Origin of the sequence: Pseudomonas sp. ABC1 (genome assembly GCF_013395055.1) — a bacterium.
GTDB lineage: Bacteria > Pseudomonadota > Gammaproteobacteria > Pseudomonadales > Pseudomonadaceae > Stutzerimonas.
The window spans coordinates 1610001-1721677 of record NZ_CP058349.1 but is presented as its reverse complement, the minus strand read 5'-3'; the positions used below and the strand labels follow the sequence as shown (position 1 = coordinate 1721677).

Here is a 111677-nt window from a genome sequence, read left to right as displayed (position 1 = left end):
GGGCCGATGCGAACCGATGACATGGAGATTCCCTGCTGGTGGAGCCTGTTCACGAGTTATCGAAATTGCCCTGCCGAGCGGGGCCGTACGAACCACTCCGAACAGGTGCCGGGGTCGATCGGGGACTGCAAAAAAGGGTGGGCATGATACCCGCTCCGTATGACCGGATAAAGGTCGATTTGAACAAAATCTGAACAGTCGGGCGTGGCCGGCAGGGCAATCGCATGAAGCATTTCTTCCCTCTTCCATTCATGGGGGGAGGAGCCGGGGAAAGGGTTCTTGCGTTTTTTGCCCTCTCCCCAGCCCTCTCCCGCAGGCGGGAGAGGGGGTAAAAGCCATGGATGTCCGAATGGTCTGCTCGTATGAGCAGGTATGGCGACCTTATGCGGTTGCCCTGGCGTAGTCTGGGGTGCGTGTCACTCCGGCGAGTGGAAGTGCAGGCTGTAGTTCACGGCATTGGCGCCGGGGTCGAGGATGTCCAGGGCGATATGGATCGGGACCTGGGAGGGCATTTCAGTCTGCCCGGCCAGCTCGCCGGCCAGGTATTCGCCGGGCTTGAAGGTCCTGCTGGCGAGCAGGGTGCCATTCAGGTCGGCGAAGCGGATTTCCAGCAGCGGGAAGGGCTGGGGAAAGTCGGCACGGTTATACAGGATGGCATCCACCACCAGTGCCGAGGTGAATTCCGGGTGGCTGCGCACCACCAGGTTGCTGCTCTTTATCTGGCCGATATCGACGCGGCTCGGCACTTCGCAGCCAAGTTCCGGGCACAGGCGCTCCAGCCAGGGGCGGTACTGTTCCTGACGGGCCAGTTCCTCGAAGTTGTAGACCACGTACTGCCCGGCCAGGGCCAGCAGCGCCAACAGGTTCAGCGTGCCCCAGAGCAGCCAGCGGCCCCAGGGTTTGCGGGGCTTGCGCCAGTCGAGCTGCAGCGGATCGTCTTCAAGTTCGACACGGCTGGTGCGGGTGGCGGCGGGTTGCTCGTTGGCAGGCGGCGGAGCGGGTGGCTCTTCTTCCGTTGCTGCGACCAGCGTCGGTTCCTGGCGGGTGTCGTCGGGTTCCGTTTCGACTGCCGGCTCCAGCGGGGCGGTTGGCTCGCTGGGCAGGGGTTCGTCCTGGGGCTCGGGTTGTTGCTGTTCCTCGGCCTGGAGTTTGGCCAGCTCTTCGTCCAGATCGAGGTTGTCCAGGTCCAGCGCGGCGGGCGCGGGTGGTTCACTGGACGTCACGGTGTCGAGTGCTGCGCGTTCCGTATCCAGTGGTGTGGACGGTTGTTCGTCCGCTGGCGGCGTATCCGGTTGCAGGCTGTGCTTGGCGTTGAACAGCTCCATGCAGGCTCCGCAACGGACCAGGCCCCGGGCGACGCCCAGTTGGGCATCGCTCAGGCGAAAGCGGGTCTGGCAGTGGGGGCACTGGGTGATGAAGCTGCTCATGCGGGTATCCGGTGGAAATTGCCCGCTAGTCTATGGGGTGCGGCGGGTGCGCGCCACCCCAGGCCCACTGGCCGGCCAGTGTCCTTCCTTTATATGTTTCGATCATATGCACCTGTATTTCCGGCCAGTTCCAGCCTGTTGTCGGGCGGCGGGTGTGCGTATAATCGGCCACTTTATGATCAAGAAGCGCGCCATGCAGCTGGTTCGAGGTCTTCAAAATCTGCGGCCCGAACACCGGGACTGTGTCGCCACCATCGGTAATTTCGACGGCGTTCATCGTGGGCATCAGGCTATCCTGGCGCGTCTGCGCGAGCGTGCGTTGGAGCTGGGAGTGCCCAGTTGCGTGGTGATCTTCGAGCCGCAGCCGCGAGAGTTCTTCGCACCTCAGGCAGCGCCGGCGCGATTGTCACGGTTGCGCGACAAGCTCGAATGGCTGACCGCCGCCGGTGTGGACAGGGTGTTGTGCCTGGCGTTCAATCGCCGCTTGCGGGAATTGAGCGCCGCCGAGTTCGTGCAGAAGGTGCTGGTCGATGGCCTGGGTGTTCGGCACCTCGAGGTTGGCGACGACTTCCGCTTCGGTTGCGACCGCGCCGGGGATTTTGCCTTTCTCGCCGAGGCGGCGCAGCGCGAAGGCTTTACCGTCGAGGCGGCGCACACGGTGCTGATCGACGGGGTGCGTGTCAGTAGCACGCGGGTGCGCGAGGCGCTGGCGGCGGGGGATTTCGCCCAGGCCGAACAACTGCTCGGCCGACCGTTCCAGATCACCGGCCGCGTGCTGCATGGCCAGAAGCTGGGCCGGCAACTGGATGCGCCGACCGCCAATATCCAACTCAAGCGCTGCCGGGTGCCGCTGAGCGGGGTGTACATGGTCAGCGTCGAGCTGCAAGGCCGGGCGTGGCCGGGCGTGGCCAATATCGGCGTGCGGCCCAGCGTGGCCGGTGACGGAAGTGCCCATCTAGAGGTACATCTGCTGGACTTTTCCGGTGACCTGTACGGGCGCCGATTGACGGTGGTGTTCCACCACAAGCTGCGCGATGAGCAGCGCTTCGTTTCGCTGGATGCACTCAGGTCGGCCATCGCCGCCGACATCGCCGCGGCCCGTGAGTACTGGGCGGCGTCACCTTTCACCATGAGTCAGGACTGAAATGACCGATTACAAAGCGACCCTCAATCTGCCGTCCACGGCGTTTCCGATGAAGGCCGGTCTGCCACAGCGCGAGCCGGAGATTCTGCAGCGCTGGAACAGCATTGACCTGTACCGGAAACTGCGCGAGATCGGCGAGGGTCGTCCGAAATTCGTCCTGCACGACGGCCCGCCCTACGCCAACGGCAGCATCCATATCGGCCATGCGCTGAACAAGATCCTCAAGGACATCATCACCCGTTCCAAGTCCCTGAGCGGCTATGACGCCCCCTATGTGCCGGGCTGGGACTGCCATGGCCTGCCGATCGAGCACAAGGTGGAAACCACCTTCGGCAAGAACCAGCCCGCTGACCTGACCCGCGAGCGTTGCCGCACCTATGCCGCCGAACAGGTCGCCGAGCAGAAGGCCGGATTCGTGCGCCTGGGTGTGCTGGGCGAGTGGGACAACCCCTACCTGACTATGAACTTCGCCAACGAGGCCGGTGAAATCCGCGCCCTGGCGCGCATGGTCGACAACGGCTTCGTGTTCAAGGGCCTGAAGCCGGTCAACTTCTGTTTCGACTGCGGTTCGGCGTTGGCCGAGGCCGAGGTGGAGTACCAGGACAAGAAATCCGACGCCATCGACGTGGCCTTCCCGGTCGAGGATGCCGACAAGCTGGCCGCCGCCTTCGGCCTGGCCAGCCTGGGCAAGCCGACCGCCATCGTCATCTGGACCACCACGCCCTGGACCATTCCGGCCAACCAGGCGCTCAATGTGCACCCCGAGTTCACCTATGCGCTGGTGGACACTGGCGAGCGCCTGCTGCTGCTGGCCGAGGAGCTGGTCGAGAGCAGCCTGCAACGCTATGGCCTGCAGGGCGAGATCGTTGCCCGTGCGCCGGGCACGGCACTGGAACTGATCAACTTCCGCCACCCGTTCTACGAACGCCTGTCGCCGGTCTACCTGGCCGAGTACGTCGAGCTGGGCGCTGGAACCGGTATCGTCCACTCGGCGCCGGCCTATGGTGAGGACGACTTCCGTACCTGCAAGCAATACGGCATGCACAACGACGACATCCTCAACCCGGTGCAGAGCAACGGTGTCTATGCCGAGTCACTGCCGCTGTTCGGCGGCCAGTTCATCTGGAAGGCCAACCCGGACATCGTCGCCAAGCTGGATGAAGTCGGTGCGCTGCTCAAGCATGAAGTGATCAACCACAGCTACATGCACTGCTGGCGCCACAAGACACCGCTGGTCTACCGCGCCACCGCCCAGTGGTTCGTCGGCATGGACAAGCAGCCGAACCAGGGCGCGACCCTGCGCGAGCGCTCGCTGGCCGCCATCGACGAGACCGCCTTCGTCCCGGCCTGGGGCCAGGCGCGCCTGCACAGCATGATCGCCGGCCGTCCGGACTGGTGCATCTCGCGCCAGCGTAACTGGGGCGTGCCGATTCCCTTCTTCACCCACAAGGCAAGCGGCGAGTTGCACCCGCGTACCGCCGAGTTGATGGAGGCGGTCGCCCAGCGCGTCGAGCAGGAAGGTATCGAGGCCTGGTTCAAGCTGGACGCCGCCGAGCTGCTGGGCGACGAGGCTGCGGACTATGACAAGAGCCGCGACACCCTGGACGTCTGGTTCGACTCCGGCACCACCCACTGGCATGTGCTGCGCGGCTCCCATGCCGGCCTGGGACATGCCAGCGGCCCGGTCGCCGACCTCTATCTGGAAGGCTCCGACCAGCACCGTGGCTGGTTCCACTCGTCGTTGCTGACCGGCTGCGCCATCGACGGCCACGCCCCCTACAAGCAACTGCTGACCCACGGCTTCACCGTCGACGAGCAGGGCCGCAAGCAGTCCAAGTCGCTGGGTAACGTGATCGCGCCGCAGAAGGTGATCGACAGCCTGGGCGCCGACGTGCTGCGCCTGTGGGTGGCGTCCACCGACTACTCCGGCGAGATGGCGGTGTCCGAGCAGATTCTCCAGCGCAGCTCCGATGCCTACCGGCGTATCCGCAACACCGCGCGCTTCCTGCTCTCCAACCTCAGCGGCTTCGACCCGGCACAACACCTGCTGGCGGATGACCAGTTGATTGCCCTGGACCGCTGGGCCATCGACCGCACCCTGCTGTTGCAGCGCGAGATCGAAGAAGCCTACGACAGCTACCGTTTCCTCAACGTCTACCAGAAGGTGCACAACTTCTGCGTGCAGGAACTGGGCGGCTTCTACCTCGACATCATCAAGGACCGCCAGTACACCACCGGCGCCGACAGCCTGCCGCGGCGTTCCTGCCAGACCGCGCTCTACCATATCGCCGAAGCGCTGGTGCGCTGGATCGCGCCGATCCTCAGCTTCACCGCCGACGAAATCTGGCAGTACCTGCCAGGCGAGCGTAATGAGTCGGTGATGCTCAACACCTGGTACCAGGGCCTGAGCGAGCTGCCGGCCGACGCCGAGCTGGACCGTGCCTTCTGGGATCGCGTGATGGCGGTCAAGGCGGCGGTGAACAAGGAGCTGGAGAACCAGCGCGCGGCCAAGACCATCGGTGGCAACCTGCAGGCCGAAGTCACCCTGTATGCCGAGGACAGCCTGTCCACCGACCTGGCGCGCCTGGGCAACGAACTGCGCTTCGTGCTGATCACCTCGGCGGTGCAACTGGCGCCGCTGGCCGGTGCTCCGGCCGACGCGGTGGTCAGCGAACTGTCCGGCCTCAAGCTGACGGTACGCAAGACCGAGCACGCCAAGTGCGGCCGTTGCTGGCACCACCTGCCGGACGTCGGCAGCAACCCGGCGCACCCGGAGATCTGTGGCCGCTGCGTAGACAATATCGAAGGCGCCGGCGAGGAGCGTCACTATGCCTGATCTGCAGAAGACGCCTGGCCGTTTCGGCAAGCTCGCCTGGCTCTGGCTCAGCGCCCTGGTGCTGCTGCTGGACCAGGTGAGCAAGCACTGGTTCGAAGGTGCGCTGACGTTGTACCAGCGCATCGAGGTGATCCCCGGCTATTTCAGCTGGACCCTGGCCTATAACACCGGCGCCGCCTTCAGCTTCCTGGCCGACCATTCGGGCTGGCAGCGCTGGCTGTTCGCGCTGATCGCGATTGGCGTGAGCGCGGTGCTGGTGGTCTGGCTCAAGCGCCTCAAGCCCGGCGAGACCTGGGTGGCGATCGCCCTGGCACTGGTGCTGGGCGGTGCCATCGGCAACCTGTACGACCGCATGGTGCTGGGCCACGTGGTCGATTTCATCCTGGTGCATTGGCAGAACCGCTGGTACTTCCCGGCGTTCAACCTGGCCGACAGTGCCATCACCGTTGGCGCCGTGATGCTGGCGCTGGACATGTTCAAGGGCAACAAGAGCGGAGAATCGGTATGACAGAGCAACGCATCGGCCCGGACACACAGGTCACGCTGCATTTTTCCCTGAGTCTGGCCAACGGCGAACTGGTCGACAGTACCTTCGACAAGAAGCCCGCCACCTTCAAGGTTGGCGACGGCAACTTGCTGCCGGGCTTCGAACAGAAGCTCTTCGGCCTCAAGGCCGGCGACCGCTGCACCTTGCAGATCGAGGAGCAGGACGGTTTCGGCCAGCACAACCCGCAGAACGTGCAGGTCATGCCGCGCAGCCAGTTCGACGGCATGGAACTGTCCGAAGGCCTGCTGGTGATCTTCAACGATGCCGCCAACACCGAGCTGCCCGGTGTGGTCAAGGCATTCGACGAGCAACGGGTGACCATCGACTTCAACCATCCGCTGGCCGGCAAGCCGCTGACGTTCGACGTGGAAATCTTCGACGTACAGCCCGCCTGAACCTGCACGGGGCGCGTGCGTCGCGCCTCGCATGCATCAGCCTCGCGCTGCGTTACACTCTTTCCCGTCTTTTCGCGTGCAGATACCCGCCATGCAAATCAAACTCGCCAATCCTCGCGGCTTCTGTGCCGGCGTCGACCGCGCCATCGAGATCGTCAACCGCGCCCTGGAAGTGTTCGGGCCGCCGATCTACGTACGCCATGAGGTGGTGCACAACAAGTTCGTGGTGGAAGACCTGCGTGCGCGTGGTGCCATCTTCGTCGAGGAGCTGGACCAGGTACCGGACAATTTCATCGTCATCTTCAGCGCCCATGGCGTGTCCCAGGCCGTGCGCCAAGAGGCCGACAGGCGCGGTCTCAAGGTGTTCGACGCGACCTGCCCGCTGGTGACCAAGGTGCACCTGGAAGTCACCAAGTACAGCCGCGACGGGCGCGAATGCATCCTCATCGGTCACCATGGCCACCCCGAGGTGGAAGGCACCATGGGCCAGTACGACACGCGCAACGGCGGTGCCATCTACCTGGTCGAGGATGAAGAGGATGTCGCCAGTCTCAAGGTGCGTGACCCTGATTCGCTGGCGTTCGTGACCCAGACCACGTTGTCGATGGATGACACCAGCCGTGTCATCGATGCCCTGCGCCAGCGCTTTCCCAACATCGGTGGGCCGCGCAAGGACGATATCTGCTACGCCACGCAGAATCGGCAGGACGCGGTCAAGCAATTGGCCGACGAGTGTGACGTGGTGCTGGTGGTGGGCAGCCCCAACAGTTCCAACTCCAACCGCCTGCGCGAGCTGGCCGAGCGCATGGCCACGCCGGCCTACCTGATCGACGGTGCCGAAGACCTGCGCCGCGAATGGTTCGAGAACATCCAGCGCATCGGCATCACCGCCGGGGCTTCGGCGCCCGAGGTGCTGGTGAAAGGGGTGATCGAGCAATTGCGCGCCTGGGGTGCGACCGACTCCTCCGAACTGGACGGCCGCCCGGAGAACGTCACCTTCTCCATGCCCAAGGAGCTGCGACTCAAGGCCATATAGGTGGCCGCAGGCTCAGGCTATAAGCTGGACGGAAGCGCGTGGCGGGATTTTTTCCTCATCCACGCGGCTGTTTCCAGTGTCCAATGCGGAACCCCACAATGAGTTATTCCCTGTTGCATCTGCTGCACCTGCTGGGCGCCATCGGCTTCATCGGGGCGCTGTTCTACGAGGTGGCGATCCTCGACCGGGTCCGGGTCGCCTTGCCCGGCGCCTTTTCCAGCGAACTGAGCCAGGCCGTCGGCAAGCGTTCGCGGCAGGTGCTGCATGCCGTGGTGCTGTTGGTCTATGGCGCAGGCCTGGGTCTGGCCTGGCACCATCGGGAGGTGTTGGCGCAACCGTTCGCCAGCAGCTTCGCGACCTTGCTGAGCCTGAAAATCCTGCTGGCGCTGCTGGTCTTCCTGTCATTCGGCCTGGTGGCCGTGCTGTTGCGGCGCGGGGCGATGACACCGGTCCTCTATCGCCGGCTGCATGCGCTGGTGCTGGCGCAGATGCTGGTCATCGTGGTGCTGGCCAAGGCGATGTTCTTCGTGCACTGGTAGGAACCTGATTCCGATCAAGTACGCCCGCCTGCCCGTTGCTGTAGAACGGCAGGCATAACGACGTCGTCCTCCGGAGGCAGCAGTGCAAGTCATCGACCGGCGCAAGGCGCTGGCCATCGCGCCCATCTGGCGCCTGGCGTTTCGTCCCTTCTTCCTGGCCGGCAGCCTGTATGCGCTGCTGGCGATTCCCTTGTGGGTGATTGCCTGGACGGGCGTCTGGCAGGGCTGGCAGCCCGCGGGCGGATGGCTGGCCTGGCACCGGCATGAAATGCTGTTCGGCTTCGCCATGGCCATCGTCGCCGGTTTCCTGCTGACCGCCGTGCAGACCTGGACGGGCCGGCCCAGCCTGTCGGGTCGCAGTCTGATGCTACTGGCGGCCTTGTGGCTGGCGGCTCGGTTGGGTTGGCTGCTGGGGCTGTCGCCGCTGGTGTTGATTCCGCTGGAGATGGCCTTCCCCATCGTGCTGGCCGGGGCGATGGCGCGTTTGCTGTGGGCTGTGCGGCAGAAGCGCAACTACCCGCTCGTGATCGTTTTGAGCCTGCTGGCCGGTGCCGATGCCCTGAGCCTGTGTGGACTGGCCTGGGGTGACGATGGTGTGCAACGCCAGGCGGTGCTGGCGGGTATCTGGCTGGTGGCGGCACTGATGGGCATGATCGGCGGACGCGTCATTCCTTTCTTCACCCAGCGCGGCCTGGGGCGCACCGAGGCGGTGCAGCCCTGGGTCTGGCTGGACCTGGCGTTGCTGATCGCCACGGCGCTGGTCGCGTTGCTGCATGCGTTCGGTGTTGCCCTCGCGCCCTCTCTGCCGCTGGGCGTATTGCTGCTGGGGATCGGTCTTGGTCATTGCGTGCGGCTGTGGCGCTGGCATGACACCGGCCTCTGGCGCGTACCCTTGCTGTGGTCGCTGCACCTGGCGATGGCCTGGTTGGCGCTGGCCTGCCTGGGCATGGGGCTCTGGCATTTCGGCATCCTGCACAACGCCAGCCTGGCCTTGCATGCGCTGACCGTGGGCGGAATGGCCGGGTTGATCCTGGCGATGATCGCGCGTGTCAGCCTTGGGCACACCGGGCGCTCACTGGAACTGCCGGACGGGGTAGCCCTGGCTTTTGCCTTGCTCAACCTGGGGGGCGTCGTCCGGGTGTTTTTCTATGTGCCTTGGCCCCACGCCAGCTTGTGGTTGGCGGCACTGCTGTGGGCGCTGGCGTTCGCGATCTTCGCCTGGCGCTATGCGCCGATCCTGTGGCGGGCGAGGGTGGATGGGCATCCGGGGTAGATTGGCTTCATATCAAATAAAATGCACTGAAAGGCAAAAAGTATTTATTTGAGTTGTCTTTGTCCCTTGCCGACAATGCGCAGGCCTTGGCCCGTGCGACATTCTGCCGTATCCGGGCGTCCCTGCGTCTTTGCCCGGAGCGGCCTTCTGTATGCCGACAGCCCTGATCGACTGGTTCCGATCCTTTATCCCCGATGCCCAGACCGCGCACCCGTGCGAGTGGCTGCGTGCCGCGTGCGGCGCGGCATTGAGCACGGCGCTGGTGCTGGTGCTGGGAAGCTGGCTGTTCGGCCTGAATGTGGCGTTGCTGGTCATCGCGCCGGCGGGGGCGTCGGCGGTGGTGCTGTTTTGCGTGCCCTCCAGTACCTTTTCCCAGCCCTGGTCGGTGGTGGCGGGCAGCGTGCTGGCCACGCTGATCGGCGAGACCCTGTGGCATAGCGGTCTGTCGCCGATCCTGTCGGCGTTCCTGGCGATCAGCCTGACGTTGCTCGGGCAGTTCGGCTTCCGCTGCCTGCACCCGCCGGGTGGCGCGCTGGTGCTGGTGTCCGGGGTCAGCAGTGCCCAGGCCCAGCAGGTCGGCTTCGAGCTGGCCTATACGGTGCTGTTCAATTCCGTGCTGCTGGTGGTGCTGGCGTTGCTCTACAACAACCTCACCGGGCATGCCTATCCGCGCGCCTGGCCTGGACGCAAGCACCCGCACCAGACCGCCGATCCGCTGCCCTCCGAGCGCAACACCCTGAGCCAGGACGATATCGAGCGGGCGCTCGATGAGTTCGGCAGTCATGTCGCGGTGACGCGGGAGGACCTGGCCCGGCTGATCCGCCAGACGGAGAAGCATGCGCTGCGGCGCAGCATGGGCGAAGTGCTGGCCGGGGAGATCATGTCGCGGGACGTGGTCCGGGGCACACCGAATACCTTTATCGACGAGACCTGGCATCAGCTCAAGGAGCATCGGCTGAGGGCCATGCCGGTGGTCGAGGAGGGCAGTGGCAGGCTGGTGGGTATCGTCACCCTGGTGGACCTGCTCAAGCACTTCCAGCCGGGGCCGGGGCGCCTGAGCTTCGGTCAGCTCCGCTACCTGCGCGGCACCAAGCTGCGTTCGGTGATGACGGCGCCGGTGGTGTCGGTGCGCGAGGACACGCACATGGTCGAACTGGTCACCCTGCTCTGCGACGATGGCCTGCATTGCCTGCCCGTGACCGATGCGGATGGGGTGCTGGTCGGTATGCTGACCCAGACGGACCTGATCGCGGCGCTGTATCGCAACTGGTTGCTGGCGACGCCTACCGTCTGAAATGCACCGGCAGGCGAGAAGTGGCCAATGGCTATGCGCCGTCTTCCGGCACGCGACCGAGTAGCGTAGGCTTCATTTTTTTCAATTCGATGAAGCCTTCGCCTTGAATAACAAGTACCTGAAGATTCTCCTGCCGCTGGTGGGCGTCCTGCTGCTGTCCTGGTCCTTCTGGTCCAGCCCCGGATGGTTGCAGTTGTGTGCCGGTCTGGCGCTGTTCCTGTTCGGCATGCAGTGCCTGGAAGAAGGCCTGCGCGACCTGGCGGGCGGCAAGCTCGAACAGATACTGGCGCGCAGCACCTCGACCCCGTTCAAGGGGCTGCTGTTCGGTATCGGCGGCACCATGCTGTTGCAATCGAGCACCCTGGTGTCCTTGTTGACCATCGCCTTTATCAGCACCGGGCTGATCCAGCTCGCGGGCGGCGTGGCCATCCTGTTCGGCGCCAACCTGGGCGCCACCAGCGGTATCTGGTTGCTGGCCCTGGCCGGGCAGAACCTCAGCCTGAGTCCGTTGGCGCTGCCGTTGCTGGTGTTCGGTGTACTGGCCAGTTTCACCGGGCCTAAGGGCAAGGCGGCTGGGCGCATCGTGCTGGGTATTGCGTTCATCTTCCTCGGTATCGACCAGATCAAGGACGGTTTCTCCAGTTTCGGTGATGGCTTCGACATGACCGGGCGGAATATCGAAGGCTTCTACGGGCAGTTGCTGTTCTTCAGCGTCGGCCTGCTGATCACGGTGGTGCTGCAATCGAGCCATGCGGCCCTGATGCTGACCCTGGCGGCTTTGGCCGGTGGACAGGTCGAGCTGTGGCAGAGCCTGGCCATCGCCATCGGCTCCAACGTCGGCAGCAGCGTCACCACTGCCTTTGTCGGCTCTCTCGGCGGCAACCGCAGCGGGCAGCGACTGGCCCTGGCGCATGTGCTGTTCAACGTGCTGACCGCCTTGCTGGCCATGCTGTTGCTGTCACCCCTGACCTGGCTGGTGACCTGGCTGGTCGAGCCGTTCGGCCTCGGCGACAATGCGCTGATCCAACTGGCGCTGTTCCATACCCTGTTCAATGGCATGGGCGTCCTCTTGTTCTGGCCCTGGCAGCCGCAGTTGGTTCGTCTGCTGGAGCGCCTGCTGCCCGACCGTCAGGAGCCGGTGGTGCTGATCACCGAACTGACCCATGACGACGATCAGGAGCCACGTACCCGCGCGCGCTACCTCAACGAGCGGGCGCTGGACTCGGCCGATGCCGCCGCCAGTGCGGTGGCGCAGGAACTGCAACACCTGGAGCGCTTGAGCGTGGAGGTGATCTGCCATGCGATCTTCCTGCCGGTAGAGCAACTGTTGCAGCAGGGCAAGCCCGACCCGGTGCTGATGAAGGCGCGTCCCGATCCACAGTCGCTGGACGCCGAGCGTCTCTACCAGCGCCATATCAAGGGTGTCTATGGCGACCTGCTGACCTTCATGGGGCGGCTGGACGTGACCCTGGACGAAGAGCACCAGGACTTCTGGATGCGCTGCCAGGTGGCGGCGCTGCAACTGGTGGATGCGGTCAAGGATGCCAAGCACCTGCAGAAGAACCTGGGCCAGCATTTGCGCAACGAGGAGTCGCCGATCCGTGTGGCCTACGTGGAACTGCGCCGTCACCTGCTGGAAGCATTGCGCGAGATTCGCAGCCTGAACCACTCGGACCTGCCCGACGAACTGTGGCGGGACCGCCTGCAATGGCTGGACGAACACGCCGCGAGCTTCGACGCGGCCTTCCGCAAGCGTCTGTTCGATGCCGTGCGGGTGGGCGATATCGATGGGTTGCAGACCAGTTCGCTGATGAACGACCTGGGCTACGCCAGCCGTATCATCCAGAGCCTGCGCAATGCGCTGATGCTCGGCGAAGGCCATGAACTGACGCGGCAACTGCGCCAACTGGGCGGGGATGATGATGGTCCGGTGATCGTGCAGGTGTAGGAAGTACAGCCGTAGGGTGTGCCGCGCACACCCGCTTTTGCGCATGGGAGCGCCCGGCATAGGCTCAGGCAGTGTCGGCTCGAACGATCGAGGGCAGGTTCCAGGGAAAAGCCTGGCAGGGTCAGTGATTGAGCTTGCCGCTATTTACCGGTGATCTTCCGGTACTTCTGCATCAACTGGTCCTTGCTCTCGACGTTGTTGGCGTCGAGCGGGATGCAGTCTACAGGGCAGACCTGCTGGCACTGGGGCTCGTCATAGTGGCCGACGCACTCGGTGCACAGCTTCGGGTCGATGACGTAGATTTCCTCTCCCTGGGAAATCGCGTTGTTCGGGCACTCCGGCTCGCACACATCGCAATTGATGCAATCGTCGGTGATGATCAGGGACATGGGTAGCTCCTGCCGTTGGCTTGGGCGGTGGGAGGCTTCGTCATGGCCGTTTTCGGCAGTGACGAAGCCCCGGCGGACCGCAGTGGCCAGGGCATCGTATTTCGGTCAGTGTTCGGCTCGGCGAATTGTGCCGGAATGTGCACGGGGACGCCATGCCATACGGCATGGCAGAGCGGATCGCGGGCGTTTGCTCAGCGGTTCTGCGGGAAGCGCTCGTTCAGCGCCTCGGCCACCGCCGGGTGGACGAAGTTGGAAATGTCCCCGCCCAGCGCCGCGATCTCGCGCACCAGCGTCGAGGAAATGAACGAATACTTCTCCGAAGGCGTCAGGAACAGGCTTTCCACATCTGGCGCGAGCTGGCGGTTCATGTTGGCCAACTGGAATTCGTACTCGAAATCCGAGACCGCTCGCAATCCGCGCAGAAAGCAGTTGGCCTGCTGTTCCTTGACGAAATGCGCCAGCAGCGTGGAGAAACCCACGACCTTGACGTTGGGCATGTGCTGCGTCACGGCCTGTGCCAGTTCCACGCGCTTCTCCAGGGAGAACAGCGGGTTTTTCCGCGGGTTCGCCGCGACGGCGATGATCACCTCGTCGAACAGGCGTGCGGCGCGCTCGACCAGGTCACCGTGGCCCAGGGTCATGGGATCGAAAGTCCCCGGATACAACACTCGATTCATCAAGGCGTCCTGACGCATGCGTGGGGTGTGGATGGTAGCGGCTGGATCCCGGCAGCGTAAAGCGGCAATGGCGGGGCGAGTCGGGGCCCGGGTCATCCACTGGGCCGGGATGCCGCATGCCAGAGCCTGATGATCGAGGTTGGGTGGATTCACCAAAGTGTGAACGGGTTCTCAGAATTCTTTCAGGCGAGCCTGTATACGAGCTCTTTGCTGCTCGAGTCGCTTGCGTGCCATGGGGTTGCGCACTTGTGCAATCAGTCGGTCGAGCGCTTCCATCGTCTGCCAGTCCAGCGCCCGGCTGCGGCGCCTGTATTCCCGGTCCCTATCCATATGGACTCCCTTGCTTATTAAAGTGTTTGTTTCTATAAAAAGTGAATTTTTATCTAATCGTATCTTACATAAAATAATTAATTAGTGATTAATATACGGGTGGCATCCGGTTCCCGTATGTCATCGAAGGAGTGATACGTCTGCGTGCCGTCAGGCAGCCGGCGCGAGCGGCAACCCGATGCCGTTCGAGCGGGTGAGCAGGGCATGTGCAGGCACCGATGAACATCAGGCCCATGGGTGGTTCTGCCTTGATCCACAGGGTTTGTGCTGAATGGAGACACGACAATCAAACCGATAACCGAGCCCACCGTCCGTCCGGAGGACGACCTGTACCTTCAGGAAAAAGACGTCATCGACGCCTTTCTCGATCTGCCGTTGCAGCAGCGTGCGGTTGCCTGTGAGGTGATCGCTGCGCTGTCCGCAGCCGTGGCGCGTGAAAATGCCGATGGCGAGGAGCCAACCCCCTGAAGTTCCATCCTTTACCCGGTTGGCCCGTGGGTGCCTGTGCATCCCGGGCCTGTTTCCCGCCCTATCTTCCAGGCGCCTGCCCTGGTCGAGCAGTGCTGTGTGACTGCTCTGGTTCTGTAGCCATTGCCGAAGAGGAGGTTCACGCCAGGGCGCTATGCCAGAGGCCATGGCCTCGTGCTGCAGGCCGGGCGACCGTGTGGGGGGGGCTTGCTGTTCGCGCCGATGACCGGCGTGCATTGCCGGAGCCGGGGCGCGTCGGCATAATGTAGCCCCTTTTCTAAGCCCCTACATGTTGGAAGGAACAGCCCGTGACTCAGAAGCCCGACCAGTGTCTTGGTGAATGGATCGATCGAGAAGCTCTTGCCGAAGCGATGATTCCGCTGATTGGCCAGCTGTATCGCAACAACAATGTGGTGACTTCCATTTTCGGTCGTGGCCTTATCAACCGTTCGGTGATCGCCATTCTCAAGGCACACCGCTTCGCGCGCCACCGCCAGGCCGACGAGTCCGAGCTGTCGGTCCATGAGACCTACCAGACGCTCAAGACCATGAGCGAGCTGAACCTGGGCGCTGCCTCCATCGATCTCGGCAAGCTGGTCGGCAAGTTCAAGGAGCAGGGCGAAGGTCGCAGCCTCGAACAGTTCGTGCGTGACGAACTGGCCGACATCACCGGCAAGCGCAACGTTTCCGGCGCCCGCAAGGGTACCGATGTCGTGCTCTACGGTTTCGGTCGTATCGGTCGTCTGCTGGCGCGCATCCTGATCGAGAAGACCGGTGGCGGCGACGGCCTGCGCCTGCGTGCCATCGTCGTGCGCAAGGGTGCCGACAACGACCTGGCCAAGCGCGCCAGCCTGTTGCGCCGTGACTCCGTGCACGGTCCGTTCGACGGCACCATCGTCGTCGACGAAGAGAACAACACCATCACGGCCAACGGCAGCCTGATCCAGGTGATCTATTCGAACGATCCGGCCTCGGTGGACTACACCCAGTACGGTATCGAGAACGCGCTGCTGGTGGACAACACCGGTAAATGGCGCGATGCCGAAGGCCTGAGCCAACACCTGAAGTGCCCGGGCGTGTCTCGCGTGGTGCTGACCGCGCCGGGCAAGGGCGAACTGAAGAACATCGTGCATGGCATCAACCACCAGGACATCAGCGACGATGACAAGATCATTTCCGCCGCGTCCTGCACCACCAACGCCATCGTGCCGGTGCTCAAGGCCGTCAATGACCAGTACGGCATCGTCAACGGTCACGTCGAGACCGTGCACTCCTACACCAACGACCAGAACCTGATCGACAACTTCCACAAGGGCAGTCGTCGTGGTCGTAGCGCCGCGTTGAACATGGTCATCACCGAGACCGGTGCCGCCACCGCTGCCGCCAAGGCCCTGCCGGTGCTCAAGGGCAAGCTGACTGGCAACGCCATTCGCGTGCCGACGCCGAACGTCTCCATGGCCATCCTCAACCTCAATCTGGAGAAGGCCACCAGCCGCGAAGAAATCAACGAGTACCTGCGCCAGGTGGCCATGCACTCCGAGCTGCACAAGCAGATCGATTTCGTCAATTCGCAGGAAGTTGTTTCAACAGATTTCGTCGGTTCGCGCCATGCCGGCGTGGTCGATGCCGAGGCCACCATCTGCAGTGACAACCGGGTCGTTCTGTACGTCTGGTACGACAACGAGTTCGGCTACAGCTGCCAGGTCGTGCGCGTCATGGAAGACATGGCAGGTGTCAACCCTCCGGCTTTCCCGCGTTGATGCATCGCCCATGAGTACGCAACGGGAGCTTCGGCTCCCGTTCTGCTTTCTGGGGGGCAGCGCTTGCCCCGTGCCCGCGGCCCGCTTCTTTTTCCTGACGTATCAATGCCTTGGTGGGTGTGATTGACGGTACTTTGGGACATAACTCGAAAAGACTTGGGTGGTCAGCCCGATCATATGGCCTCTATAATTGGCCGGATTTTATTCTGGGTTCGCGTCAAAACGTCGCATATGCATGTCTGGGTGCAGGGGGATTCATTGCCTCTTGCACCGCTCCGTTGAACTCAAAAACTTTTTTAAATTAAGTAGTTAGGCGACCAATGATCAATTTGAGACGTGGGCTGGATTTGCCCATCGCGGGTGCGCCGACGCAACGTATCGAGCAAGGGAGGCCGGTACACAGTGTCGCCGTCATAGGCTTCGACTACCCCGGTATGAAACCGACCATGAGCGTTCAGGTGGGTGACCGGGTCAAGCTGGGACAGGTGCTTTTTTCCGACAAAAGGCAGGAAGGCGTGCATTTCACCGCCCCTGGAGCGGGAACTGTCAGCGCCATCCACCGTGGTGAAAAGCGTGTTCTGCAATCCGTGGTTATCGATCTGGATGGCGAGGACGAAGAAACGTTCCCTCGCTATGAGGTTGAGCAGATAGACGATCTGGCTGTTGCTGATGTGCGCGAGAGCCTGCAGCGGTCCGGCCTATGGACTGCCTTGCGCACTCGGCCGTACAGCAAGGTGCCGTCGGTCGACTCGACACCTCACGCAATCTTCGTCACGGCAATCGACACTCATCCGCTGGCCGCTGACCCGAGTGTGGTCATCGCGGAGCGCCCCGAAGCGTTCGAGGCGGGTCTCAAGGTGTTGGCGCGCCTGTCGCTTGTGTACCTGTGCAAGGCGCCTGGCGCTAGCCTGCCCGGCGAGGCACTGAGCAATGTGCGCACCGAGACGTTCTCCGGGCCTCACCCTGCGGGGCTGGCTGGTACGCATATCCACTTCCTTGACCCTGTCAGCGCCAAGCGGACGGCCTGGAGCATTGGCTACCAGGATGTCATCGCGATTGGCTTGCTGTTCACGACCGGGCGTTTGTCTGTCGAGCGGGTTCTGGCGCTGGCCGGGCCTGTCGTCGAGAAGCCACGCCTGGTGCGCTCGCGGCTGGGTGCCAACCTCGATGAGCTGACTGCGGGTGAACTGCAGCCAGGTCTCAACCGCGTGATCTCCGGCTCGGTCTTTGGTGGGCGTACGGCTCATGGCGCCTTTGCATTCCTGGGACGTTACCACCAGCAGGTTTCCTGCCTGCGTGAGGGTAAGGAGCGCGAGCTGCTGCATTACCTGCGGCCTGGCGTGGAGAAGCACTCCGTCCTGAATATCTTTCTGTCCAAGTTCATTGGACGCAAGTCGTTCACCTTTTCCACCACGACCAATGGCAGTCCGCGGGCGATGGTCCCGGTTGGCAATTACGAAGAAGTGATGCCGCTGGACATTCTTCCGACGCAACTGCTGCGTTCACTGATCGTGGGCGACACCGACATGGCCCAGCGACTGGGCTGCCTGGAGCTGGACGAAGAAGACCTGGCTCTGTGCACCTATGTCTGTGCCGGCAAGTATGAGTACGGCCCCATCCTTCGGGACAACCTGACTCGCATCGAGAAGGAGGGTTGATCCATGGGTATTCGTGCATTCCTCGACAAGATCGAGCATCACTTTGAAAAGGGCGGCAAGTACGAAAAGTTTTACGCGCTCTATGAGGCGATGGATACCTTCCTCTATCGCCCAGGTAGCGTGACCAGAACCACCGCGCACGTACGCGACGGTATCGATCTCAAGCGCATGATGATCACCGTTTGGCTATGCACTTTCCCTGCGATGCTTTTCGGTATGTGGAACGTTGGCTATCAGGCCAACATGGTCTATGCGCAGAGTCCGGAGTTGCTGGCAGCCCAGGCGGGCTGGCGCTTCGACCTGGTCGGTGCGCTGGGTGGGTTCGACGCATCCAGTGTGTGGGACAACTTCATTCAGGGGGCGGCCTACTTTCTGCCGATCTACCTGACGGCCTTCGTCGTCGGTGGGTTCTGGGAGGTGCTGTTCGCCTCGATCCGTCGCCATGAAGTGAACGAAGGCTTCTTCGTGACGTCGGTGCTGTTCGCCCTGATTCTGCCGCCAAGCATTCCTCTGTGGCAGGTTGCGTTGGGTATCAGTTTCGGTGTCGTGATTGGCAAGGAGATCTTTGGCGGTACCGGAAAGAACTTCCTCAACCCGGCGCTGGTGGGTCGAGCCTTCCTGTTTTTCGCCTATCCGGCACAGATTTCCGGTGAGGAAGTCTGGACCTCCGTGGATGGTTTCGCTGGCGCAACCGCTCTCAACACAGCGGCTGCCTCCGGTGTGCAGGGCCTGGTCGATAGTGGCCTTACCTGGACCCAGGCGTTCCTGGGGATGATGCCCGGCTCGATCGGTGAAACCAGCACTGTGGCCATCCTGCTTGGCGGTGTCTTCCTGCTGGTAACCAAGATCGCGTCCTGGCGCATTGTCACGGGCGTTTTGCTCGGCATGATCGCCACGGCTTCGCTGTTCAATGCCATTGGTTCGGATACCAACTCACTGTTTGCCATGCCCTGGTACTGGCATCTGGTCACCGGCGGCTTCGCCTTCGGCATGATCTTCATGGCCACGGACCCGGTGTCGGCTTCCATGACCAATACCGGCAAGTGGATTTTCGGCATCATCATCGGCTTGCTGGTCACGGTCATTCGTGTAGTCAACCCGGCCTTCCCTGAGGGCATGATGCTGGCCATCCTGTTCGGCAACCTGTGTGCGCCCTTGATTGACCATTATGTGGTGCAGGCCAATATCAAGCGGAGGCTGGCGCGTAATGTCTAAAGCAAAGGAAACACCCGTCCGTACGCTGCTCGTCGCGTTGGTCATGTGTCTGGTGTGTTCGATCATGGTGGCATCGGCGGCCTTGTTGTTGCGCAGCAAACAGCAGGACAACGCGTTGGTCGATCGCCAGCGTTCGGTGCTCGAGGTCGTAGGGTTGTGGCAGCCGAGCATGTCGAACGATGAGATTCGCAGCGTGTTCGCCGAGCGCGTCACACCGCGCCTGGTCGATCTTCGCACCGGCAATTTCAGTGATGCACATGACCCGGTCACATTCGACCAGAACAAATCCAGCAAGGAACCTGCTCTTTCCTCGGTGCTACCATCCGATCGGGACATCGCCTCCATTCGTCGACTGGAACACTTCGCGGTGGTCTACCTGGTCGAGCGTAATGGTGAGCTCGAGCGCCTGATTCTGCCGGTTCGTGGCTATGGCCTGTGGTCGACCATGTATGGTTTCGTTGCACTGCAGCCCAGCCTGGATACCGTGGCGGGCCTCGGTTTCTACAAACACGGCGAAACGCCCGGGTTGGGTGGGGAAATATCCAATCCCAACTGGCAGGCCCACTGGGTCGGCAAGAAGATCTATCGGGATGGCCAGCCTGTTCTGCGAGTGATAAAGGGCAGTGTCAACCAGGAGAGCCCGCAGGCGCCTTATCAGGTCGATGCCATCGCGGGTGCGACACTGACCGGCAGTGGCGTCACCCACATGATTCAGTTCTGGCTGGGCGAGGACGGCTTTGGTCCGTTCCTCAAGAAGCTGGCCGCAGGGGAGGCTTGATCCATGTCCAAACCCACCATGAAAGAGCTGTTGCTCGACCCGATTTTGAACAAGAACCCCATTGGCTTGCAGATTCTCGGTATCTGTTCGGCCTTGGCGGTTACCTCAAGCCTGAGTACAGCATTGGTGCTGTCCGTCGCCTTGACATTGGTGACAGGTTTTTCGGGTTTCTTCATCTCGTTGGTTCGCACCCAGATCCCGGGCTCAATCCGCATGATCGCCCAGGTGGTGATCATCGCGTCCCTGGTAATCGTGGTCGACCAGTTCCTCAAGGCCTATGCCTATAGCCTCAGTCAGCGTCTCTCGGTATTCGTCGGGCTGATCATCACCAACTGCATCGTCATGGGGCGTGCCGAGGCATTCGCCATGTCCAACCCGCCCGTCGCCTCCTTCATCGATGGCATTGGCAACGGTCTGGGTTACAGCGCCATGCTGGTTGCCCTGGGGGTGGTGCGCGAGTTGTTTGGCTCGGGTTCGCTCCTGGGGGTTGAGATTCTGCAAACCGTCAACAACGGTGGTTGGTACCAGCCAAACGGTTTGCTGTTGTTGCCGCCGTCGGCATTCTTCCTGATCGGCCTGTTCATCTGGGCGCTGCGTAGCTACAAGAAGGATCAGGTCGAGAAAGTCGAGTTTCACATGGCGCCACAGGTCAAGAACGAGGAAGTCTATTAATGGAACACTACATCAGCCTGTTCGTTCGTGCGGTGTTCATCGAGAACATGGCACTGGCGTTCTTCCTCGGCATGTGTACCTTCCTGGCTATCTCCAAGAAGGTCGAGACCTCGTTGATGCTGGGTCTGACGGTCATCGTGGTGATGATCATCACGGTGCCGCTGAACAACCTGCTCTACACCTACCTGCTCAAGGAAGGTGCATTGGGCTGGGCCGGCCTTCCTGATACCGACCTCAGCTTCCTCGGGCTGATCTGCTATATCGGCCTGATTGCGGCGGTCGTGCAGATCATGGAGATGGTGCTCGATAAATACCTGCCGGCGCTCTACAACGCGCTGGGCATTTTCCTGCCGCTGATCACCGTGCACTGCGCCATCTTCGGCGGCACGCTGTTCATGGTCGAGCGTGACTACAACTTCACCGAGAGTGTGGTCTATGGCGCGGGTGCCGGCACCTCCTGGGCCTTGGCGATCGTGTTGCTCGCCGCCATTCGCGAGAAGCTCAAGTACAGCGACCCGCCTGCTGGCCTGCGTGGCCTGGGGCTTACCTTCATCACGGTAGGCTTGATGTCGTTGGGCTTCATGTCGTTCTCCGGCGTACAGCTGTAAGGGGTTAGGGAATGGCTTTTGAAATTATCGTGGCTGTATCCATGTTCACCGGGGTCATCGTAGCCCTGGTGGCTGTGATCCTCATGGCGCGTGCACGCCTTGTATCCAGCGGTGACGTGAATATTGAAATCAATGGTGAGCGCACCATTACCGTTCCAGCAGGGAGCAAATTGCTGCAGACCCTGGCGGCGAATGACATTTTCCTGTCGTCGGCCTGTGGTGGCGGCGGTACCTGCGCGCAGTGCAAGTGTGTGGTCGAAAGTGGTGGTGGCGAGATGCTTTCCACCGAAGAAGCCCATTTCACCAAGCGTGAGGCTCGTGAAGGTTGGCGTTTGTCTTGTCAGACGCCAGTCAAGCAGGACATGAAGATCGAGGTGCCGGAGGAAGTCTTCGGCGTGAAGAAGTGGGAATGTACGGTGGAGTCCAATCCCAACGTCGCCACTTTCATCAAGGAGCTGACCCTCAGGTTGCCGGAAGGCGAGAGCGTCGACTTCCGTGCCGGGGGCTATGTGCAGCTCGAATGCCCGCCGCATACCGTGCACTACAAGGATTTTGATATTCAGGAGGAGTATCGCGGCGACTGGGACAGGTTCAATCAGTGGAAGTACGTCTCCAAAGTCGACGATACAGTCATTCGCGCCTACTCCATGGCCAACTATCCGGAGGAGCGCGGGATCGTCAAGTTCAACATCCGTATCGCTTCGCCTCCACCAGGGAAAGATCATCTGCCGCCGGGTCAGATGTCGTCCTATGTGTTCAGCCTTAAGCCGGGTGACAAGATTACCGTGTACGGCCCGTTCGGCGAGTTCTTCGCCAAGGACACCGATGCCGAGATGGTCTTCATCGGCGGCGGTGCTGGTATGGCGCCGATGCGCTCGCACATCTTCGACCAGCTCAAGCGCCTGAAATCCACGCGCAAGATGAGCTTCTGGTATGGCGCACGCTCCATGCGTGAGGCCTTCTACAACGAAGAATATGATCAGTTGCAGGCGGAGAACGACAACTTCCGCTGGCACCTGGCGTTGTCCGATCCGCAGCCGGAAGACAACTGGAGCGGCTACACCGGCTTCATCCACAACGTGTTGTACGAGAACTACCTCAAGGACCATCCGGCGCCGGAGGATTGCGAGTTCTACATGTGCGGTCCGCCGATGATGAACGCCGCAGTGATCAAGATGCTGCTCGAGCTGGGCGTGGAGCCGGAGAACATCCTGCTCGACGACTTCGGCGGCTAGCGTGGCGCATCCTCTCGTCCGTTTCGCACTTCCCCTGTTGCTGGTGGCCCTGGCGGGCTGCGGGCAGCAGGAGCGCCTGGAAAGCTTCGGTGGCCCGACCATGGGCAGCACCTACACCGTCAAGTACGTGCACAGCGCCGCCGTGGCGCCGAAAGAGCAGTTGCAGCGCGAGACCGAGGCGCTGCTGGCGCGTTTCGATCAGGAGCTTTCGACCTACCGCAACGATTCCGCTATCTCGCGCTTCAACGCCTTGCCCGCCGGCAGTTGCCAGGCGATGCCGGCGGATGTCCTGCACCTGGTCGCCACCGGCGAGCAACTGTCGCGAGACAGCGAGGGTGCGCTGGACTTGACCGTCGAACCGCTGCTCGACCTTTGGGGCTTCGGGCCCAAGGGGGAGCCGGGACAGGTGCCGGCACAGGCGCGGATCGACGAAGTTCGCCAGCGTGTCGGCCACCAGCACCTGCGTATCGATGGCGATCAGTTGTGCAAGGACGCGGCGGTGGAAGTGGATTTCAACAGTATTGCCGCCGGCCTCGCGGTCGACCTGGTCATCGAGGGGTTGCAGAAGCGCGGCGTGCACAGCTACCTGGTGGAAATCACCGGTGAACTCAAGGCGGGCGGTCGCAAGCCCGATGGTTCGCCCTGGCGGATCGCCATCGAGGCGCCACACGAGGGCGAGCAGGTCGCCCAGCGCATCGTCGAGCTGGACGGCTACGGAGTCTCGACCTCGGGCGACTACCGCAACTACTTCGAGCAGGACGGCAAGCGCTATTCCCATACCCTCGACCCGCGCAGTGGGCGACCCATCGAGCATGCGCTGGCCTCGGTGACGGTGCTGACGCCATCGACCTTGCAGGCCGATGGCTTGTCTACCGTCCTGATGGTGCTGGGAACCGAGCGCGGCATTGCGTTCGCCCGCCAGCACGAAATCGCCGCCCTGTTCGTCACCCGCGAGGGGGATGGCTTCACCACACAGAGCAGCGAGGTCTTCGACCGGCTGTTCGGCAAGGGAGAGGAACAATGACCTGGCTACTGGTATTCGTATTGATGCTGCTCGTCATGTTCGGCATGGCGATCGGCGTGATCATGGGGCGCAAGCCCATCGCCGGCTCCTGCGGTGGCATCGCCAACCTGGGGATCGAGAAAGAATGCTCGATCTGCGGCGGCGATCGCGAAAAATGCGAAGAAGCCACCGCTGCCGGCAGCGACCCGCGCAACGATCTGGCTTATGATGCAACGCAGCGCTGAGCCGGTACGAAAGTAGCGGGTGCGGTCGCGACGTTCAGGCTCCTCTTGTCCATGTGGACGCTGCTCGACCGTTGCACTGCACTGGGGGTTGGCGCAGGTGTCGGGGTTTTTCGCAGGGTTCTACCGTGACGGCAGGGGCCGTCACGTTTTCAGGGGGATACATGGCTGTCTACAACTACGACGTGGTGGTACTGGGAAGCGGTCCGGCCGGTGAAGGCGCCGCGATGAATGCGGTCAAGGCCGGTCGCAAGGTCGCGGTGGTGGACAACCGCCCCCTGGTCGGCGGCAACAGTACGCACCTGGGCACCATCCCCTCCAAGGCCCTGCGCCACTCCGTACGGCAGATCATGCAGTACAACACCAACCCGCTGTTCCGCCAGATCGGCGAGCCGCGTTGGTTCTCCTTCCCGGACGTACTGAAGAGCGCCGAGAAGGTCATCAGCAAGCAGGTCACCTCGCGCACCAGCTACTACGCCCGCAACCGCATCGACACCTACTTCGGCACCGCCAGCTTCGCCGACGAACACAGTGTCGACGTGGTCTGCCTGAACGGCGTGGTGGAAAAGCTGGTGGCCAACCACATCATCATCGCCACCGGGTCGCGCCCCTATCGCCCGGCGGATATCGATTTCAGTCACCCGCGCGTCTATGACAGCGACACCATCCTCAACCTCAGCCACACGCCACGTCGCCTGATCATCTACGGGGCCGGTGTCATCGGCTGCGAGTACGCCTCCATTTTCAGCGGCCTGGGCGTACTGGTCGACCTGATCGACAACCGCGACCAGTTGCTCAGCTTCCTCGACGACGAAATCTCCGATGCGCTGAGCTACCACCTGCGCAGCAACAACGTGCTGATTCGCCATAACGAAGAGTACGAGCGCATCGAAGGGGTGGACCATGGTGTGGTGCTGCACCTGAAGTCCGGCAAGAAGATCAAGGCCGATGCCCTGCTGTGGTGCAATGGCCGTACCGGCAACACCGATCGCCTGGCGCTGCAGAACGTCGGCCTGAAGGCCAACAGCCGTGGCCAGATCCAGGTCGACGAGCACTACCGTACCGAAGTACCGAGCATCTATGCCGCCGGCGATGTGATCGGCTGGCCGAGCCTGGCCAGCGCCGCCTACGACCAGGGTCGCTCGGCGTCGGGCAGCATCGTCGAGAACGACAGCTGGCGTTTCGTCGACGACGTGCCGACCGGCATCTACACCATCCCGGAGATCAGCTCGATCGGCAAGAACGAGCGCGAGCTGACCCAGGCGAAGATCCCCTACGAAGTGGGCAAGGCATTCTTCAAGGGCATGGCGCGGGCGCAGATCGCCCATGAGAAGACCGGCATGCTGAAGATTCTCTTCCACCGGGAAACCCTGGAAGTACTGGGCGTGCACTGCTTCGGCTACCAGGCCTCGGAGATCGTGCACATCGGCCAGGCGATCATGAACCAGCCGGGCGAAGCCAACACCATCAAGTACTTCATCAACAACACCTTCAACTACCCGACCATGGCCGAGGCCTATCGGGTGGCGGCGTTCGACGGGCTCAACCGGCTTTTTTGAGCGGCTCCGACCGGTGGCCGGAGCCGGTCGGAGCCGGCCTCGCCAACTGGCGATGGCCTAACCGGGAAGGGTTTTAGGCGAGTGGCAAGAGCGCGGTGGCAAGCTGCAAGCCACTAGGAAGGTACTGGTAACGCGTAGGGTGCGCTGTGCGCACCGGTTCTCCGTACAGGTGCGCACGGCGCACCCTACGAGGGGCTACTTGCAGGCCTGCCTTTACCCCAGTGTCGTCACCGCCAGTCCGGGGAAGTCGGTGATGATGCTGTCGACACCCAGGCTCGCCAGGCGCTTCATCAGGGCCGGGTCGTTGACCGTCCAGACCGATACATGCAACCCCTGTTGCTGAGCCTTGGCCAAGCGTGCAGGGGTGCACAGCGTCCATTTCAATGCCAGCAGCGAGCAGTCGTACTGCCTGGCGACCTTCAGCGGGTCGAGCCAGGTGTATTCCGCGACCAGCCCCCTGGGTATTTCCGGCGTCAGCCGCATCAAGGCACGCAGCACCTCGCGCGAGCTGGAGGTGACGGTGATCCTGTCCAGCAGGCCGTGACGCTGGGCGAGTGCCTGGATCGCCAGCACGGTACGGGCCGCACGGGTGCGTGAAGCGCTCTTGACCTCCAGTTGCCAGTGTTCGAACGGGCACTGCTCGAACAGCTCGGCCAGGCGTGGAATCGGGCAGGGCTGCTTCCAGCCAGGCCCGCCCAGGCGAGCGTCATACGTGATGAGCGCGTCCGCGTCATGCTCCACGACCTTGCCCCGGCGCCCGGTGGTGCGCTTGAGCGTGGGGTCGTGGATCACCATCAGCTCACCGTCGCGGGACAGGTGCAGGTCGAGCTCGCAGCGGGTCACGCCATGCTCCAGGCATTGTCGGAAGCTGGCCAGGGTGTTTTCCGGGGTTTCACCCTTGGCGCCGCGATGTCCGTAGATCTTGGTCACGATAAAGCTCCTGCAATAGGGGGCGTTCAGTGGCTGTCCGCTTGTTCCTGTCCTTCCTCATGCTCCTTCGCCAGGCGCCGTTCCAGCGCCTGTTTCTGCAGCACATGGCGGGCCAGCAGTTGCCGCTGGGCATCGCTCAATTCCTCGAACAGCGTGGCGATCACATAGCCTGTCGCGTTCTTGTTACAGCGCACGACGCGCGCTTGCAGACGGATACCCAGTGCCAGGGGCATCAGGACCAGCTTGAGCGTGATGCAATCTCCTTCGGCCAGCGGCTGGTCATGCTGGAAGTCGATGCCGGCCTCCGACAGCATGACGGTCTGCGCCGGGCCTATGGCCTCCAGCAGGTTGCGCGCGAGCGCCTGGCCAAGCAGCTCGATGCGCTTGTTCTGCACCTTCAGGTAGTTGGCCAGGGTACGGTTGCTCTCGGCGATCTGGCGCAGCAGCAACTGGGCTTCGAAGTCCAGGCGGTGCAGCTCGCCGAGCAGTTCGAAAAGCGCGGTATCGTCGCCGTTCCCGGTTGTTTCCGGATGTTCGCACGGGAGGATTTGCAGTGCGATCCGGTCTTCTATGCGGTAGTATTCGCGGCGTTCTTCGGTGTCTTGTAATGACATGGCCAAGACCCATGTTGGGGTAGTCATTCAAGTGTATACCAGGCGGACACCGTTCCCATTCCTGCCAGCGAATCCACCGACTTATGTTCAGACCGCTGTCTGTCTTCATCGGCGCACGCTACACCCGCGCCAAGCGTCGTAGTCGCTTCGTCTCCTTCATATCCTTCACTTCGATGATCGGCCTGGCACTGGGCGTGCTGGTGATGATCCTGGTGCTGTCGGTGATGAATGGCTTCGACCATGAAATGCGTACCCGCGTGCTCGGTATGGTGCCCCACGCAACCATCGAGAGCTCGCAGCCGATCGACGATTGGCAAGCCTTGGGCAAGCGCCTGCGTGAGCATCCCCAGGTCCTTGCCGTGGCGCCGTTCATCCAGGCCCAGGGCCTGCTGACGCACGAGGGCAAGGTCAGCAAGATCCTCATCAACGCCATCGATCCGGTGGCCGAGCATCAGGTCTCGATCATCGACCGCTTCTTCCGCGAAGGCTCGTTGGAGCAGCTCAAGGCAGGCGAGTTCGGCATCGTCATTGGCGACAAGGCTGCCCTGCGCCTCGGCGTCGGAGTCGGCGACCGCATCACCTTCGTCGCGCCGGAAGTCACTGTGACGCCAGCGGGCATGTTCCCGCGCATGAAGCGCTTCACCGTGGTGGGTATCTTCCATGTCGGTGCCGGCGAGATCGACGGCTATGTGGCACTGGCCAACCATGTCGACCTGGCTCGCCTGCATCGCTGGAAACCCGAGCAGGTCCAGGGCCTGCGCCTGCGTTTCGACGACCTGTTCCAGGCGCCGAAAGTCGCCTGGGAGCTGGCGGGAACGCTAGAGGGCGACTTCTATGCGCGCGACTGGACGCGCTCCCATGGCAACCTCTACCAGGCGATCCGCATGGAGAAGGCGATGATCGGCCTGCTGTTGCTGCTGATCGTGGCGGTGGCGGCCTTCAACATCATCTCAACCCTGGTAATGGTGGTGACCGACAAGCGCGGCGATATCGCCATCCTGCGCACCCTCGGTGCCACGCCTCGGCAGATCATGGGCATCTTCATGGTGCAAGGCGTCATCGTCGGCGTGGTCGGTACGCTGATCGGCGCTGTGCTGGGCATCCTGGCGGCACTCAACGTGAGTGCCGGGGTGGCGGCGCTGGAGCGCCTGCTGGGACACAAGTTTCTCAATGCCGATGTCTATTTCATCGATTACCTGCCTTCGCAACTGATGTTCGCGGACGTGTTGCAGGTGTGTGCCGCGGCGCTCGTGCTGAGCTTCCTGGCCACCCTGTACCCGGCCTGGCGTGCCGCGCGCACCCAGCCGGCGGAGGCCTTGCGCTATGAGTGAGCCGGTTATGAATGAGCGGGGAGCGGGCGACGCCGTACTGAGCTGTCGCAACCTGGGCAAGCGTTACGAGCAGGGTCCGGAGTCGGTGGCGGTACTGAGCGGGCTCAACCTGGAGCTGTATCCGGGGCAGCGCGTGGCCATCGTCGGCAGTTCCGGATCGGGCAAGAGTACGCTGCTCAATCTGCTGGGCGGCCTGGATACGCCGAGCGAGGGCAGCGTCTGGCTGGCCGGTGAGGAGCTGTCGGCACTCAACGAGAAAGCGCGGGGGTTGCTGCGTAACCGGGCATTGGGCTTCGTCTACCAGTTTCACCACCTGCTGGCCGAGTTCACCGCACTGGAGAACGTCTGCATGCCGCTGCTGATCGGTACGGCGCCGATCGCCGAAGCGCGGCGCAAGGCTACTGAGCTGCTGACCCGTGTCGGCCTGGCCCATCGGCTCGAACACAAGCCCTCGGAGCTGTCCGGCGGCGAGCGGCAGCGCGTGGCGATCGCCCGTGCACTGGCCAACAGCCCGGCTCTGGTGCTGCTCGACGAGCCGACCGGCAACCTCGACCAGCACACGGCGCAAGGCATCAAGGAACTGATGCTGGAGCTGAGTACGTCGATGCGCACGGCGTTCCTGGTGGTGACCCACGATACGCAACTGGCTTCCCAGATGGACATGACCCTGCGCCTGGAAGGCGGGCACCTGGTGGTGGCCTGATGTTCCGCCCCCTCAGCCTCTACATCGGCAGTCGCTATACGCGAGCCAAGCGCCGTAACCATTTCATCTCGTTCATTTCCCTGACTTCGATGATCGGCCTGGCGCTCGGTGTGCTGGCGATGATCCTGGTGCTGTCGGTGATGAACGGTTTCCAGCGCGAAATGAGCTCGCGCATCCTTGGCATGATTCCCCACGCCATGCTGCTGGGGAGCGGCCCCCTGGATGACTGGCAGGCACTGGCGGGCAAGGTCGAGGGTGATCCGGCGGTGCTGGGCGCGGCGCCCATCACCCAGCTGGAAGGCATGCTGTCGTTCAAGGGCGCCATGCAGCCGATCCAGATCGACGGCATCGAGCCGGGTGCGCAGGCCGCTGTCTCCAGTCTTGGCGAGAAGATGGTCGGCGGCCGAATAGAGGACCTGCAAGCCGGCGAGTACGGTGTGATCATCGGCGCCATGACCGCGCGTCGCTTCGGCCTGTCGCTGGGTGACAAGCTGACGCTGATCGTGCCGGAGGCCAGCGCCACGGCGGGTGGCGTGACGCCACGCATGCAGCGCCTGAACGTCGTTGGCGTATTCCGTGTCGGAGCCGAGATCGACGGTAGCCTGGCCTTCGTCCACCGGGCGGATGCGGCGAGTATCCTGCGCTGGCAGCCGGAGCAGGTGCAGGCCGTGCGCTTGCGTCTGGTCGATCTCTACAGTGCGCCCCAGGTGGCGAAACGGTTGGCGGCGCAACTCTCTGCCGAGTCGGGCGAAAACTACCGGGCCGAGGACTGGTCCCTGACCCAGGGCAGCCTGTTCAGCGCGATGAAAATGGAGAAGACCATGATCGGCCTGCTGCTGTTGCTGATCGTGGCAGTGGCTGCCTTCAACATCATCGCGACCCTGATCATGGTGGTGGCCGACAAGCGTGCCGACATCGCGATCCTGCGTACCCTCGGCGCGACGCCCCGGCAGATCATGGCGATCTTCATGGTGCAGGGCAGCATCATCGGCTTCACCGGCACCCTGATCGGCAGCGTCCTGGGGGTGCTGGGGGCGCTCAACGTCAGTGCGCTGGTCGGCTGGGTCGAGAGTGTTTCCGGGCGCCAGGTGTTCTCTTCCGATGCCTACTACATCAGCACGCTGCCCTCCGAATTGCAGTGGGCGGACGTACTGCTGGTGACCCTGGCCGCCATGTTGCTGAGCTTCCTGGCCACCCTCTATCCCGCCTGGCGTGCTGCCCAGACCCAACCTGCGGAAGCCCTGCGCTACGAGTGATCGGGCGTGCCTGCAAAGCCTTGCTCCCACCCTGGTCCTGTCGTTCAGGCCAGGGTGGTCCTGTTTTCTCGAAACTGTGAACCCTGTCTCGGATCGCCAGCGACACGCCTGATAGCGTGAGGCTCATCACGGATTCGGGACATGAACGATGCGCACAGGGATCGCGGCGCTGCTGGCCGGACTGCTGACATTGCGTTTCCTTCCCGTGCTGCCTGGGGCTTTGTGGCTGGTGGGGTTTGGGCTGCTGGCCCTGGGCGCCTTGTGTCTCCCTCCGTTCCGCCTGCCTGCGTTGTATGCCTTGGGGCTGTGCTGGGCATGTGCCAGTGCCCAGCGGGCCTTGGACGATCGCTTGCCCGATACGCACGATGGTCGAACTTTCTGGCTCGAAGGGCGGGTGGTCGGCCTGCCTGAGCACCAGCAGGGTGTGGTGCGTTTCATCCTTGAGGACGTGCAGTCGCGGCATGACGGCCTGCCGGGGCGGCTGCGCCTGGCCTGGCATGGCGGCCCCGCTGTGCGGGCCGGCGAGCGTTGGCGGGTGGCGGCGCGCCTGAAGCGCCCGCATGGCATGGTCAATCCGCAATCGTTCGACTACGAGGCCTGGTTGCTGGCCCGGCGCATTGGTGCCACCGGCACGATCAAGGCAGGGCGGTTGCTGGATGAGCCGATGGCGGTCTCCGCTTTTCGCGACCGATTGCGCAATCGTCTGTTGCAGGTGGATGCAGCGGGGAGGGCCGGTGCGCTGGCGGCGCTGGTCGTCGGTGATGGTTCGGGCCTGAGTACGGCGGACTGGCGGGTCTTGCAGGACACCGGCACGGTGCACCTGATGGTGATCTCCGGCCAGCATGTGAGCCTGCTGGCCGGCTGGCTATATGCCTCGGTCGCCCTGTTGGCGCGCTGGGGGCTGTGGCCGTGGCGCGGGCCCTGGTGGTATGGCGCCAGTGCCCTGGCTCTGGCGGGGGCGCTCGGTTACGGTTGGCTGGCCGGTTTCGAGGTGCCTGTGCAGCGGGCCTGTGCGATGGTTGCCGCCGTACTCGCCTGGAGGCTCGCCTTTCGTCATCTGGGCGCCTGGTTGCCGTTGGCGCTGGCTTTGCTGCTGGTCCTGCTGATGGAGCCCTTGGCCAGTCTGCAAGCCGGTTTCTGGCTGTCCTTCGCTTCGGTGGCGCTGTTGGTGCTGGCGTTCGCCGGTCGGGTCGGGCGCTGGCGTTGGTGGCAAGTGCTCTGGCGGGCGCAATGGATCATGGCGCTGGGCCTGTTGCCGATGATGCTGGCGCTGGGGTTGCCGGTCAGCCTCAGTGGGCCGCTGGCGAATATGCTGGCTGTGCCCTGGGTCGGAGCGGTGGTGCCAGTGGCTTTGTTGGGAAGCCTGGCGCTACCCGTGCCCTGGCTCGGTGAAACGTTGCTCTGGATCGCAGGCTGGGCGCTGGCCTTGCTGATGGATGTGCTGGCCTTCCTGGCGAGCTGGCAGGATGTCTGGATCGCGCCGGCCTTGAGCCTCCGGTCGCTCGGTTGCGTGACCCTGGGTTGCCTGCTGCTGGTGTCGCCCAGCGGTGTGCCGGGCCGGGCCTTGGGCGTACCGCTGCTGTTGCCGCTGTTTTTCAGCGGCCCGGAACCGCCAGAGCCGGGGCAGGCCGAAGTCTGGATGTTCGATGTGGGGCAGGGATCGTCCATGCTGGTGCGCACTCGGCATCATGCGCTGCTCTATGACGCAGGTGCTCGGCAGGGTGATTTCGATCTTGGCGAGCGGGTGGTCTTTCCGTCGATGCGTCACTTGGGCGTCAGCCGCCTGGATGCCTTGCTGTTGAGCCATGGCGACAACGACCATGCGGGTGGTGCCGGCGCGATCGTGCGGTCCATGCCGGTTGCCGAGGTGATCTCCGGGGAGCCGCAGCGTATTTCCGCCGAATTGCAGGCGCGGCCTTGTGGCAGTGGTCGGCGCTGGAGTTGGGACGGTGTCGATTTTTCACTCTGGCAATGGGCGCGGGCAGGCAATGGCAACCAGGCCTCCTGTGTGCTGTCGGTGGAGGCCGGTGGCGAGCGCATCCTGCTGACCGGCGACATCGACAGCGCTGCCGAGCGGGCGTGGCTGGCATCGTCGATGGCTGTCCCGCTGGACTGGCTGGTCTTGCCGCACCATGGCAGCCGCAGTTCATCCAGCATGGCCTTGCTGGCGGCCACTTCGCCTTCAGCGGTGCTGATTTCGCGCAGCCGACACAACGCGTTCGGGCACCCGCATCCAACAGTGCTGGCCAGGGTTCGGCACATTGGGGCACAGGTGTATGACAGTGCGGAGCAGGGGGCTGTGCGCATTCGCCTTGGCCGCTTCGAGGCCGCCTGGGTAGCGCGTTCGCAACGACGCTTCTGGCGATGAGCAGGTCGGCGGGCAGGTCGCTTGCGAGTAGCGGCAACACCCCCTAGAGTGACGCACTTTCTATAGTGGGGATCGGCTCGTGTGGGAATTGGTTAAGTCGGGTGGCTGGGTGATGCTGCCGATCATCCTGTGTTCGATCGCTGCGCTTGGCATCATCATCGAGCGTCTATGGACCCTGCGTGTGAGCCGTGTGACGCCGCCGAACCTGCTCGGGCAGGTCTGGAAGTGGATACAGGACCGGCAACTGAACAACGAAAAGCTCAGGGAGTTGCGTGCCGACTCGCCGCTGGGGGAAATCCTCGCAGCGGGGCTGGCCAACTCCAAGCGTGGCCGCGACATCATGAAGGAGAGCATCGAGGAGGCCGCCGGTCGGGTGATCCATGAGCTGGAGCGCTACCTCAATGCCCTCGGCACCATTGCCGGCATCACGCCGCTGCTCGGGTTGCTGGGCACGGTGCTGGCGATGATCGACATCTTCGGTGCCTTCATGGGTAACAGCTCGGCCAACCCCGCGCTGCTCGCCGGGGGCATCGCCAAGGCGCTGATCACCACGGCATCCGGCCTGATGGTGGCGATTCCCGCACTGTTCTTCCATCGCTTCCTGACGCGTCGGGTCGACGAACTGGTGGTCGGCATGGAGCAGGAGGCGATCAAGCTGGTCGAGGTGGTGCAAGGGGATCGCAACGTCGATCTGACGGTCGAGGCGCCACGCAAGCGGGGGCGTCGAGCGTGAAATTCAAGCGCAGGGCGAGGGAGAACGTCGATATCAACCTGGCTTCGTTGATCGACGTGGTATTTATCCTGCTGCTGTTCTTCGTGGTATCCACCAGCTTCACCCGGGAAACCCAACTGGCCGTCGACCTGCCGGAAGCGGTCACCGGTGAGCGGGTCGAGGCCAACGAGCAGCGGCATCTGGAAGTGCTGGTGGATGCCGAGGGGCAGTATTCGCTCAACGGTAACGTCCTGCTGGAGCAGAGCCTCGACGGCCTGATGACGGCATTGCAGAAAGAGTCGGCCGGCGATAACAGCCTGCCCCTGGTCATCAGTGCCGACGCCAAGGCTACCCACCAGGCGGTGATCACCGCCATGGATGCGGCCGGTAAGCTGGGCTTCGCCCACTTGCGCATCACCACCGTGGAGGCGCATTCGCCGTGAGGTGTACATGGGCTTGAGCGACCGGCTGGTCCGGGCCTGGTATGCCGGGCATCCGGCCCTGGCCCTGTTGCGCCCGCTGGAATCGCTGTACCGCTGGGTCACCGACCGGCGGCGTGCACGGTTCCTGGCCGGCGAGGGGGATATCTACCGCGCCCCGGTGCCGGTGATCGTCGTCGGCAATATCACGGTCGGCGGGACTGGCAAGACGCCGATGATCCTCTGGCTGGTCGAGCATTGCCGCAGCCGAGGCTTGCGCGTCGGTGTCGTCAGCCGAGGCTATGGCGCGCATCCGCCGACGCTGCCTTGGCGGGTCGAGGCGGGACAACCACCTGAGCACTGTGGCGATGAGCCGCTGCTGATCGTCGAGCGTTGCGCCGTGCCCCTCTTTATCGACTCCGACCGTGGACGCGCCATACGTGCTCTGCTGACCGCCGAGCCGGTTGACCTGATCCTCTGCGACGATGGCCTGCAACATTACCGCCTGGCGCGTGACCTGGAGCTGGTGCTGATCGATGCCGCTCGTGGGTTGGGCAATGGCCGCTGCCTGCCTGCCGGGCCGCTCAGGGAGCCACCCGAGCGCCTGCGCGAAGTGGATGCCGTCCTGTTCAATGGCAGTCCGGAACCGGTGGGTGAGGGCTATGGGCTGGTGTTGCGTCCCAGTGATCTGGTGGAACTGGCCACGGGGCATGCCCTGCCTCTGAGCCATTTTCCATCGGGCCAGCGTCTGCATGCCGTGGCCGGTATCGGCAATCCGCAGCGTTTCTTCACTACGCTGGAAGGACTAGACTGGCGACCCATTGCCCACCCTTTCGCCGATCATGCCCGCTACACCCTGGAACAACTGAATTTCAGCCCGGAGCTGCCGGTGATCATGACCGAGAAAGATGCGGTCAAGTGCCAGGCCTTCGCGCCCCCTGGCTGGACCTATCTGCGTGTGCAGGCGTGCCCTTCGGCCGCCTTCGTCGATTGGTTCGATGAACAATTGTCGCGCCTGTGCAACGGGCGCACCGATGCCAAAGGATGTACCCATGGACACCAAACTGCTTGATATCCTCGCCTGCCCGATCACCAAGGGGCCGCTCAAGTTGAGCGCCGACAAGACCGAGCTGATCAGCAAGGGCGCCGGCTTGGCGTTTCCGATCCGCGACGGCATCCCGGTGATGCTCGAAGGCGAGGCCCGCACCCTGAGTGCCGAGGAGCGTCTGGAAAAATGACCCTCGCCTATACCGTGGTGATCCCCGCGCGCTACGCCTCGACCCGACTGCCGGGCAAGCCGTTGCTGGACATCGCCGGCAAGCCGATGGTCCAGCATGTCTGGGAGCAGGCGCGTCTCAGTGCGGCACGGCGCGTGGTAGTGGCCACCGACGATGTGCGGATCGCCCAGGCCTGCGAGGCCTTCGGCGCCGAGGTGTTGATGACACGCGCGGAGCATGATTCGGGCACCGATCGTCTGGCTGAAGTCGCTGGGCAATTGGGCTTGGGGGCGGACGAGATCGTGGTCAATGTCCAGGGTGACGAGCCACTGATTCCACCCAGTTTGATCGACCAGGTGGCCAGGAACCTGGCGGCGCACCCGGAAGCAGCCATCGCCACCCTGTCCGAGCCGCTGGCCGACGCGGCAGCGTTGTTCAATCCGAATGTGGTCAAGGTCCTTGCCGATATCGATGGCCTTGCGCTGACTTTCAGCCGCGCCCCGTTGCCCTGGGCGCGGGATGCCTTTGCGGCAGGCGAGCAGGACCGCTTGCCGGAAGGTGTGCCTTACCGTCGCCATATCGGCATCTACGCCTATCGTGCCGGTTTCCTGGCGGATTTCGTCGGCTGGGGTCCGTGCTGGCTGGAAAACACCGAGCGGCTGGAACAATTGCGTGCGCTCTGGCATGGCCGTCGTATCCATGTCGCCGATGCAGTCGAAGCGCCGCCGGCCGGTGTGGATACCGAGGATGATCTGGTGCGTGTCAGGCACCTCTTGGAGGCATGATGCGGGTTCTGTTCGTCTGTCTCGGCAATATCTGTCGCTCTCCCACCGCCGAGGGCGTGTTTCGTCGCAAGGTCGAGCAGGCCGGGTTGTCCGACAGGCTGCAGATCGACTCGGCGGGCACGGCCGCCTGGCATATCGGCAAGGCGCCCGACGAGCGTACCTGCCGAGCGGCGCGTGCGCGTGGCTATGAACTGTCCGGTTTGCGCGCTCGGCAGGTCGAAGCTGGGGATTTCCAGCGTTTCGACCTGATCCTGGCGATGGATGCGCAGAACCTGGCTGATCTCCAGCGGCTGCGCCCTGCCAAGGGTGGTGCGGAGCTCGATCTGTTGCTGCGTCGCTATGCGCTGGCGCTGGACGAGGTGCCAGATCCTTATTACGGCGGCCACGAAGGCTTCGAGCAGGTGCTCGACCTGCTCGAGCAAGCCAGCGATGCCCTGCTGGCGGATATCCGGGGGCGCCTGTGAGCCTGGTGTTGCGCGAGCGGTACGACCTGAGCGATTGCAACACCTTCGGGGTACGCGCCGTGGCGCGTTGGTATGCCGAGGCCCATGATGATGCCGAGGTGCGCCAGGCCTTGCTGGAAGCCGAACGCCTGGGCGTAGCGTTGCAGGTGCTGGGGGGCGGTAGCAACATCGTGCTGACCCGTGACCAGGATGCCCTGGTGCTGCGTATGTGCAGCCGGGGCGTGCGGGTGCAGGCCGACGATGACGAACGAGTGCTGATCGAAGCCGAAGCGGGGGAGCCATGGCATCCCTTCGTGCAGCATTGCCTGGCTGCCGGTTTTTCCGGGTTGGAGAATCTCAGCCTGATCCCCGGCACCGTGGGTGCGTCGCCGATCCAGAATGTCGGCGCCTATGGTGTGGAGGTGAAGGATGTCCTGCATGACCTGACCGCCCTCGACCGGCAAACGGGTGAGCTGCACGTTTTCAGGCGTGAAGACTGTGCCTTCGCTTACCGTGACAGCCTGTTCAAGCGCCAGCCAGGACGCTTCCTGATCCTGCGGGTGCGCTTCGCCCTGCGTCGCCAGGGGCCGCTGTGCCTGGACTACGGCCCGATCCGCCAGCGCTTGGCTGAGCTGGGTATCGAACAGCCGACCGCGCAGGACGTCAGTCGTGTGGTATGTGCCATTCGCAGCGAGAAATTGCCCGATCCGAAGGTGCTGGGCAATGCCGGCAGTTTCTTCAAGAACCCGCTGGTTGATGCCGCCGTCGCTGACCGGCTGCGGGCAGAACACCCTTCACTGGTCGCCTATCCACAGGCAGATGGGCACGTGAAGCTGGCCGCAGGGTGGCTGATCGAGCAGGCAGGCTGGAAGGGCTATCGGGAGGGCGATGTCGGTGTGCACCATCTGCAGGCCCTGGTGCTGGTCAACCATGGGCAGGCGACAGGCGAGCAGGTGATTGCCCTGGCCCGCCGCATCCAGGGGGATATCGCACAACGTTTTGGCGTCGAGCTGGAGATGGAGCCGAATATTATCTGAGTGCGCCTCGTGGTGGGGAGCCTCTTCGGGAGGTTTCGCTTACCGCGCATACAATGAAAAACGCCCGATGCAGTGGCTGCTGCATCGGGCGTTTTTCGTTACTCAGAGGGGTCAGGCTTGTGGCTTGTCCGTGCTCTGATGTTCTTCGGCAGGCGCTTCGTCCTGGGCTGCAGCTTGTGCGGCTTTGAGGCGTTCAGCTTCTTCCTTCTGGCGACGGCGCACTTCACGTGGGTCGTTGGAGGCGCGACCGCTGGAGGTCACCGGTGCGGGCGCCGGCTCAGGCTCCGCGATGGCCGGTTGTTGCTCAGGCTCGGGCTGAACGTCGCTGCTTTCCTGCGTTTCAGTCACTGTGACTTCCTCCGCCGCGTGCTCTGGTTGAGTTTCGGCTTTGGCTTCGATCACGGGTGCTGCGGCAGGCTCGGCCTCTTGAGTCGGCTCGATCGCTGGGGCCTGCTGTTGCTCGACAGGCTCGACAGGCTCGACAGGCTCGACAGCTTGCGCTTGCGGCGCTTGCTCGTGTTCGGTGTCGACGGCTTCTGTCGTTTCCAGTCCGGAAAGGTCCTCGTTGGCGACGACAGGGGCGGCAGCCGGTTCTTCCTGGGCAACAGCGGGGGCTGCTGGTTCGGTTTCGTTGACGGTCGGCTGATCGTTGCTTTCAGTCACTGCTTCGACGCTATTGGCAATGATCGCAGCGGCACTGGCGGCGACGGCCAGGTCACTGGCGTTGACCGGTGCGCTGGTGTCATCGGACTCGTCGTCGGCGATTTCATTGCCGTTGGCATCGCGCTGGCGCTCGCGGCGGTTGCTGCGGCGACGCTGACCACGGGAGCGACGACGTGGACGTTCGCCGTTCTCGCCATTTTCACCGGCTTCGCCATCGTCCTGCTCGTTGCTGTCCTCGATTTCTTCTTCGAGGCTGGCGGCAGGCACCTGCTGCTCGGCACGCGGTTTACGTTCTTCACGCGGCTGGCGAGGCTTGCGCTCTACGCTCTCTTCGGCCACGGCCTGGTTTTCGGTGTTTTCGTCCAGCGGGGCGCGCAGTTCGCGTTTGCGCTCTTCACGCGGTTGGCGCTCTTCGCGAGGTGCGCGCTCGCGGCGGGCTGGCGCTTCGCTCGAGCCATTCTCCTGCTGCTGTTCGCGAGGTTTGCGCTCTTCACGCGGCGGACGCGGTTGGCGTTCCTCGCGTGCCGGACGCTCCTGGCGCTCCTGGCGTTCTTCGCGAGGCTTGCGCTCTTCGCTACGGCTGCCATCACGGCGACGGTTCTGCTGGCGACCGCTACGGCGCTCGTCGTTACGCTGGGTGCGAGCCTGGCTGGCGGGCTTCTGCTCGGCGACCGGTTGTTGTTCCTCCTGCTTGCCTGCGAACAGGCCAACCAGCGATTTCACCAGCCCCTTGAACAGGCTGGGTTCGCCGCTTTTCGCGGCTGCAGGAGCCGGGGCGGTGACGGGGTTTGGGGTTGGCGCCGGCGCGCTGCGTTGCGGCGCGGTCTTCACGGCGGCTTCCTGGCGGACCAGGGTGCGAGTGGCGCTGGCCGGCTGGGTCTCATCCGCTTCGCTGTGGCTCATTTCGTAGCTGGCTTGGGCGACAGTCAGCTCGGGGCTGTCATCACGCAGGCGCTGGACTTCGAAATGCGGAGTTTCCAGGTGGTCGTCCGGCAGGATGAAGATGCGTGCACGGGTGCGCAGCTCGATCTTGGTGATCGAGTTGCGTTTTTCGTTGAGCAGGAAGGCCGCGACCTGGAACGGTACGCGAGCACGTACTTCGGCGGTGCGGTCCTTCAGCGCTTCTTCTTCGATCAGGCGCAGGATCGCCAGCGACAGGGATTCCACGTCGCGGATGATGCCTTGGCCGTTGCAGCGCGGGCAGACGATGCCGCTGGTTTCGCCCAGCGAAGGACGCAGGCGCTGGCGGGACATTTCCAGCAGGCCGAAGCGCGAGATGCGGCCGACCTGGATACGGGCACGGTCGGCTTCCAGGGCTTCGCGGACTTTCTCTTCCACGGCGCGCTGGTTCTTGGCCGGGGTCATGTCGATGAAGTCGATCACGATCAGGCCGCCGATGTCGCGCAGGCGCAGTTGGCGGGCGATTTCTTCGGCCGCTTCCAGGTTGGTCTGCAGTGCGGTTTCTTCGATGTCGCCGCCTTTGGTGGCGCGCGCCGAGTTGATGTCGATGGACACCAGGGCTTCGGTCGGATCGATGACGATGGAGCCGCCGGATGGCAGCTTCACTTCGCGCTGGAAGGCGGTTTCGATCTGGCTTTCGATCTGGAAGCGGTTGAACAGCGGCACGCTGTCTTCGTACAGCTTGATCTTGCTGGCGTACTGCGGCATGACTTGCTGGATGAACGACAGTGCTTCGTTCTGGGCGTCGACGCTGTCGATCAGCACTTCGCCGATGTCCTGGCGCAGGTAGTCACGAATGGCGCGGATGATGACGTTGGATTCCTGATAGATCAGGAAGGGCGCCGAGCGATCCAGGGAGGCTTCCTTGACGGCGCTCCACAGTTGCAGCAGGTAGTCGAGGTCCCACTGCATTTCTTCGCTGGAGCGGCCAAGGCCGGCGGTGCGCACGATCAGGCCCATGTCGGCGGGGACGTTCAGGCCATTCAGTGCTTCACGCAGTTCGTTGCGCTCTTCGCCCTCGATGCGGCGGGAAATGCCACCGGCACGTGGGTTGTTGGGCATCAGTACCAGGTAGCGACCGGCAAGGCTGATGAAGGTGGTCAGGGCTGCGCCTTTGTTGCCGCGCTCTTCCTTTTCCACCTGGACGATGACTTCCTGGCCTTCGCTCAGGACGTCCTTGATGTTGATGCGGCCTTCGGGAGCCTTCTTGAAATACTCGCGGGAGATTTCCTTGAGTGGGAGAAAACCGTGGCGTTCGGCGCCGAAGTCGACGAAGGCGGCTTCGAGGCTGGGCTCTACGCGGGTGATCTTGCCCTTGTAGATATTGGCTTTCTTCTGTTCGCGTGCGCCGGACTCGATGTCCAGGTCGAACAAGCGCTGGCCATCGACCAGTGCGACACGCAACTCTTCGGGCTGAGTTGCGTTGATGAGCATTCTTTTCATGTAGTACCGTCGGTTTCCGTTGCCACCGGAAACGGCGTTCGGCAAACACGACTTTCGCAGTCGGTGTCAGGCGCGTCAGGAATGGTTGTAAGGCACTCCAGTGTCCAGCGGTGTCAGGCCAACAGGGCCGGCATCGCGACGACGTCTCCTGCCACAGCCCTCAGCAAGGGTCGCGGCTAACAGGTCAGGGAGGAGGAATCAGCCAAGCGGTAGCGGACGGAATCTAAGCGTCTATGAAAGCCTTTGCTACGCAAACCGACGGCGGTGCATCTCCACCCAACACGCAATACGTTGAAAATCGGGTGCCGCTCGCAGAATCAGGGGCGGGTTATCGATTATCGCGATTCCCCAGCAGAGGGGGCACGCATCATGTCTTCAAGGCTTGTTCGAAGGCTCTCTCTGCATCGAGGAAAGCATTCCTGGACGGCCTCACGTCCTCGAACTTTTACCGGGTAAGGGGTGGCTAATTCGCATGCACCCACGGACCTGGCCGCTTTTGGCGGCGCCGCGACTATAACAGCAATGTTTAAGTGCTTCAAATCCATGAAAATTGATACCATTCCGCGCATGACCACTACTACCCCCCCGACTTCTGGCGTGCAAATGCTCGAGGTGGCGCCGGAGTTCGCCGGCCAACGAATCGATAACTTCCTGCGTACCCAGTTGAAAGGCGTCCCCAAGACGCTGATCTATCGCATCCTGCGCAAAGGCGAAGTGCGTGTTAATAAAGGTCGGATAAAGCCCGAGTACAAATTGCAGGCAGGCGACCTCGTGCGTGTGCCTCCATTGCGCTTGAGTGAAGCCAATGAGCCTGCGCCAGTGGCGCAAGCGCTGCTGGAGCGCCTGGAGGCGGCCATCGTGCATGAGGACAAGGGCCTGCTCGTGCTCAACAAGCCAGCAGGCATCGCCGTGCATGGCGGCAGTGGACTCAGTTTTGGCGTTATCGAGGCGTTGCGTCAGTTGCGTCCGGATGCCCGCGAGCTGGAGCTGGTCCATCGTCTGGATCGCGACACGTCGGGGCTGCTGATGGTGGCGAAGAAGCGCAGCATGTTGCGCCACCTGCACGAGGCCCTGCGTGGTGACGGTGTCGACAAGCGCTATATGGCACTGGTGCGTGGTCGCTGGGAGACGTCCTGCAAGCAGGTCAATGCGCCGCTGCAAAAGAACACCCTGCGCTCCGGTGAGCGCATGGTCGAGGTGGATGACGAGGGCAAGGAGGCCTTGACCTTGTTTCGCGTGCTGCGGCGTTTTGGCGATTTCGCCACCCTGGTCGAAGCGCGTCCCGTGACCGGAAGAACCCATCAGATTCGTGTGCATGCCCGGCATGCCGGGCATGCGATTGCCGGCGACAGCAAATATGGCGATGAGGACTTCACGCGGGAAGTGCGCGATCTGGGCGGAAAGCGTCTGTTTCTGCACGCGTATGCCTTGAAGGTGCCCTTGCCTGACGGAGGTGAGTTGCAGCTCGAAGCGCCGGTGGATGAATCGTGGGCAAACACCTTGGAGAAGTTGAGTGAGTGACAGCGACGTGGGTAGCTATCAACTGCTGATTTTCGACTGGGACGGCACGTTGGCCAACTCCATCGAGCGCATCGTCGAATCGGTGAAAGTGGGGGCGGTCGCCTGCGGCCTGCCGGTGTGCGACGACGAGAGCATTCGCGGGATCATTGGCTTGTCGCTGTCCCGCGCTATCGATGTGCTCTACCCGCATGTACAGGATGAGGCGCTGCGCGAGCGTTTCCATATGGGCTACAGGCAGCACTACCTGGCCCTGGAGGAGCAGCCGTCGGCGTTGTTCGATGGGGTTCGGCAGTCGCTGCTGGCCTTTCGTGAGCAGGGTTACCAATTGGCCGTGGCCACGGGAAAGCGCCGTCTTGGGCTCGACAAGGTGCTGAGCGGGCAGGGTTGGCAAACGTTCTTCGATGTCACGCGGGCGGCCGATGAGACGGCGAGTAAGCCTGACCCGCTCATGTTGCATGAAATTCTTTCGATCTGTGATTGTCATCCCTCTCGGGCCTTGATGATCGGTGATTCGGTCTTCGACCTGCAGATGGCACGCAATGCCGAGATGGATTCGGTGGCTGTCGGTTATGGCGCGCAATCGTTGGATGTTCTCCGCCAGCACGGACCGAAGCTGGCGATCGAGCACTTTTCGCAACTGGGCGAATGGTTGCAGGCAAACACTCTGAACAGGATGAATGAACGTGTCGGGTGAATGGAAAGAGCCGGTCAAGGATGATGGGCAGGATCGCAAGAGCTGGAAGCTGCTGGAGAAAACCCTGCTGGCAGGTGTGCAGGAGCAGCGTCGGGCGCGGCGCTGGGGGATTTTTTTCAAGCTGCTGACGTTTGGCTACCTGTTTGCCGCACTGCTGATCTTTTCGCCGTCCTTGCCGCTTGGCTCGAGCCAGTCGGGAGCGGCAGCACATACCGCGGTGATCAATGTCCGGGGCATGATTGCCGATGAAGAGGCTGCCAGTGCCGATAACCTGATTGGTGCCTTGCGTGCGGCCTTCGCCGATGAGGCCAGCCGGGCGGTGGTGCTGCGCATCAACAGTCCTGGCGGCAGTCCGGTGCAGTCGGGCTATGTCTATGACGAAATCCGTCGTTTGCGTGCAAAGTACCCGCAGGTCAAGGTCTATGCGGTCATCACCGATCTCGGGGCTTCCGGCGCCTACTATATAGCCAGTGCCGCCGATGAGATCTATGCCGACAAGTCCAGTCTGGTCGGCTCCATTGGCGTCACGGCTGCCACCTTCGGTTTCGTCGATGCGATGAAGTCCCTAGGGGTCGAGCGGCGTGTCTATACCTCGGGCGAGCACAAGGCGTTCCTTGACCCCTTCCAGCCACAGAAAGCCGATGAAACGGAGTTCTGGCAGGGGGTGCTGTCGACTACGCATCGGCAGTTCATCGATAGCGTCAAGGCTGGGCGTGGGGAGCGGCTGCAGGTCGCGGCGCATCCGGAGCTGTTCTCCGGCCTGGTCTGGTCTGGCGAACAGGCGCTGGAACTGGGCTTGATCGATGGCCTGGGTAGCACGTCCTATGTGGCGCGCGAGGTCGTCGGTGAGCCGAACCTGGTTGACTTCACGATCAAGGAAACACCCTTCGATCGTTTCACCAAGCGTCTCGGGGCAAGTATCGCCGAGCACTTGTCCATCTGGGTCGGATTGCAAGGCCCTCAGTTGCGTTGAGGTTCAGGGTATCTGGATACCCTCGTTCAACAGCATGTCCACCAGCCTGATCAGCGGCAGTCCGACCAGGCTGGTGGCGTCCTCTCCCTCGGTCTTCCTGAACAGGCTGATTCCCAGGCCTTCCGACTTGAAGCTGCCGGCGCAGTCGTAAGGCTGTTCGGCCAGCAGATAGCGCTCGATGGATGTATCGCTCAGCTCGCGGAAGTGAACGGTGAAGGGGATGCAGTCCAGTTGCAGTCGGCCTGTGTGGCTGTCGAGCAATGCCAATCCCGTGAGGAAGCTGACGCTTCTGCCGCTGGCAGCCTTGAGTTGTTCGCAGGCGCGCTCGAAAGTGTGGGGTTTGCCCAGGATGCGCTCGCCAAGTACGGCAACCTGATCCGAGCCAATGATCAGGTGGTCGCGGTGGTTGCCTGCGAGTGCCTGAGCCTTTTCCCGGGCCAGGCGCATCACGAGGTCGCGAGCGCTTTCCTCCGTCCTTGGGCTTTCATCTATATCCGGTGCCGCGCTTTCGAAAGGCAGGCGGAGACGTTGCAGCAGTTCGTGGCGGTAGCGGGAGCTGGAGGCTAATAGAATGTTGCGCATGGCCGGTTTCCTGTCGCGGGGTGCGCATTGTAGCGGCTGTGCCGGGTGTTTTCCGCCTGGCATTCTTTAGCGTTGCAGTCCCTCAGGCGTGATGATGCAGCCAGGCATGTGTGGGGCGGCTGGCCGGCGCGGCGCGGTTTTTCTCGAAGCGTTGCCATACCTTTTCGTGGAAATAGAAACCCACCGAGTTGCACAGGGGTTCGACGGCTGCCACCAGTCCACTGACAGCGATGCTGCCGGTAAGGGCGTAGGCCACGCCGAAGGCAATGCAAAAGTGCATGATGGTGAAGGTCAGTGTCTTGAGCATGGCGCACCTCGAATGGAGTCGTGTCTCATTTGAGGGTAAGGCTAGGGTTTTGGAGGGGGATAAGGAAATTCCGCATCCTCATTGTTTTGATAGCTGGACTCTATTGGCTATCGGAAAGGCCAGTGCTCTAACCGGATGTCGCCCGGCTATGTTCCCTTGGCGCTTGAAGCTGTCCAGTGGGAATTCCTTTGACAGGCTTTGAGTGCATCCCTAGAATGCCGCGCTTATGTTTAAAGGACCAATACCTCCGCACGTCGATCCGCGCAAGCTGGCAGACCGGGCCATTACCCTTGAAGGTGATATACCGCTGTCCGGATTCGCTCGACTGACTGAGCCCCTTGAAGGGGATCAGGGTGTGGTGCATGCCCGTTTCAGTTTTGGGCGTGACGAGCAGAATACCGTGGTTATCCGCAGTCAGCTCGAGGTCGAGGTCACGATGATCTGCCAGCGCTGCCTTGAGCAGGTTGCCTTACCCGTCTACAGCGAGTGCGAGTATGCAGTCGTTGGTGAGGGAAAGAGCACCGAGCATTTGCCCAAAGGCTACGACGTGCTGGAAGTGGGAGAAGATCCTCTGGATCTGCTGGCGCTGGCCGAAGACGAGCTGTTGCTCGCTCTGCCGATTGTTCCACTCCATGACCATGAAATTTGCCAGCCGCCGGCTGGGCCTGAAGTGCCCGGACCGAGTGAGGACGAGGTAACGCGGTCCAACCCGTTCAGCGTACTGGCGCAGTTAAAGCGTGACCCAAACGTTTAGGAGTTGATCTCGATGGCTGTTCAGCAGAACAAAAAATCCCGTTCCGCCCGCGACATGCGTCGTTCGCATGACGCCCTTGAGGCGAACGCCCTGTCCGTGGAAAAGAGCACTGGTGAAGTTCACCTGCGCCACCACGTTTCCCCGGACGGTTTCTACCGTGGTCGCAAAGTGATCGACAAGGGCGCTGACGAGTAATCTTGTCCGCTCCGATTATCGCGATCGACGCAATGGGCGGGGACTTCGGTCCCCGTTGCATTGTTCCGGCCAGTCTCGAATGCCTGGCTGATTCCCCTTCGCTGTGCCTGGCCCTGGTTGGCCAACGTTCCCTGTTAGAAGAGCTCGTGACCAAGTATGGTCGCGTCGATCACGCACGCCTGTCGATTATCGATGCCGAAGAAGTCGTTGGCATGGATGAGCGGCCGACCCAGGCGCTGCGCGGCAAGCCGCGCTCATCGATGCGTCTGGCGCTCGAGCAGGTGCGTGACGGTCAGGCGCATGCCTGTGTCAGTGCCGGCAATACCGGGGCGTTGATGGCGTTGTCCCGGCATATCCTCAAGACCCTGCCGGGAGTGGATCGCCCTGCGATGGTCACGGCTATTCCGACGCAAGCTGCACCCTGTCTGCTGCTCGACCTTGGGGCCAATGTCGACTGCGATGCCGAGCATCTGTATCAGTTCGCTGTCATGGGCTCGGTCGCCGCGCAGACGCTCGGCGTGGCGCGGCCCAGGGTCGCACTGCTCAATGTCGGGGTGGAGCCGATCAAGGGCAACCAGCAGGTCAAGCAGGCGGCGCTGTTGCTCGAGCGGGCGGTGGATATCCATTACCGGGGTTTTATCGAAGGTGATGGGGTCTTTCGTGGCGAGGCGGATGTCGCGGTGTGCGATGGTTTCGTCGGCAATATCCTGCTCAAGTCCAGCGAGGGGCTGGTGGAAATGGTCGCGGCGCGGGCCGATGCGATGTTCCGTCGCTCGCCGTTCACGCGTTTCCTTGGGCTGCTGGCGATGCCTTTGTTGCGCCGTCTCAAGGGCGATCTGGCACCTGCTCAATACAACGGTGCCAGCTTCCTCGGACTGCAAGGGATCGTGGTGAAGAGCCATGGCTCGGCAGGTCATGAGGGTTTCAAGGCTGCTATTCTTCGCGCGGCCAGGGATGTCGAGCAGAACCTGCCGCAGCGTCTGCATGACCGCCTGGAGCAGTTGCTGGTGACCGGTCGCCAGCCGCCGGATGTGACCGCATAGGGTCGCCGGCCATCCAATCGGATACTCGCAACGCCCTTCGGGGCGTGTTTTCAACGACGAACAGAACCACAAGAGAACCTTTCAATGTCCGCATCGCTCGCTTTCGTCTTCCCCGGGCAGGGCTCGCAATCCCTCGGCATGTTGGCCGAGCTGGGTGCCCAGCAGAGTGTGGTGAAAGATACTTTCGCGGAAGCTTCCGCAGCACTGGGCTACGACCTCTGGGCGCTGACCCAGGAGGGGCCAGCCGAGGAGCTCAACCGTACCGATCGCACCCAGCCCGCCATTCTCACCGCCTCGCTGGCATTGTGGCGCCTGTGGTTGGCCGAAGGTGGTGCGCAGCCTGCTTTCGTCGCGGGACACAGCCTGGGTGAATACTCGGCGCTGGTCGCGGCGGGCAGCCTGGCGCTGGCCGATGCGGTGAAACTGGTCGAACTCCGTGGGCAACTGATGCAGCAGGCGGTGCCGGCCGGGCAGGGCGGCATGGCTGCGATCCTCGGCCTGGAAGATGCCGACGTGCTGGCGGCTTGTGCCGAGGCGGCTCAAGGCGAAGTGGTCAGTGCGGTGAATTTCAATGCACCGGGGCAAGTGGTGATTGCTGGCGCTGCGGCCGCAGTCGATCGTGCCATCGAGGCTTGCAAGGCGCGTGGTGCCAAGCGTGCGATGGCGCTGCCGGTCAGCGTTCCTTCCCATTGCGCACTGATGCGTCCGGCTGCCGAACGCTTCGCTTCGGCTGTTGCCGACATCGACTGGCAAACACCGAGGATCGCGCTGGTGCAGAACGTCAGTGCGGCAGTGGTCGAGGACCTCGACACACTCAAGCGCGACCTGCTGGCACAGCTCTACAGCCCGGTGCGTTGGGTCGAGTCGGTGGTCGAACTGCAGGCGCGTGGCGTTACCGCGCTGGTCGAGTGCGGTCCCGGCAAGGTGCTGTCCGGCCTGAACAAGCGCTGCGTCAAGGGCGTCGACACTTACAATCTGGATACCCCGGAAGCTTTCGCAGCCACCCGTGGCGCACTGGTTCAATAAGGAGAACCCTATGAGTCTGCAAGGTAAAGTCGCTCTGGTTACCGGCGCCAGCCGTGGCATTGGTCAGGCCATTGCGCTCGAACTCGGGCGGCAGGGCGCCATTGTCGTTGGTACCGCCACGTCGGCCGGCGGCGCCGAGCGTATCGACGAGACACTCAAGAGCCATGGCATCGAAGGTGCCGGCCTGGTGCTGGACGTGTGCAGTGATGAATCTGTCAGCGCCGTGCAGGAGCAGATCCAGCAGCGTTTCGGGCAGATTGCCATCCTGGTCAACAATGCCGGCATCACCCGCGATAATCTGATGCTGCGCATGAAGGACGATGAGTGGAGCGATGTCATCGATACCAACCTCACCAGCCTGTACCGCCTGACCAAGTCCGTTCTGCGTGGCATGACGAAGGCGCGCTGGGGGCGAATCATCAGTATCGGCTCCGTGGTTGGTGCCATGGGCAACGTTGGGCAGGTAAACTACGCGGCAGCCAAGGCCGGTCTGGAAGGTTTCAGTCGTGCCCTGGCGCGTGAAGTGGGTTCGCGCGCCATCACGGTCAATGCCGTGGCGCCAGGATTCATCGATACGGACATGACGCGTGAGCTTCCCGAAGCTCAGCGTGAGGCCCTGCAGGGACAGATCCCGTTGGGACGTCTCGGCCAGGCCGAAGAGATTGCCAAGGTCGTCGCATTCCTCGCATCCGATGCCGCCTCCTATGTCACCGGGGCTACCGTCCCGGTGAATGGCGGCATGTACATGTGAGTCGATGAGGCCGATCGACGCAGAATATTGACTGTTAAACAGTTATAAACGGTGGCTGGCTTAGAGGTAGAAGGTTGGAAGTGGGTGCATATCACGCCCCTTTCGGCTTGAAATGCGGAAAACGCTTTCTATACACTACCGCGCACCAGCTGCCTGGATTTTTCCATAGGAGTTAAAACAAGGTATGAGCACCATCGAAGAACGCGTCAAGAAAATCGTTGCCGAGCAACTTGGCGTCAAAGAAGACGAAGTTACCAACAGCGCTTCCTTCGTCGAAGACCTGGGTGCCGACTCTCTTGACACCGTTGAGCTGGTGATGGCTCTGGAAGAGGAATTCGAGACCGAAATCCCGGACGAGCAAGCCGAGAAGATCACCACTGTTCAAGAAGCCATCGATTACATCAACTCCGCGCAGTAAGTTGTAATCCAGCTTCGAACCGGTAAAGCCGCACTGCCTCTAGCTGGGTAGTGCGGCTTTATCTTTGATGCAGAGTCAAACGTGGCCCGCGTTGTACGGGGTCATGATCGTTCCTACCGCCGACTCAGTCCTGGGCGGGTTCAAGATGTAAGGAGAAAGCTGTGTCGCGTAGACGCGTCGTGGTCACCGGGATGGGCATGTTGTCGCCACTGGGTAACGATGTGCCGAGTAGCTGGCAGGGTATTCTGGCCGGCCGCAGCGGTATCGCCCTGCTCGATCACATGGATCTTTCCGCATACCCGACCCGCTTCGGCGGAGCGATCAAAGGCTTCGAGGTGGAGCAGTACCTGCCCGCCAAGGAAGCACGCAAACTCGACCTTTTCATCCAGTACGGACTGGCCGCCAGCTTCCAGGCGGTGCGTGATTCCGGACTGGAAATAACCGACGCCAATCGCGAGCGCGTCGGTGTCGCGATGGGCTCCGGCATCGGTGGCCTGACCAATATCGAGAGCAGCAGCCGCACGCTGTTCGAGCAAGGTCCGCGACGTATATCTCCCTTCTTCGTGCCGGGCTCGATCATCAACATGGTGTCCGGATTCCTGTCGATCCACTTGGGGTTGCAGGGGCCGAACTATGCGATCGCCACGGCCTGCACCACGGGTACGCATTGCATCGGCATGGCGGCGCGCAACATTGCCTATGGCGAAGCCGATGTGATGATCGCCGGGGGCGCCGAAATGGCGGCCAGTGGCCTGGGTATTGGCGGCTTCTCCGCCGCGCGGGCGCTGTCGACACGCAATGACGATCCTGCTGCCGCCAGCCGTCCGTGGGACAAAGGCCGTGATGGCTTCGTACTGTCCGACGGCGCGGGTGCGTTGGTGCTGGAGGAGCTGGAGCATGCCAAGGCGCGCGGCGCGACCATCTACGCCGAGCTGATCGGTTTCGGCATGAGTGCCGATGCCTACCACATGACCTCCCCGCCGGAAGACGGCGCCGGTGCGGCCCGTTGCATCCGCAATGCCTTGCAGGATGCGCACATAGATCCGGCGCTGGTGGACTATATCAACGCCCACGGTACATCCACCCCGGCAGGCGACAAGGCCGAGGCCGCCGCCATTCGTGGTGTGTTCGGCGAGCACGCCTATGCGTTGTCGGTCAGTTCCACCAAGTCCATGATCGGTCACCTGCTGGGTGCCGCCGGTGCCGTCGAGGCGATCTTCAGCATCCTGGCCATCCGCGACCAGGTGGCACCGCCGACCATCAACCTGGATGAGCCGGACGAAGGCTGTGACCTCGACTTCGTGCCGCACCAGGCCAAGCAGCGTCCGATAGAGGTGGCATTGTCCAACTCCTTCGGCTTTGGCGGGACCAACGGTTCGCTGGTGTTCCGCCGGTTCTCCGAGTGATCGCGAGCTGGGTCGATGGTCAGCCCGACGAGCGGCTGACCATTCGCGACCGAGCACTGGCCTACGGTGATGGGCTGTTCGAGACGATGCGTGTCGAGGGCGGGCAACCTTGTCTGTTCGAGCGACACATGGCGCGCCTGCAAGAAGGCTGTCGCCGCCTGCGAATCCCTCTGGACGATGCCGTGCTGCGCCGCGAGGTGCTGGCTTATTGCGCGCAGTTCGACCAGGGCGTGGCCAAGCTGATCGTCACCCGCGGCGATGGTCAGCGTGGTTACGCCCCTCCGGAACCTTGCCTGCCCAGGCGAATCCTCCAGGCCTCGCCTTTGCCGGCCTATCCTGCCGTCAATGCCGACGCCGGGGTCGAACTGTTTCCCTGTCGCACACGCCTGGCCGAGCAGCCTCTGTTGGCCGGACTCAAACACCTGAACCGGCTGGAGCAGGTGCTGGCGAGAGGGGAGTGGCAGGACCCTGTCTATGCCGAGGGCTTGATGTGCGACACCTCGGGGCGAGTCATCGAGGGCGTGTTCAGCAACCTGTTCCTAGTGCTCGATGGTCGCCTGCTGACGCCTTCGTTGCAGCGTTGCGGTGTCGCCGGGGTGATGCGTGCGGAAATCATCGCACGGGCCGCGTCCTGGATGCCGGTCGAGCAGAGGGATGTCTCCATTGCGGCGCTGGAGCGTGCCGAGGAAGTCTTCCTGTGCAACAGCCTGTATGGCATCTGGCCGGTGCGCCGATTGCAGCAGCGCATCTGGCCGGTTGGCGGCGTCACCCGTAAACTCCAGGCTCTTCTGTCTGAGCATTCGGGTATTTCGTGATTCGTAGACTTCTCCTGCTGTTGTCGCTCTGCCTGGCGCTCGTCGGTGCAGGCGCGTTGTTCGTGGCCTGGAAACAGACACAGGCGCTCGAACAGCCTTTGGGCCTTGAGGCCGAGCACCTGCTCGATGTACGACCGGGCGATACGCCGAACCGCCTCTTCCTGCGGCTGGAGTCCGAAGGCCTGCTACGCGATGCCTTCTGGCTGCGGGTCTATTGGCGCCTCAATCCCCCGGCCCAGGCGCTGCACAGCGGCGAATACCGCTTGCTGCCAGGCATGAGTGTAGAGGACATGATCGGCCTCTGGCAGCGTGGCGAGGTGGTGCAATACAGCCTGACCCTGGTCGAGGGATGGAATTTCCGCCAGTTGCGTGCGGCCCTGGCGGCCCAGCCCAAGCTGGAGCAGACCCTGGCCGATCTGTCGGATGGCGAGGTGATGCAGCGGCTCGAGCGCGCCGGCTTGCACCCCGAGGGGCGTTTCTTCCCCGACACCTACCGCTATACCCGAGGTTTCAGCGATCTGGAACTATTGGAGAAGGCCGCCGAGCGTCTGGAGCGGGTGCTGGAGGAGGAGTGGCAACAACGTGCCGAGGGCTTGCCTTATGACGATCCCTACAAGGCATTGATCATGGCATCGATCATCGAGAAGGAAACCGGCGTGCCCCACGAGCGCGGCGAAATCGCCGGGGTCTTCGTGCGGCGCATGCGGCTGGGGATGTTGCTGCAGACCGACCCGACGGTGATCTATGGCATGGGCGAGGATTATCGCGGGCGTATTACCCGCGCCGACCTGCGCCGGCCTACGCCCTACAACACTTACACCCAGGCCGGCTTGCCGCCGACGCCTATCGCGATGGTCGGGCGCGAGGCTATTCATGCAGCACTGCACCCGGCCGATGGCAAGAGTTTGTATTTCGTCGCGCGTGGCGACGGTAGCCATGTGTTCAGCGAGACGCTGGCCGAGCATAACCGTGCAGTGCGCGAATATCAGTTGAAGCGTCGCGCGGACTACCGATCTAGTCCGTCCCCCGCCGCTACCCCGGAGAAGCCTTGATGGCCGGACTGTTCGTTACCCTGGAAGGCCCGGAAGGCGCCGGCAAGAGCACCAATCGCGAGTACCTGGCGGCGCGCCTGCGCGAGGCTGGCTGTGATGTGCTGATGACCCGCGAGCCGGGCGGTACACCGCTGGCCGAGCGTATCCGTGAGTTGCTGCTGACGCCGTCCGACGAGGCGATGGCCAGCGATACCGAGCTGCTGCTGGTCTTCGCGGCACGCGCCCAGCATCTGGCAACGGTGATCCTGCCGGCACTGGCGAGGGGTTGTGTGGTGCTCTGTGACCGCTTTACCGATGCCACCTATGCCTACCAGGGCGGCGGCCGCGGGCTGCCCTCCGAGCGCATCGCGCAACTGGAGTCGTTCGTGCAGGGTGATGTGCGCCCCGACCTGACCCTGGTGTTCGACCTGCCGATCGAGGTCGGCCTGAAGCGGGCGGCTGCCCGTGGGCGACTGGATCGTTTCGAGCAGGAGGGTAGTGCCTTCTTCGAGGCGGTGCGGACGGCCTACCTGCAGCGTGCCGCCGCAGCGCCGCAGCGCTATCGGGTGGTCGATGCCGGGCAATCGCTGGAGCAGGTGCAACGGTCGCTGGATGCTCTGCTGCCGGAGCTGTTGGAACGCCGTCATGGCTGAAACGCTTCCCTGGCAGCAGGCGCTCTGGCTGCAACTTGCCGGTCGCCGGCAACATGCCCATGCCTATCTGCTGCATGGCCCGGCCGGTATCGGCAAGCGACAGTTGGCAGAACGTCTGATGGCATTGCTGCTCTGCCAGCAGCCGACGGACACGGGGGCCTGCGGTCAGTGCAAGGCCTGCCAGTTGTTGGCGGCACAGACCCATCCGGACCATTTCATCCTCGAACCGGAAGAGGCGGACAAGGCCATTCGTGTCGATCAGGTGCGGGAGCTGGTTGGCTTCGTGACCCAGACCGCCCAGCTTGGCGGACGCAAGGTGATCTTGCTGGAGCCGGCCGAGGCGATGAACCTGAATGCCGCCAACGCGCTGCTGAAAAGCCTCGAGGAGCCCTCGGGAAACACCGTGCTGCTGCTGGTCAGTCACCAGCCCAGCCGTTTGTTGCCCACCATCAAGAGTCGCTGCCAGCAGCAGGCTTGCCCGCTGCCGACACGGGAGCAGAGCCTGGCATGGCTGACTGAACGCTTGCCGCAGATGGCCGAAGGCGAGCGTGAGGAATTGCTGGCCCTTGCCGCCGGTTCGCCGTTGTCCGCACTGAAACTGCATGAGCAGGGTGTGCTGGCGATGCGCGAGCAGGTGGTCGAGGGCATCAAGAAACTGCACAAGCAGCAGAGCTCGCCCAGCCAGTTGGCCGAAGGCTGGAATACGGTGCCGCTGCTGCTGCTGTTCGACTGGTTCTGCGACTGGGCGCATATCATCCTGCGCTGCCAGATGGCCGGGGATGAGGCGGACCTGGGTGCCGTGGACATGCACAAGGTCTTGCAGTACCTGGCGAAAAAGTCGACGCCCGGGCAGGTACTGGCCCTGCAGGACTGGCTGCTGGCGCACCGGCAGAAGGTGCTCGGCAAGGCCAACCTGAACCGTGTGCTGTTGCTCGAAGCGCTGCTGGTGCAATGGGCGGGGTTGAGTGGGAAGGCGTAGCGGGCTCAGGCTGCGGGCTCGAAGCTTGCTACAATCCCGTTCCTCTGATGTCCTCGGTCACTGACGTATATGTTGATAGATTCCCACTGCCACCTCGACCGGCTCGACCTGAGCCCTTTCGAGGGTTCGCTGGATGCAGCGCTGGACTCGGCTCGAAGCTGCGGCGTCGGGCATTTCCTCTGCATTGGCGTCAGTGCCGGGAATGCTGCGGTGGTCAAGGCCCTGAGCGAGCGTTATGCCGACGTGGATTGCTCCGTCGGTATTCACCCGCTCGATCTCGCAGAAGGTGGTGAGCCGGGACTGGACTGGCTGCTGGGCGAGCTCGATCACCCGCATGTGGTGGCCATCGGCGAAACCGGGCTGGATTACCACTACCAGCCGGAAACCGCCGAATCCCAGCAGCGCTCCTTTCGCTTGCACCTGGAGGCCGCGCGCAGCACCGGCAAGCCCGTGATCGTGCACACGCGGGCGGCGCGGGCCGACACCCTGGCGCTGTTGCGCGAGGCCGACCTGCCACAGGCGGGCGTGTTGCACTGCTTCACCGAGGATTGGGACATGGCCCGAGCGGCGCTGGACCTCGGTTACTACATTTCCCTGTCGGGCATCGTCACCTTCCGCAATGCCGATGCGTTGCGCGATGTTGCCCGCCAAGTGCCGGCGGACCGCCTGCTGGTGGAAACCGACTCGCCCTACCTGGCGCCGATGCCGCACCGGGGCAAGTCGAACCTGCCACAGTATGTGCGCGAGGTCGCGACGTTCCTCGCCATGCTGCGCGGGGAAAGCTACGAACGACTGGTCGAGCAGACTGGCGCGAATTTCCGCCGGTTGTTCCCCCTGGCCCGCGTGGCCGATTGAGGATCGGGTCACCGGTCCTTCCCCTGAACACGACAAGGCGCACCCGATGAAATCGGATTCTTCACACGGCAGGTCGCTCGAGCGCGGTCTGCAGAACCGCCATATCCAGTTGATCGCCCTGGGCGGTGCCATCGGTACGGGGTTGTTCCTCGGTTCCGCCGGCGTGCTCAAGTCCGCAGGGCCGTCGATGATCCTTGGCTACGCGATCGGCGGTTTCATCGCTTTCCTGATCATGCGCCAACTGGGCGAAATGATCGTCGAAGAGCCGGTGGCGGGCTCCTTCAGCCATTTCGCCCATAAGTACTGGGGGCCTTATGCGGGCTTCCTGTCGGGCTGGAACTACTGGGCGGTGTACGTGCTGGTTGGCATGGCGGAGCTGACGGCGGTCGGCAAGTACGTGCAGTACTGGTGGCCCGAGGTGCCGACCTGGGCCACGGCCATGGTGTTCTTCGTCGCGGTCAACCTGATCAATCTGAACAATGTGCGGATTTTCGGCGAGACGGAGTTCTGGTTCGCCATCATCAAGGTGGTGGCCATCGTAGGCATGATCCTGCTGGGCAGCTACCTGCTGTTCAGTGGCCGGGGTGGCGAGCAAGCCAGTATTGCCAACCTCTGGCAGCACGGTGGTTTCTTCCCCAACGGTGTCGGTGGCCTGGTGATGGTGCTGGCGATCATCATGTTCTCCTTCGGCGGTCTGGAGCTGGTGGGCATCACCGCCGCCGAGGCGAACAACCCACGCCAGGTGATCCCCAAGGCGATCAATCAGGTGGTCTACCGCATCCTGATTTTCTATATCGGGGCGTTGAGCCTGCTGTTGGCGCTCTATCCCTGGGACCGGCTTCTGGAGATTCTCGGAGCGGCCGGCGATCCCTACAGCGGCAGTCCCTTCGTGCAGGTGTTCTCGCTGATTGGCAGCGACACGGCGGCACATATCCTCAACTTCGTGGTGCTGACCGCCGCACTGTCGGTCTACAACAGCGGCGTCTACTGCAACAGCCGGATGCTCTATGGGCTGGCGGCGCAAGGGGATGCGCCGCGTGCCTTGCTGAAACTCAACAAGCGGGGCGTACCGGTGCTGGGGATCGCGGTATCGGCGGCGATGACGCTGATCTGTGTGCTGGTCAATTTCCTCTTTCCGCAAGACGCGCTGGAGCTGCTGATGACGCTGGCGGTGGCGGCCCTGGTGATCAACTGGACGATGATCAGCCTGGCACACCTGAAGTTTCGCAAGTGCATGCTGGCGCAAAGCGTGGAGCCTGGCTTCAAGGCCTTCTGGTTCCCCTTCGGCAACTACCTGTGTCTGGCCTTCGTCGCCTTCCTGCTGGGCACCATGTTGCTGATTCCGGGCATTCGCCTGTCGGTGATCGCATTGCCGTTCTGGGTTGCTTTCATCTGGCTCTGCTATCGCCTGCGCCAGTCGTCATCGGCCAACCGCGGATAAAAAGAACCCGGACGGGAGGCCGGGTCAATACCATCAGGAATGGAGGGCGTTCCACGCACCTCCAGCCGGCCTGGCAGTCGGGGGAAATGACAGGCCGGTAGCTGGAGTATTGTCGCTTCCCGGTGTTTTGCAACCGCGCGTTCTGTTCCGTGGGTATCAGCGCTCGCGGGCCAGTCGCCGGACGATGGCGACACTGTCTTCGATCACCTGTGCCGGGGTATAGAAGTGCGGTGAGAAGCGGATACCGCCGCCGCGCTGGGCGCAGACAATCTGCTCGTCTTTCAGGCGCCCGAAGAGTGTTCCGTTGTCCCAGCCGTCCAGGCTGAAGCTGAGGATGCCCGAGCGACGCGCAGGCTCCGTCGGGCTGAGCAGGCGCAGGCCTGGAACCGCTGAAAGCCCCTGGTGCAATTGCTCGATACGCTGGGCGAGGGACCTTTCCACTTCAGCGATGGAGACCTCCTCCAGCAGCGACAGGCTGGCCTCCAGCGCCACGGCGCCGAGCATGTTCGGGCTGCCGCACTCGAAACGACGGGCGGTGCGTGCGGGCTTCCATTCCTGGCGATCGTAATCGCCAGCGTTCTCCAGCATATGCCAGCCGTACTCATGCAGTTCGAGGCGTTCGCGCAGATCGCTGCGGCAATAGAACACGCCCAATCCCTCCGGGCCGAGCATCCACTTGTGTCCATCGGCCATGGCGAAAGCACAGCGGTTCTGTCGGACATCGAAGGGTAACGCCCCCAGTTGCTGGATGGCGTCGATGCACAGCAGTACGCCTTGGCGCTCGCACCCTTCGCCCAGGCGTTGCAGATCGAGGCGCAGGCCGCTGGCGTATTGCACCGCGCTGATGGCCATCAACCGTGTACGCGAGCCGCAGGCGGCGAGCAGGTCGGCTTCCGGATCATGGCCTTTCAGGCTGACCTGGATGACTTCGACGCCGCGCGGGCGCAAGGCCTCCCAGACGACACGGTTGGAGGGAAACTCCTCGTCGCTGATGACGATCTGGTCACCAGGGCGCCAGTCCAGGCCAAAGGCGACGAAGGAGAGCGCTTCCGAGGTGTTCTTGACCAGCGCGATATCGGCTGTGCCTTGCGCGCCGAGCAGGCGGGCGAGGCGCTCGCGCAGACGTTGTTCGGTGCGCAGCCATTGCGGATAGTCGCGTGCGCCGAGGCGCGCGTTTTCCGCTGCGAACGCGCTGACGGCCTTGGCGCTGCGCCGGGGCCAGGGGGCGACGGCGGCGTGGTTCAGGTAGCGCAGGCCGTCGGCGTGGGGGAAGTGCTCGTTCATTGCTCCGTCTTCCGTGCATTTTTTCGATTGATAGGCATAATAATCGGCCCGATGCAGAAGCCGTAGTTTCTTCCCCATGCAGAATGAACCTCGTAAGGTCCGTGAGTTTCGGCGGCGCGAACAGGAAATCCTCGACACCGCGCTGCAGCTTTTTCTCGATGAGGGCGAGGACCGCGTGACGGTGGAAACCATCGCCGACACTGTCGGTATCGGCAAGGGCACCATCTACAAGCACTTCAAGTCCAAGGCCGAGATCTACCTGCGGCTGATGCTCGACTACGAACGCGATCTCAATCAGTTGCTGCATTCACCCGAACTGGAGCATGACAAGGAAGCCCTGTCGCGCGCCTATTTCGAGTTCCGCATGCGCGACCCCCAGCGTTACCGCTTGTTCGACCGCCTGGAGGAAAAGGTGGTCAAGAGCAACCAGGTGCCAGAGATGGTCGAGGAGCTGCACCGTATCCGAGCCTCCAACTTCGAGCACCTGACGCAGTTGATCAAGGAACGTATTGCCGTCGGCAAGCTGGAAGACGTGCCGCCATACTTCCATTACTGCGCGGCCTGGGCGCTGGTGCATGGTGCGGTGGCGCTGTACCACTCGCCGTTCTGGAGCAATGTGCTGGAGGATCAGGACGGCTTCTTCCAGTTCCTGATGGATATCGGCGTGCGCATGGGCAACAAACGCAAGCGCGACTAGGTTTAGCAGCTTCATCCGCCTCAGGCTCCAAGTTGAGGCTATGATGCTCGCTCCTGGCTTGCAGCTCGCGGCCGCTTCACCGGTGGGAGTTTTCCGTATGCGAATCCTCGTTGCATCACTGCTGCTCATGGCGCTGGGCGGTTGCATGAAGGTCAGCGACATGGCCGAGGGCAGCCGCGAGCAGTTGCGTGATGCGGGCATTCTCGATCACAGCGATGTCCGTCGTGCCAGTCCGTGGCGCCTGCAACCCGATTCCTTCATCTATATCGCCCAAGGGTATTTTAGCCCGGTGGGTAATACCCAGCCTCGGCCGAACCTGCTGGCCGAACAGGCGTTCAATGGTTTCGTCGAGTACTTCCCGAGGTTGCGCCGTGCGCAAGCGCCGCTCGGGCTGGAAGAGGCGATGGCCGAGGCCCGTTCCTTCGGTGCGCACTATCTGCTGTATACCCGCTTTGCCTCCGCCGATGACCGTATCGGCACCTTGGAGGAGTGGGATGATCAGCGCGATGTGTCGAGGCTGGGGTTCGATTCGGGCAATATCCAGATGATGCTGCTGGAAACCAACACCCATTACCTGGTGGATACGGCCCATATACGTATCCGCAGCGGGCTGCTGACGTCCTACGACTCCAAGCCTCAGGAACTGCTGGGGCCGCCCTTCAAGGACTATGCCAAGCGCTTGCTGGGCGTGGGGCGTTAACAGGTTCCTGACGGCCTGTTGCCATGAGCGTCAACGCGAAGGAGGGAGACTGGTATGTCCGACTCGGACAAGGCAGGCACGTTGCTGGGACAGATTCCCGCCGGGGTGCGCAAAGGGCCGCTCCCGGTGCACCTGTGGAATCCCGATTTCTGTGGCGATATCGACATGCGCATCGCCCGTGATGGGACCTGGTTCTACATGGGGACGCCCATTGGCCGAAAGGCCATGGTTCGGTTGTTTTCCGGGATCATCCGGCGCGACGGCGACGACTATTTCCTGGTGACGCCAGTGGAAAAGGTGGGCATCCGTGTCGACGATGCCCCCTTCATTGCGACCAGCCTGGTGGTCAGTGGCTCGGGAGCCGCCCAGGTACTGCATTTCACGACCCAGGTCGAGGATGAGGTTCAGGCCGGACCTGAGCATCCCTTGCGCTTTGTCAGCGACCCGCACAGCGGCGAGCCATCACCCTATGTGCATGTCCGCGCGAACCTGGAGGCGCTGATCCACCGGAACGTCTTCTACCAGTTGGCGGAACTGGCCGTTCCTCATGACGTGGGCGGCGTTTCCTGGCTGGGGGTGTGGAGCGCAGGAGTATTCTTTCCCATCTGCCGTGCCTGAGCCGGGCGGTCGCTCAGGCGTTGGCGACCAGGCGCTGCTCCGAGCTCGGCTGATTGGCTGCTTCGGCCAATACATCGGTATTCAAGCGATAGGTCTTGTCATCGTCGCAGGTCAGCAGGTTGCTGTTGCACAGGCGAGGCAGCATCTGGCGAACGCACAGCAGCGATACCGGCGTGCCCGTTTCCACCAGCAGGTTGTGCAGTTCCTTGCAGGACAGGCCTTCGGAGGCCAGCGTGTGGTCCCGGAACAGCGCCAGCACTTTCAGGCGCGGCAGGCTCACCTTGAGCCCGGCCTCGTTGAGTATCTGTCGCAGGGCGTGGTTGGGGGTGTTCTGAAAAGTCATTGCGATCCCTCTGGCCATGACAGGGCCTGTGCCATGGCAGGCCAAACGTCTTTTTTCACGGAGCCGACGCGAATTCGCCGATCTCTAAAGGTAAAGACGGATGAGATGCGGAAAACCCGCACCCTGTAAGTGAAAAAAATGTATGGATGTATTTCCCTGGATGGTCCTTATTTGGAGAAATGCCGGGATAACGATCCGATCTTTCGATTGAATGCCCTGAATTTGAGCTTTTATCGGTGCGGGTATGTTTTCGCCGGGGGCGCTCCAGTCCGAGCAGATAGCGATGTTCCCGCCAGGGTGTACCTGTCGTATGCAAGAGCGGTGCGCTGCCAGAGCCTGCCCAACGTCTGTTGCGCGTCGGCACGGCTGCGTCAGAAACAGGCTCGGGCAGCTCATTTACAGCTCGTAAGCTCCGCCTGATTCCCTGTGCTCGCCCTGCAAGCTGGCCTTCTGCTGTAACTTTGCGATGCTGCGTTACTCGCCTGTTTTGCCTCGTATAGCTCTGGCTCGTGGGACGTTGGGCAGGTTTCCGCGACAAGGTCTTCGGTGCTGCAAATAGGCTACGGCCCTTGTCGTCCTGCTCATGGCAGGCGCCCCAGATAGACTTCGGTGTCGTAGTCGAAGTCGATATGGCCGTCGCGTTGCGTTGCGTCGAACAGTTTTTCCAGTGCGGCCAGCATGGCCGGATAACCTGGGTGGTCCGCTCTTGGGGCGTAGGACGATGAGAGTAGTCGTCCCTTGAGGCTTTCGTAGTCCAGCCGCTGGCTGTTGTCGATGCAGGTCTGGGCCTGCAGGCCGCCCTGGAACCACTCGGCGACCTGCCGCGCATCCGGGTAGCGCTCCGCCACATCGGTGTAGTCGGTGCCATGCTGGCGCAGCAGGGCTTCATAGCCTTCGAGGAAAGCGGTGCCGCGCAGGCGGCGACTGTTCCAGAACAATGCGACCTGGCCGCCAGAGCGCAGCAGGCGCTTGAACTCCCGGCGACAGCCGTCCGGATCGAACCAGTGAAAGGCCTGAGCGGCGATGACGAGGTCGGCGCAGGCATTCGGCAGGCCGCTCTGTTCGGCACTGCCGGCGATGCTGGCATAGCCTGGGTATCCACTCAGCCAGTCTTGCGCGGCGGCCCGCATGGCGTCATTGGGTTCGACGGCGGTCAGCGGATGCCCCGCATCCAGCAGCAGCTTGCTGGCGATACCGGTGCCGGCCCCGATGTCGATCACGCTGGCTTGCCGGCCCACGCCATTGGCGTGCAGGAAGTCGACCAGACTGGCCGGGTAGCTCGGGCGGAACTTGACGTAGTCCTGTACCCGATTGGTGAAGCGCTGTCTGGAATCGCTCATGATCGGCCGCCTTTATTGGGTGCTGTAAATGACGAAGGCTCCCAGTGGGAGCCTTCGTTTGTCCATTACATATTGGGGTAGTTCGGGCCCCCGGTGCCTTCCGGCGCGACCCAGGTGATGTTCTGCGCCGGGTCTTTGATGTCGCAGGTCTTGCAGTGCACGCAGTTCTGCGCGTTGATCTGGAAGCGCTTGCTGCCATCGTCGTTGCTGACCACTTCGTAGACGCCCGCCGGGCAGTAGCGCTGCGCAGGCTCGTCGTAGAGCGGCAGGTTGCTGTCGACGGGAATGTTCGGATCGGTCAGTTTCAGGTGGATCGGCTGGTCTTCCTCGTGGTTGGTGTTGGAGAGGAATACCGAACTGAGCTTGTCGAAGCTGAGCTTGCCGTCGGGTTTCGGGTAGTCGATCTTGCGGGCGTCCGCCGCTTTCTGCAGGCAGGCGTAGTCATGGCGGGTGTCGCGCAGGGTGAACGGTAGCTTGCTGCCCAGCAGGTTGTACTCGATGAAGCTGAAAGCCGGGCCGAACAGCGGACCGAACTTGTGCATGGCCGGGCCGAAGTTGCGGCTCTGGTACAGCTCTTCGTTCAGCCAACTGGCCTTGAAGCCTTCGACGTAATTTTCCAGTTCGTCGTTCTCGCGCTCCGCGCCCAGGGCCTGGACGATGGCATCGGCGGCGAGCATGCCGGACTTCATGGCGGTATGGCTGCCTTTGATCTTGGCGCCGTTGAGTGTGCCGAGGTCACAGCCGATCAGGGCGCCACCAGGGAAGACCATCTTCGGCAACGAATTGAAGCCGCCCTTGCTCAGCGCGCGGGCGCCATAGGCAATGCGTTTGCCGCCTTCCAGGTACTGTGCGACCACCGGGTGGTGCTTGTAGCGCTGGAATTCATCGAATGGCGACAGATGGGGGTTGCTGTAGGCCAGATCGACGATCAGGCCGACCACCACCTGGTTGTCTTCCAGGTGATAGAGGAAGGAACCGCCCGGGTTGTCTTTGTCCAGCGGCCAGCCGGACGTGTGGATGACGAGCCCTTGCTCGTGCTTGGCCGGATCGATTTCCCAGAGCTCCTTGATGCCGATGCCGTAGTGCTGCGGGTCGGCATTGGCATTGAGTTGGAAGCGCTTGATCAGTTGCTTGCCGATGTGCCCGCGGCAACCTTCGGCGAACAGGGTGTACTTGCCCCGCAGCTCCATGCCGGGTGTGTACATGCCCTCCTTGGGATTGCCTTCGCGGTCGACCCCCAGGTCACCGGTGACGATACCGCGCACCACGCCGCTCTCGTCGATCAGTGCCTCCTGGGCGGCGAAGCCTGGGTAGATTTCCACACCAAGGTTTTCCGCCTGCTGGGCCAGCCAGCGGCACAGGTTGCCAAGGGAAATGATGTAGTTGCCTTCGTTGTGCATAGGCTTGGGTACGAAGACATTGGGTACCTTGATGGCCTTCTCTGCGTTGCTCAGCAGATAGATGTCATCGCGTTTCACCGGGGTGTTCAGCGGGGCGCCGAGTTCCTTCCAGTCGGGGAAGAGTTCGTTCAGCGCGCGCGGCTCGAATACCGCACCGGAGAGAATGTGAGCGCCGACCTCGGAGCCTTTTTCCACGACGCAGACACTGACTTCGCGGCCAGCTTCGGCGGCGGCCTGTTTGAGGCGGCAGGCGGCGGATAGGCCTGCCGGCCCGGCGCCGACGATGACGACGTCGAATTCCATGTATTCGCGTTCCATGGGGCTATCTCCTGATCAGGGCTCGTTTGTTTTCTAGGTAGATTTCAGCGACCTGGACCGGTCCTTGGCGGGTCGAGGCGCGCATTATATATGTACGCCTGATCGGGTCCAATACAAACGTTTGTTTGAATTTTCGCAAAGCCTGCTAGTATCGGGCCTCTGAGGGTTATAGCGAGGCATTTGCGTTGTTGACCCGCTTATTACCAGCAGTCAAGATACGGGCAGTTTGCATTCGCCAAACGGGTTGGCATGCCGTTGAAATAAAGTGATGTCTGGCCCAGGGTAGGGCGAAAGTACTGGAATGGCGGCATTTGCCAGCGGTAAGTGAGAGTTTCGCAGCACTTTCGACCAGATATGGCCTCATGAGTATTTCAACCGCCTGCCACGGAGCCTTGGCTTCCGGTGCCGAGTCGTTCTCGGTTCATCCTGGCGGAATTCTATTCACCGGAGAGTAACGAGGAATCCATGAAGATTCTTGTAGCTGTCAAACGAGTGGTCGATTACAACGTCAAGGTTCGCGTCAAGGCGGACAACTCCGGCGTCGACCTGGCCAACGTCAAGATGTCGATGAACCCCTTCTGCGAGATCGCCGTCGAAGAAGCCGTGCGCCTGAAAGAGAAAGGCGTAGCGAGCGAGATCGTCGTCGTCACCGTCGGTCCGACTGCCGCGCAGGAGCAACTGCGTACCGCCCTGGCGCTGGGCGCCGATCGTGCGGTGCTGGTCGAGAGCGCTGAAGAGCTGAATTCCCTGGCCGTTGCCAAGCTGCTCAAGGCCGTGGTGGACAAGGAGCAGCCGCAACTGGTGATCCTCGGCAAACAGTCCATCGACAGCGACAACAACCAGACCGGCCAGATGCTGGCGGCGCTGACTGGCTATGCCCAGGGTACTTTCGCCTCCAAGGTGGAAGTGGCTGGCGACAAGCTGAACGTCACCCGCGAGATCGATGGCGGCCTGCAGACCATTTCCCTGGCCCTGCCGGCGGTGGTGACCACCGACCTGCGCCTGAACGAGCCGCGCTACGCTTCTTTGCCGAACATCATGAAAGCCAAGAAGAAGCCGCTGGAGACCGTTACTCCGGACGCGCTGGGCGTCAGCCTGGCTTCCACGCTGAAGACCGTGAAGGTCGAGGCACCGGCCGCGCGCAGCGCCGGTATCAAAGTGGGTTCGGTCGCCGAACTGGTCGAGAAACTGAAGAACGAAGCGAAGGTGATCTGAGATGGCAATCCTGGTAATCGCTGAGCACAGCAACGGCGCATTGGCCGGCGCCACCCTGAACACTGTCGCCGCCGCACAGAAGATCGGTGGCGAGATCGCCGTACTGGTCGCTGGTCAGAATGTCGCCGCCGTCGCCGAAGCCTCCGCCAAGGTCGCAGGTGTGAGCAAGGTACTGCTGGCCGATGACGCGGCCTATGCCAACCTGCTGCCGGAAAACGTTGCGCCGCTGATCGTCGAGCTGGCCAAGGGCTACAGCCATGTGCTGGCGCCGGCCACCACCAATGGCAAGAACTACCTGCCGCGCGTTGCTGCGCTGCTGGATGTGGACCAGATCTCCGAGATCGTCGAAGTGGTCTCCGCCGACACGTTCAAACGTCCGATCTACGCCGGTAACGCCATCGCCACCGTGCAGTCCAGCGCGCCGGTCAAGGTGATTACCGTGCGCACAACCGGTTTCGACGCGGTTGCCGCCGAGGGCGGTTCGGCTGCCATCGAATCCGTCAGTGGTGCTGGCGATGCTGGCAAGTCGGTGTTCGTCGGTGAGGAATTGGCGACGTCCGATCGTCCTGAACTGACCGCTGCGAAGATCGTCATTTCCGGTGGCCGTGGCCTGCAGAATGGCGACAACTTCAAGCACCTGTATTCCCTGGCCGACAAGCTGGGCGCCGCCGTCGGTGCTTCCCGTGCCGCCGTCGATGCCGGTTTCGTGCCGAACGACATGCAGGTCGGACAGACCGGCAAGATCGTCGCGCCGCAGTTGTATATCGCCGTGGGGATTTCCGGTGCCATCCAGCACCTGGCGGGCATGAAGGACTCCAAGGTGATCGTTGCGATCAACAAGGACGAAGATGCGCCGATCTTCCAGGTAGCCGATTACGGACTGGTCGCTGACCTATTCGAAGCCGTACCGGAGCTGGAAAAGCTCGTCTGAGCCATCCGCGCTGCGCCAGAAAGGCCGCTGCTTGCAGTGGCCTTTCTCGTTTATGGGCGGGAAAGAGTCCCGTATGCCACCTTTGCGCGTCATGTCCTGACGAGTGACGTCCCGATGATTTCCCTGCGGGACGGTCCTTGATGGGCGTAGGGTATGACGTCAGCCAAGTTACCCCTCAGGAGAGTGTGTTCATGGAAATCGTTGCAGTGCTGTTCCTCGGCCTTGTCGTTGGCCTGGTGTTCACGGGCGTCAAGATTGTCCCCCAAGGGTACGAGTGGACGGTCGAGCGCTTCGGGCGCTATACCAAGACCCTCAAGCCGGGGTTGAGCGTCATCGTGCCGGTGATGGACCGGGTCGGGCACAAGCTCAACATGATGGAGAGCGTGCTGGATATCCCGCCGCAGGAAGTCATTACTTCCGACAACGCCACGGTGAAGATCGATGCGATCTGCTTCTTCCAGGTCATCAGTTCGCCACAGGCGGCCTATGAGGTGAACAATCTCGAATACGCCATCTGCAACCTGGTCATGACCAATATCCGTACCGTGCTGGGCTCCATGGAGCTGGATGCCATGCTGGGCCAGCGCGATGCGATCAATGAGCGCCTGCTGAAGACCGTCGACGAGGCCACTGCACCCTGGGGTGTCAAGATCACCCGTATCGAGATCAAGGACATCAGCCCGCCAGCGGACCTGATGGCAGCCATGTCCGGCCAGATGAAGGCCGAGCGGATCAAGCGTGCCCAGATTCTCGAAGCTGAAGGCCTGCGTGCCGCCGCCATTCTCACCGCCGAGGGGCAGAAGCAGGGCGATATCCTCAAGGCTGAGGGCCAGCGCCAGGCGGCCTTCCTCGAAGCCGAGGCCCGTGAGCGCGCCGCCCAGGCAGAGGCGGAGGCGACCCGCATGGTCTCCGAGGCGATTGGCAAGGGCGATGTGCAGGCTGTCAATTACTTCGTCGCCCAGAAGTACATCGAGGCGCTGGGCAAGCTGGCCAGTGCCGAGAACAGCAAGGTGGTACTGATGCCGCTGGAGGCCTCGCAGGTGATCGGTGCGGTCGGCGGTATCGGTGAGATCGTCAAATCCACGTTCGGCAACAAAGGCGCCTGAGCCATGTGGGACGCTCTGCAACCCTTTACGCAATTACCCGTCCACTGGCATTGGCTGGCGATTGGCATCCTGTTGCTGATCATCGAAGTCGTGACCATGAGCCTGAATGGCTATTTCCTGTGGTTCGGGCTGGCGGCGGCAGTGGTCGCGCTTATGGCATGGCTCTGGCCGGCGATGCCCTGGACGTTGCAGATAGCCCTGTTCGGTGTGCTGGCGGTGGCGATCGGCCTGCTCTGGTGGAAGTACCAGCGCAGCCGCGCGGCGATACCGTCCGGGCAGCCGCATTTGAACCAGCGTGGCGCTGAGCTTATCGGCCGTACCTTTCCTCTCCATGAGGAAATCCAGAACGGCAAAGGCAAGATCAAGGTTGGTGACAGCCTGTGGCTGGTGATCGGGTCTGACTTGCCTGTTGGTTCGCTTGTCCGGGTTATCGGGCAGCAGGGCGTGCTGTTGCAGGTCGTCGCAGCCGAGCATGTGGGCGCGCCATGACTGTCCGCCCTGCCCATGCCTGCGAGTTCGAGGCTCTTACGGACATCTGGGAGGCTTCTGTGAGGGCCTCCCACGATTTTCTTGCGGAGGAGGACCTTCGAGAGTTGCGCCCAAGGATACTCGATGAGTGGCTACCGGCAGTGACTGTCACGGTCTTCGTCGATGCCGACGCTGGGCTCCTGGGATTCTCGGGGGTGGCGGAGGACAAGCTGGAAATGCTGTTCATCGCTCCCGAGGCGCGGGGCAAGGGTGTGGGCAGGGCGTTGCTCACTCACGCCCTATCGGTACAGTCCGTGCGGCGGGTCGACGTCAATGAGCAGAACGACCAGGCGCTGGGTTTCTATCGGCATGCCGGCTTCGAAGTGGTCGGCCGGTCGCCACTGGATGGCCAGGGCAAGCCCTATCCGCTGTTGCATCTGTGTCTGCCTGAATACGTCGTGCGGGGGCTTTGATGGCCGAAGTGATCGAGTTCGAAACCGAGCGCCTGTCGCTGCGGCAATGGTGTCCTGCTGACCGGGAGCCTTTCGCCGCGCTCAATGCGGACCCTCGGGTGATGGAGTTCTTTCCTTCTGCCCTGGCGCGTGACGAGAGCGATGCCCTGGCCGACCGTTGTCAGGCGCTCATCACTGAACGTGGCTGGGGTGTATGGGCCGTGGCGTGCAAGCGGTCGCAGGCGTTCGTGGGTTTCGTTGGCCTGCATGTCCCATCGGCAGCGCTTCCGTTTTCACCTTGTGTAGAGATCGCCTGGCGTCTCGGGTTCGCACACTGGGGCAGGGGCTTCGCCACTGAGGCGGCAGCGGCGGTGCTCCGTGTCGGTTTCGACGTGCTGCAACTGCCCGAAATCGTGTCGTTTACCGCTGTCGCCAACCAGCGCTCCAGGGCGGTCATGGAGCGTCTTGGCATGCAGGCGTCGGGTATGTTCGAGCACCCTGAAGTCCCCGAAGGCAGCCCGTTGCGTCGGCATTGCTTGTACCGCTTGCCGGCTGGGCGCGCCCAGAACCTGCCCAGCATCTGCTGTTTGTCGGGCCTGCCGCGTTAAAACAGGCTCGGAAAGCCACTTGCGTCCTCGCCTGTCTGATCGCCCTTAGAGGTCATTCTCTCCGGTCGTTGCGTCTCGCATGGCTCCAGTTCGCGAGACCTCGGATAGGTTCTCGCAAGCGGCAGGCTCAGGTGGGCATGGCGGGGCGGCAGCGCGTAATGGTGCTGCTGGGATCATTCACCCTGGGGCAGGTGGGCCTGGCTGCAATACCATTTCTGGTCGGATTGCAGCGCCTTGTCCTGCGGCACGTGTATGCCGCAGGTGGTGCAGCGCACCATGGGCTGAGTCGTCGGTTGCTCTGGCCGTGCCTGCGGTTTGCGCGTGGCACGGCGCCAGAACCAGATGATGGCGCCAATCGAGGCGGCGAAAAACAGCAGCTTGAAGAGCATGGCGTCAGTCGAACAGGCCGAAGGTCATGTAGCTCCACCAGGAGCGCTTGCTGCCTTCCTGTTCCAGGTCTTTCAGCGCCGGGCGGATTTCTTCGGGCAGGTCCTGCTCGGCGTTCTGGTACTGGCGGATCACGTCGCGGCTGGCCTGGGTGGTGTCCGGTGGCGTGATGTTGCTTTCGACCAGGCCCAGGGTGGCTTTCGACAGCCAGGTGCGCGTGTCGCTTTCCTTTTCGCGCGGAACGAACTTGCCATCGACCAGGCTGGGGTGGTCGGGGTAGTTCAGTTCGAGGGTTTTCAGGCTGGAGTCGGCGAGGTCGCTCAGGCCAAGGCGCTGGTAGGCTTCGGTCATGATCGCCAGGCCATCGCCCACGGCGGGGGTCTGCTGGAAGTTCTCGACCACGTAGCGGCCGCGGTTGGCGGCGGCGACATAGGCTTCGCGCTTGAGATAGTAGTGCGCGACGTGAACTTCGTTGGCGGCCAGCAGGTTGCGCAGGTACACCATGCGCGCCTTGGCATCCGGAGCATAACGGCTGTTGGGGTAGCGGTTGGTGAGCTGGGCAAATTCGTTGAAGGAGTCACGCGCCGCGCCGGGGTCGCGTTTGGTCATGTCCAGCGGCAGGAAGCGCGCCAGCAGGCCACGGTCCTGGTCGAAGGAGGCCAGGCCCTTGAGGTAGTAGGCGTAGTCGACGTTGGGGTGCTGCGGGTGCAGGCGGATGAAGCGCTCAGCCGAGGAGCGCGCGGCTTCCGGTTCGGCATTGCGGTAATAGGCGTAGATCAGCTCCAGTTGTGCCTGTTCGGCGAAACGGCCGAAGGGGTAACGCGACTCGAGTGCCTTGAGCTTGGTGATGGCGCTGGTATAGCTGTTGTTGTCCAGGTCTTTCTGCGCCTGCTGGTACAGTTCCGTCTCGCCCAGGTTCTCGTTGACGGTTTCATTGGATGAGCAGGCGGCGGTAAGGCCCAGGATGGCGATCAGCAGCAGGTGTTTCACTTGCATGGCGGCTTGCGTCCCTGTGACGGCTGGCTGTCTCGCGCGGAGCCGTCCTGATATGATGGGCGCCCCGAGTCCGGGGCAAAGACGCCGTATTTAAACACAAGCCCGGCTCCGAAACCAAAGGCTGAGCCAGGTGCCGTTCGCACACTGAAACGGTTCTGCTTCGGGATGGCGCGATGCTGTCGTTCCATACCCTTCCATTCTTCCGCAGGCGCCCACAGAGCATTATGTCGACGACCCATTCCCAGCCCATTCAACTCAGCGCCGAGATCCCCTTCGAACTGGGCGGGCAGCGGCTCGACCAGGTCGCGGCCCAATTGTTCTCCGACCACTCCCGCTCACGGCTGGCGAGCTGGATCAAGGAGGGGCAACTGACCGTCGATGGGCAGGTGCTGCGGCCACGGGATATCGTGCATGCCGGCTCCCTCCTGGCGTTGTCCGCCGAGCAACAGGCTCAGGGCGAGTGGCAGGCGCAGGACATTCCCCTGGATATCGTCTTCGAGGATGAGCATATCCTGGTGCTGGACAAGCCGGCCGGGCTGGTGGTCCACCCGGCTGCCGGGCACGCCGATGGCACCTTGCTCAACGCCTTGCTGCACCATGTCCCTGGTCTGATCAATGTGCCACGGGCCGGCATCGTCCATCGACTGGACAAGGACACCACCGGCCTGATGGTCGTGGCCAAGACCCTCGAAGCGCAGACGAAACTGGTCGAGCAGTTGCAGAACCGCACGGTCAGCCGCATCTACGAAGCGATCGTCATCGGCGTCATCATTACCGGCGGCACTATCAAGGCTCCCATCGGCCGACATGGCCAGCAGCGCCAGCGCATGGCGGTGGTGGAGGGCGGCAAGCCGGCCGTCTCGCATTACCGTGTGCTGGAGCGCCTGCGCTCGCATACGCATGTGCGGGTCAAGCTGGAAACCGGCCGTACACACCAGATCCGGGTGCACATGACGCACCTGGGCTATCCGCTGGTGGGCGATCCACTGTACAGCGGGCGCTTCCGCATCCCGCCCGCGGCCAACCCGACGCTGGTGCAGTCCCTGCGCGAGTTTCCCCGCCAGGCACTGCATGCGCGTTTCCTGGAACTGGATCATCCCGCCACCGGCAAGCGCATGAAGTGGGAGTCGCCGTTGCCGGATGATTTCGTCTGGCTGCTGACCCTGCTGCAACAGGACCGTGGAGCCTTCGTCGGATGAGTGGGGCCTGGATCGTGCCGGACTGGCCCGCTCCAGCCGGGGTACGCGCCTGTGTCACCACACGCGAGGGTGGTATCAGTGCGGCCCCTTTCGATGGCTTAAACCTGGGCGATCATGTTGGCGATGACGCCGGCGCGGTCGCCTGGAACCGCAGGCACCTCGAGCAGACGTTGGGCTGCCGTCCCGCCTGGCTTTCACAGGTACATTCGACCCTGGTGGTGGAGGCCGATCCGTTCCAGGTCCGCGTGGCGGATGCCAGCTTCACGACCGAGGCCGGGCTTGCGGCGGTGGTGCTGACGGCTGACTGCCTGCCCGTGCTCTTCTGCGATCGCGCCGGGACGCGGGTCGCTGCGGCCCATGCGGGCTGGCGCGGGTTGGCGGGGGGCGTGCTGGAGGAAACCGTCGCGGCGATGGCATGCGCACCAGGTGAGCTGCTGGCATGGCTCGGGCCTGCGATAGGGCCGGGTGCTTTCGAGGTTGGCGAGGAAGTGCGCGAAGCCTTCGTCAGCCAGCATGCTCTGGCGCTCGATGCCTTCTCACCCAGCGTCAATACCGGGCGTCATATGGCCGATCTCTATCGACTGGCACGCATACGCCTGGCGGCATGTGGCGTACAGGCCGTCAGCGGCGGCGGGTTCTGTACCTATAGCGATCCGCGCTTTTATTCCTATCGCCGTCAGGCAAGCACGGGGCGTTTCGCCAGTCTGGTGTGGCTCGAGCGCTGAGGCGCTTCCACGCCTTCTGCCTTGTGACTGTATCCCATGAAGATATCGGTTAATCTGACCGCCGCCCTCGGGCTTTGCCCGATGAGCGGCAGGGACAGATGCTCCCTGTCATCTTCTTCAGTCCACAGAAAAGGAAACCTCACATGGCGCAAGTCACCCTCAAGGGCAATCCGGTTCAGGTCGATGGTCAATTGCCGCAGGCCGGTCAATCTGCGCCCGCGTTCAGCCTGGTCGGCAGCGATCTGAGCGATGTCACCCTGGCCAGCCTGGCTGGTAAGCGCAAGGTGCTGAACATCTTCCCGAGCGTCGATACGCCGACCTGCGCCACCTCCGTGCGCACGTTCAATACCAAGGCCAGCCAACTGAGCAACACCCTGGTGCTGTGCATTTCGGCTGACCTGCCATTCGCCCAGGCCCGCTTCTGCGGTGCCGAAGGGTTGGAGAATGTGGTCAATCTCTCCACCCTGCGTGGTGCGGCTTTCCTCAAGGACTATGGCGTGGCCATCGCCAGCGGTCCGTTGACCGGCCTGGCCGCCAGGGCCGTGGTAGTGCTGGACGAGAACGACAAGGTGCTGCACAGCGAACTGGTCGCCGAGATCGCCAACGAGCCGGACTACGCCGCCGCACTGGCTGTGCTCTGACGGTTGCGCCAGAAGCATCCGTAGCGGGTTTACGGATGCGCCTTTTCAAGCCTGTCGCCTGAAACCTGAGGCGGTTGCTCCACCGCTTCATAGCGATACAGCTGCTGGTTGCCCGGGCTGGTCCAGGCGGTGTAGGTGCAGAGCAGTAGCAGGCAGGTGGGCAGGATGATCGTCCAGGTGCGGGCGGACAGCGGTTGTAGCGGTGTGCGCCATTGCACCAGGACCAGGCTGATCGCACAGGCACTGCTGGCCAGCAGTGCCCCTGCGATCACATCGGTCGGCCAGTGGACACCGAGGTAGACCCGCGAGCTGGCGATCACTGCTGCCGGCAGGCTGGCCAGCAGCAGCCAGGTCAGGCGCATCCTGGGTGGTTGGCCGCGCCCGGCCAGCACGCCGAGTGCCAGGAAGAAGGCAAAGGACGCCGAGCTATGGCCGCTAGGGAAGCTGAAGGTCTGCAACGGATCGATCAGGACTTCCGGGCGAGTCCGGGCAAAGAATGCCTTGAACGCAGCATTGCCCAAGGCTGTGCCGAGCAGGGTCGATCCGGCGAACAGCAATGCTCTCCATTGGCGCAACGCCAGTAGCAGGAGGCAGAGCAGGATGGCGACCAGCAACTGTGCATGAAAATCGCCGAAGCGGGTGATGACCATCATCAGGTGGTCGAGCAGCGGGTGGCGTTCATCCTGAGTCACGGCCAGCAGGCCCTGGTCGAAGGCATGGAAATGCGGCCAGCCGATGAAAAGACCCGCCAGGGCGAGCATCGCCAGCAGCGAAGACAGCACGCTGGCCCAGCGCATCTGCCGCAGGCTGCCGTGGACGATGCCGCCGATCATCACCAGCAATATCACCGCGATCACCGCCGTATCCGCCCAGAAACCTTCCGGCAGCGGCAAGTGCAGTGCCGCACCGGCGCTCCAGCCGGGCATCAAGTAGGCCACCGACCAGCCTGCCGAACTGACCAGGCTGACCAGCAGGAAGCGTATGAAGGGCATGTCCAGCATGCCCGCGGTCATCGGCAGCATCGGGCGCAGGGGGCCGATGAAGCGGCCTACCAGCAGGCTGGCCACGCCGTAGTTGGCGAAATAGTGTTCGGCGCGTATCAGCCATTGTGGGTGGTTGCGCAGGACTGGCAGGCGTTTGATGCCCTGGTGATAGCGACGGCCCAACGCGTAGGACAGCAGGTCTCCGAGCAGTCCGCCGGCATAACCCAGCAACAGGGTTTGCAGGAGTGTCAGGGCACCGCCACCGGCAAGCATGGCAATGGTGAATAACAGGACGGTCCCCGGTACCAGCAGGCCGACGATGGCCAGGCATTCGATGCAGGCGGCAACGAACAGGACGATGCCGAGCCATTCGGGGTGAGTGGCGAGCCAGGTCGTCAGGGTGTCGAGCCATTGGCCCATGTCGAGTTCCTTGTGCGATAGGTCGGTTTTCGACCGTCTGGCCATGAATGAGTTGCGCTGAACTGGCGGAGGGTGCTGTCAGTGGCGGCGGATCATGTGATCTTAAACAATTAAGTCAGTCTCGTCGGCTAGCGTAGATTGGCGTCTGTAGGCTGCCACTTTGAGTTTTAAAGTCAGTCTCGCGAGGCCGCCAACGTGGGTTTGCTCCTCGCAAAAATAATTAAGTCAGTCTCGCTTGAAGAAAAGGCGTCCGTGGGACCAGAGGCTGAACAGACACTTCAAAATCAGCAATAATCGCCTACCGCTACCAAGGAATGCGTAGACCATGGCACGAAAAACCACCTCTGTTACACCTCCGCAGCCGAAGCTGAGACTGACATCTCAAGAGATCGATCGTGGCCTTGCTCGGCTATCTGAACGAATTGCAGAGCTTCGCGCTTTTGACCTCAATACCGTCCGGGCTGGTAATACGCCCGAGCTGAAGGCTTTGGAAGTTGCCATAAAGGATAGTCTGACCAGATGCTTCGGGGAGGACACCAGCGCCTATCGCACCTACGCTGCCGCCACTGACCTCACGTATTATCCGATGATGATCACTAGCGGACAGCGGATCGATTACCACTCGCCAATTCAACGCCGGGTGCTGAACTCTATTGCTTTGCTGGAGCAAGCACAGAAAAGCTTGAAGGAGGACTTGGCAGATCTCCCAGTATCGGAGGGTGTCGAGACCGCTTCGGCCCATGAAATTAAAGCTGTGCATTCAGATCGAGTATTTGTGGTTCACGGCCATGACGAGGGAGCTAGAGAGTCGGTGGCTCGATTCCTTGAGAAACTCGGTCTTGAGCCCATCATTCTCCACGAACAGGCGAATCGTGGTCGGACCGTGATCGAGAAAATTGAAGGGCATCGAGACGTAGGATTTGCTGTGGTGCTGCTCACACCTGACGACCAAGGCTGCGTGGAGGGCGGACAGTTGGAGCCTCGTGCCAGACAGAACGTCCTGTTGGAGCTTGGCTATTTCCTAGGCTACCTAGGTCGTGACAGGGTCTGTGCACTGAAGCGTGGTCAAGTCGAAATTCCAAGCGACTTCGCAGGCGTAGTTTGGACTTCGATGAACGATGAGGGCTGGAAGCAAGCCCTGAGCCGGGAGCTCCAGGACGCTGGGTACGAAATTGATTGGAATAAGGTGATGCGCAGCTAGGCAGGCAGGACGCCTTGGCCTGAGCCTTGCTGACAAAGGTGGCCGTGGCGTGTAGCCTATGGCGGTTAGCTCCGAGACTTCGTTGGCAAATTGCCTCCCCTTGGAGACGCGTGAGAGCCCGCCCCGAAAGCGGGCTTTTTCGTATCCGCCAGCGGTAGCGCCGATCAGGTCGATCTGAGCGCGCCATGTCATATGCATAGCTCATCTAGCTCTGCCACTCTTTGAGTATTTCGGCGGTTCTGACCTCCGGAGCTTCCATAGACACACTGGCCAAGAACGAACTCCTCCGAGAGCGCTGAGATTTCCTTCTGCAGCCGCCAGTCTCACCCGTGAATCGACCCTGGTTTCCTAGACACTTTCCAAGCTTAGTAAATATTGCTTCTCAAACTCCACCGGTGGCAACTGGTTGCTGGAACCATGTCGACGCTTGGTGTTGTAGAACATCTCGATGTAATCGAACACGTCGCTACGAGCATCCTGCCTGGTGCTGTAGATCCTTCGCTTGATCCGCTCCCGTTTCAGCAGTTGGAAGAAGCTTTCTGCCACGGCATTGTCGTGGCAGTTGCCTCGCCTACTCATACTACCCAGCAAGTTGTTGGCTTTCAGAAAGCTCTGCCAGTCACCGCTGCTGAACTGACTGCCTTGGTCTGAATGGATCAGCACCTCCTGCCTTGGCTTACGTCGCCAGACCGCCATCAACAATGCATCGATAGCAAGATCACTGGTCATCTGTGGCTGCATTGACCAACCGATTACCTGTCGTGAAAACAGGTCAAGCACCACGGCCAGGTACAACCATCCTTCATAGCGGCCTGGCCGACGCCTATAACCCGTTTGCGAACGCAGCCCTTCTTGGCGCATTAGTCTGGCAACCCGGTGTTTGCCGCACGATTCTCCGAGTTCGCGTAGATCGTCATGGATTTTTCGATATCCGTAGATACCACCACTTTCCAGCCATGATTGTTTGATCAGGCCAAGCAGGTGCTGGTCATCCCGGGCGCTTGCAGACTGTGGCTCTGCAAGCCAGGCGTAGTAACCACTGGCATGGACCTCCAGAGTCAGGCACAAACGGCGAACGGAGTATTGCGCAGACAATTTATTGATGAAGGCGTACTTCAGCCGCACTCCTTGGCAAAGTACGCGGCGGCCTTCCTAAGAAACACCTTCGACAGCCTGTAGAGTGAATCCAAACTCGGCTGCTCGACGGTACAATCCTTTTACCACGCGCTCCCGATACTTCTGCTCGTAGTGATCGGCACCTGGATCCTGATAATTCATGCCGAAGCGCATCGTGTTGTAGAAGAGGATGGCGATCTTGCGAGCAGTCGCCGTCACTGCTTTGGCCTTGCCGATACGCGCAGATAAACGTCGGTAGAAAGCTCCTAATGCTGTATTTGTCTTGCCTACGGTCACCGCGGCCAAGCGCAAGTGCGCTGTAACCCGGTTTTTGGTCTTGCGCGTGTGCGCTGACAGCACCTTGCCGCCGCTGATCCGGCAACCAGGTGCCAGCGTCAGCCAAGAAGTGAAGTGATGGGCAGTACGCCAGCGACTCAGGTCAGTACCGCACTCCGCTACCAAGCGCAGCGCCAAGTAAGGGCCGATACCATGGATCTGGGTCAGGTCGACGCCGATCAGTTGATAGAGCAAGGTGCGTACGTCGAAGTTGAGCGCATTTGGCTGCCGAGTGCGGTGACGTGGTTTTGGTAGTGGCTCGCTGGGCGGGGGCTTCTGCTGGGAAAGCCGCTGCAAACTCTGAGCAATCTGCTGATCACAGATTTCGAGCTGTGCTTGATAAGCATCGTACATGGCTAACGCTTGCGCCAAAGCAAAGACATGCTCCGGCTGGTAGTTACCAACCAGAGCACTCTGGATGGTCTCAATGCTCGACTTGCAGCGGGTATCGCGCATGGCCGCCAGTGTTGCAGCGTTTCGCTCGCCGCCGACAATCGCACGGATGATCCGCATGCCAGTAGCCCCGGTAATGTCAGCGACCACATGGTGCAACTGCAAATTCATGTGGATGAGCGCCTTCTGCATGTGCTGGATATGTGCAGCAGCGTAATCGAGGTGGCGTTCCCTCAAACGTAGATAACTGCGTAACGCGGAAATCTCCCGGTCAGGATGGAAGCTGGCACGCAGCAAGCCACAGGCATGTAGGCGCTGAATCCATTGCGCATCATTAACGTCGGTTTTGCGCCCAGGAACTGCGCGGGCATCGCGCGCATTGGCCAGCACGACATGCAGACCGTGGCTTTCCAGAATCTCGTAGACCGGAATCCAATACACACCGGTCGACTCCATCGCCACAGTAGTGATCCCGAGATCAACCAGCCAATTGGCCATGCGCTCCACGTCGGCGGTAAACGCCTTGAAGGTTTGCACTGGTTCTTCAGTGATATCGGCGGGCACCGCCACGACATGGAAGCGCGAGCCGATGTCGATACCGGCTGCGCGCTCATGAATAACCGGCAGGCCATGACGCTCCGAACTGGACTTTTTCATGAGTTCCCTCCAATCACAGGAAATGCTGGACGGGGACTCGGATCAAATCACATTCCTAAACGGGGTCACGAAACGCGCCACCACTAACGGGTCCGCAGCTTCCCCTGGGTCAGGTTTTTTGACGGGGACTCAGCCTCCAAAAAGCAGACGACCACTGTCCAGCGATATCAGTGTAGTGGACGTGTTTCTAAACCAATGGGGCGCGGAGCGCCGGGGAGGCGGTTTTTTAGGATGTCCCTCTCTTCAGTAACGCGCTTGAGCTCTGCACGTAAACGACGCAATTCAGCTTGCTGGCCGTCTTCTTGGTCACGTTGCTCTTGGGATTTACTGTAGCGCCTTACCCAGGCATAGAGGCTGTGCAGGGATATACCCAAGCGAGCGGCTACCTCGGCAACAGGTAGACCTCGTTCGGTCACTTGCTTGACCGCTTCGATTTTGAATTCTTCTGGATAGCGTTGGTTGCTCATGGCACCTCCTAATGGCCCTCAGTTTAAGGCTTGGAGGTGTCTACAAAACCAGGGGCGATTCATACCCAATATTTCGAGGCACCAGAGGGGGCAGTAGAGGGGATCTCTGCTCGGAGCCCCCAAAGGCTCCAAGCGAGACAGACTTTAATATTTACGATCACATGCGCAATGGCCGCGTCAGCCGCAACTCCCGGATGGATACCATCATGTAGAATGCTCCGCTCAATCTGCATGGGAGTGGCGCCTTGCGCGAAATCGTCCTGATCAATATCACCGGGGAAGATCGTCCCGGCTTGACTGCGGCCATTACCGGGGTGCTTGCCCAGGGTGGTGTGAATATTCTCGATATCGGCCAGGCCGTGATCCATGACACGCTGTCGTTCGGCATCCTGGTGGAGATTCCGGATAACGAGCGGGCGTCGTCGGTGCTCAAGGATGTGCTGTTTATGGGCTACAAGCATGACCAGCAGGTGCGCTTCACGCCGGTCGACGAGCAGGACTACCAGCAATGGGTGGCCGGCCAGGGCAAACCACGCCATATCGTCACCCTGCTGACGCGCAAGGTGACCGCCGAGCAATTGCAGCGGGTCAGTTCCATCACCGCCAAGTATGCGTTGAACATCGACCATATCGATCGCCTGTCCGGGCGTATGCCGCTGGACATGCCGGAAGAGCACGGCAAGGGTTGCATCGAGTTCTCCGTGCGCGGCGAGCCGGCCGACACTGCGGCCTTGCGGGCTGAGTTCCTCAGTGTGGCGCAGGAGTTGAACGTCGATATCGCCTTCCAGCGCGATTCGGTGTTCCGGCGCAACCGGCGTCTGGCGGTGTTCGACATGGATTCGACGCTGATCGAGGCGGAAGTCATCGACGAACTGGCCAAGGCCGCCGGCGTGGGCGACCAGGTGGTGGAGATCACCGAGCGGGCGATGCGTGGCGAACTGGATTTTCGCTCCAGCTTCAAGGAGCGGCTGGCGCTGCTCAAGGGGCTACCGGAGGCTGCGCTACAAGAAGTCGGCGCGAGCCTGCGGTTGACCGAGGGGGCCGAAGTGCTGTTCGCCGAACTCAAGCGCCTGGGCTACAAGACGGCGATCCTTTCCGGTGGTTTCAGCTATTTCGCCCGGCAGTTGCAGGTGAAGCTGGGTATCGACTACGTGTTCGCCAATGAACTGGAAATCGTCGATGGCAAGGTCACGGGCGTGGCCGTGGAGCCTATCGTCGATGCCCAGCGCAAGGCCGACCTGCTGCGGGAGCTGGCCGAGCGCGAAGGGTTGCGGCTGGAGCAGACGATTGCTGTCGGTGATGGCGCCAACGACCTGCCGATGCTGGGGCTGGCCGGTCTTGGTGTGGCATTCCGGGCCAAGCCGCTGGTCAAGCAGTCGGCCAAGCAAGCCATTTCCACCCTCGGGCTGGATGGCATCCTCTACCTGCTGGGCTATCGGGACCGCGAAGGTTCCGACTGATCCCGGCAAGGCTCGCAGGCAGGCGAAGCCCTGCGCCAGGGTGGCCGACAAGCCGCCTGGCGCAGGGGCGTCGAGCCTGATGACCGTGACAGCCCAGGCGTGATGCCGCTGCGGTGAAAAACACGCGCTCTGCTTCGTCATATGCGAAGCGTTGGCGTGTGCCTGGCAGGTTTCATCCAGGCTGCAAAGGTGGTCTTTGCTTTTTCGAAAGCCGCGTTAGAATGCGCGCCATTGGATGCTCGATCGTTCTTGTGCGTGGTATGCGGCGGGCATTGCCATTGGATTCTGTGTGATGTGCCAGGCCTGGCTGTCACTCGTATGGGCCGGCTCCGGTGCAGTTCCGGCGGTCCGAAACCTGTTCGCTATCCGACCCGCTGATGGCGCCTGTTCTCGAATCGTCAGGCCCGCGGTGCAACGGCTGGTGAGCGGATACTGGTTTTTTGGGTGTGCACGGACGGGCCGTGGATACCAGGTTGTAACTTGCCTGCTTTGGAAAGCATGAGGTTGAGCATGAACGATGAAGAACTAGAACAAGACGATCTGGAGCTCGGGGACGAGTCCGAGGACGATGCCGATGAGGCGTTGGGTGATGCCGAGGACACCGATGACGGTGCCGACGATGATGACGAGGGCACCGACAGCGAGCGCGTGAGCGCTGCTCCGAAGAAGTCCAAGAGCAAGGCGAGCGAGCCTGAGGAAATGCCGAGCGTCGAAGCCAAGCAGCGCGAGCGCGACGAGCTGGCACGGGCCATGGAGGCCTTCCTGGCGAAAGGCGGACGTGTTCAGGAGGTCGAGCCTAACGTAGTGGCCGACCCGCCCAAGAAGCCTGAAGGAAAATACGGCAGCCGGCCCATCTGAGCCGCAGCCGACAAAGCCCGGCCCTCCATGAGGTGGCCGGGCTTTTTACTGTCTACCGGGTGCTTCAGGCTTCGAGGCGCCGGAGTGCCGTGGGAAGTTCCGCAAGGTTCGTGATCCGTGCGTCCGGCCCGCCTGTCAGCGGCCAGTCCTGTACGGCAGGGTTGAACCAGATCGCACGCATGCCGACCGCCTGTGCCCCCGCGATATCGTTGCTGGGGTCGTCGCCGATGTGCACGGCTTGGTGGGCTTCGACCCCGGCGCGGCGCAATGCTTCGCGAAAGGGGTGTGGATCGGGTTTGCCCACGCCGAACTCTTCGGCGCAGAGGGTAAAGCTGAAATAGTCACCCAGTCCCAGGCGGTGGATATCGGCATTGCCATTGGTGATGACGGCCAGGCGATAGCGCATCGCGAGCGTTTGCAGCACGGGCAGGGTGTCGTTGAAGAAGGTGATGCGGTGTCGGGCCTCCAGCATGGTCTGGAAGGCGCCTTCGGCCAGCGCCGCTGCTCGTTGGTCATCGTAGCCGGCCTCGCGCAGAAGGCCCGACAAGGACTGGCGGCGCAGGCTGCTGAGGCGGTGCTTGAGCCCGGGTTGCTGGTCCAGCAGTCGCTGGCGCACGCGGCGATAGTGCTCGATGGGCAGGGCGCCCGCTGCTGGCGCGTGCTGCTTCAGCCAGTCGCGCATGGCTTGTTCGGCCTGGAGAATAACCGGGGCGTTGTCCCATAGCGTGTCATCGAGGTCGAAGGTGAGCAGGCGGATCGTCATTTGTCCTGGTCCTCGGCTTTGCCGCTACGCCTGGCGCGTGGATGGGCCTGGTCGTAGACCTTGGATAAATGCTGGAAGTCCAGATGGGTGTAGATCTGCGTGGTGCCGATGTCGGCATGCCCGAGCAGTTCCTGGACGGCTCGCAGGTCCTGGGAGGATTCCAGCAGATGGCTGGCGAAGCTGTGCCGCAGCATGTGTGGATGCAGGTGCTGGCCCAGCGCCTGGGCACCGGCCCGGCCCACGCGCAATTGCACGGCCCGCTCACCGAGACGTACGCCCTTGCGACTGATGAACAGAGCCCCGTCCCGAGGGTTGGCCATGGCCCGCAACGGCATCCAGGCTTGCAGGGCTTCGCGCGCCTTGCGGCCGACCGGCACGACGCGCACCTTGCCGCCCTTGCCGTCGACGCGCACCAGCCCTTCGGACAGGTCGAGCTGCGGCAGGTCCAGGCCGACCAGCTCCGACAGACGCAAGCCGGATGAATAGAACAGCTCCAGCATGGCCTGGTCGCGCAGGCCAATGAAGTCATCGTCTGCGGGCGTATCCAGCAGTTGCATGGCGCGGTCGGTGTCGAGCACTTTCGGCAAGCGCTTCTCGCGCTTCGGCGGGCTGAGGCCGACGGTCGGGTCGTGTGGGCACAGGCCCTCGGCATTCAGGTAGCGGTAGAGCCCTCGCAGCGACGACAGCAGGCGCGCCAGGCTGCGGCTGGACTGGCCCTGGCGGTGCTGTTCGGCAATCAATGAGCGTACGTGGGGTGCCTTCAGGCCGCTCCAGTCCCCCAGCCCCTGGTGGGTGCAGAAGGTGGCGACCTTGAGCAGGTCGCGCCGGTACGCATCCAGGGTGTGCGGCGATACCTGGCGCACGCTGCGCAACTGTTGCAGGTAGGCTTGAACCCTGGTTTCGAGTGTCATGCTCGGGCTCCGCGAGGGTACGCCCGCGCCTCAGCGCACCTGACGCAGGGGCGAGGCGAAAGCGGGCAGGGTACGGCTGAGGACTTCGGCTATATACGTCAGGAACAGCGTGCCCATCGAGCTCTTGTAGTGCTGCGGGTCCGGGCTGCCGATGGCCAGGATGCCCAGTTGCTGCCCCAGGCAGGCCATGGCGGCCGAACCGATGCTCGAACTGTCTTCCTGGCTGAACAGGAAGCTCAACTCATGGGCGCGTAGCACGCCGCAGCGTGTCTTCTCGTCGTCCAGCAGGCCGCCGATGGCTTGTTGCGCATCGCTGCTGCTGACGCTGCGGCCGACCGGCAGTGCGGTGTCGCTGAACAGGATCAGGCTGACATAGGGCACCTGGAATTCGTGGCGCAGCCCGTCCTCGACGACGCCGACCAGCTCTTCCAGGCTGCCGGCACCGAGGATGTCCAGCACCAGGCGGCGGGTTTTCTCGAACAGACGGTCGTTGTCGCGGGCGACATCCATCAGGTGTGCCAGTCGGTTGCGCATGTCGATATTGCGCTCACGCAACAACTTGACCTGGCGCTCGACCAGTGAGACGGCGCTGCCCGGCTGGTGGGGAATCCTCAGTTCGGGGATCAGCTCGTCATGATCGACGAAGAATTCCGGATGGGCGCGCAGGTAGGCTGCGACAGCTTCGGCGTCGATGTGCTCGGGGGCTTCCCGGTTTTCACTCATAAGCGGACCTGTCCTTCATAAACGCGAACGGCGGGGCCGGTCATGATAACGGGCTGGCCAGCGCCCGCCCATTCGATGGACAGACGGCCGCCCGGCAGTTCGATCTGTACCGGAGAGTCCATCCAGCCCTGGCGGATGGCGGCGACGGCGGCGGCGCAGGCGCCGGTGCCGCAGGCCTGCGTTTCGCCAGCCCCGCGTTCCCAGACGCGCAGGCGCGCGTTGTGCCGGTCGACCACTTGCAGGAAGCCGACATTCACTCGCTGGGGGAAGCGCGGGTGCTGCTCCAGCAGCGCGCCGAGTTCGTGTACAGGTGCGCTCTCTATCGCCTCGACGCGCAGTACCGCGTGCGGGTTGCCCATCGACACGGCGGCCAACTCGACCGTGCGGCCCTGAACCTCGACCGGGTAGCTCAAGGCTTCGCGGTCGGCCTGGAAGGGAATCTCCGTCGGTTGCAGGCGCGGCGCGCCCATGTCGACACTGATCTGCCCATCGGGGCGGATGGTCAGTTCGATGACGCCGCTCTGGGTCTCGACGCGGACGGTGCGCTTGGTGGTCAGGCGCTTGTCGAGCACGAAGCGCGCGAAGCAGCGTGCGCCATTGCCGCACTGCTCCACCTCGGAACCGTCGGCGTTGAAGATCCGATAGCGGAAATCCACGTCAGGGTTGCGCGGCGGCTCGACGATCAGCAACTGGTCGAAGCCAATGCCGGTGTGCCGGTCAGCCCACTGGCGAACGTGCTTGGCCTGGATATGCGCGTGCTGGCTGACCAGGTCGATGACCATGAAGTCGTTGCCGATGCCGTGCATCTTGGTAAAACGCAAAAGCATGATCTGGGCCTCAGGCTGGCAGCAGGCTTTCGCCGGCGTACAGCTCCTGCAGGGTTTCGCGGCGACGGACTTCGAACGCCTGGTCGCCGTCCACCAGCACTTCGGCGGCGCGACCGCGGGTGTTGTAGTTGGAACTCATGACGAAACCGTAGGCACCCGCCGAGCGCACGGCCAGCAGGTCGCCCTCGGCCAGCGCCAGTTCGCGTTCCTTGGCGAGGAAGTCGCCGGTCTCGCAGATCGGCCCGACGATATCGTAGTGGCGCGCTTGCGCATCGCGCGGTTGCACCGGCACTACGTCCATCCAGGCCTGGTACAGGGCCGGGCGGATCAGGTCGTTCATCGCCGCATCGACGATGGCGAAATCCTTGTGCTCGGTGTGCTTGAGGTATTCCACGCGGGTCAGCAGGACGCCGGCATTGGCGACGATGGAGCGTCCTGGCTCGAATACCAGCCCGAGGTCGCGTCCGGCGATGCGTTCGCGCACTGCGGCGATGTAGTCGGCCGCCAGCGGTGGCTCTTCCTCGCGGTAGCGCACGCCCAGGCCGCCGCCGAGGTCCAGGTGCTGGAGGGCAATGCCCTTGCCGGCCAGTTCATCGACCAGCAGCAGTAGGCGATCCAGGGCGTCGAGGAAGGGCGGCAGGCTGGTCAGTTGCGAACCGATATGGCAGTCGACACCGACGATGCGCAGGTTCGGCAGTTCGGCGGCGCGGCCGTAGACGGCAGGGGCGTCGGCGATGGCGATGCCGAACTTGTTCTCTTTGAGACCGGTGGAAATGTAGGGGTGGGTGCCGGCATCGACGTCCGGGTTGACCCGCAACGAGATCGACGCGGTCTTGCCCAGCTCGGCGGCCACGACTTGCAGGCGCTCCAGTTCGTCGGTGGACTCGACGTTGAAGCAATGCACGCCGACCTCCAGGGCGCGGCGCATGTCCTCGCGGCTCTTGCCGACGCCGGAGAAGACGATACGGTCGGCGGCGCCACCGGCGGCCAGCACGCGCTCCAGCTCACCACGGGAGACGATGTCGAAGCCGGCGCCCAGGCGGGCCAGCAGGTTCAGCACGCCCAGGTTGGAGTTGGCCTTGACGGCGAAGCAGACAAGATGGGGGATGCCGGCCAGCGCGTCGGCATAGGCCCGGTATTGCGCCTCGATGTGGGCGCGGGAGTAGACATAGGTCGGTGTGCCGAAGCGTTGTGCTACTGCGGACAGCGCCACACCTTCCGCGAAGAGCTGGCCGTCGCGGTACGAAAAGGCTTCCATGAAAAGTCCCTTGCTCAGAGTTCGAAACGGTCTTTGGAGCGCTCTTTGACGGCTTTCTCGTCATCGGGCAGATACAGTGGGCCTTTCTGGCCACAGGCGCTCAGCATGGAAGCCAGTACGGCGAGTGCGACGAAGGGAAGCAGGAAACGCTTCATGGATAGATAATCCTTGGCAAATCGAGTGTCGGCAGTATACCCAGCGTCCATGGGCTTGCCTATGAAGCCGGGGCTGGCCGGCTTGCTTATTTGATCGGCTGTGATAGTGTCTTTCGCAGGTCACCAAACCCCGCCTTCGGGCGGGGTTTTGTTTTTTTCGCCCCGGATAATCATCAGGAGACAAGCCGATCCCATGAGCAGCACACCAGCGATCATCATTACCCAAATCGATTTGCAGCGCCTCGAGCGACTGCTCGATAGCCTGGATGAGTATGGCCCGGCGGCCGAGGCGCTCGAACAGGAGTTGTCCCGTGCCCAGGTCGTGACGCCCAGCGAGATGCCTGCCGGTGTAGTGACCATGAATTCTCGGGTGCATTGCCGCGACGAGGGTGCCGGGAAGGACTATCACCTGACCCTGGTCTATCCGCCGCAAGCGGGCAAGGAAGGCACTGTCTCTGTACTGGCTCCGGTGGGCACGGCCCTGCTGGGTCTCAGCGTCGGGCAGCACATCGACTGGCCCACGCCGAGCGGCAAGGTCATCAAGCTGGCCCTGCTGGCCGTCGAGTACCAGCCCGAGGCGGCTGGTGATCTCGAACTCTGAGTCACCCGTCCGGCACATCGATTGCCGGACGCCCCAGGAGTGCGCCATGCGCACCTGAACCATCAGCGCCATCATCCCCGGCGCGCACGGCGCACCCTGCATTCGGCTACAGCGTATCGAGGAAACTGCGCAGTGCGCGCAGTTCTTCCGCATCCAGTCCAAGCACATGCAGGCGCTCGGATGTCTGTGGAAACAGCGGGTCATTCTCCATGCCCGGTGCCGGTTTCGGCCTGGGCATGCCGACGTTGTAGAAGTTGAGCACGCCCGTCAGTTCGCGGAACAAGCCGTTGTGTATCCAGGGGCCGGTACGGCTGACCAGGCGCAGTGACGGCGTGCGGAAGCGCCCGACATCCTCGGCCTTGCCGGTCACCTCATAGCGCCCCAGGTCCTGGTACTTGCGTCCGTAGTAGGTCATGCCGGCGTTATGGAACTGGTCGTCGCTCATGGATGGGCCGAAATGGCATGTCATGCAGCGGGCACTGGTGCGGAACAGGTGCAGGCCGTGCAGTTGCTGGTCGCTCAGTGCATCACTGCGGCCATTGAGGAAGCGTTCGAAGCGTGTGGCGCGGGCCACCCTGACCAGGGTGCGCTGGTAGGTGGCCAGTGCGGCGGCGATCTGCTGCCCATTCAGCGGCGCGTCGCCGAAGGCCTCGGCGAACAGGTTGGGGTAGTCCTCGCTGGCGCGTAGACGCTGGACCAGTTCTTCCGTGCTGAAGGCCATTTCCAGCGGGTCGGCCACCGGCATCAGGGCCTGGCTTTCCAGTGGTCCACCACGGCCATCCCAGAACAGGTGCTCGCTGAAGCCGCTCATGACCACGCTGGGCGAGTTGCGGCGCCCGGCGGCGCGGTCGTGACCGAAGGACACCCGACGGCCATCGGCGAACGCCAGGTCTGGTTCGTGGCAGGAAGCACAGGCGATCTGCCCGGAGCGCGACAGGCGTGGGTCGAAGAACAGTTTTTCGCCCAGGCTGGCCTTGGCTTCGCTGAAGGGATTGTGCGCTGGCGAGGGGGCACGTTCAGGCAACGGGCCGAGTTCGGTCCACTGCACATCGGCATCGACGTGCGGGGTGGGCCAGTGCTCCGGGGCCTGTGCGTAGGCCTTGCGCAGGCAGGTGTAGCCTGCTGCATCCGGCGGGCTGGTGAGTCGTTGCAGGCAGTCCGCCTGGGCCAGCCAGGGCGCTGCCAGCAGTAATAGGGTTATCAGGCTTTTCATGGTTTCTGGTAGTTATGGTTATGCCTGCGGTGGCAGGTCGCCGTAAGCGCGGACTTGCCTGGTGCGCATGCGCTGGCAGGCAAGGGCGTTACGGCAGGTGATGGATCAGAAGCGGTAGCCGACTTCCAGCCAGAACTGGCGACCGGTTTCGTACACCATGGCATCGGTGATGTTGCTGCGGTCGCTGACGGTCTTGCTGTCGAGCAGGTTGAACACATCCAGGTTGACGAACAGCGCCTGCTCCCGGGCTGTCGGCAGCTCCCAGCCGATGCGTATGTCCCAGCTCAGCGTGGGCGAGTATTTTTCTGTCGCATAGACGCGGTCGCCATTGACGGTCTGGAAGGGATATGTGCGCTCGACTCGCTCGAAGCCCGCGCGATAACGCCAGAAGTTGCTCAGGCTGATATTCCAGTCCGGTATTTCCGTAATGCTGGTCAGGCGCACGGTCCAGTCGCGGTTGTAGTCGTCCGGGGGAAGCTGGCTGATATGGATGCGCTTGCCTTCGAAGTAGACGTAGCGGTCTTCGTAGTCGTCATCGTAGGTGGTGTGGTTGGTCTCATGATCGCGCCAGTCCAGGGCCAGTTGGACGCTGTTGCGCGTGCCTTGCCAGTCCAGGCTGTGCAAGGGGGTGACGGTGAGGGTCCAGGTCTCTGTGTCGCTCCAGCCATTGTTGGTGTAGATCTCGTAGCTGCTGCTCAGGCTCGGGTCGCTGCTGGTCGGGCCTGGTTCGTTGATGATCTGGTCGCGACCCCGGCGGTTGACGTACTTGAGTGCGAACTCCAGTGATTGCCACTGCTGGGTGACCCCCAGCGTCCATTCGTCATCGTAGGGGATGTCGAGGGTATTGAAGCGAGTGGTGTTGAGCTGTGGTGTGGTGGTCCAGGCTGCATTTTGGTTGGTGCGGGTGTAGCGGCTCTGCAATGTGTTGCGGCCATCACGCAGCTTCCAGGCAGCGGCACTACGCCCGTAGTAGCGGTTGGCGCCAGCAATCAGACGGGTGCTGGCATCGCCGAACAGGTCGTATTCCACTGCCAGGCGCGGCGCCAGGGTGGTCTTGTCCATGTAGTCATCGCCATCGAGGCGCAGGCCAGGACGCACGCTGAGGCGGGCGATGCTCATGTCGTCCTGCAGGTACAAGGCCCAGCGGTCGAGGCTGAAGTCGATCTCGCCTGGCCGGTATTCGCTGATCTGCCGGACATACTGATTCAGGCCGCTCTGGCCATAGCAGTAGGTGCTGCCGCCAAGGCTCTGGGCAGATGTGCAATTGCCGCTACCCAGTGTACTCAAGACATAGGTGCGTGAATTGCTCAGGCGCTCATAGTTGATCTGCTGGCGCTGGTAGTCGAGGCCGCTCTGCAGGGTGTGGCGCGCACCCAGTGCGTTGAAGCTGTTCCAGTGGATATCCAGTTTGTACTGGAGGCTGTCCTGACGCTGTTCGATGTCGCCGTAGCCACCCTCCATCGCGCTGGTGACGCCCCAGTTGCGTTCGCTGCTCTTGACCCAGTTCCACCAGTCGTCGGCATCCGAGTCACGGGAGTTTTCCAGGCGGCTCAGGCCCAGCGCGTGTTCGAAGCGGGCGATGTCGGTCTGGTGATTGGCCTTCAGGTTGAACTGCGTGCCGCCCGACTCGACGGTGTAGCCGGTGTCGAGTGCGTTGTCACGGTAATAGCTGGCTTCCTCTGGTGCGAGGGTCAGGCTGGCCTCCAGGTCGAGTCGGTCGTTTACCGTCCAGACGCCTTTGAGGAACAGGTTCTCGATCTTGCGTTTCTGATCCTGCTGAGTGGCCTGGTAGCCGGTTCTGCCCTGGTTGTTATACGAAAACATATCGACGGGTATGGTCGAGGTCTTCTGGCTGAAGCTGGCCAGCAAGCCGAAATCGTCGGTCAGGTGGCCTTCCAGCGTGCTGCGCAGAACCAACTTCTTGAAGTCCGGTTGGTAGGAACTGGTGCTGGAGCTGGAGGATTCGAATTGCGCCTCTTCGTCGTCGTCGACGTGGAAGCGTGTCCAGGACGAGCGTGTCATCTGTGCCGAGAAACGGCCATGGAAGTCCTTGCTCGGTCGCCGGGTCGCGGCCTCGATCACGCCGCCGTTGAAGCCGCCATAGGCTGCAGAGACATTGCTGTCGAGCACCTTGATGTTGTCCAGCAGGTCGGTATCCAGTGCCAGGCCCTGGCTCCGCCCCGGCACAGAATCCGCCTGGTTGTGTGCCTGTATCGCCGGGTCGAGGTCGTTGTTCATATTCAGGCCATCGATCAGGAAGGCGTTCTGGTAGAACTTGGCACCGTTGATGCTGACATTGGCCGGCGTGATCTCGCCGGGCGTGCGGCTGCTCAACTGGTCATTGCCGAACTGCACGTTGGGGTGGAGTTTCAGGACACTGGTCAGGTCACCGTTGCCGGACGGCAGTTTGCGGAAGGTGTCGCGGACGATCACCGTCTCGCCCTGTTGTGAAAGTCCGCTGGAGACCTGGATGTTCTCCAGCGCCACGGGTTCCCCGTCAGCCTGCTCCAGGGTCAGCAGCCCCGGCTCGCTTTCCTTCCAGTACAACCCACTACCCGACAGCAGATGCTGCAGGGCCTCGCTACCGCTGTATTCGCCATGCAGTGGCTGTGCCGCCTTGCCGCGCAGGAGCTGGCTGTCCACGCTGATCTGGATACCGGCCTGCTGGCCGAAATGGATCAATGCGTCGGCCAGCGGTTGCGCTTCGATATCGAAGGCATGGACCTGCTGCAAGGATGAGGCGAACGCCGAGCCGGTCAGCAGCAGGGCGAGCGTGGTGGCGTTGAGCAGCGCCAGGGCCTTGTGGCGGTGAGCGCGGGGGCGCTTGGAGGGCTTTGGCACGAACGATTCCCCTTTGTCTTTTAATGGCAGATGCAAGCGCAAATCGCTTGCGTCGGACAAAGACGGAGATCGCTGGGAAATTTTCAGAAAATATTCGCATGCAGGTCAGGCAAGGCAATGCCTGTCCTGCAACCTGCGGCGTGGCTACCGCAAAGGTTATTTCTGGTCGATGACCAGTACGTAGGGCGACCAGTTGTGGACCGTGCCGCCATGGGGCGTGACCAGGGCTTGCAGCGCCGTCCTGGGATCGCTCAGGTCATAGAGCCCGGTCACGCGGCGGTTCGCCAGTTCGGGGGCACGCAGGATGATCCAGCCGGGATAGTGCTGGCGAACCTGTTCCAGCAACTCCTCGATGCTCTGGTCCCGGGCGATCAACTGGTCGTTGCGCCAGGCGGCGATCTGCGTCGGGGGGAGGGTGTCGAGCTGGGCCAGGCCGCTCTGGCGGTCGAGCCGCCAGCGTTGACCCTTGCCCAGCCCGGCAGTGCCGGCCTGGCTGTCCACGCGTACCGAGCCGTGGGCCACGGCGACTTCCAGGTAGTGCGGCCCGAGGCCGACGGAGAAGCCTGTACCGGTCACCGTCACCTGCTGCCCGGCGGCCAGCACGGTGAAGCTGCGGGTGTCCTTCTTCACTTCGAAGAACGCATCGCCGCGCAGCAGTTCGAGACGTCGTTGCTGTTCGTCGAAATACAGTTCGACGGCCGCGCCACCTCTCAGCCACAGCTGGCTGCCGTCTTCCAGCGCCATATGCCGGGCCGGGCCAGACGGGGCTTGAATGTCCGCCTGTGGGCGCAGCAGGAAAATGATGCCGGCCAGCAGCAGGCAAGCGGCCAGCGCCAGCGGCCGGCGCCAGCGGTTCTGGCGCCGAGGGGCGGTTGTCGTCGTGGGCGACGGCCAGTGCGTGGCGGTCGTCGCCGGCAGTGCGCCACTCAAGGCCCAGACCCGCTGCGCCTTGCGCCAGGCCCGGGCATGCTCCGGCGCGGCTTGCTGCCACGCCTCGCACTCCGTGCGCAGGCGTTGGTCCGCCGGTGCGGCCTGCAGGCGCAGCAACCAGTCGAGCGCGCTGTCGGTCAGGGGGTCATTCATCGGCATGTCTGTCGGCGCAGGGTGGATGGGGTATCTCGTTCACAGGGCGACAATGGTACATCACTCCACCTCGTCATCCAGGCAGGCTGCGCAGTGCGCGAGGGCGCTGTGCACCAGTTGGTGGGCCAGGCCGACGGAAATATCCAGGTGGGCGGCGATCTGCTGCAAGGTGTGCCCGCCCAGGCGATGCATCTCGAACGCGATGCGGGTGCGCATCGGCAGCCTTTCCAGTGCTTCGGCGATCAGGCGCAGTTCGTCCTGCTGGCAGACCTGCTGTTCCGGGGAGGGTGTGCTGGCGACCAGGCCCACGATGGTCGCCTGCGGGTCGTCGGTTCCTGGCGTCTTGTTCGTCTGGCGAAGCTGGTCCAGCGCCAGGTTGCGGACGATACGGTACAAGTAGGCCTGTGGCTGATTCAGGGGTTCGTGGCTGGCCTGGCTGAAGCGCAGCCAGGCTTCCTGCACCACCTCTTCGGCCTGCGCGCGGCAGCCCGTGATGGGCGTGGCGTAGTCCACCAGCGCGGCACGGTGCGTCAGATAGAGTTGAAGTTTCTGGGCTTGCTCGTCCACGGATGGCGTCTGGCTGGGGAGGTCCGGCGGCGGGCGATGCTAGCTCAAATATAGAATCATTATCAATTCTCGTTTATAGGTTCATGACAAGTGAAGCGGTGCTTGAAATGGGCCATGGGAGTCGCGCAAAGTGCACGCCTGCAAAATGCCCTGCCATTCACCCGAGAGCCTTCCATGCCCAACGAGCTCACTGCCGAGCAGATCCAGAAAGTCCTGCAGGGCATCAGCGTACCGCCGCAACCACAGATAATGGTCGACCTGCAGATGGAGCAGGTCATGCCCAGCCCGGACCTGAGGAACATCGCCCGCCTGATCAGCCAGGACCCAGGGCTCTCCGGCGCGCTGCTGAAGATCGTCAACTCGCCCTATTTCGGCCTGGCCAACAAGGTCGGTTCGATCCAGCGGGCCGTCAACCTGCTGGGCAGCGACTCGGTGATCAACATGATCAACGCGCTGTCGATCAGAAGCGAAATGAGCGACAGCACCATCGTCACCCTCAACCGCTTCTGGGACACCGCGCAGGATGTCGCCATGACTTGCCTGACACTGGCCCGGCGTATCGGCTGCGAAGGGGTGGACGAGGCCTATACCCTGGGGCTGTTCCACAACTGCGGCATCCCACTGATGCTCAAGCGTTTTCCGAACTATATGGAGGTGCTGGAGGAGTCCTATGCCTGCGCCGACGAAGGTGTGCGCATCGTCGATACGGAAAACCGGCTGCTCAACACCAACCATGCGGTGGTGGGCTATTTCACCGCCAAGTCGTGGAATCTGCCGCGCCATCTGTGCGAGGCCATCGCCAACCACCACAACGCGCTGTCGATCTTCCAGGACGAAAGCGCGCGCGATGCGCAGCTCAAGAACCTGCTGGCGATCCTGAAAATGGCCGAGCACATCTGCAAGTGCTACCGGGTGCTGGGCAATCAGAAGGAAGACCATGAGTGGCTGGCCATCGAGGCTCTGGTGCTGGATTACGTCGGGTTGACCGAGTACGACTTCCAGTTGCTGCGCGAGAATATTCGCGAGCTGGGTGTTGCCTGATCGGCGTCGCCGGAGCCGCGTGGCGTTTTCGCCGGGCGGGGCGGTTGCGGTCGGGCCGGACACTCCCTAAGCTCGCCAGCCGTCCGCCTGTCTTTTACCGAGGAATGCCATGAGTCTCAGCGAAGCCCGTTTCCACGACCTGATCGATGCCGCACAGGAAGCCGTCGAGGATGCGTTCGACGACAGCGGATTGGATGTCGATCTGGAAAACTCCGGCGGCGTACTGACCGTGCGCTTCGATAACGGCAGCCAACTGATCCTCAGCCGCCAGGCGCCGCTGTTGCAGTTGTGGGTGGCGGCCCGTTCAGGCGGCTTTCACTTCGACTACGACGAGTCCGAGCAGGCCTGGGTCTGCGATACCAGCGGCGAGCGCCTGGGTGACCTGTTGAGCCGCGCCACCCTCGAACAGGGTGGGGAAAGCGTGGAATTCGAAGACCTCTGAGCCTGGAGTAGAACCTAGCCATGCCGGAACTCCCGGAAGTCGAAACCACCCGCCGCGGTATCGAGCCGCATCTGGTCGGCCAGCGCGTCGAGCGTGTCATCGTGCGCGAGCGGCGTCTGCGCTGGCCGATTCCCGAAGACCTGGATGTGCGCTTGTCCGGCCAGCGGATCGAACGTGTCGAGCGGCGCGCCAAGTACCTGTTGATCGGTGCCGAGGCCGGTACGCTGATCGCACACCTGGGGATGTCCGGCAGCCTTCGGCTGGTGCCGGGTGACCTGCCGCCAGCGCGGCATGAGCATGTCGATCTGTTGCTGGAGTCCGGCCTGGCGCTGCGCTACACCGACCCACGGCGCTTCGGCGCGCTGCTCTGGAGCCTCGATCCGGCCCATCATGAACTGCTGGTGCGGCTCGGTCCGGAACCGCTGAGCGATGCCTTCGACGGCGACCGGCTGTTCCAGGCGTCCCGTGGGCGCAGCATGGCGATCAAGCCGTTCATCATGGACAACGCAGTGGTGGTCGGCGTGGGCAATATCTATGCGAGCGAGGCGCTGTTCGCCGCCGGTATCGACCCCAATCGCGCTGCCGGTACGGTTTCGCGGGCGCGCTACCTGAAGCTCGGCGCCGAGATCAAGCGCGTGCTGGCGCATGCTATCGAGCGTGGCGGCACCACCCTGCGCGATTTCGTTGGTGGCGATGGCAAGCCTGGCTACTTCCAGCAGGAACTGTTCGTCTACGGCCGTGGCGGGCAACCCTGCAAGTGCTGTGGCAGTACCCTGCGCGAAGTCCGACTGGGGCAGCGCTCCAGCGTCTATTGCCCACGCTGCCAAAGCTGAGTCCGGTCCGCGCCTCGAGGCTTGTATTACACTCTGCGCCGGCACAAGGCCGGCATAGGTATTCAATGAATCTGCTCAAGTCGCTGGCTGCTGTCAGCTCGCTGACGATGTTGTCCCGTGTACTGGGGTTCGTCCGCGATACCATCATCGCCCGCATCTTCGGCGCGGGCGTTGCGTCCGACGCCTTCGTGGTCGCCTTCAAATTGCCCAACCTGTTGCGGCGTATCTTTGCCGAGGGCGCATTTTCCCAGGCGTTCGTGCCGATCCTGGCCGAGTACAAGGCGCAGCAGGGGGAGGAGGCGACACGCACGTTCCTGGCCTATGTCAGTGGTTTGCTGACCCTGGTGCTGGCGCTGGTCACACTGATCGGTATCCTGGCGGCGCCCTGGATCGTCTGGATTTCCGCGCCGGGCTTCGCTGACGAAGTCGAGCGTTTCGAGCTGACTGTCGATCTGCTGCGGGTGACCTTTCCCTACATCCTGCTGATCTCGCTGTCTTCGCTGAGCGGGGCGGTGCTCAATACCTGGAACCGTTTCTCGGTGCCGGCCTTCGTGCCGACCTTGCTGAACATCAGCATGATCGTCTTCGCGCTGTTCCTGGCGCCGTACTTCGACCCGCCGATCATGGCGCTGGGTTGGGCGGTGCTGATGGGCGGCGTGCTGCAACTGTGCTGGCAACTGCCGCACCTGAAGAAGATCGGCATGCTCGTGCTGCCGCGCCTGAACTGGCGCGATACGGGCGTCTGGCGGGTACTCAAGCTCATGGCGCCGGCGATCTTCGGTGTGTCGGTCAGTCAGATTTCGCTGATCATCAACACCATCTTCGCCTCGTTCCTGGTCGCCGGCTCTGTGTCCTGGATGTACTACGCCGACCGCCTGATGGAACTGCCGTCAGGGGTGCTGGGCGTCGCGCTGGGGACCATCCTGCTGCCGGCGCTGTCGCGCACCCATGCACTGGCGGACCACACCGAGTATTCGCGGCTGCTCGACTGGGGGCTGCGCCTGTGCTTCCTGTTGGTGCTGCCCAGTGCCGTGGCGCTGGCGGTGCTGGCCGAGCCGTTGACGGTGGCGCTGTTCCAGTACGGCAAGTTCACCGCCCACGATGCGCTGATGACCCAGCAGGCGCTGATTGCCTACTCCGTGGGGTTGCTGGGGATCATCCTGGTGAAGATCCTGGCGCCGGGCTTCTACGCGCGCCAGGACATACGCACGCCGGTGAAGATCGCACTGGTGACGCTGCTGGTGACGCAGGCGTTGAACCTGTTGCTGATCATCCCATTGGCCCATGCCGGTCTGGCGCTGGCCATCGGGCTGGGCGCCTGCCTGAATGCCGGGCTGTTGTTCTGGCAGTTGCGCAAGGGCGGGCATTACCAGCCCCAGCCGGGCTGGGGGCGATTCTTCGTCAAGCTGCTGCTGGCCGTGATGGCGATGGGTGGAGCGCTGCTGTTGGCCCTGCATTACATGCCGGCCTGGGGCGAGGACGGCATGCTGCTGCGCCTGCTACGCCTTGGCGGCCTGGTGCTGCTGGGGCTGGCAGCCTACTTCGGAAGCCTGGCGCTGCTGGGTTTCCGCCCCCGCGATTTCGCCCGCCGCTCTGTGTAGGGTGCGCCACGCGCACCGAGCGCCGGGTACGCATGGCGCCCCCGGCAGGGCATCCATCAGCGGCGGATACCGCTGATCCTGACCCAGCCATCCTTTTCTGCGGTCGGGTCCAGTTCGAAATACTTGTCATAGGCCGTGCGGACTTCCTCGGCCTGTTCGGCGAGGATGCCCGACAGGGCCAGCTTGCCGCCTGTGCGTATCTGGCTGGCGATCTGGGCGGACAGCGCCACCAGCGGCCCGGCGAGGATATTGGCGACCAGAATATCGGCCTGCTGTTGGGGCAGGTGTTCGGGCAGGTAGACCGGGAAGCGCTCGGCCTCGATACCGTTGCGACCAGCGTTGTCGCGGGAGGCCTCCAGCGCCTGCACGTCGATGTCCGTGCCGACGGCGCGGCGCGCGCCCAGCAGCAGGCTGGCGATGGCGAGGATGCCCGAGCCGCAACCGAAATCGAGCACGTCCAGCCCTTCCAGCTCCTGTCCGTCCAGCCACTCCAGGCACAGGGCCGTGGTCGGATGGGTACCGGTGCCGAAGGCCAGGCCGGGGTCGAGCAGCAGGTTGACCGCGTCGGCGTCCGGTGCCTCATGCCAGCTCGGCACGATCCACAGGCGACGGCCGAAGCGCATGGGCTGGAAGTTGTCCATCCAGCTGCGTTCCCAGTCCTGGTCTTCGATGCGTTCGATCTGGTAGGTCGGCAACGCGCCGCTGGTCAGTACGCTGAGGTGACCGAGCAATGCGACTTCGTCGGTGTCTTCCTCGAACAGTGCCAGCAAGTGGGTGTTGCTCCACAGCGGCGTGGTGCCCAGGTCGGGCTCGAAGATCGGCTGGTCTTCGGCATCCATGAAGGTCACCGACACCGCGCCGGCTTCCAGCAGGGCGTCTTCGTAGACTTCGGCCTGGTCGGGGGTGATGGCAAGGCGGACTTGTAGCCAGGGCATGGGGAGGCTCCCTTGGGGAGCAGCTTCAAGCCGCGGGCTTCAAGCTGCGGGAAAAAAGAAGGGAGCGGCAAGCCGCTCCCCTTCGGGTGTCGCATGATACCGCGTGCAGCTTAGTGCTTATCCATACCCAGTTTCTTTTCCAGGTAGTGGATGTTCACGCCGCCTTCGCAGAACCCTTTGTCGCGGGTCAGGTCGCGATGCAGGGGGATGTTGGTCTTGATACCGTCGACCACGATCTCGTCCAGCGCGTTGCGCATACGGGCCATGGCCTCGTCGCGGGTGGCGCCGTAGGTGATCAGCTTGCCGATCAGCGAGTCGTAGTTCGGCGGAACGCTGTAGCCGCTGTAGAGGTGCGAGTCGACACGCACGCCATTGCCGCCCGGCGCGTGGAAGTGCTTGACCTTGCCTGGGCAAGGCAGGAAGTTCGACGGGTCTTCCGCATTGATGCGGCATTCCAGCGAGTGACCACGGAGAATCACGTCTTCCTGCTTGACCGACAGCGTGTTGCCGGCGGCAATGTTGAGCATTTCCTTGACGATATCGATACCAGTGACCATTTCGGTGACCGGGTGCTCGACCTGTACGCGGGTGTTCATCTCGATGAAGTAGAAGCGGCCATCTTCATAGAGGAACTCGAAGGTGCCGGCGCCGCGATAGCCGATCTCGATGCAGGCATCGACACAGCGCTTCAACACTTCGGCACGGGCCTTCTCGTCGATGAACGGCGCAGGCGCTTCTTCCAGTACCTTCTGGTGACGGCGTTGCAGCGAGCAGTCGCGGTCATAGAGGTGAATGGCATTGCCCTGGCCGTCGGACAGCACCTGGACTTCCACGTGGCGTGGGTTGCCGAGGAATTTTTCCAGGTACACCATCGAGTTGCCGAAGGCCGCGCCGGCCTCGGTACGCGTCAGCTTGGCCGACTTGATCAGGTCTTCTTCCTTGTGCACCACGCGCATGCCGCGGCCACCGCCGCCGCCAGCGGCCTTGATGATGACCGGATAGCCGACTTCGCGGGCGATGCGCAGGGCTTCTTCTTCATTTTCCGGCAACGGGCCGTCGGAGCCGGGAACGGTAGGGACGCCGGCTTTCTTCATGGCGTCCTTGGCCGAGACCTTGTCGCCCATCAGGCGAATGGTGTCGGCTTTCGGGCCGATGAAGACGAAGCCCGAGTTCTCGACCTGTTCGGCGAAATCGGCGTTCTCGGCAAGGAAGCCATAACCCGGGTGGATGGCCGTGGCGCCCGTCACTTCCGCAGCGGCGATGATCGCCGGGATATGCAGATAGGAGCTGGTCGCCACTGCCGGGCCGATGCAGACGGATTCGTCTGCCAGAGACAGGTGCATCAGTTCACGGTCAGCGGTGGAGTGCACCGCGACGGTCTTGATGCCCAGCTCCTTGCAGGCGCGCAGGACGCGCAGGGCGATCTCGCCGCGGTTGGCGATCAGTACTTTTTCCAACATCGCAGGCTCTCCGCGGTTCAAACGATGGTGAACAGCGGCTGGTCGTATTCGACCGGCTGACCATTCTCCACCAGGATGGATTCGATGGTGCCGCTGACTTCGGCCTCGATGTGGTTCATCATTTTCATCGCTTCGACGATGCAGAGGATGTCGCCTTTCTTGACGGTCTGACCGACCTCGGCGAAGTTGGCGGACTCTGGCGACGGTGCACGGTAGAAGGTACCGACCATCGGCGAGCGAACAACGTTACCGTTCAGTTTCGGCGCGGCTGGAGCGGCGTCGGCGCTGGCAGCGGCAGGCGCAGCGGCGACCGGGGCGGGCGCGGCGGGTGCAGGTGCGTAGATCGGCTGCTGGGCAAAGGCCGGTTGCTTGCTGTGACGGCTGATGCGTACGGACTCTTCGCCCTCGTGGATTTCCAGTTCGTCGATACCGGACTCTTCCAGCAGTTCGATCAGTTTCTTGACTTTGCGAATATCCATGAAGCAGTGACTCCCAGGTGAGTGCTATAGGTTTGTGCTGGCTTCCTAGGAAGCAGCGAGTTGTTCCAGGGCGGCCTCCAGAGCCAGGCGGTAGCCGCTGGCGCCAAGACCACAGATCACACCTACCGCCACGTCGGAGAGGTAGGAGTGATGACGGAAAGATTCACGCTTGTGCACGTTTGACAGGTGCACTTCGATGAATGGGATGCTCACGGCCAGCAATGCGTCACGTAATGCAACGCTGGTGTGTGTGAAGGCGGCCGGATTGATCAGGATGAAGTCGACGCCCTCGACATGCGCGGCATGGATACGGTCGATCAGTTCATGCTCGGCGTTCGATTGCAGACAGGACAGCCGGTGGCCGGCATCGCTGGCGCGGCGCTGGAGATCCTGGTTGATCTGTTCGAGTGTGAGTGCACCATAGATGCCCGGCTCGCGGACGCCGAGCATGTTCAGGTTGGGGCCATGTAGAACCAGGATCGTGGCCATGGGTATTCCTTGTTGTTCTGTCGCAGCGGATGCCGAGTGTCGCGAAAAAGATTGAAACTATGCCCGAAGCCTGTACTGACTGTCCAGTCATGCCGTGTTCGCGGTAAATGTCCGCATTATGGCTGGAGATGGCAACAGACCTTAGATGCTGCCGCTGGCCAGCTCCAGGCGCTGGATGAAGCTGTCCAGCTCTATTTCTCCCACCACGCGCGCCTTGTCGATTTCCTCGCCCTTGCGGTCGAAGAACAGCAGGGCCGGCGGCCCGAACAGCTTGTAGCGGTCCAGCAGGGCACGCTGTGCGGCATTGCTCTCGGTGATATCGAAGCGTATCAGCCGGTAACCCTTCAGTCGTTCGATCACCTGCGGTGCGCCAAGGACTTCTCGTTCGATCACCTTGCAACTGATGCACCAGTCCGCATACCAGTCCAGCAGTACCGGTTGCCCGGCACTGCGCGCTGCCGCGAGTTGGGTGTCGAGTTCGCCGGGCGTGGATACTTCATGCCAACTGTCCTGGCTGCTGGTGAGGGCGGCCTGATTCGAGGGCGGCAAAGGACGTAGCGGGTCGGTCGCACCTTGCAGGGCGCCGGTCCAGGCTGCCAGGGCGTAGGCCAGCAAGGCCAGGCCCAGCAACTGCGCGAGTTTCTGGCGAGGCGTCTTGGTGGTCAGCTCCAGAGTGCCGAGGAACAGTGCCGAGCCGGCTGCCAGCGTGCCCCAGAGTGCCAGCGCCAGTGGGCCAGGCACTACGCGTTCGAGCATCCAGATGGCGACGGCCAGCAGCAACACGCCGAAGACATTGCGCACCGCGACCATCCACGCGCCGCTCTTCGGTAGCAAGGCACCGCCGCCGGTGGCGAACAGAATCAGCGGTGTACCCATGCCTATGCCCAGGGCGAAGAGTTTCAGGCCTCCCCCCAGTGCATCGCCGCTGGCACTGATATAGAGAAGCGCACCGGCCAGTGGGGCGGAGACGCACGGCGATACCAGCAGGCTGGAAAGGGTACCGAGCAGGGCCGCGCCAAGAAAGGAGCCGCCCTTGGCCTTGCCCGCGATGTTGTCCAGCCGGCTGCTGAGTGCTTGCGGCAAACGCAGCTCGAACAGGCCGAACATGGCCAGGGCGAACAGGACGAAGAACAGTGCGAACGGCACCAGGACCCAGGCCGATTGCAGGCGTGCCTGCAGGTTCAGTTCGGCGCCGAACAGTCCCATCAGCGCGCCCAGTACGGCAAAGCCGCTGGCCATGGGCAGGACGTAGGCCAGTGCCAGCAGGAAGCTGCGCAGCCCGCCGTTCTGACCACGCAGGACCACGCCCGAGAGAATCGGCAGCATCGGCAGCACGCACGGGGTGAAGGTCAGGCCCAGCCCGGCGAGGAAGAACAGGGCCAGCGATGTCCAGGACAGGCCCGCTTCTGTCTCGTCGGCTGCGGCAGCCGTGAGTTGCAGCGTTTCGGTTTCCGGGGGGTAGCACAGGCCTTTGTCGGCACAGCCCTGGTAGGACACCCGCAGGGTTGCCGGCGGGTTGGCGGGATCTTGCAGAGGAATGGCGATATCGGTGATGCCGTAGTAGACCTCGACGTCCCCGAAATACTCGTCGATCTTGGGTTGGGCCTCGGGCAGGCGTGGCTGGCCCAGCTCGATGCTGTCGTCGCCACTCTGGAAGTGCAGGCGATGCCGATACAGGTAGTAACCCGGTGCGTTGGTGAAACGCAGCAGTACCTGGCCTTCTTCGACGCCGACCAGGCTCAGGCGGAAGGCTTCGCGGACTGGCAGGAAGTCCGCGCTATTGTTCAGGGCGCCGCCCAGGGTAGGGCTGGGGCGGTTATCGAACAGGCCCGCAGCACTGGCGGGCAGGATAAACAGCAGTAGCCACAGGCTCAGCAGTCTGCGCATGGGAGTCTCACCGTTGATGACGGCCACATGATAACCAAGCCGGCCGCAGGGTGCGCGGTTTCAAGTGTCGCGCCCTGGCGGGCTTTGCAACCAGATACTGCCACCTTCTTCGTGGCAGCTTTCCTGTTGCAGGAAGTCGCCGTGGCAGGGGCCGGACACACACTCGCCACTGTCGATGAGAAACAGGGCACCATGGTGGGCGCACTGGATCATGCTGGCGCTCGGGTCGAGAAACCGGTCCGTCTGCCATTCGAGGCGCACGCCCCGGTGAGGGCAGCGGTTCTCGTAGACATAGGCCAGGCCCTTGTGGCGCACCGCCATGAGCGTCCGGCCCATGACCGTGAAACCACGGCCTTGGCCTTCCATCAAGTCTGTCGAGTGGCAGAGCCGGATCATGCGTGGTTTTCCCGGGAGAAGGTTCTGTGGCTGAGCGGTGGATTATCGCGTGGCCGGATAGAGCGATCCAGCCGCTATCGGTTTCATTAAACTGCGGCGCAATCGGTTGACTTTTAAATGCTAGTAATAATCAACTGTGAGGCACGATAAAGCCTGGAGCGATCGAGCGTGCGTATACGAGCATTTTGCTGTGGAGTTGGTCTGTCAGTGCTGGCGCAAGCCGGTGTGGCCCAGGAGGCACAGCCGCAGCGCTGGGTCAGCGCCGGGGGGGCCATCAGCGAGTGGGTCGTGGCGCTGGGAGCCGAACAACGCCTGGTTGGCGTCGACAGTACCAGTCAGCAGCCACCCTCCCTGAAAGCGTTGCCCAGTATCGGCTACCAGCGCCAATTGGCGGCGGAAGGCATCCTGGCGCTGCGCCCAGACCTGCTGGTGGGGAGCGAGGAGATGGGGCCGCCTCCGGTGCTGGCGCAGTTGGGTGCGGCGGGGGTGCGTATCGAACGCCTGTCTGCCGCCGGCGACCTGCCGGCCTTGAAGGGTAACGTGCGGCGCCTGGGTGAACTGCTGGGCGAGCCTGAGCGTGCCGAGGCCGTGTTGGTCGATCTGGACGCCAGGCTGGCGCGCCAGGCGCATTGGCTGCACAGCGCACAGCAGACACAGGCGATTCCCGGTGTGTTGCTGCTGGTTGGGCAAGGTGGGGGCAGTCTGTTGGTGGCGGGCTCTGGAACCTCAGCCGACTGGCTGCTGGAGAATGCAGGCGGGCGCAACCTTGCAGCTCATCCGGGTTACAAGGCGTTCTCCAGCGAGGCGCTGGCAGCTCTCGATCCGCACGTGTTGCTGGTGACCGATCGCAGCCTGCGCGGTGCCGAGGTGCTCAAGGCCATATTGGCGCAGAATCCTGGCCTGGCCTCCAGCCGTGCCGTGCGTGAAGGGCGTGTCCTGGTCGTCGATCCGACCCTGCTGGTCGGTGGGCTGGGGCCTCGGACGCTGGAAACGCTGGGGGCGTGGTCGGCCGCGTTCTACCCACAGCAGCCTCCGCTCGATGATGGGGCTCCATGACTCGCATGCTTTCCGTGCGGACGCTGTTCTGCACACTTGTCGGGCTCTTGTTGATCGCGTTCTGGTTGTCTCTGGCGCTCGGCCCGGTCAGCCTGCCACTGGGCGATACACTGCGTGCCGCTCTGCGCCTGCTCGGTGTACCGCTGGCTTCGCAGGGGCTTGAACAGGCGGAACTGATCCTGGGACAGATTCGCCTGCCGCGTACCCTTCTCGGACTGGCGGTGGGCTCCGTGCTGGCGTTGTCCGGGGTGGCGATGCAGGGGCTGTTCCGTAATCCCCTGGCAGACCCCGGTCTGATCGGGGTTTCCAGCGGTGCTGCGCTGGGCGCTGCCGTTGCCATTGTCGGTGGGGCGTTGCTGGGCGGCATTCCGGCGGCACTGGAGCCTTACGTGCTCTCCGTCTGTGCGTTCGCTGGCGGCCTGGGTGTGACGGCTCTGGTCTATCGATTGGGTCGGCGCGACGGCCAGACCCATGTCGCGACCATGCTGCTGGCGGGGATTGCCCTGACGGCGCTGGCAGGGGCGGCGATTGGTCTGTTCACCTACCTGGCTGACGATGCAACCTTGCGGACCCTGACGTTCTGGAACCTGGGCAGCCTGAATGGCGCCAGTTATGCCCGTCTCTGGCCCTTGTTGCTGGTCACCTTCGCCGTGGCGCTCTGGTTGCCCAGACGGGCCAAGGCGCTCAATGCTCTCTTGCTTGGCGAGTCAGAGGCCCGCCACCTGGGGTTCGAGGTCGAGCAGGTCAAGCGTGAGCTGGTGTTCTGCACGGCCCTGGGCGTGGGTGCGGCGGTCGCTGCCGCAGGCATGATCGGTTTCATCGGCCTTGTGGTGCCCCATCTGGTTCGGCTGCTGGTCGGGCCTGACCACCGTGTGCTGTTGCCCGCGTCGGCGCTGGCAGGGGCCAGCCTGTTGCTGCTGGCCGACTTGCTGGCCAGGTTGCTGCTCGCGCCTGCCGAGCTGCCGATCGGTATCGTCACGGCCTTGCTGGGAGCGCCGTTCTTCCTGTTTCTGCTGCTTAGGGTACGCGCCTGATGTTGAGCGTAGAGGGGCTGCACGTTCGTCGCTCGGGCGAGTCGGTACTGGCCGAGGTCGGTTTCCATTTGTCGGCTGGGGAAATCCTGGGTGTTCTTGGTCCCAATGGGGCCGGTAAAAGCACCTTGCTCGCGGCGCTCTGTGGGGAGCTGCAGCCCCATGAGGGGCATGTCTTGCTGGCAGGCAAGCCCCTCGACGCCTGGGAGGGGGCCGAACGAGCACGGCGGATGGCCGTTCTTCCGCAGATATCGACGCTGAATTTCGGCTTTCGAGTGTATGAGGTCGTCGAGATGGGACGTTTGCCCCATTCCACCGGCAAGCTCATCGACCAGCAGGCGGTGGTAGCTGCGCTTGAGGCTGCGGATGCTACGCACCTGGCGGAGCGCAATTACCTGGCGCTGTCCGGTGGCGAACGGCAGCGCGTGCATCTGGCGCGGGTTCTGGCGCAGCTCTGGCCGGCGGAGGACGGGCGGGTGCTGTTGCTCGATGAGCCAACCTCCATGCTGGACCCGCTGCATCAGCACAGTACGCTGGATTCTGTGCGGAAGTTCTCCCGCAGTGGCGGGGCGGTTCTGGTCATCCTGCATGACCTCAACCTGGCCGCTCGCTACTGCGACCGACTGTTGCTGCTTGCCGGAGGACATGCGCATGTCATCGGTACGCCTGATGAGGTTTTGCAGCCCGCCCCGCTGAAGGAGGTGTTTGGCCTGGATGTCCTGGTGCAACGTCACCCCGAACGAGGCCATCCGTTGATCATCGCTCGTTGAGGAACGCCTATGCGAACCCTGTCGTTTGTCGCTCTGGTTCTGTTGCTGGTCGGTTGCAAGGCATTGCCGCCTCTGCCGCAGTGGCAGGGGACGGAAGGGTTGCAGCACGAAGATGTGGGGTTGATCGTCGACCTGCGTGCGGGGACTGCTCTATCGCCTGAGCAACTGGTCGAGGCCTTGTCGGGTGCCGACCGGATTCTTCTGGGGGAGCAGCATGACAATGCCGACCATCACGCGCTCCAGTTGTGGCTGTTGCAGGCGCTGGAGTCCCGACGAGAGGCTGGAGCGCTATTGCTGGAGATGCTCGAGCCCAGGCAGCAAGGACGTGTCGACAGGCTGCGGGTGCAAACGGACTTGCCGGACGATATTCCCGGTGCGCTCGAGTGGCAGCGCGGTTGGGACTGGTCCTTGTATGGCCCTCTTGTCGTCCACGGCCTGCGGCAGAAGGCGCCCCTGCTGGCGGCCAACCTCGATTCACAGGAGATGCGTGAAATCTACCGTGAAAGCAGGTCCATCACTGGCAAGAAAACCAACGATCCCGAGCTGCACGAGGCACTGAGTCGGCAGCTCAAGGCCTCGCATTGCGGCATGCTGCCGGCCGAGAAGATACCAGCGATGTTGTCGGTGCAACTGCACCGAGACCGGCGCATGGCTGAGGCTCTGCTGGCTGCCCCCGTTCCTGCGGTATTACTGGCGGGTGCCGAGCATGCACGCAAGGATCGGGGTGTGCCTCTGCATCTTGCCGACCTTGGGGATACGGGGCGCATCAGTGTGCTGATTCTGGCCAATGCGGGACGGCGGATTGGCGCCGAGCAGGCCGATTATGTCTGGTACACACCCGCGCCAGCTCGGCAGGACTACTGTGAGCAGATGCGCCAGCACATGAACGCGGCTGGCAAGCCCGGCAGGTAGTGGCTCGACTGTCCACGGTTCGTGAGTGGTTTTAAGATGGTTTTCTGCAGGCAAAAAAAGACCCGGCAAGAGCCGGGTCAAAACCGTGATTAGCCTGATGAGGAGATAACCTGAAAGACCGATGCCTGGCTTTCAGCTTATCGGCTGATCTCGCGACCAGTTGTGGCAATAATAACAATTATCATTAGCTGGTCAAGCTTTTTCTAAATGATTTTGATTTTTATTATTCTCACCGTGCGCGGGGCCTCAGAAACCTGGCAGATGCTGGCGGATATCACTGATCAGGGTGTCGATGCTGGCGGCATCCTGGGTGTCCACGCGGCGGCTCAGGCGCACTTCTTCCTCGTCCAGCGGGGCTCTGGACGCCTGCTGGTCGCGGATCACTGCGAGGGTCGCATCGGATGGATCGTCACTCTCTAGTTGGCGCTGGGCCAGCCATTGTTCGATCACCGCCTCGGGGGCATGGCAGTCGAGGATCAGGAAAGGCACTCCAGTGGCCTGGGCGATCTGTTTGGCAGCCTGTCGCTGCTTATGCTGCAGGTAGGTTGCATCGATGATGACGGGGAAGCCTGCGTGCAGGGCTTCCTCCGCAAGCGCATGCAGGCGCGTGTAGGTCGCCTGGGTGACTTCCGCGCGGTAGATGCCGGTGCCTATGGTTCCGGCATTTTCTGGTTGCTGTTGTCCATTCAGGCGCTTGCGCTCTACGTCCGAACGCAGTCGCAGGGCGCCCAGCGCTTCGACCAGGCGCAGCGCCACCAGGCTTTTGCCGACAGCGGAAACGCCATGGGTGATGGCCAGGAAACGGGACGGGATTGCGCTGTAGCTTTCGGCCAGGTTGGCGTAGCCACGGTATTGGCGAAGGATCACTTTGCGCTGTACAGGGTCTTGTTCCTGGTACAGGCGGAACAGGTTGACCTTGGCGCGCACCAGCGCGCGGTAGGCTTTGTACAGGTTCAGCAGTGGCAGGGCGTCGTAGTCTCCGCTGCGTTCCAGCCAGCCATTGATGAAACGTCGGGCCTGGCATTTCAGGCCGCGATCTTCGAGGTCCATAGCCAGGAAGGCGGCATCCGAGGCGATATCGATCAGGCGGAAGGGCTCATTGAATTCGATGCAGTCGAACAGGACCACCTGGCCATCGATGAGCGTTGCGTTACCCAGATGCAGATCGCCGTGGCATTCGCGCACATAGCCGTTCTGGCAGCGCTGTTGCAGAAGTTCTTGCAGGCGGTTGATGCTGGTTTCTGTCCAGCTTTCCAGCGCATCCAGTTGTTGCAGGTCGGTCGCCTCGGTGAGCAGTGGGCGAATCTGTTCGAAGTTCTGACGCATGGGTGCGACGATTGCTTCAGGGGTGTTGAGGCTATGGCCTGCTTCGATGTGAGGTGTGCTCAGGTGGAAGTCGGCGATCTGCCGGGCCAGAGCATCGATATGGGCATCGGTCAGCTCGCCACGGGATTGCACTTCGGCCAGCAATTGGGACTGGGGAAATTCGCGCATCTGCAAGGCGTATTCGATGGCTTCACCCTCGCCGCCCAGGCAGGGGGCCTCCGGGCTACCGGTGATTGGAATGACCTTCAGGTAGAGGTCGGACGCCAGGCGCTGATTCAGGCGCAGTTCCTCTTCGCAGAAATGCTTGCGTGCGCTCAGTTCGGTAAAGTTCAGGAAGCCGAAATCCGCCGGCTTCTTGATCTTGTAGGCATGGGTTCCTGTCAGGATGACCCAGGAAATATGGGTCTCGATGACCCGGAAACCGGTGGTTGGGTGAGCAAACAGCTCCGGATTCTGCAGTGCGGTTATCAGCGTCTGGCTCACGATCATTCCTTGCGAAATCTTTTGTTGCTGCCGAGGTCTCTGCACGAGCGAGACGCGGTGAAACAATCGGCAGGCCCTGAATGGGCATGGGAGATCATTATGGCCATAGACTGTAGTCCTGCAAACTGCCGAGAGGCCGTCTGCCCGGTAGGGCAAACTGCGTATAATGTGCGCCCATGACTAAAGCACGCTCAAAGAAACCCCGTTCGAAAAAGCCGCAGAGGCGTTCTGGCTCATGGCTTGGCTGGGCTATCAAGCTCGGTGTCGTAGCCTTGGTGATCGTCGCCGGCTTCGCCATTTACCTCGATGCCATCGTCCAGGAGAAATTCTCCGGTAAGCGCTGGACCATCCCGGCCAAGGTCTACGCGCGTCCACTGGAACTGTTCGTCGGGCAGAAACTGTCCCGGCAGGACTTTCTCACCGAGCTGGATGCGCTGGGTTATCGCCGCGAGAACGCCGTGAGCGGTCCGGGCAGCGTTTCCGCCGCGGGCAGCAACGTGGACTTGCACACCCGTGGTTTCCAGTTTTACGAAGGCGTGGAAGAGGCGCGCAGTATCCGCGTTCGCTTCTCCGGCGATTTCGTTGCGGGCCTTGGGCGTACCGATGGCGGTGAGCTGGCCGTTGCCCGGCTGGAGCCTCTGCTGATCGGTGGCCTTTACCCGGCGCACAACGAAGACCGCATCCTTATCAACCTGGATCAGGTTCCGCCCTACCTGGTCGAGACGCTGATGGCGGTCGAGGATCGCGAGTTTCCCCACCATTTCGGCGTGTCGCCCAAGTCCATCGCCCGGGCGGTGTGGGTCAACCTGACATCCGGGCAGGTTCGCCAGGGCGGCAGTACCCTGACCCAGCAGTTGGTGAAGAACTTCTATCTGACCAACGAGCGCAGCCTCACCCGCAAGGCCACCGAAGCGATGATGGCGGTGCTGCTGGAGTTGCATTACGACAAGCCGGAAATACTCGAGGCCTATCTCAACGAGGTGTTCCTCGGTCAGGATGGAAACCGTGCGATTCATGGTTTTGGCCTGGCGAGTCAGTACTTTTTCGGTCAGCCGTTATCGGAGCTCAAACTGCACCAGGTCGCCCTGCTGGTCGGCATGGTCAAGGGGCCGACCTATTACAACCCCAGGCGCCAGTCTGAGCGTGCATTGGAGCGGCGCAACCTGATTCTCGACATGCTGGCCGAACAACAGGTCGTCTCGCCCGAGCAGGCCGAATCGGCGAAGAAGCTGCCGCTGGGGATCACCAGCCGGGGCAGCATGGCCAACAGTTCCTATCCGGCCTTCCTCGATCTGGTCAAGCGTCAGCTACGCCAGGACTATCGCGAGGAAGACCTGACGGAGGAAGGGCTGCGCATTTTCACCAGCTTCGATCCGATCCTGCAGCTCAAGGCGCAGGGGGCGATGAACGACACCTTCAAGCGCTTGGCCGGGCGACCGGACGTGGACAAGGTCGAGGCGGCGATGCTGGTGACCAATCCTGAGACCGGTGAAGTCCAGGCCATGCTGGGCAGTCGCCAGGCGGGCTTTGCCGGGTTCAACCGGGCGCTGGATGCGGTGCGCCCGATCGGTTCGTTGGTGAAGCCGGCCATCTATCTGACAGCGCTGGAAACGCCCAGCCAGTACACCCTGACGACAAGGCTGGAGGACGAGCCGTTTTCGGTCAAAGGTGCTGATGGCCAGGTCTGGCGGCCGCAGAACTATGGGCGCGAAGCACATGGCAGTGTCTTCCTCTATCAGGCCCTTGCGAACTCCTACAACTTGTCCACTGCACGGCTCGGGCTCGACCTGGGCGTGCCCAATGTCATCAAGACCCTCGGGAAGCTGGGCGTCGAGCCGGACTGGCCTGCCTACCCCTCCATGCTACTGGGGGCCGGCGCGATGCGGCCCGTGGAGGTGGCGGATATCTACCAGACCCTGGCCAATGGTGGTTTCAACACGCCATTGCGTGGCATCCGCAATGTGCTGGCCGCCGATGGCGAGCCGCTCAAACGCTATCCCTTCCAGATCCAGCAGCGCTTCGATGCGGGTGCGATCTACCTGACGCAATACGCCATGCGACGTGTCATGACGGAAGGCACGGGGCGTTCCGCCTATAACCAGCTTCCCAAATCACTGGTCCTGGCAGGCAAGACCGGGACGACCAATGATTCACGTGACAGTTGGTTCGCCGGCTTCAGCCAGGACTTGCTCGCGGTGGTCTGGATGGGGCGTGATGACAATGGCAAGACGCCGCTCACCGGTGCCAGCGGTGCCTTGCAGGTCTGGGCGGATTTCATGCGTCGAGCCGATCCGCTGCCCTTGAATATGCCGTTGCCTGACAATGTCGTGATGGTCTGGGTCGATGCCGCTACCGGATTGGGCTCTGCCGAGGGTTGCCCCGGAGTTGTCCAGATACCGTACATCCGGGGTAGCGAGCCCGCTGCAGGTGCTGGCTGCGGTGCGAGTGGCGGCGGGGACGATCCATTGATGGACTGGATTCGAGGCTGGTTGCCGTGAGGCGCCAGCTTTATATGAATGTATCGGGAATGCTCTGAATGAGGTTCGAACAAGTGAGCAAGCGTCGACTGAACGGGCAGTGCTGGGCAATGCTGGCAGCTCTGGTGGTTCTTCAAGGGTGTTCAAGCGTCCGCCATGGCGCCATTCCGGTGGTCGATGCCGGGGCACCCGTGTCGGAAAATGGTATTGCCCGCAATACGTCCTCCGGTGGATATGTGCCGCCAGCTGCTGCAGTACAGGCCCAGGTGCCGCAGCCCGTGGAGCAGGGGGGCGGGGTGACGGTCATGGTGCCTCAGGGCAACTCCGCGCCTTTGACTTTCGCCGCACCTGAAGCCAGTTCAGTGGGCGGTGCCTCGTCAGCGAGCGGTATCTCGACCGGTGGCTGGGTGGCCCCCGCTCCGAGCGTGTCTGCACAGGCGCCCGTGCAACCCACTGGTATTCCCTCCGCATCCGGCAGCCTGTCTGCGGACGAGCGACTGGATGGGCCAGTCCTGGCCCTGCTGACGACCGCGCAGCAGTTGCAGAACAACGGCGATTTCAATGGTGCGGCTTCCAGCCTGGAACGCGCCCAGCGTATAGCGCCGCGCGAGCCGCAGGTGCTCTATCGCCTGGCGCAAGTGCGCCTGGAGCGGGGGGATGCCGTGCAGTCCGAGCAACTGGCGCGACGCGCCTTGAGTTATGCCGGGGATCGTCCTGCCTTGCAGGCCAGTTTATGGGAACTGATCGCCCAGTCCCGTCAGCGCCAGGGCGATGCTGCCGGCGCGGCACAGGCGCGTGAGCGGGCCAAGGTGACGCTCTGATGTCTGCACGCATTCATTCAGTGGCCGAGCAACTCCTGCTGATCGAGCGGGAGTTGCGTGTGCTGTCGCTGTGGAGTGATTCCGTTCCGTCGGAGCATGCGTTGGCGAGTGAGCAGCCGTTCTGCGTCGATACGCTGAGCTTCGAGGAGTGGTTGCAGTGGGTCTTCCTGCCTCGCATGAAGGTCATCGTTGAAGAAGGGCACGCGCTGCCCTCCACCTCCGCGATCAGGGAGATGGGGGAGGTCGTATACGGTGCGCGTCTGACGGAAGTGTCCGCACTGCTGGATGCGCTGGAAGGTTTCGATCGCTTGCTCAGGAGTTGAACGAGCGGCTATCAACGCCTTTATGCGTTTTGGCTCTTTGATTATCACGCCAGACTTGACTTGGCGTGGTCGAATCCGAACAATTCGAGGCTTGTCATCCGGGTTGTCCGCCGCAAGCGGGCCGTTTCGGGCGACAAGCAAGGCGCTACCCGCGCCGATCCGCACTACCCGCAACGCGTTACCTCGCGCTGGGTGGGATGCCCCGCAACGCTCTGGGCCGTCCCAATACTTGCCAACTCAGTGGCTGACGTAGTCGGCGACCATCCGTCGCTCATGCGCTGTCTGGCAGTAAACCTATTCCTGGCTGCTCCGACGCGGGCGGTTATCTGGCGTTTCAGAGGTGAACAACGTGGAACTCTTATCCGGCGCTGAAATGGTCGTCCGCTTCCTGCGCGACGAAGGCGTTAAGTACATCTATGGCTACCCGGGCGGTGCGCTGCTGCACGTCTACGACGCACTGTTCAAAGAAAAAGAACTCGCCCACATCCTGGTCCGCCACGAGCAGGCAGCGACCCACATGGCCGATGGCTATGCGCGTGCCACCGGCAAGGCCGGCGTGGTGCTGGTGACTTCCGGCCCCGGCGCGACCAATGCCATCACCGGCATCGCCACCGCTTACATGGACTCGATTCCGATGGTGGTGCTGTCCGGCCAGGTGCCGAGCAACATGGTCGGCACCGATGCCTTCCAGGAAACCGACATGATCGGTATCTCCCGGCCTATCGTGAAGCACAGCTTCATCATCAAGCACGCCTCAGAGATTCCCGAAGTCCTGAAGAAGGCCTTCTACCTGGCGCAATCCGGTCGTCCCGGCCCGGTCGTGGTGGATATTCCGAAGGATGTCACCAACCCGGCCGAGAAGTTCGAGTACGTCTATCCGAAGAAGGTCAAGCTGCGTTCCTACAGCCCAGCCCTGCGTGGTCACTCCGGGCAGATCCGCAAGGCTGCAGAGCTGTTGCTGTCGGCCAAGCGTCCAGTGCTCTATGCCGGTGGCGGCGTCATCCTCGGTGGTGCGTCCGCACAACTGACCGAGCTGGCGAAGATCCTCAATTTGCCTGTGACCAATACCCTGATGGGGTTGGGCAGCTATCCGGGTACCGATCGCCAGTTCGTCGGCATGCTCGGCATGCACGGCAGCTACACCGCCAACCTGACCATGCACCATGCCGATGTGATTCTGGCCGTCGGTGCGCGTTTCGATGACCGTGTGATCAATGGCGCGGCCAAGTTCTGCCCGAACGCCAAGATCATCCACATCGACATCGACCCGGCATCCATCTCCAAGACCATCAAGGCCGACATCCCGATCGTTGGTCCGGTGGACAGCGTACTGAGCGAGATGGTCGCCATCGTCAAGGAAATCGGCCAGGCGCCCAACGCCGAGACTGTCGCCAGCTGGTGGAAGCAGATCGACGAGTGGCGTGGTAATCGTGGCCTGTTCCCTTATGACAAGGGCGACGGCAGCATCATCAAGCCGCAGACGGTCATCGAGACGCTGTGCGAAGTCACTCGGGGTGAGGCTTTCGTCTCTTCCGATGTTGGTCAGCACCAGATGTTCGCTGCGCAGTACTACAAGTTCGACAAACCGAACCGCTGGCTCAACTCCGGTGGCCTGGGCACCATGGGCTTCGGTTTCCCGGCGGCGATGGGCGCCAAGCTCAACTTCCCGGACGACGATGTCGCCTGCGTAACCGGCGAAGGCAGCATCCAGATGAACATCCAGGAGCTGTCGACCTGCCTGCAGTACGGCTTGCCGGTGAAGATCGTCAACCTGAACAATGGCGCCCTGGGTATGGTTCGCCAGTGGCAGGACATGAACTACGAGAGCCGTCACTCGCACTCCTACATGGAGTCGCTGCCGGATTTCGTCAAGCTGGCCGAAGCCTATGGCCATGTCGGTATCCGCATCACCGATCTGAAAGACCTCAAACCCAAGATGGAAGAGGCCTTTGCCCTGAAAGACCGGTTGGTCTTCCTCGATATCGCGGTGGACACCAACGAGCACGTCTACCCGATGCAGATCAAAGACGGCGCGATGCGTGACATGTGGCTGAGCAAGACGGAGCGGACCTGATCATGAGGCATATCATTTCCCTGTTGCTGGAAAACGAGCCGGGCGCTCTGTCTCGCGTAGTCGGTCTGTTCTCCCAGCGTAACTACAACATCGAAAGCCTGACCGTGGCCCCGACCGAGGACCCGACCCTGTCGCGTCTGACGCTCACCACTGTCGGTGACGATGAAGTGATCGAGCAGATCACCAAGAACCTCAACAAGCTGATCGAAGTGGTCAAGCTGGTCGATCTGTCGGAAAGCGCCCATATCGAGCGTGAACTGATGCTGATCAAGGTCAAGGCGACTGGTGCGCTGCGCGCCGAGGTCAAGCGCACCACGGATATCTTCCGTGGACAGATCGTCGACGTGACGCCCAGCGTCTATACCATCCAACTGGCTGGTACGACCGACAAACTGGACAGCTTCCTCCAGGCCATCGGTGCAACGTCCATCCTCGAAGTCGTGCGCAGTGGTGTCACCGGTATTTCCCGTGGCGACAAGGTTCTGAGCATTTAACCATTCATCCGGACGGCCCCCATCGGGGCCAGCAACCAAGGGTAATTCAATGAAAGTTTTCTACGACAAAGATTGTGACCTCTCCATCATCCAGGGCAAGAAAGTCGCAATCATCGGCTATGGCTCGCAGGGGCATGCCCATGCCTGCAACCTGAAAGACTCCGGTGTAGACGTCACTGTCGGTCTGCGTGCCGGCTCTTCTTCCGTTGCCAAGGCCCAGGCCCATGGCCTGAAAGTCAGCGAAGTCGCTACTGCCGTAGCCGGTGCCGATGTCGTCATGGTCCTGACTCCGGATGAGTTCCAGGGCAAGCTGTACAAGGAAGAGCTGGAGCCGAACCTGAAGAAAGGCGCTACCCTGGCTTTCGCCCACGGCTTCGCCATCCACTACAACCAGGTCGTTCCGCGTGCCGACCTCGACGTGATCATGATCGCGCCGAAAGCTCCGGGTCACACTGTGCGTTCCGAGTTCGTGCGTGGCGGTGGTATCCCTGACCTGATCGCCATCTACCAGGACGCTTCGGGCAATGCCAAGAACGTTGCCCTGTCCTACGCTTCGGGTGTAGGCGGCGGCCGTACCGGCATCATCGAAACCACCTTCAAGGACGAGACCGAAACCGACCTGTTCGGTGAGCAGGCTGTTCTCTGCGGCGGTACCGTCGAGCTGGTCAAGGCCGGTTTCGAAACGCTGGTCGAAGCCGGTTATGCGCCGGAAATGGCCTACTTCGAGT

General features: G+C 62.6%; 111 protein-coding genes and 2 pseudogenes (2 of these 113 cut by a window edge). 77 read left to right on the top strand and 36 right to left on the bottom strand.

Features of this window, described 5'->3' with window-relative positions; genetic code table 11:
• Positions 1–23, bottom strand: partial view of a tRNA dihydrouridine synthase DusB gene (dusB, locus tag HW090_RS07640; RefSeq protein ID WP_179112949.1) — the start only. Its footprint begins 991 nt before the window's first position; the window shows 23 of its 1014 coding nt (coding positions 1–23); it begins with the start codon at positions 21–23; its stop codon lies beyond the left edge, outside the window.
• 393 nt (positions 24–416) lie between these two features.
• Positions 417–1427 carry a DUF3426 domain-containing protein gene (locus HW090_RS07635; RefSeq protein WP_179112948.1) on the bottom strand — a complete coding sequence of 337 codons (1011 nt, stop codon included), beginning with the start codon at positions 1425–1427 and terminating at the stop codon, positions 417–419.
• Positions 1428–1620: 193 nt separating this feature from the next.
• Between HW090_RS07635 and ribF the strand changes: the two genes are divergently transcribed.
• From ribF to HW090_RS07590, 9 genes are all read left to right on the top strand, one after another.
• On the top strand, positions 1621–2571 hold the full coding sequence (gene ribF, locus HW090_RS07630) for a bifunctional riboflavin kinase/FAD synthetase (RefSeq protein WP_179112947.1): 951 nt from the start codon (positions 1621–1623) through the stop codon (positions 2569–2571).
• 1 nt (position 2572) lies between these two features.
• Positions 2573–5407, top strand: a complete 2835-nt coding sequence (gene ileS / locus HW090_RS07625) for an isoleucine--tRNA ligase (protein ID WP_179112946.1) — start codon at positions 2573–2575, stop codon at positions 5405–5407.
• Positions 5400–5915 carry a signal peptidase II gene (gene lspA / locus HW090_RS07620; RefSeq protein WP_179112945.1) on the top strand — a complete coding sequence of 172 codons (516 nt, stop codon included), beginning with the start codon at positions 5400–5402 and terminating at the stop codon, positions 5913–5915. Before ileS ends, lspA begins: the two co-directional genes overlap by 8 nt.
• On the top strand, positions 5912–6349 hold the full coding sequence (locus HW090_RS07615) for a peptidylprolyl isomerase (RefSeq protein ID WP_179112944.1): 438 nt from the start codon (positions 5912–5914) through the stop codon (positions 6347–6349). The genes lspA and HW090_RS07615 overlap by 4 nt, the downstream gene beginning before the upstream one ends.
• Positions 6350–6440: 91 nt before the next feature.
• On the top strand, positions 6441–7385 hold the full coding sequence (gene ispH, locus HW090_RS07610; RefSeq protein ID WP_179112943.1) for a 4-hydroxy-3-methylbut-2-enyl diphosphate reductase: 945 nt from the start codon (positions 6441–6443) through the stop codon (positions 7383–7385).
• Positions 7386–7483: 98 nt separating this feature from the next.
• On the top strand, positions 7484–7924 hold the full coding sequence (locus HW090_RS07605) for a hypothetical protein (RefSeq protein WP_179112942.1): 441 nt from the start codon (positions 7484–7486) through the stop codon (positions 7922–7924).
• A gap of 82 nt (positions 7925–8006) precedes the next feature.
• Complete coding sequence (locus tag HW090_RS07600; RefSeq protein WP_179112941.1) at positions 8007–9197, top strand: NnrS family protein; 1191 nt, start codon at positions 8007–8009, stop codon at positions 9195–9197.
• Positions 9198–9348: 151 nt separating this feature from the next.
• Complete coding sequence (locus tag HW090_RS07595) at positions 9349–10491, top strand: HPP family protein (RefSeq protein WP_179112940.1); 1143 nt, start codon at positions 9349–9351, stop codon at positions 10489–10491.
• 103 nt (positions 10492–10594) lie between these two features.
• Positions 10595–12439 carry a Na/Pi cotransporter family protein gene (locus tag HW090_RS07590; RefSeq protein WP_179112939.1) on the top strand — a complete coding sequence of 615 codons (1845 nt, stop codon included), beginning with the start codon at positions 10595–10597 and terminating at the stop codon, positions 12437–12439.
• A gap of 140 nt (positions 12440–12579) precedes the next feature.
• Here HW090_RS07590 and HW090_RS07585 read toward each other — a convergent pair whose 3' ends face one another.
• Positions 12580–12828: a YfhL family 4Fe-4S dicluster ferredoxin gene (locus tag HW090_RS07585; protein ID WP_179112938.1), complete on the bottom strand. Its 249-nt coding sequence runs from the start codon at positions 12826–12828 to the stop codon at positions 12580–12582.
• A 191-nt stretch (positions 12829–13019) separates the two neighbouring features.
• Positions 13020–13505, bottom strand: a complete 486-nt coding sequence (gene coaD / locus HW090_RS07580) for a pantetheine-phosphate adenylyltransferase (RefSeq protein WP_179112937.1) — start codon at positions 13503–13505, stop codon at positions 13020–13022.
• 594 nt (positions 13506–14099) lie between these two features.
• Here coaD and HW090_RS07575 point away from each other — a divergent pair.
• The 11 genes from HW090_RS07575 (at position 14100) to sthA (ending at position 25033) form a co-directional block, all read left to right on the top strand.
• Positions 14100–14303 carry a hypothetical protein gene (locus HW090_RS07575; protein ID WP_179112936.1) on the top strand — a complete coding sequence of 68 codons (204 nt, stop codon included), beginning with the start codon at positions 14100–14102 and terminating at the stop codon, positions 14301–14303.
• A 308-nt stretch (positions 14304–14611) separates the two neighbouring features.
• Complete coding sequence (locus tag HW090_RS07570) at positions 14612–16063, top strand: glyceraldehyde-3-phosphate dehydrogenase (RefSeq protein WP_179112935.1); 1452 nt, start codon at positions 14612–14614, stop codon at positions 16061–16063.
• A gap of 320 nt (positions 16064–16383) precedes the next feature.
• Positions 16384–17721: a Na(+)-translocating NADH-quinone reductase subunit A gene (locus HW090_RS07565; RefSeq protein ID WP_179112934.1), complete on the top strand. Its 1338-nt coding sequence runs from the start codon at positions 16384–16386 to the stop codon at positions 17719–17721.
• Between the two features lie 3 nt (positions 17722–17724).
• Positions 17725–18936 (top strand): NADH:ubiquinone reductase (Na(+)-transporting) subunit B, encoded by a 1212-nt coding sequence (locus HW090_RS07560; RefSeq protein ID WP_179112933.1) that lies wholly within the window; start codon positions 17725–17727, stop codon positions 18934–18936.
• Positions 18929–19714 carry a Na(+)-translocating NADH-quinone reductase subunit C gene (locus HW090_RS07555; protein WP_179112932.1) on the top strand — a complete coding sequence of 262 codons (786 nt, stop codon included), beginning with the start codon at positions 18929–18931 and terminating at the stop codon, positions 19712–19714. Before HW090_RS07560 ends, HW090_RS07555 begins: the two co-directional genes overlap by 8 nt.
• A 3-nt stretch (positions 19715–19717) precedes the next feature.
• Positions 19718–20386 carry an NADH:ubiquinone reductase (Na(+)-transporting) subunit D gene (locus tag HW090_RS07550; protein ID WP_179112931.1) on the top strand — a complete coding sequence of 223 codons (669 nt, stop codon included), beginning with the start codon at positions 19718–19720 and terminating at the stop codon, positions 20384–20386.
• Positions 20386–20994 (top strand): NADH:ubiquinone reductase (Na(+)-transporting) subunit E, encoded by a 609-nt coding sequence (gene nqrE, locus HW090_RS07545; RefSeq protein ID WP_179112930.1) that lies wholly within the window; start codon positions 20386–20388, stop codon positions 20992–20994. Before HW090_RS07550 ends, nqrE begins: the two co-directional genes overlap by 1 nt.
• A gap of 11 nt (positions 20995–21005) precedes the next feature.
• Positions 21006–22229: an NADH:ubiquinone reductase (Na(+)-transporting) subunit F gene (nqrF, locus tag HW090_RS07540; RefSeq protein ID WP_179112929.1), complete on the top strand. Its 1224-nt coding sequence runs from the start codon at positions 21006–21008 to the stop codon at positions 22227–22229.
• A 43-nt stretch (positions 22230–22272) separates the two neighbouring features.
• Positions 22273–23253: an FAD:protein FMN transferase gene (locus HW090_RS07535; RefSeq protein WP_256930794.1), complete on the top strand. Its 981-nt coding sequence runs from the start codon at positions 22273–22275 to the stop codon at positions 23251–23253.
• The gene (gene nqrM / locus HW090_RS07530) at positions 23250–23477 is read left to right on the top strand and encodes a (Na+)-NQR maturation NqrM (RefSeq protein WP_179112928.1); all 228 of its coding nucleotides are present in this window, start codon (positions 23250–23252) and stop codon (positions 23475–23477) included. Before HW090_RS07535 ends, nqrM begins: the two co-directional genes overlap by 4 nt.
• Before the next feature lie 161 nt (positions 23478–23638).
• Positions 23639–25033 (top strand): Si-specific NAD(P)(+) transhydrogenase, encoded by a 1395-nt coding sequence (sthA, locus tag HW090_RS07525; RefSeq protein ID WP_179112927.1) that lies wholly within the window; start codon positions 23639–23641, stop codon positions 25031–25033.
• A gap of 213 nt (positions 25034–25246) precedes the next feature.
• Here sthA and HW090_RS07520 read toward each other — a convergent pair whose 3' ends face one another.
• Together HW090_RS07520 and HW090_RS07515 are read right to left on the bottom strand one after the other, a co-directional pair.
• Positions 25247–25963: a glycerophosphodiester phosphodiesterase gene (locus tag HW090_RS07520; RefSeq protein WP_179112926.1), complete on the bottom strand. Its 717-nt coding sequence runs from the start codon at positions 25961–25963 to the stop codon at positions 25247–25249.
• A gap of 26 nt (positions 25964–25989) precedes the next feature.
• Positions 25990–26577 (bottom strand): PilZ domain-containing protein, encoded by a 588-nt coding sequence (locus HW090_RS07515; protein WP_179112925.1) that lies wholly within the window; start codon positions 26575–26577, stop codon positions 25990–25992.
• A gap of 83 nt (positions 26578–26660) precedes the next feature.
• Here HW090_RS07515 and HW090_RS07510 point away from each other — a divergent pair, with 83 nt between their 5' ends.
• The 11 genes from HW090_RS07510 to murB all read left to right on the top strand — a co-directional run bounded on the left by HW090_RS07510 (position 26661) and on the right by murB (position 36848).
• On the top strand, positions 26661–27908 hold the full coding sequence (locus tag HW090_RS07510; protein WP_179112924.1) for a lipoprotein-releasing ABC transporter permease subunit: 1248 nt from the start codon (positions 26661–26663) through the stop codon (positions 27906–27908).
• A gap of 7 nt (positions 27909–27915) precedes the next feature.
• Positions 27916–28611, top strand: a complete 696-nt coding sequence (gene lolD / locus HW090_RS07505; protein ID WP_179114857.1) for a lipoprotein-releasing ABC transporter ATP-binding protein LolD — start codon at positions 27916–27918, stop codon at positions 28609–28611.
• Positions 28611–29867 (top strand): lipoprotein-releasing ABC transporter permease subunit, encoded by a 1257-nt coding sequence (locus HW090_RS07500; protein ID WP_179112923.1) that lies wholly within the window; start codon positions 28611–28613, stop codon positions 29865–29867. Before lolD ends, HW090_RS07500 begins: the two co-directional genes overlap by 1 nt.
• A gap of 148 nt (positions 29868–30015) precedes the next feature.
• Positions 30016–32235 carry a DNA internalization-related competence protein ComEC/Rec2 gene (locus HW090_RS07495; protein ID WP_179112922.1) on the top strand — a complete coding sequence of 740 codons (2220 nt, stop codon included), beginning with the start codon at positions 30016–30018 and terminating at the stop codon, positions 32233–32235.
• A gap of 79 nt (positions 32236–32314) precedes the next feature.
• The gene (locus HW090_RS07490; RefSeq protein ID WP_179112921.1) at positions 32315–32968 is read left to right on the top strand and encodes a MotA/TolQ/ExbB proton channel family protein; all 654 of its coding nucleotides are present in this window, start codon (positions 32315–32317) and stop codon (positions 32966–32968) included.
• Positions 32965–33390: a biopolymer transporter ExbD gene (locus HW090_RS07485; RefSeq protein ID WP_179112920.1), complete on the top strand. Its 426-nt coding sequence runs from the start codon at positions 32965–32967 to the stop codon at positions 33388–33390. Before HW090_RS07490 ends, HW090_RS07485 begins: the two co-directional genes overlap by 4 nt.
• A 7-nt stretch (positions 33391–33397) precedes the next feature.
• Positions 33398–34438: a tetraacyldisaccharide 4'-kinase gene (lpxK, locus tag HW090_RS07480; RefSeq protein WP_179112919.1), complete on the top strand. Its 1041-nt coding sequence runs from the start codon at positions 33398–33400 to the stop codon at positions 34436–34438.
• Positions 34419–34604 (top strand): Trm112 family protein, encoded by a 186-nt coding sequence (locus HW090_RS07475; RefSeq protein WP_179112918.1) that lies wholly within the window; start codon positions 34419–34421, stop codon positions 34602–34604. Before lpxK ends, HW090_RS07475 begins: the two co-directional genes overlap by 20 nt.
• The gene (gene kdsB, locus HW090_RS07470; protein WP_179112917.1) at positions 34601–35368 is read left to right on the top strand and encodes a 3-deoxy-manno-octulosonate cytidylyltransferase; all 768 of its coding nucleotides are present in this window, start codon (positions 34601–34603) and stop codon (positions 35366–35368) included. The genes HW090_RS07475 and kdsB overlap by 4 nt, the downstream gene beginning before the upstream one ends.
• Positions 35368–35832, top strand: coding sequence for a low molecular weight protein-tyrosine-phosphatase (locus HW090_RS07465; RefSeq protein ID WP_179112916.1), 465 nt, complete (start codon positions 35368–35370; stop codon positions 35830–35832). The genes kdsB and HW090_RS07465 overlap by 1 nt, the downstream gene beginning before the upstream one ends.
• Positions 35829–36848: a UDP-N-acetylmuramate dehydrogenase gene (murB, locus tag HW090_RS07460; RefSeq protein ID WP_179112915.1), complete on the top strand. Its 1020-nt coding sequence runs from the start codon at positions 35829–35831 to the stop codon at positions 36846–36848. Before HW090_RS07465 ends, murB begins: the two co-directional genes overlap by 4 nt.
• Before the next feature lie 111 nt (positions 36849–36959).
• On the opposite strand, the gene rne is transcribed toward murB, so the two are convergent.
• Positions 36960–39914: a ribonuclease E gene (gene rne, locus HW090_RS07455; RefSeq protein WP_218673566.1), complete on the bottom strand. Its 2955-nt coding sequence runs from the start codon at positions 39912–39914 to the stop codon at positions 36960–36962.
• A gap of 567 nt (positions 39915–40481) precedes the next feature.
• On the opposite strand from rne, the gene rluC reads away from it, so the two are divergent.
• Genes rluC through HW090_RS07440 form a run of 3 tightly spaced genes read left to right on the top strand, consistent with a single transcriptional unit; the run spans position 40482 to position 43102 of the window.
• A complete protein-coding gene (gene rluC, locus HW090_RS07450; RefSeq protein WP_179114856.1) occupies positions 40482–41435 on the top strand; it encodes a 23S rRNA pseudouridine(955/2504/2580) synthase RluC in 954 nt (317 codons plus the stop codon).
• 7 nt (positions 41436–41442) lie between these two features.
• Positions 41443–42129, top strand: a complete 687-nt coding sequence (locus HW090_RS07445; protein ID WP_179114855.1) for an HAD-IA family hydrolase — start codon at positions 41443–41445, stop codon at positions 42127–42129.
• Positions 42119–43102 (top strand): S49 family peptidase, encoded by a 984-nt coding sequence (locus HW090_RS07440; RefSeq protein WP_179112914.1) that lies wholly within the window; start codon positions 42119–42121, stop codon positions 43100–43102. The genes HW090_RS07445 and HW090_RS07440 overlap by 11 nt, the downstream gene beginning before the upstream one ends.
• Before the next feature lie 3 nt (positions 43103–43105).
• Here the strand turns inward: HW090_RS07440 and HW090_RS07435 are convergent, their stop codons facing one another.
• Together HW090_RS07435 and HW090_RS07430 are read right to left on the bottom strand one after the other, a co-directional pair.
• Positions 43106–43684 carry a nucleoside triphosphate pyrophosphatase gene (locus HW090_RS07435; protein ID WP_179112913.1) on the bottom strand — a complete coding sequence of 193 codons (579 nt, stop codon included), beginning with the start codon at positions 43682–43684 and terminating at the stop codon, positions 43106–43108.
• Between the two features lie 82 nt (positions 43685–43766).
• Positions 43767–43991, bottom strand: a complete 225-nt coding sequence (locus HW090_RS07430) for a DUF2061 domain-containing protein (RefSeq protein WP_179112912.1) — start codon at positions 43989–43991, stop codon at positions 43767–43769.
• A gap of 226 nt (positions 43992–44217) precedes the next feature.
• On the opposite strand from HW090_RS07430, the gene HW090_RS07425 reads away from it, so the two are divergent.
• The 13 genes from HW090_RS07425 (at position 44218) to HW090_RS07365 (ending at position 55358) form a co-directional block, all read left to right on the top strand.
• Positions 44218–44745, top strand: coding sequence for a YceD family protein (locus tag HW090_RS07425; protein ID WP_179112911.1), 528 nt, complete (start codon positions 44218–44220; stop codon positions 44743–44745).
• A gap of 12 nt (positions 44746–44757) precedes the next feature.
• Positions 44758–44940, top strand: a complete 183-nt coding sequence (rpmF, locus tag HW090_RS07420) for a 50S ribosomal protein L32 (protein WP_041106089.1) — start codon at positions 44758–44760, stop codon at positions 44938–44940.
• A 2-nt stretch (positions 44941–44942) separates the two neighbouring features.
• Positions 44943–45983 carry a phosphate acyltransferase PlsX gene (gene plsX / locus HW090_RS07415; RefSeq protein WP_179112910.1) on the top strand — a complete coding sequence of 347 codons (1041 nt, stop codon included), beginning with the start codon at positions 44943–44945 and terminating at the stop codon, positions 45981–45983.
• A gap of 84 nt (positions 45984–46067) precedes the next feature.
• Positions 46068–47009, top strand: a complete 942-nt coding sequence (gene fabD / locus HW090_RS07410; protein ID WP_179112909.1) for an ACP S-malonyltransferase — start codon at positions 46068–46070, stop codon at positions 47007–47009.
• 10 nt (positions 47010–47019) lie between these two features.
• Entirely contained in the window at positions 47020–47760 is a 741-nt protein-coding gene (gene fabG, locus HW090_RS07405; protein WP_179112908.1) for a 3-oxoacyl-ACP reductase FabG, read from the top strand.
• Between the two features lie 184 nt (positions 47761–47944).
• Positions 47945–48178, top strand: coding sequence for an acyl carrier protein (gene acpP / locus HW090_RS07400; protein WP_179112907.1), 234 nt, complete (start codon positions 47945–47947; stop codon positions 48176–48178).
• Between the two features lie 161 nt (positions 48179–48339).
• A complete protein-coding gene (gene fabF, locus HW090_RS07395) occupies positions 48340–49584 on the top strand; it encodes a beta-ketoacyl-ACP synthase II (RefSeq protein ID WP_179112906.1) in 1245 nt (414 codons plus the stop codon).
• The gene (pabC, locus tag HW090_RS07390) at positions 49584–50399 is read left to right on the top strand and encodes an aminodeoxychorismate lyase (RefSeq protein ID WP_179114854.1); all 816 of its coding nucleotides are present in this window, start codon (positions 49584–49586) and stop codon (positions 50397–50399) included. The genes fabF and pabC overlap by 1 nt, the downstream gene beginning before the upstream one ends.
• A complete protein-coding gene (gene mltG / locus HW090_RS07385) occupies positions 50396–51451 on the top strand; it encodes an endolytic transglycosylase MltG (RefSeq protein WP_179112905.1) in 1056 nt (351 codons plus the stop codon). Before pabC ends, mltG begins: the two co-directional genes overlap by 4 nt.
• Positions 51451–52083, top strand: a complete 633-nt coding sequence (tmk, locus tag HW090_RS07380; protein ID WP_179112904.1) for a dTMP kinase — start codon at positions 51451–51453, stop codon at positions 52081–52083. Before mltG ends, tmk begins: the two co-directional genes overlap by 1 nt.
• Positions 52076–53062 (top strand): DNA polymerase III subunit delta', encoded by a 987-nt coding sequence (locus tag HW090_RS07375; RefSeq protein WP_179112903.1) that lies wholly within the window; start codon positions 52076–52078, stop codon positions 53060–53062. Before tmk ends, HW090_RS07375 begins: the two co-directional genes overlap by 8 nt.
• A gap of 69 nt (positions 53063–53131) precedes the next feature.
• Positions 53132–53917, top strand: a complete 786-nt coding sequence (locus HW090_RS07370) for a TatD family hydrolase (protein WP_179112902.1) — start codon at positions 53132–53134, stop codon at positions 53915–53917.
• Positions 53918–53963: 46 nt separating this feature from the next.
• The gene (locus HW090_RS07365; protein ID WP_179112901.1) at positions 53964–55358 is read left to right on the top strand and encodes an amino acid permease; all 1395 of its coding nucleotides are present in this window, start codon (positions 53964–53966) and stop codon (positions 55356–55358) included.
• A gap of 156 nt (positions 55359–55514) precedes the next feature.
• Here the strand turns inward: HW090_RS07365 and HW090_RS07360 are convergent, their stop codons facing one another.
• A complete protein-coding gene (locus HW090_RS07360) occupies positions 55515–56642 on the bottom strand; it encodes an aminotransferase class V-fold PLP-dependent enzyme (RefSeq protein ID WP_179112900.1) in 1128 nt (375 codons plus the stop codon).
• Between the two features lie 76 nt (positions 56643–56718).
• Between HW090_RS07360 and HW090_RS07355 the strand changes: the two genes are divergently transcribed.
• From HW090_RS07355 to HW090_RS07345, 3 genes are all read left to right on the top strand, one after another.
• Positions 56719–57339: a TetR/AcrR family transcriptional regulator gene (locus tag HW090_RS07355; RefSeq protein WP_179112899.1), complete on the top strand. Its 621-nt coding sequence runs from the start codon at positions 56719–56721 to the stop codon at positions 57337–57339.
• A gap of 97 nt (positions 57340–57436) precedes the next feature.
• Positions 57437–58039, top strand: a complete 603-nt coding sequence (locus tag HW090_RS07350; RefSeq protein WP_179112898.1) for a DUF4823 domain-containing protein — start codon at positions 57437–57439, stop codon at positions 58037–58039.
• A 54-nt stretch (positions 58040–58093) separates the two neighbouring features.
• Entirely contained in the window at positions 58094–58657 is a 564-nt protein-coding gene (locus HW090_RS07345; protein WP_179112897.1) for a DUF1285 domain-containing protein, read from the top strand.
• 13 nt (positions 58658–58670) lie between these two features.
• Here HW090_RS07345 and HW090_RS07340 read toward each other — a convergent pair whose 3' ends face one another.
• From HW090_RS07340 to HW090_RS07330, 3 genes are all read right to left on the bottom strand, one after another.
• On the bottom strand, positions 58671–59000 hold the full coding sequence (locus HW090_RS07340) for a hypothetical protein (protein WP_179112896.1): 330 nt from the start codon (positions 58998–59000) through the stop codon (positions 58671–58673).
• 581 nt (positions 59001–59581) lie between these two features.
• Positions 59582–60340: a class I SAM-dependent methyltransferase gene (locus tag HW090_RS07335; protein WP_179112895.1), complete on the bottom strand. Its 759-nt coding sequence runs from the start codon at positions 60338–60340 to the stop codon at positions 59582–59584.
• 65 nt (positions 60341–60405) lie between these two features.
• Positions 60406–62058, bottom strand: a complete 1653-nt coding sequence (locus HW090_RS07330; RefSeq protein WP_179112894.1) for an electron transfer flavoprotein-ubiquinone oxidoreductase — start codon at positions 62056–62058, stop codon at positions 60406–60408.
• Between the two features lie 465 nt (positions 62059–62523).
• Here HW090_RS07330 and HW090_RS07325 point away from each other — a divergent pair, with 465 nt between their 5' ends.
• The 6 genes from HW090_RS07325 (at position 62524) to HW090_RS07300 (ending at position 66838) form a co-directional block, all read left to right on the top strand.
• The gene (locus HW090_RS07325; protein ID WP_179112893.1) at positions 62524–63273 is read left to right on the top strand and encodes an electron transfer flavoprotein subunit beta/FixA family protein; all 750 of its coding nucleotides are present in this window, start codon (positions 62524–62526) and stop codon (positions 63271–63273) included.
• A 1-nt stretch (position 63274) separates the two neighbouring features.
• Positions 63275–64204 carry an electron transfer flavoprotein subunit alpha/FixB family protein gene (locus HW090_RS07320; protein WP_179112892.1) on the top strand — a complete coding sequence of 310 codons (930 nt, stop codon included), beginning with the start codon at positions 63275–63277 and terminating at the stop codon, positions 64202–64204.
• A gap of 191 nt (positions 64205–64395) precedes the next feature.
• Positions 64396–65310, top strand: a complete 915-nt coding sequence (locus tag HW090_RS07315; RefSeq protein ID WP_179112891.1) for an SPFH domain-containing protein — start codon at positions 64396–64398, stop codon at positions 65308–65310.
• A 3-nt stretch (positions 65311–65313) separates the two neighbouring features.
• Positions 65314–65799 (top strand): NfeD family protein, encoded by a 486-nt coding sequence (locus HW090_RS07310; RefSeq protein WP_179112890.1) that lies wholly within the window; start codon positions 65314–65316, stop codon positions 65797–65799.
• The gene (locus tag HW090_RS07305) at positions 65796–66251 is read left to right on the top strand and encodes an acetyltransferase (protein WP_179112889.1); all 456 of its coding nucleotides are present in this window, start codon (positions 65796–65798) and stop codon (positions 66249–66251) included. Before HW090_RS07310 ends, HW090_RS07305 begins: the two co-directional genes overlap by 4 nt.
• Complete coding sequence (locus HW090_RS07300; RefSeq protein WP_179112888.1) at positions 66251–66838, top strand: GNAT family N-acetyltransferase; 588 nt, start codon at positions 66251–66253, stop codon at positions 66836–66838. The genes HW090_RS07305 and HW090_RS07300 overlap by 1 nt, the downstream gene beginning before the upstream one ends.
• A 173-nt stretch (positions 66839–67011) precedes the next feature.
• Here the strand turns inward: HW090_RS07300 and HW090_RS07295 are convergent, their stop codons facing one another.
• Positions 67012–67227, bottom strand: a complete 216-nt coding sequence (locus HW090_RS07295) for a PP0621 family protein (RefSeq protein WP_179112887.1) — start codon at positions 67225–67227, stop codon at positions 67012–67014.
• A 4-nt stretch (positions 67228–67231) separates the two neighbouring features.
• Positions 67232–68221 (bottom strand): outer membrane protein assembly factor BamD, encoded by a 990-nt coding sequence (locus tag HW090_RS07290; protein ID WP_179112886.1) that lies wholly within the window; start codon positions 68219–68221, stop codon positions 67232–67234.
• Between the two features lie 224 nt (positions 68222–68445).
• Between HW090_RS07290 and rluD the strand changes: the two genes are divergently transcribed.
• The 3 genes from rluD to tpx all read left to right on the top strand — a co-directional run bounded on the left by rluD (position 68446) and on the right by tpx (position 70786).
• Positions 68446–69420, top strand: a complete 975-nt coding sequence (gene rluD, locus HW090_RS07285) for a 23S rRNA pseudouridine(1911/1915/1917) synthase RluD (RefSeq protein WP_179112885.1) — start codon at positions 68446–68448, stop codon at positions 69418–69420.
• Complete coding sequence (pgeF, locus tag HW090_RS07280) at positions 69417–70145, top strand: peptidoglycan editing factor PgeF (protein ID WP_179112884.1); 729 nt, start codon at positions 69417–69419, stop codon at positions 70143–70145. Before rluD ends, pgeF begins: the two co-directional genes overlap by 4 nt.
• 143 nt (positions 70146–70288) lie before the next feature.
• Positions 70289–70786: a thiol peroxidase gene (gene tpx, locus HW090_RS07275; protein ID WP_179112883.1), complete on the top strand. Its 498-nt coding sequence runs from the start codon at positions 70289–70291 to the stop codon at positions 70784–70786.
• A 29-nt stretch (positions 70787–70815) separates the two neighbouring features.
• Here tpx and HW090_RS07270 read toward each other — a convergent pair whose 3' ends face one another.
• Positions 70816–72189 carry a bifunctional DedA family/phosphatase PAP2 family protein gene (locus HW090_RS07270; RefSeq protein WP_179112882.1) on the bottom strand — a complete coding sequence of 458 codons (1374 nt, stop codon included), beginning with the start codon at positions 72187–72189 and terminating at the stop codon, positions 70816–70818.
• Between the two features lie 325 nt (positions 72190–72514).
• Between HW090_RS07270 and HW090_RS07265 the strand changes: the two genes are divergently transcribed.
• The gene (locus HW090_RS07265) at positions 72515–73390 is read left to right on the top strand and encodes a TIR domain-containing protein (protein ID WP_179112881.1); all 876 of its coding nucleotides are present in this window, start codon (positions 72515–72517) and stop codon (positions 73388–73390) included.
• A gap of 348 nt (positions 73391–73738) precedes the next feature.
• On the opposite strand, the pseudogene HW090_RS07260 reads toward HW090_RS07265, so the two are convergent.
• The 3 genes and pseudogenes from HW090_RS07260 to HW090_RS07250 form a co-directional block, all read right to left on the bottom strand.
• Positions 73739–74542 (bottom strand): annotated as a pseudogene (locus HW090_RS07260) (IS3 family transposase); the annotation flags it as partial.
• Positions 74543–75892, bottom strand: a complete 1350-nt coding sequence (locus HW090_RS07255) for an IS110 family transposase (protein ID WP_179112880.1) — start codon at positions 75890–75892, stop codon at positions 74543–74545.
• 224 nt (positions 75893–76116) lie between these two features.
• A pseudogene (locus HW090_RS07250) lies at positions 76117–76359 on the bottom strand (transposase); the annotation flags it as partial.
• A 245-nt stretch (positions 76360–76604) separates the two neighbouring features.
• Between HW090_RS07250 and serB the strand changes: the two are divergent.
• Together serB and sutA are read left to right on the top strand one after the other, a co-directional pair.
• Positions 76605–77819, top strand: coding sequence for a phosphoserine phosphatase SerB (gene serB / locus HW090_RS07245; protein ID WP_179112879.1), 1215 nt, complete (start codon positions 76605–76607; stop codon positions 77817–77819).
• A gap of 510 nt (positions 77820–78329) precedes the next feature.
• Entirely contained in the window at positions 78330–78677 is a 348-nt protein-coding gene (gene sutA / locus HW090_RS07240) for a transcriptional regulator SutA (RefSeq protein WP_179112878.1), read from the top strand.
• A gap of 64 nt (positions 78678–78741) precedes the next feature.
• Here sutA and HW090_RS07235 read toward each other — a convergent pair whose 3' ends face one another.
• The 6 genes from HW090_RS07235 to HW090_RS07210 are packed head-to-tail and all read right to left on the bottom strand — an operon-like array spanning position 78742 to position 83314.
• A complete protein-coding gene (locus HW090_RS07235) occupies positions 78742–79440 on the bottom strand; it encodes an HAD family hydrolase (protein WP_179112877.1) in 699 nt (232 codons plus the stop codon).
• Positions 79437–80351, bottom strand: a complete 915-nt coding sequence (gene xerC / locus HW090_RS07230) for a tyrosine recombinase XerC (protein WP_179112876.1) — start codon at positions 80349–80351, stop codon at positions 79437–79439. Before xerC ends, HW090_RS07235 begins: the two co-directional genes overlap by 4 nt.
• 30 nt (positions 80352–80381) lie before the next feature.
• Positions 80382–81074 carry a DUF484 family protein gene (locus HW090_RS07225; RefSeq protein ID WP_179112875.1) on the bottom strand — a complete coding sequence of 231 codons (693 nt, stop codon included), beginning with the start codon at positions 81072–81074 and terminating at the stop codon, positions 80382–80384.
• On the bottom strand, positions 81071–81901 hold the full coding sequence (dapF, locus tag HW090_RS07220; protein ID WP_179112874.1) for a diaminopimelate epimerase: 831 nt from the start codon (positions 81899–81901) through the stop codon (positions 81071–81073). Before dapF ends, HW090_RS07225 begins: the two co-directional genes overlap by 4 nt.
• A 10-nt stretch (positions 81902–81911) precedes the next feature.
• Positions 81912–83159: a diaminopimelate decarboxylase gene (gene lysA, locus HW090_RS07215; RefSeq protein ID WP_179112873.1), complete on the bottom strand. Its 1248-nt coding sequence runs from the start codon at positions 83157–83159 to the stop codon at positions 81912–81914.
• A 14-nt stretch (positions 83160–83173) separates the two neighbouring features.
• On the bottom strand, positions 83174–83314 hold the full coding sequence (locus HW090_RS07210) for a lipoprotein (protein WP_179112872.1): 141 nt from the start codon (positions 83312–83314) through the stop codon (positions 83174–83176).
• 193 nt (positions 83315–83507) lie between these two features.
• On the opposite strand from HW090_RS07210, the gene rnk reads away from it, so the two are divergent.
• Entirely contained in the window at positions 83508–83915 is a 408-nt protein-coding gene (gene rnk, locus HW090_RS07205) for a nucleoside diphosphate kinase regulator (RefSeq protein ID WP_179112871.1), read from the top strand.
• Between the two features lie 106 nt (positions 83916–84021).
• Here rnk and HW090_RS07200 read toward each other — a convergent pair whose 3' ends face one another.
• The 4 genes from HW090_RS07200 to HW090_RS07185 form a co-directional block, all read right to left on the bottom strand.
• The gene (locus HW090_RS07200; RefSeq protein ID WP_179112870.1) at positions 84022–85128 is read right to left on the bottom strand and encodes a cytochrome-c peroxidase; all 1107 of its coding nucleotides are present in this window, start codon (positions 85126–85128) and stop codon (positions 84022–84024) included.
• 105 nt (positions 85129–85233) lie between these two features.
• Positions 85234–87969 (bottom strand): TonB-dependent receptor, encoded by a 2736-nt coding sequence (locus HW090_RS07195; RefSeq protein ID WP_179112869.1) that lies wholly within the window; start codon positions 87967–87969, stop codon positions 85234–85236.
• A 156-nt stretch (positions 87970–88125) separates the two neighbouring features.
• Complete coding sequence (locus HW090_RS07190) at positions 88126–89052, bottom strand: FecR domain-containing protein (protein WP_179112868.1); 927 nt, start codon at positions 89050–89052, stop codon at positions 88126–88128.
• 60 nt (positions 89053–89112) lie between these two features.
• The gene (locus HW090_RS07185) at positions 89113–89619 is read right to left on the bottom strand and encodes a sigma-70 family RNA polymerase sigma factor (RefSeq protein ID WP_179112867.1); all 507 of its coding nucleotides are present in this window, start codon (positions 89617–89619) and stop codon (positions 89113–89115) included.
• A 174-nt stretch (positions 89620–89793) separates the two neighbouring features.
• On the opposite strand from HW090_RS07185, the gene HW090_RS07180 reads away from it, so the two are divergent.
• The 4 genes from HW090_RS07180 to murJ all read left to right on the top strand — a co-directional run bounded on the left by HW090_RS07180 (position 89794) and on the right by murJ (position 93536).
• Positions 89794–90660 (top strand): HDOD domain-containing protein, encoded by an 867-nt coding sequence (locus tag HW090_RS07180; protein ID WP_179112866.1) that lies wholly within the window; start codon positions 89794–89796, stop codon positions 90658–90660.
• A gap of 109 nt (positions 90661–90769) precedes the next feature.
• Positions 90770–91102 (top strand): iron donor protein CyaY, encoded by a 333-nt coding sequence (gene cyaY / locus HW090_RS07175; RefSeq protein ID WP_179112865.1) that lies wholly within the window; start codon positions 90770–90772, stop codon positions 91100–91102.
• Positions 91103–91122: 20 nt separating this feature from the next.
• Entirely contained in the window at positions 91123–91935 is an 813-nt protein-coding gene (mutM, locus tag HW090_RS07170) for a bifunctional DNA-formamidopyrimidine glycosylase/DNA-(apurinic or apyrimidinic site) lyase (RefSeq protein ID WP_179112864.1), read from the top strand.
• Between the two features lie 65 nt (positions 91936–92000).
• Positions 92001–93536 (top strand): murein biosynthesis integral membrane protein MurJ, encoded by a 1536-nt coding sequence (gene murJ / locus HW090_RS07165; RefSeq protein ID WP_179112863.1) that lies wholly within the window; start codon positions 92001–92003, stop codon positions 93534–93536.
• A 56-nt stretch (positions 93537–93592) separates the two neighbouring features.
• On the opposite strand, the gene prmA is transcribed toward murJ, so the two are convergent.
• The 6 genes from prmA to HW090_RS07135 form a co-directional block, all read right to left on the bottom strand.
• The gene (prmA, locus tag HW090_RS07160) at positions 93593–94471 is read right to left on the bottom strand and encodes a 50S ribosomal protein L11 methyltransferase (RefSeq protein ID WP_179112862.1); all 879 of its coding nucleotides are present in this window, start codon (positions 94469–94471) and stop codon (positions 93593–93595) included.
• A gap of 110 nt (positions 94472–94581) precedes the next feature.
• Positions 94582–95931: an acetyl-CoA carboxylase biotin carboxylase subunit gene (gene accC, locus HW090_RS07155; protein WP_179112861.1), complete on the bottom strand. Its 1350-nt coding sequence runs from the start codon at positions 95929–95931 to the stop codon at positions 94582–94584.
• 17 nt (positions 95932–95948) lie between these two features.
• Positions 95949–96410, bottom strand: a complete 462-nt coding sequence (gene accB / locus HW090_RS07150) for an acetyl-CoA carboxylase biotin carboxyl carrier protein (protein WP_179112860.1) — start codon at positions 96408–96410, stop codon at positions 95949–95951.
• 45 nt (positions 96411–96455) lie between these two features.
• The gene (gene aroQ / locus HW090_RS07145) at positions 96456–96899 is read right to left on the bottom strand and encodes a type II 3-dehydroquinate dehydratase (protein WP_179112859.1); all 444 of its coding nucleotides are present in this window, start codon (positions 96897–96899) and stop codon (positions 96456–96458) included.
• Between the two features lie 141 nt (positions 96900–97040).
• On the bottom strand, positions 97041–98786 hold the full coding sequence (locus tag HW090_RS07140; RefSeq protein ID WP_179112858.1) for a protein-disulfide reductase DsbD: 1746 nt from the start codon (positions 98784–98786) through the stop codon (positions 97041–97043).
• A gap of 60 nt (positions 98787–98846) precedes the next feature.
• On the bottom strand, positions 98847–99182 hold the full coding sequence (locus HW090_RS07135) for a Rieske (2Fe-2S) protein (RefSeq protein WP_179112857.1): 336 nt from the start codon (positions 99180–99182) through the stop codon (positions 98847–98849).
• Positions 99183–99350: 168 nt separating this feature from the next.
• On the opposite strand from HW090_RS07135, the gene HW090_RS07130 reads away from it, so the two are divergent.
• From HW090_RS07130 to HW090_RS07115, 4 genes are read left to right on the top strand one after another with little or no spacing between them, the layout of a single operon-like run.
• Complete coding sequence (locus HW090_RS07130) at positions 99351–100238, top strand: hemin ABC transporter substrate-binding protein (RefSeq protein WP_179112856.1); 888 nt, start codon at positions 99351–99353, stop codon at positions 100236–100238.
• A 50-nt stretch (positions 100239–100288) separates the two neighbouring features.
• Complete coding sequence (locus HW090_RS07125) at positions 100289–101272, top strand: iron ABC transporter permease (RefSeq protein WP_179114853.1); 984 nt, start codon at positions 100289–100291, stop codon at positions 101270–101272.
• Positions 101272–102039 (top strand): heme ABC transporter ATP-binding protein, encoded by a 768-nt coding sequence (locus HW090_RS07120; protein ID WP_179112855.1) that lies wholly within the window; start codon positions 101272–101274, stop codon positions 102037–102039. Before HW090_RS07125 ends, HW090_RS07120 begins: the two co-directional genes overlap by 1 nt.
• A 9-nt stretch (positions 102040–102048) precedes the next feature.
• The gene (locus tag HW090_RS07115) at positions 102049–102951 is read left to right on the top strand and encodes a ChaN family lipoprotein (RefSeq protein ID WP_179112854.1); all 903 of its coding nucleotides are present in this window, start codon (positions 102049–102051) and stop codon (positions 102949–102951) included.
• 246 nt (positions 102952–103197) lie between these two features.
• Here HW090_RS07115 and HW090_RS07110 read toward each other — a convergent pair whose 3' ends face one another.
• A complete protein-coding gene (locus HW090_RS07110) occupies positions 103198–104760 on the bottom strand; it encodes a bifunctional aminoglycoside phosphotransferase/ATP-binding protein (RefSeq protein WP_179112853.1) in 1563 nt (520 codons plus the stop codon).
• Positions 104761–104936: 176 nt separating this feature from the next.
• Here HW090_RS07110 and mrcB point away from each other — a divergent pair, with 176 nt between their 5' ends.
• The 6 genes from mrcB to ilvC all read left to right on the top strand — a co-directional run.
• Positions 104937–107258 carry a penicillin-binding protein 1B gene (gene mrcB, locus HW090_RS07105; protein WP_179112852.1) on the top strand — a complete coding sequence of 774 codons (2322 nt, stop codon included), beginning with the start codon at positions 104937–104939 and terminating at the stop codon, positions 107256–107258.
• Between the two features lie 38 nt (positions 107259–107296).
• On the top strand, positions 107297–108058 hold the full coding sequence (locus HW090_RS07100; RefSeq protein WP_218673565.1) for a tetratricopeptide repeat protein: 762 nt from the start codon (positions 107297–107299) through the stop codon (positions 108056–108058).
• Complete coding sequence (locus tag HW090_RS07095) at positions 108058–108381, top strand: YqcC family protein (RefSeq protein WP_179112851.1); 324 nt, start codon at positions 108058–108060, stop codon at positions 108379–108381. The genes HW090_RS07100 and HW090_RS07095 overlap by 1 nt, the downstream gene beginning before the upstream one ends.
• A 349-nt stretch (positions 108382–108730) precedes the next feature.
• Positions 108731–110455, top strand: a complete 1725-nt coding sequence (locus HW090_RS07090; protein ID WP_179112850.1) for an acetolactate synthase 3 large subunit — start codon at positions 108731–108733, stop codon at positions 110453–110455.
• Positions 110456–110457: 2 nt separating this feature from the next.
• A complete protein-coding gene (gene ilvN, locus HW090_RS07085; RefSeq protein ID WP_179112849.1) occupies positions 110458–110949 on the top strand; it encodes an acetolactate synthase small subunit in 492 nt (163 codons plus the stop codon).
• Between the two features lie 49 nt (positions 110950–110998).
• Positions 110999–111677, top strand: the 5' portion of a protein-coding gene (gene ilvC / locus HW090_RS07080; protein WP_179112848.1) for a ketol-acid reductoisomerase. The gene runs 338 nt beyond the window's last position; only the first 679 of its 1017 coding nucleotides appear in the window; the start codon lies at positions 110999–111001; its stop codon lies beyond the right edge, outside the window.

What these genes read in the sequence shown, in the direction of transcription:
- HW090_RS07635 (WP_179112948.1), bottom strand. Translation starts at nt 1,427, where the DNA reads ATGAGCAGCTTCATCACCCAGTGCCCCCACTGCCAGACCCGCTTTCGC.
- ribF (WP_179112947.1), top strand. Translation starts at nt 1,621, where the DNA reads ATGCAGCTGGTTCGAGGTCTTCAAAATCTGCGGCCCGAACACCGGGAC.
- ileS (WP_179112946.1), top strand. Translation starts at nt 2,573, where the DNA reads ATGACCGATTACAAAGCGACCCTCAATCTGCCGTCCACGGCGTTTCCG.
- lspA (WP_179112945.1), top strand. Translation starts at nt 5,400, where the DNA reads ATGCCTGATCTGCAGAAGACGCCTGGCCGTTTCGGCAAGCTCGCCTGG.
- HW090_RS07615 (WP_179112944.1), top strand. Translation starts at nt 5,912, where the DNA reads ATGACAGAGCAACGCATCGGCCCGGACACACAGGTCACGCTGCATTTT.
- ispH (WP_179112943.1), top strand. Translation starts at nt 6,441, where the DNA reads ATGCAAATCAAACTCGCCAATCCTCGCGGCTTCTGTGCCGGCGTCGAC.
- HW090_RS07605 (WP_179112942.1), top strand. Translation starts at nt 7,484, where the DNA reads ATGAGTTATTCCCTGTTGCATCTGCTGCACCTGCTGGGCGCCATCGGC.
- HW090_RS07595 (WP_179112940.1), top strand. Translation starts at nt 9,349, where the DNA reads ATGCCGACAGCCCTGATCGACTGGTTCCGATCCTTTATCCCCGATGCC.
- HW090_RS07585 (WP_179112938.1), bottom strand. Translation starts at nt 12,828, where the DNA reads ATGTCCCTGATCATCACCGACGATTGCATCAATTGCGATGTGTGCGAG.
- coaD (WP_179112937.1), bottom strand. Translation starts at nt 13,505, where the DNA reads ATGAATCGAGTGTTGTATCCGGGGACTTTCGATCCCATGACCCTGGGC.
- HW090_RS07565 (WP_179112934.1), top strand. Translation starts at nt 16,384, where the DNA reads ATGATCAATTTGAGACGTGGGCTGGATTTGCCCATCGCGGGTGCGCCG.
- HW090_RS07560 (WP_179112933.1), top strand. Translation starts at nt 17,725, where the DNA reads ATGGGTATTCGTGCATTCCTCGACAAGATCGAGCATCACTTTGAAAAG.
- HW090_RS07555 (WP_179112932.1), top strand. Translation starts at nt 18,929, where the DNA reads ATGTCTAAAGCAAAGGAAACACCCGTCCGTACGCTGCTCGTCGCGTTG.
- HW090_RS07550 (WP_179112931.1), top strand. Translation starts at nt 19,718, where the DNA reads ATGTCCAAACCCACCATGAAAGAGCTGTTGCTCGACCCGATTTTGAAC.
- nqrE (WP_179112930.1), top strand. Translation starts at nt 20,386, where the DNA reads ATGGAACACTACATCAGCCTGTTCGTTCGTGCGGTGTTCATCGAGAAC.
- nqrF (WP_179112929.1), top strand. Translation starts at nt 21,006, where the DNA reads ATGGCTTTTGAAATTATCGTGGCTGTATCCATGTTCACCGGGGTCATC.
- nqrM (WP_179112928.1), top strand. Translation starts at nt 23,250, where the DNA reads ATGACCTGGCTACTGGTATTCGTATTGATGCTGCTCGTCATGTTCGGC.
- sthA (WP_179112927.1), top strand. Translation starts at nt 23,639, where the DNA reads ATGGCTGTCTACAACTACGACGTGGTGGTACTGGGAAGCGGTCCGGCC.
- HW090_RS07515 (WP_179112925.1), bottom strand. Translation starts at nt 26,577, where the DNA reads ATGTCATTACAAGACACCGAAGAACGCCGCGAATACTACCGCATAGAA.
- HW090_RS07510 (WP_179112924.1), top strand. Translation starts at nt 26,661, where the DNA reads ATGTTCAGACCGCTGTCTGTCTTCATCGGCGCACGCTACACCCGCGCC.
- lolD (WP_179114857.1), top strand. Translation starts at nt 27,916, where the DNA reads ATGAATGAGCGGGGAGCGGGCGACGCCGTACTGAGCTGTCGCAACCTG.
- HW090_RS07500 (WP_179112923.1), top strand. Translation starts at nt 28,611, where the DNA reads ATGTTCCGCCCCCTCAGCCTCTACATCGGCAGTCGCTATACGCGAGCC.
- HW090_RS07495 (WP_179112922.1), top strand. Translation starts at nt 30,016, where the DNA reads ATGCGCACAGGGATCGCGGCGCTGCTGGCCGGACTGCTGACATTGCGT.
- lpxK (WP_179112919.1), top strand. Translation starts at nt 33,398, where the DNA reads ATGGGCTTGAGCGACCGGCTGGTCCGGGCCTGGTATGCCGGGCATCCG.
- HW090_RS07475 (WP_179112918.1), top strand. Translation starts at nt 34,419, where the DNA reads ATGGACACCAAACTGCTTGATATCCTCGCCTGCCCGATCACCAAGGGG.
- kdsB (WP_179112917.1), top strand. Translation starts at nt 34,601, where the DNA reads ATGACCCTCGCCTATACCGTGGTGATCCCCGCGCGCTACGCCTCGACC.
- HW090_RS07465 (WP_179112916.1), top strand. Translation starts at nt 35,368, where the DNA reads ATGCGGGTTCTGTTCGTCTGTCTCGGCAATATCTGTCGCTCTCCCACC.
- rne (WP_218673566.1), bottom strand. Translation starts at nt 39,914, where the DNA reads ATGAAAAGAATGCTCATCAACGCAACTCAGCCCGAAGAGTTGCGTGTC.
- rluC (WP_179114856.1), top strand. Translation starts at nt 40,482, where the DNA reads ATGACCACTACTACCCCCCCGACTTCTGGCGTGCAAATGCTCGAGGTG.
- HW090_RS07435 (WP_179112913.1), bottom strand. Translation starts at nt 43,684, where the DNA reads ATGCGCAACATTCTATTAGCCTCCAGCTCCCGCTACCGCCACGAACTG.
- HW090_RS07430 (WP_179112912.1), bottom strand. Translation starts at nt 43,991, where the DNA reads ATGCTCAAGACACTGACCTTCACCATCATGCACTTTTGCATTGCCTTC.
- HW090_RS07425 (WP_179112911.1), top strand. Translation starts at nt 44,218, where the DNA reads ATGTTTAAAGGACCAATACCTCCGCACGTCGATCCGCGCAAGCTGGCA.
- rpmF (WP_041106089.1), top strand. Translation starts at nt 44,758, where the DNA reads ATGGCTGTTCAGCAGAACAAAAAATCCCGTTCCGCCCGCGACATGCGT.
- fabD (WP_179112909.1), top strand. Translation starts at nt 46,068, where the DNA reads ATGTCCGCATCGCTCGCTTTCGTCTTCCCCGGGCAGGGCTCGCAATCC.
- fabG (WP_179112908.1), top strand. Translation starts at nt 47,020, where the DNA reads ATGAGTCTGCAAGGTAAAGTCGCTCTGGTTACCGGCGCCAGCCGTGGC.
- acpP (WP_179112907.1), top strand. Translation starts at nt 47,945, where the DNA reads ATGAGCACCATCGAAGAACGCGTCAAGAAAATCGTTGCCGAGCAACTT.
- tmk (WP_179112904.1), top strand. Translation starts at nt 51,451, where the DNA reads ATGGCCGGACTGTTCGTTACCCTGGAAGGCCCGGAAGGCGCCGGCAAG.
- HW090_RS07375 (WP_179112903.1), top strand. Translation starts at nt 52,076, where the DNA reads ATGGCTGAAACGCTTCCCTGGCAGCAGGCGCTCTGGCTGCAACTTGCC.
- HW090_RS07370 (WP_179112902.1), top strand. Translation starts at nt 53,132, where the DNA reads ATGTTGATAGATTCCCACTGCCACCTCGACCGGCTCGACCTGAGCCCT.
- HW090_RS07365 (WP_179112901.1), top strand. Translation starts at nt 53,964, where the DNA reads ATGAAATCGGATTCTTCACACGGCAGGTCGCTCGAGCGCGGTCTGCAG.
- HW090_RS07360 (WP_179112900.1), bottom strand. Translation starts at nt 56,642, where the DNA reads ATGAACGAGCACTTCCCCCACGCCGACGGCCTGCGCTACCTGAACCAC.
- HW090_RS07355 (WP_179112899.1), top strand. Translation starts at nt 56,719, where the DNA reads ATGCAGAATGAACCTCGTAAGGTCCGTGAGTTTCGGCGGCGCGAACAG.
- HW090_RS07350 (WP_179112898.1), top strand. Translation starts at nt 57,437, where the DNA reads ATGCGAATCCTCGTTGCATCACTGCTGCTCATGGCGCTGGGCGGTTGC.
- HW090_RS07345 (WP_179112897.1), top strand. Translation starts at nt 58,094, where the DNA reads ATGTCCGACTCGGACAAGGCAGGCACGTTGCTGGGACAGATTCCCGCC.
- HW090_RS07340 (WP_179112896.1), bottom strand. Translation starts at nt 59,000, where the DNA reads ATGACTTTTCAGAACACCCCCAACCACGCCCTGCGACAGATACTCAAC.
- HW090_RS07335 (WP_179112895.1), bottom strand. Translation starts at nt 60,340, where the DNA reads ATGAGCGATTCCAGACAGCGCTTCACCAATCGGGTACAGGACTACGTC.
- HW090_RS07330 (WP_179112894.1), bottom strand. Translation starts at nt 62,058, where the DNA reads ATGGAACGCGAATACATGGAATTCGACGTCGTCATCGTCGGCGCCGGG.
- HW090_RS07325 (WP_179112893.1), top strand. Translation starts at nt 62,524, where the DNA reads ATGAAGATTCTTGTAGCTGTCAAACGAGTGGTCGATTACAACGTCAAG.
- HW090_RS07320 (WP_179112892.1), top strand. Translation starts at nt 63,275, where the DNA reads ATGGCAATCCTGGTAATCGCTGAGCACAGCAACGGCGCATTGGCCGGC.
- HW090_RS07315 (WP_179112891.1), top strand. Translation starts at nt 64,396, where the DNA reads ATGGAAATCGTTGCAGTGCTGTTCCTCGGCCTTGTCGTTGGCCTGGTG.
- HW090_RS07310 (WP_179112890.1), top strand. Translation starts at nt 65,314, where the DNA reads ATGTGGGACGCTCTGCAACCCTTTACGCAATTACCCGTCCACTGGCAT.
- HW090_RS07305 (WP_179112889.1), top strand. Translation starts at nt 65,796, where the DNA reads ATGACTGTCCGCCCTGCCCATGCCTGCGAGTTCGAGGCTCTTACGGAC.
- HW090_RS07300 (WP_179112888.1), top strand. Translation starts at nt 66,251, where the DNA reads ATGGCCGAAGTGATCGAGTTCGAAACCGAGCGCCTGTCGCTGCGGCAA.
- HW090_RS07295 (WP_179112887.1), bottom strand. Translation starts at nt 67,227, where the DNA reads ATGCTCTTCAAGCTGCTGTTTTTCGCCGCCTCGATTGGCGCCATCATC.
- HW090_RS07290 (WP_179112886.1), bottom strand. Translation starts at nt 68,221, where the DNA reads ATGCAAGTGAAACACCTGCTGCTGATCGCCATCCTGGGCCTTACCGCC.
- rluD (WP_179112885.1), top strand. Translation starts at nt 68,446, where the DNA reads ATGTCGACGACCCATTCCCAGCCCATTCAACTCAGCGCCGAGATCCCC.
- pgeF (WP_179112884.1), top strand. Translation starts at nt 69,417, where the DNA reads ATGAGTGGGGCCTGGATCGTGCCGGACTGGCCCGCTCCAGCCGGGGTA.
- tpx (WP_179112883.1), top strand. Translation starts at nt 70,289, where the DNA reads ATGGCGCAAGTCACCCTCAAGGGCAATCCGGTTCAGGTCGATGGTCAA.
- HW090_RS07270 (WP_179112882.1), bottom strand. Translation starts at nt 72,189, where the DNA reads ATGGGCCAATGGCTCGACACCCTGACGACCTGGCTCGCCACTCACCCC.
- HW090_RS07265 (WP_179112881.1), top strand. Translation starts at nt 72,515, where the DNA reads ATGGCACGAAAAACCACCTCTGTTACACCTCCGCAGCCGAAGCTGAGA.
- HW090_RS07255 (WP_179112880.1), bottom strand. Translation starts at nt 75,892, where the DNA reads ATGAAAAAGTCCAGTTCGGAGCGTCATGGCCTGCCGGTTATTCATGAG.
- sutA (WP_179112878.1), top strand. Translation starts at nt 78,330, where the DNA reads ATGAACGATGAAGAACTAGAACAAGACGATCTGGAGCTCGGGGACGAG.
- HW090_RS07235 (WP_179112877.1), bottom strand. Translation starts at nt 79,440, where the DNA reads ATGACGATCCGCCTGCTCACCTTCGACCTCGATGACACGCTATGGGAC.
- xerC (WP_179112876.1), bottom strand. Translation starts at nt 80,351, where the DNA reads ATGACACTCGAAACCAGGGTTCAAGCCTACCTGCAACAGTTGCGCAGC.
- HW090_RS07225 (WP_179112875.1), bottom strand. Translation starts at nt 81,074, where the DNA reads ATGAGTGAAAACCGGGAAGCCCCCGAGCACATCGACGCCGAAGCTGTC.
- dapF (WP_179112874.1), bottom strand. Translation starts at nt 81,901, where the DNA reads ATGCTTTTGCGTTTTACCAAGATGCACGGCATCGGCAACGACTTCATG.
- lysA (WP_179112873.1), bottom strand. Translation starts at nt 83,159, where the DNA reads ATGGAAGCCTTTTCGTACCGCGACGGCCAGCTCTTCGCGGAAGGTGTG.
- HW090_RS07210 (WP_179112872.1), bottom strand. Translation starts at nt 83,314, where the DNA reads ATGAAGCGTTTCCTGCTTCCCTTCGTCGCACTCGCCGTACTGGCTTCC.
- rnk (WP_179112871.1), top strand. Translation starts at nt 83,508, where the DNA reads ATGAGCAGCACACCAGCGATCATCATTACCCAAATCGATTTGCAGCGC.
- HW090_RS07200 (WP_179112870.1), bottom strand. Translation starts at nt 85,128, where the DNA reads ATGAAAAGCCTGATAACCCTATTACTGCTGGCAGCGCCCTGGCTGGCC.
- HW090_RS07190 (WP_179112868.1), bottom strand. Translation starts at nt 89,052, where the DNA reads ATGAATGACCCCCTGACCGACAGCGCGCTCGACTGGTTGCTGCGCCTG.
- HW090_RS07180 (WP_179112866.1), top strand. Translation starts at nt 89,794, where the DNA reads ATGCCCAACGAGCTCACTGCCGAGCAGATCCAGAAAGTCCTGCAGGGC.
- cyaY (WP_179112865.1), top strand. Translation starts at nt 90,770, where the DNA reads ATGAGTCTCAGCGAAGCCCGTTTCCACGACCTGATCGATGCCGCACAG.
- mutM (WP_179112864.1), top strand. Translation starts at nt 91,123, where the DNA reads ATGCCGGAACTCCCGGAAGTCGAAACCACCCGCCGCGGTATCGAGCCG.
- murJ (WP_179112863.1), top strand. Translation starts at nt 92,001, where the DNA reads ATGAATCTGCTCAAGTCGCTGGCTGCTGTCAGCTCGCTGACGATGTTG.
- prmA (WP_179112862.1), bottom strand. Translation starts at nt 94,471, where the DNA reads ATGCCCTGGCTACAAGTCCGCCTTGCCATCACCCCCGACCAGGCCGAA.
- accC (WP_179112861.1), bottom strand. Translation starts at nt 95,931, where the DNA reads ATGTTGGAAAAAGTACTGATCGCCAACCGCGGCGAGATCGCCCTGCGC.
- accB (WP_179112860.1), bottom strand. Translation starts at nt 96,410, where the DNA reads ATGGATATTCGCAAAGTCAAGAAACTGATCGAACTGCTGGAAGAGTCC.
- aroQ (WP_179112859.1), bottom strand. Translation starts at nt 96,899, where the DNA reads ATGGCCACGATCCTGGTTCTACATGGCCCCAACCTGAACATGCTCGGC.
- HW090_RS07140 (WP_179112858.1), bottom strand. Translation starts at nt 98,786, where the DNA reads ATGCGCAGACTGCTGAGCCTGTGGCTACTGCTGTTTATCCTGCCCGCC.
- HW090_RS07135 (WP_179112857.1), bottom strand. Translation starts at nt 99,182, where the DNA reads ATGATCCGGCTCTGCCACTCGACAGACTTGATGGAAGGCCAAGGCCGT.
- HW090_RS07120 (WP_179112855.1), top strand. Translation starts at nt 101,272, where the DNA reads ATGTTGAGCGTAGAGGGGCTGCACGTTCGTCGCTCGGGCGAGTCGGTA.
- HW090_RS07115 (WP_179112854.1), top strand. Translation starts at nt 102,049, where the DNA reads ATGCGAACCCTGTCGTTTGTCGCTCTGGTTCTGTTGCTGGTCGGTTGC.
- mrcB (WP_179112852.1), top strand. Translation starts at nt 104,937, where the DNA reads ATGACTAAAGCACGCTCAAAGAAACCCCGTTCGAAAAAGCCGCAGAGG.
- HW090_RS07100 (WP_218673565.1), top strand. Translation starts at nt 107,297, where the DNA reads ATGAGGTTCGAACAAGTGAGCAAGCGTCGACTGAACGGGCAGTGCTGG.
- HW090_RS07095 (WP_179112851.1), top strand. Translation starts at nt 108,058, where the DNA reads ATGTCTGCACGCATTCATTCAGTGGCCGAGCAACTCCTGCTGATCGAG.
- ilvN (WP_179112849.1), top strand. Translation starts at nt 110,458, where the DNA reads ATGAGGCATATCATTTCCCTGTTGCTGGAAAACGAGCCGGGCGCTCTG.